The organism is Streptomyces sp. NPDC055099 (genome assembly GCF_053607685.1).
Genome location: NZ_JBSGUA010000006.1, coordinates 225,511 through 337,083, shown reverse-complemented (window position 1 = coordinate 337,083; position 111,573 = coordinate 225,511). Strand labels below are relative to the sequence as shown.

At 71.4% G+C, this 111,573-nt stretch carries 105 protein-coding genes and 3 pseudogenes (2 of these 108 cut by a window edge); 67 read left to right on the top strand and 41 right to left on the bottom strand.

Translation table 11 applies throughout. The features are described 5' to 3' along the window. Both ACWFRU_RS18515 and ACWFRU_RS18510 read left to right on the top strand, forming a co-directional pair. Positions 1-1,296 carry the final stretch of a helix-turn-helix transcriptional regulator gene (locus tag ACWFRU_RS18515; RefSeq protein ID WP_453688181.1) on the top strand. Its footprint begins 1,536 nt before the window's first position, so 1,296 of the gene's 2,832 nt are visible here — the last part of the coding sequence; the start codon falls outside the window, past its left edge; the stop codon is at positions 1,294-1,296. A gap of 144 nt (positions 1,297-1,440) precedes the next feature. Then, positions 1,441-2,196 carry an AfsR/SARP family transcriptional regulator gene (locus ACWFRU_RS18510; RefSeq protein ID WP_453688179.1) on the top strand — a complete coding sequence of 252 codons (756 nt, stop codon included), beginning with the start codon at positions 1,441-1,443 and terminating at the stop codon, positions 2,194-2,196. Positions 2,197-2,434: 238 nt separating this feature from the next. On the opposite strand, the gene ACWFRU_RS18505 is transcribed toward ACWFRU_RS18510, so the two are convergent. The 4 genes from ACWFRU_RS18505 to ACWFRU_RS18490 form a co-directional block, all read right to left on the bottom strand. Then, positions 2,435-3,820, bottom strand: coding sequence for a hypothetical protein (locus ACWFRU_RS18505; protein ID WP_453688177.1), 1,386 nt, complete (start codon positions 3,818-3,820; stop codon positions 2,435-2,437). Further along, positions 3,804-4,874 carry a caspase family protein gene (locus ACWFRU_RS18500; RefSeq protein ID WP_453688175.1) on the bottom strand — a complete coding sequence of 357 codons (1,071 nt, stop codon included), beginning with the start codon at positions 4,872-4,874 and terminating at the stop codon, positions 3,804-3,806. The genes ACWFRU_RS18505 and ACWFRU_RS18500 overlap by 17 nt, the downstream gene beginning before the upstream one ends. A gap of 33 nt (positions 4,875-4,907) precedes the next feature. Further along, positions 4,908-6,428, bottom strand: a complete 1,521-nt coding sequence (locus tag ACWFRU_RS18495) for a hypothetical protein (RefSeq protein WP_453688173.1) — start codon at positions 6,426-6,428, stop codon at positions 4,908-4,910. A 93-nt stretch (positions 6,429-6,521) separates the two neighbouring features. Then, positions 6,522-7,352: a transporter substrate-binding domain-containing protein gene (locus ACWFRU_RS18490; protein WP_453688171.1), complete on the bottom strand. Its 831-nt coding sequence runs from the start codon at positions 7,350-7,352 to the stop codon at positions 6,522-6,524. A 114-nt stretch (positions 7,353-7,466) separates the two neighbouring features. Between ACWFRU_RS18490 and mmuM the strand changes: the two genes are divergently transcribed. The 5 genes from mmuM (at position 7,467) to ACWFRU_RS18465 (ending at position 12,426) form a co-directional block, all read left to right on the top strand. Beyond that, positions 7,467-8,372: a homocysteine S-methyltransferase gene (gene mmuM, locus ACWFRU_RS18485; protein ID WP_453688169.1), complete on the top strand. Its 906-nt coding sequence runs from the start codon at positions 7,467-7,469 to the stop codon at positions 8,370-8,372. Positions 8,373-8,504: 132 nt separating this feature from the next. Beyond that, the gene (locus tag ACWFRU_RS18480) at positions 8,505-9,596 is read left to right on the top strand and encodes a WD40/YVTN/BNR-like repeat-containing protein (protein WP_453688167.1); all 1,092 of its coding nucleotides are present in this window, start codon (positions 8,505-8,507) and stop codon (positions 9,594-9,596) included. Positions 9,597-9,629: 33 nt separating this feature from the next. Beyond that, entirely contained in the window at positions 9,630-10,307 is a 678-nt protein-coding gene (locus ACWFRU_RS18475; protein ID WP_363206507.1) for a uracil-DNA glycosylase, read from the top strand. Beyond that, positions 10,304-11,302, top strand: a complete 999-nt coding sequence (locus ACWFRU_RS18470; RefSeq protein WP_453688165.1) for an N-acetylglucosamine kinase — start codon at positions 10,304-10,306, stop codon at positions 11,300-11,302. The genes ACWFRU_RS18475 and ACWFRU_RS18470 overlap by 4 nt, the downstream gene beginning before the upstream one ends. Positions 11,303-11,481: 179 nt before the next feature. Further along, positions 11,482-12,426, top strand: a complete 945-nt coding sequence (locus ACWFRU_RS18465; protein ID WP_453688163.1) for a sirohydrochlorin chelatase — start codon at positions 11,482-11,484, stop codon at positions 12,424-12,426. Between the two features lie 93 nt (positions 12,427-12,519). On the opposite strand, the gene ACWFRU_RS18460 is transcribed toward ACWFRU_RS18465, so the two are convergent. From ACWFRU_RS18460 to ACWFRU_RS18445, 4 genes are all read right to left on the bottom strand, one after another. Then, on the bottom strand, positions 12,520-13,575 hold the full coding sequence (locus ACWFRU_RS18460) for a lactonase family protein (RefSeq protein ID WP_453688161.1): 1,056 nt from the start codon (positions 13,573-13,575) through the stop codon (positions 12,520-12,522). 73 nt (positions 13,576-13,648) lie between these two features. Then, positions 13,649-14,827 carry a nitric oxide synthase oxygenase gene (locus ACWFRU_RS18455; RefSeq protein ID WP_453688159.1) on the bottom strand — a complete coding sequence of 393 codons (1,179 nt, stop codon included), beginning with the start codon at positions 14,825-14,827 and terminating at the stop codon, positions 13,649-13,651. A gap of 224 nt (positions 14,828-15,051) precedes the next feature. Further along, positions 15,052-15,285: an XRE family transcriptional regulator gene (locus ACWFRU_RS18450; protein ID WP_453688157.1), complete on the bottom strand. Its 234-nt coding sequence runs from the start codon at positions 15,283-15,285 to the stop codon at positions 15,052-15,054. An 82-nt stretch (positions 15,286-15,367) separates the two neighbouring features. Next, positions 15,368-15,802, bottom strand: a complete 435-nt coding sequence (locus ACWFRU_RS18445; protein ID WP_453688155.1) for an ATP-binding protein — start codon at positions 15,800-15,802, stop codon at positions 15,368-15,370. Between the two features lie 210 nt (positions 15,803-16,012). On the opposite strand from ACWFRU_RS18445, the gene ACWFRU_RS18440 reads away from it, so the two are divergent. After that, entirely contained in the window at positions 16,013-16,861 is an 849-nt protein-coding gene (locus tag ACWFRU_RS18440) for an RNA polymerase sigma factor SigF (RefSeq protein ID WP_453688153.1), read from the top strand. 126 nt (positions 16,862-16,987) lie between these two features. Further along, positions 16,988-17,410: a DUF6003 family protein gene (locus ACWFRU_RS18435; protein WP_453688151.1), complete on the top strand. Its 423-nt coding sequence runs from the start codon at positions 16,988-16,990 to the stop codon at positions 17,408-17,410. A 45-nt stretch (positions 17,411-17,455) separates the two neighbouring features. Here the strand turns inward: ACWFRU_RS18435 and ACWFRU_RS18430 are convergent, their stop codons facing one another. The 4 genes from ACWFRU_RS18430 to ACWFRU_RS18415 all read right to left on the bottom strand — a co-directional run bounded on the left by ACWFRU_RS18430 (position 17,456) and on the right by ACWFRU_RS18415 (position 20,976). Next, entirely contained in the window at positions 17,456-18,019 is a 564-nt protein-coding gene (locus ACWFRU_RS18430) for a VanZ family protein (protein WP_453688149.1), read from the bottom strand. 88 nt (positions 18,020-18,107) lie between these two features. Then, positions 18,108-18,500: a DUF2267 domain-containing protein gene (locus ACWFRU_RS18425; RefSeq protein ID WP_453688148.1), complete on the bottom strand. Its 393-nt coding sequence runs from the start codon at positions 18,498-18,500 to the stop codon at positions 18,108-18,110. Beyond that, complete coding sequence (locus tag ACWFRU_RS18420; protein ID WP_453688146.1) at positions 18,472-19,230, bottom strand: GAF domain-containing protein; 759 nt, start codon at positions 19,228-19,230, stop codon at positions 18,472-18,474. The genes ACWFRU_RS18425 and ACWFRU_RS18420 overlap by 29 nt, the downstream gene beginning before the upstream one ends. A gap of 237 nt (positions 19,231-19,467) precedes the next feature. Continuing rightward, positions 19,468-20,976 carry an FUSC family protein gene (locus tag ACWFRU_RS18415; protein ID WP_453688144.1) on the bottom strand — a complete coding sequence of 503 codons (1,509 nt, stop codon included), beginning with the start codon at positions 20,974-20,976 and terminating at the stop codon, positions 19,468-19,470. A gap of 288 nt (positions 20,977-21,264) precedes the next feature. Between ACWFRU_RS18415 and ACWFRU_RS18410 the strand changes: the two genes are divergently transcribed. Further along, on the top strand, positions 21,265-21,411 hold the full coding sequence (locus ACWFRU_RS18410; protein WP_363206519.1) for a hypothetical protein: 147 nt from the start codon (positions 21,265-21,267) through the stop codon (positions 21,409-21,411). 9 nt (positions 21,412-21,420) lie between these two features. Here ACWFRU_RS18410 and ACWFRU_RS18405 read toward each other — a convergent pair whose 3' ends face one another. Next, entirely contained in the window at positions 21,421-21,816 is a 396-nt protein-coding gene (locus ACWFRU_RS18405) for an STAS domain-containing protein (protein WP_453688142.1), read from the bottom strand. Positions 21,817-21,918: 102 nt separating this feature from the next. Continuing rightward, a complete protein-coding gene (locus tag ACWFRU_RS18400) occupies positions 21,919-22,764 on the bottom strand; it encodes an RNA polymerase sigma factor SigF (protein ID WP_453688306.1) in 846 nt (281 codons plus the stop codon). Between the two features lie 348 nt (positions 22,765-23,112). On the opposite strand from ACWFRU_RS18400, the gene ACWFRU_RS18395 reads away from it, so the two are divergent. The 8 genes from ACWFRU_RS18395 to ACWFRU_RS18360 all read left to right on the top strand — a co-directional run bounded on the left by ACWFRU_RS18395 (position 23,113) and on the right by ACWFRU_RS18360 (position 28,355). After that, positions 23,113-23,700, top strand: coding sequence for a PRC-barrel domain-containing protein (locus ACWFRU_RS18395; RefSeq protein WP_453688140.1), 588 nt, complete (start codon positions 23,113-23,115; stop codon positions 23,698-23,700). Further along, on the top strand, positions 23,697-24,152 hold the full coding sequence (locus tag ACWFRU_RS18390; RefSeq protein WP_453688138.1) for a PRC-barrel domain-containing protein: 456 nt from the start codon (positions 23,697-23,699) through the stop codon (positions 24,150-24,152). The genes ACWFRU_RS18395 and ACWFRU_RS18390 overlap by 4 nt, the downstream gene beginning before the upstream one ends. 71 nt (positions 24,153-24,223) lie before the next feature. After that, positions 24,224-24,607, top strand: a complete 384-nt coding sequence (locus ACWFRU_RS18385; RefSeq protein ID WP_453688136.1) for an FhaA domain-containing protein — start codon at positions 24,224-24,226, stop codon at positions 24,605-24,607. A 350-nt stretch (positions 24,608-24,957) separates the two neighbouring features. Beyond that, a complete protein-coding gene (locus tag ACWFRU_RS18380) occupies positions 24,958-25,161 on the top strand; it encodes a cold-shock protein (protein ID WP_453688134.1) in 204 nt (67 codons plus the stop codon). Positions 25,162-25,448: 287 nt separating this feature from the next. Beyond that, a complete protein-coding gene (locus tag ACWFRU_RS18375; RefSeq protein ID WP_453688133.1) occupies positions 25,449-26,945 on the top strand; it encodes a DEAD/DEAH box helicase in 1,497 nt (498 codons plus the stop codon). A gap of 93 nt (positions 26,946-27,038) precedes the next feature. Beyond that, positions 27,039-27,218: a hypothetical protein gene (locus ACWFRU_RS18370; RefSeq protein WP_453688131.1), complete on the top strand. Its 180-nt coding sequence runs from the start codon at positions 27,039-27,041 to the stop codon at positions 27,216-27,218. A gap of 48 nt (positions 27,219-27,266) precedes the next feature. Further along, the gene (locus tag ACWFRU_RS18365; RefSeq protein ID WP_453688129.1) at positions 27,267-27,575 is read left to right on the top strand and encodes an SCO5918 family protein; all 309 of its coding nucleotides are present in this window, start codon (positions 27,267-27,269) and stop codon (positions 27,573-27,575) included. A 441-nt stretch (positions 27,576-28,016) separates the two neighbouring features. Beyond that, the gene (locus ACWFRU_RS18360) at positions 28,017-28,355 is read left to right on the top strand and encodes a helix-turn-helix domain-containing protein (RefSeq protein WP_453688127.1); all 339 of its coding nucleotides are present in this window, start codon (positions 28,017-28,019) and stop codon (positions 28,353-28,355) included. A gap of 47 nt (positions 28,356-28,402) precedes the next feature. Here ACWFRU_RS18360 and ACWFRU_RS18355 read toward each other — a convergent pair whose 3' ends face one another. Further along, complete coding sequence (locus tag ACWFRU_RS18355) at positions 28,403-28,987, bottom strand: PAS domain-containing protein (RefSeq protein ID WP_453688304.1); 585 nt, start codon at positions 28,985-28,987, stop codon at positions 28,403-28,405. A 228-nt stretch (positions 28,988-29,215) separates the two neighbouring features. Here ACWFRU_RS18355 and ACWFRU_RS18350 point away from each other — a divergent pair, with 228 nt between their 5' ends. After that, complete coding sequence (locus ACWFRU_RS18350) at positions 29,216-32,455, top strand: bifunctional cytochrome P450/NADPH--P450 reductase (protein ID WP_453688125.1); 3,240 nt, start codon at positions 29,216-29,218, stop codon at positions 32,453-32,455. A 34-nt stretch (positions 32,456-32,489) separates the two neighbouring features. On the opposite strand, the gene ACWFRU_RS18345 is transcribed toward ACWFRU_RS18350, so the two are convergent. Beyond that, a complete protein-coding gene (locus ACWFRU_RS18345) occupies positions 32,490-33,143 on the bottom strand; it encodes an HAD family hydrolase (protein ID WP_453688123.1) in 654 nt (217 codons plus the stop codon). Beyond that, a complete protein-coding gene (locus ACWFRU_RS18340; protein WP_453688121.1) occupies positions 33,136-33,729 on the bottom strand; it encodes a PadR family transcriptional regulator in 594 nt (197 codons plus the stop codon). Before ACWFRU_RS18340 ends, ACWFRU_RS18345 begins: the two co-directional genes overlap by 8 nt. Before the next feature lie 84 nt (positions 33,730-33,813). Between ACWFRU_RS18340 and ACWFRU_RS18335 the strand changes: the two genes are divergently transcribed. Next, positions 33,814-34,206, top strand: a complete 393-nt coding sequence (locus ACWFRU_RS18335; protein WP_453688119.1) for a nuclear transport factor 2 family protein — start codon at positions 33,814-33,816, stop codon at positions 34,204-34,206. A gap of 15 nt (positions 34,207-34,221) precedes the next feature. On the opposite strand, the gene ACWFRU_RS18330 is transcribed toward ACWFRU_RS18335, so the two are convergent. Continuing rightward, on the bottom strand, positions 34,222-35,184 hold the full coding sequence (locus tag ACWFRU_RS18330) for a LysR family transcriptional regulator (protein WP_453688117.1): 963 nt from the start codon (positions 35,182-35,184) through the stop codon (positions 34,222-34,224). A 109-nt stretch (positions 35,185-35,293) separates the two neighbouring features. Here ACWFRU_RS18330 and ACWFRU_RS18325 point away from each other — a divergent pair, with 109 nt between their 5' ends. From ACWFRU_RS18325 to ACWFRU_RS18315, 3 genes are all read left to right on the top strand, one after another. Beyond that, positions 35,294-35,989 carry a type 1 glutamine amidotransferase domain-containing protein gene (locus ACWFRU_RS18325; protein ID WP_453688115.1) on the top strand — a complete coding sequence of 232 codons (696 nt, stop codon included), beginning with the start codon at positions 35,294-35,296 and terminating at the stop codon, positions 35,987-35,989. Positions 35,990-35,993: 4 nt separating this feature from the next. After that, on the top strand, positions 35,994-36,563 hold the full coding sequence (locus ACWFRU_RS18320; protein ID WP_453688113.1) for a TetR/AcrR family transcriptional regulator: 570 nt from the start codon (positions 35,994-35,996) through the stop codon (positions 36,561-36,563). 61 nt (positions 36,564-36,624) lie between these two features. Continuing rightward, positions 36,625-37,953, top strand: coding sequence for an aldehyde dehydrogenase family protein (locus ACWFRU_RS18315; RefSeq protein ID WP_453688111.1), 1,329 nt, complete (start codon positions 36,625-36,627; stop codon positions 37,951-37,953). Positions 37,954-37,998: 45 nt separating this feature from the next. On the opposite strand, the gene ACWFRU_RS18310 is transcribed toward ACWFRU_RS18315, so the two are convergent. Further along, complete coding sequence (locus ACWFRU_RS18310) at positions 37,999-38,748, bottom strand: TetR/AcrR family transcriptional regulator (protein ID WP_453688109.1); 750 nt, start codon at positions 38,746-38,748, stop codon at positions 37,999-38,001. A gap of 124 nt (positions 38,749-38,872) precedes the next feature. On the opposite strand from ACWFRU_RS18310, the gene ACWFRU_RS18305 reads away from it, so the two are divergent. The 7 genes from ACWFRU_RS18305 to ACWFRU_RS18275 all read left to right on the top strand — a co-directional run bounded on the left by ACWFRU_RS18305 (position 38,873) and on the right by ACWFRU_RS18275 (position 51,104). After that, entirely contained in the window at positions 38,873-40,702 is a 1,830-nt protein-coding gene (locus tag ACWFRU_RS18305) for a glycosyltransferase family 2 protein (RefSeq protein ID WP_453688107.1), read from the top strand. Positions 40,703-40,708: 6 nt separating this feature from the next. Further along, on the top strand, positions 40,709-41,773 hold the full coding sequence (galE, locus tag ACWFRU_RS18300) for a UDP-glucose 4-epimerase GalE (protein ID WP_453688105.1): 1,065 nt from the start codon (positions 40,709-40,711) through the stop codon (positions 41,771-41,773). A gap of 10 nt (positions 41,774-41,783) precedes the next feature. After that, positions 41,784-43,112: a UDP-glucose dehydrogenase family protein gene (locus ACWFRU_RS18295; protein WP_453688103.1), complete on the top strand. Its 1,329-nt coding sequence runs from the start codon at positions 41,784-41,786 to the stop codon at positions 43,110-43,112. Then, complete coding sequence (locus ACWFRU_RS18290) at positions 43,109-44,071, top strand: UDP-glucuronic acid decarboxylase family protein (protein WP_453688101.1); 963 nt, start codon at positions 43,109-43,111, stop codon at positions 44,069-44,071. Before ACWFRU_RS18295 ends, ACWFRU_RS18290 begins: the two co-directional genes overlap by 4 nt. Positions 44,072-44,076: 5 nt before the next feature. Continuing rightward, positions 44,077-45,747: a right-handed parallel beta-helix repeat-containing protein gene (locus tag ACWFRU_RS18285; protein ID WP_453688099.1), complete on the top strand. Its 1,671-nt coding sequence runs from the start codon at positions 44,077-44,079 to the stop codon at positions 45,745-45,747. Positions 45,748-45,916: 169 nt separating this feature from the next. After that, a complete protein-coding gene (locus tag ACWFRU_RS18280) occupies positions 45,917-50,362 on the top strand; it encodes an aminotransferase class I/II-fold pyridoxal phosphate-dependent enzyme (RefSeq protein ID WP_453688097.1) in 4,446 nt (1,481 codons plus the stop codon). Between the two features lie 7 nt (positions 50,363-50,369). Beyond that, positions 50,370-51,104, top strand: a complete 735-nt coding sequence (locus ACWFRU_RS18275) for a class I SAM-dependent methyltransferase (RefSeq protein ID WP_453688095.1) — start codon at positions 50,370-50,372, stop codon at positions 51,102-51,104. A 9-nt stretch (positions 51,105-51,113) separates the two neighbouring features. Here the strand turns inward: ACWFRU_RS18275 and ACWFRU_RS18270 are convergent, their stop codons facing one another. Further along, positions 51,114-52,946: a glycoside hydrolase family 15 protein gene (locus ACWFRU_RS18270; RefSeq protein WP_453688093.1), complete on the bottom strand. Its 1,833-nt coding sequence runs from the start codon at positions 52,944-52,946 to the stop codon at positions 51,114-51,116. A gap of 200 nt (positions 52,947-53,146) precedes the next feature. Here ACWFRU_RS18270 and malX point away from each other — a divergent pair, with 200 nt between their 5' ends. The 4 genes from malX to ACWFRU_RS18250 all read left to right on the top strand — a co-directional run bounded on the left by malX (position 53,147) and on the right by ACWFRU_RS18250 (position 57,287). After that, entirely contained in the window at positions 53,147-54,754 is a 1,608-nt protein-coding gene (malX, locus tag ACWFRU_RS18265; RefSeq protein ID WP_453688091.1) for a maltose/glucose-specific PTS transporter subunit IIBC, read from the top strand. Between the two features lie 3 nt (positions 54,755-54,757). After that, a complete protein-coding gene (locus tag ACWFRU_RS18260) occupies positions 54,758-55,942 on the top strand; it encodes a MalY/PatB family protein (protein ID WP_453688089.1) in 1,185 nt (394 codons plus the stop codon). A 113-nt stretch (positions 55,943-56,055) separates the two neighbouring features. Continuing rightward, on the top strand, positions 56,056-56,538 hold the full coding sequence (locus tag ACWFRU_RS18255) for an Lrp/AsnC family transcriptional regulator (protein ID WP_399387490.1): 483 nt from the start codon (positions 56,056-56,058) through the stop codon (positions 56,536-56,538). Positions 56,539-56,597: 59 nt separating this feature from the next. Continuing rightward, positions 56,598-57,287, top strand: a complete 690-nt coding sequence (locus ACWFRU_RS18250) for an HAD family hydrolase (protein ID WP_453688087.1) — start codon at positions 56,598-56,600, stop codon at positions 57,285-57,287. Here ACWFRU_RS18250 and ACWFRU_RS18245 read toward each other — a convergent pair. Beyond that, the gene (locus ACWFRU_RS18245; RefSeq protein WP_453688085.1) at positions 57,238-57,888 is read right to left on the bottom strand and encodes an AMP-binding protein; all 651 of its coding nucleotides are present in this window, start codon (positions 57,886-57,888) and stop codon (positions 57,238-57,240) included. The genes ACWFRU_RS18250 and ACWFRU_RS18245 overlap by 50 nt on opposite strands. A gap of 11 nt (positions 57,889-57,899) precedes the next feature. Continuing rightward, the gene (locus tag ACWFRU_RS18240) at positions 57,900-58,562 is read right to left on the bottom strand and encodes a TetR/AcrR family transcriptional regulator (protein WP_453688083.1); all 663 of its coding nucleotides are present in this window, start codon (positions 58,560-58,562) and stop codon (positions 57,900-57,902) included. Positions 58,563-58,662: 100 nt separating this feature from the next. Here ACWFRU_RS18240 and ACWFRU_RS18235 point away from each other — a divergent pair, with 100 nt between their 5' ends. Then, positions 58,663-61,845, top strand: a complete 3,183-nt coding sequence (locus ACWFRU_RS18235) for a carboxyl transferase domain-containing protein (RefSeq protein ID WP_453688082.1) — start codon at positions 58,663-58,665, stop codon at positions 61,843-61,845. Between the two features lie 138 nt (positions 61,846-61,983). Here the strand turns inward: ACWFRU_RS18235 and ACWFRU_RS18230 are convergent, their stop codons facing one another. Beyond that, positions 61,984-62,592, bottom strand: a complete 609-nt coding sequence (locus ACWFRU_RS18230) for a hypothetical protein (protein WP_453688081.1) — start codon at positions 62,590-62,592, stop codon at positions 61,984-61,986. A gap of 344 nt (positions 62,593-62,936) precedes the next feature. Between ACWFRU_RS18230 and ACWFRU_RS18225 the strand changes: the two genes are divergently transcribed. After that, the gene (locus ACWFRU_RS18225; protein WP_453688079.1) at positions 62,937-63,410 is read left to right on the top strand and encodes a DNA-binding protein; all 474 of its coding nucleotides are present in this window, start codon (positions 62,937-62,939) and stop codon (positions 63,408-63,410) included. A 16-nt stretch (positions 63,411-63,426) separates the two neighbouring features. Here the strand turns inward: ACWFRU_RS18225 and ACWFRU_RS18220 are convergent, their stop codons facing one another. Continuing rightward, positions 63,427-63,912 carry a GNAT family N-acetyltransferase gene (locus ACWFRU_RS18220; protein WP_453688077.1) on the bottom strand — a complete coding sequence of 162 codons (486 nt, stop codon included), beginning with the start codon at positions 63,910-63,912 and terminating at the stop codon, positions 63,427-63,429. A gap of 17 nt (positions 63,913-63,929) precedes the next feature. Here ACWFRU_RS18220 and ACWFRU_RS18215 point away from each other — a divergent pair, with 17 nt between their 5' ends. Beyond that, positions 63,930-64,709, top strand: coding sequence for an SGNH/GDSL hydrolase family protein (locus ACWFRU_RS18215; RefSeq protein WP_453688075.1), 780 nt, complete (start codon positions 63,930-63,932; stop codon positions 64,707-64,709). 36 nt (positions 64,710-64,745) lie between these two features. On the opposite strand, the gene ACWFRU_RS18210 is transcribed toward ACWFRU_RS18215, so the two are convergent. Together ACWFRU_RS18210 and ACWFRU_RS18205 are read right to left on the bottom strand one after the other, a co-directional pair. Next, positions 64,746-65,246: a hypothetical protein gene (locus ACWFRU_RS18210; RefSeq protein WP_453688073.1), complete on the bottom strand. Its 501-nt coding sequence runs from the start codon at positions 65,244-65,246 to the stop codon at positions 64,746-64,748. A 118-nt stretch (positions 65,247-65,364) separates the two neighbouring features. Next, positions 65,365-65,715, bottom strand: a complete 351-nt coding sequence (locus tag ACWFRU_RS18205) for a hypothetical protein (protein WP_453688072.1) — start codon at positions 65,713-65,715, stop codon at positions 65,365-65,367. A 135-nt stretch (positions 65,716-65,850) separates the two neighbouring features. Here ACWFRU_RS18205 and ACWFRU_RS18200 point away from each other — a divergent pair, with 135 nt between their 5' ends. Together ACWFRU_RS18200 and purB are read left to right on the top strand one after the other, a co-directional pair. Then, the gene (locus ACWFRU_RS18200) at positions 65,851-66,255 is read left to right on the top strand and encodes a DUF4259 domain-containing protein (protein WP_453688070.1); all 405 of its coding nucleotides are present in this window, start codon (positions 65,851-65,853) and stop codon (positions 66,253-66,255) included. A gap of 141 nt (positions 66,256-66,396) precedes the next feature. Continuing rightward, the gene (gene purB, locus ACWFRU_RS18195; RefSeq protein ID WP_453688068.1) at positions 66,397-67,839 is read left to right on the top strand and encodes an adenylosuccinate lyase; all 1,443 of its coding nucleotides are present in this window, start codon (positions 66,397-66,399) and stop codon (positions 67,837-67,839) included. 5 nt (positions 67,840-67,844) lie between these two features. Here the strand turns inward: purB and ACWFRU_RS18190 are convergent, their stop codons facing one another. After that, on the bottom strand, positions 67,845-68,555 hold the full coding sequence (locus ACWFRU_RS18190; protein ID WP_453688066.1) for a DedA family protein: 711 nt from the start codon (positions 68,553-68,555) through the stop codon (positions 67,845-67,847). A 135-nt stretch (positions 68,556-68,690) separates the two neighbouring features. Here ACWFRU_RS18190 and ACWFRU_RS18185 point away from each other — a divergent pair, with 135 nt between their 5' ends. After that, a complete protein-coding gene (locus tag ACWFRU_RS18185) occupies positions 68,691-69,827 on the top strand; it encodes a sensor histidine kinase (RefSeq protein WP_453688064.1) in 1,137 nt (378 codons plus the stop codon). Further along, a complete protein-coding gene (locus ACWFRU_RS18180) occupies positions 69,827-70,462 on the top strand; it encodes a response regulator transcription factor (protein WP_453688302.1) in 636 nt (211 codons plus the stop codon). Before ACWFRU_RS18185 ends, ACWFRU_RS18180 begins: the two co-directional genes overlap by 1 nt. A 24-nt stretch (positions 70,463-70,486) precedes the next feature. Here ACWFRU_RS18180 and lysA read toward each other — a convergent pair whose 3' ends face one another. Continuing rightward, the gene (gene lysA / locus ACWFRU_RS18175; protein ID WP_453688062.1) at positions 70,487-71,827 is read right to left on the bottom strand and encodes a diaminopimelate decarboxylase; all 1,341 of its coding nucleotides are present in this window, start codon (positions 71,825-71,827) and stop codon (positions 70,487-70,489) included. A 49-nt stretch (positions 71,828-71,876) separates the two neighbouring features. Then, on the bottom strand, positions 71,877-72,245 hold the full coding sequence (locus ACWFRU_RS18170; RefSeq protein ID WP_453688060.1) for an SAV_915 family protein: 369 nt from the start codon (positions 72,243-72,245) through the stop codon (positions 71,877-71,879). A gap of 459 nt (positions 72,246-72,704) precedes the next feature. On the opposite strand from ACWFRU_RS18170, the gene mutA reads away from it, so the two are divergent. The 5 genes from mutA to ACWFRU_RS18145 all read left to right on the top strand — a co-directional run bounded on the left by mutA (position 72,705) and on the right by ACWFRU_RS18145 (position 80,318). Next, entirely contained in the window at positions 72,705-74,555 is a 1,851-nt protein-coding gene (gene mutA / locus ACWFRU_RS18165) for a methylmalonyl-CoA mutase small subunit (RefSeq protein WP_453688058.1), read from the top strand. Further along, positions 74,555-76,765, top strand: a complete 2,211-nt coding sequence (gene scpA, locus ACWFRU_RS18160) for a methylmalonyl-CoA mutase (RefSeq protein WP_453688056.1) — start codon at positions 74,555-74,557, stop codon at positions 76,763-76,765. Before mutA ends, scpA begins: the two co-directional genes overlap by 1 nt. Positions 76,766-76,767: 2 nt before the next feature. Then, complete coding sequence (meaB, locus tag ACWFRU_RS18155; protein ID WP_453688054.1) at positions 76,768-77,772, top strand: methylmalonyl Co-A mutase-associated GTPase MeaB; 1,005 nt, start codon at positions 76,768-76,770, stop codon at positions 77,770-77,772. Positions 77,773-77,857: 85 nt separating this feature from the next. Then, on the top strand, positions 77,858-79,099 hold the full coding sequence (locus tag ACWFRU_RS18150) for an alpha/beta hydrolase family protein (RefSeq protein WP_453688052.1): 1,242 nt from the start codon (positions 77,858-77,860) through the stop codon (positions 79,097-79,099). A 139-nt stretch (positions 79,100-79,238) separates the two neighbouring features. Beyond that, the gene (locus tag ACWFRU_RS18145) at positions 79,239-80,318 is read left to right on the top strand and encodes an enoyl-CoA hydratase/isomerase family protein (protein WP_453688051.1); all 1,080 of its coding nucleotides are present in this window, start codon (positions 79,239-79,241) and stop codon (positions 80,316-80,318) included. A gap of 23 nt (positions 80,319-80,341) precedes the next feature. On the opposite strand, the gene ACWFRU_RS18140 is transcribed toward ACWFRU_RS18145, so the two are convergent. The 3 genes from ACWFRU_RS18140 to ACWFRU_RS18130 form a co-directional block, all read right to left on the bottom strand. Further along, a complete protein-coding gene (locus ACWFRU_RS18140) occupies positions 80,342-80,845 on the bottom strand; it encodes a hypothetical protein (protein ID WP_453688049.1) in 504 nt (167 codons plus the stop codon). 75 nt (positions 80,846-80,920) lie between these two features. Then, entirely contained in the window at positions 80,921-81,658 is a 738-nt protein-coding gene (locus ACWFRU_RS18135) for an ABC transporter permease (RefSeq protein WP_453688047.1), read from the bottom strand. 2 nt (positions 81,659-81,660) lie between these two features. Further along, positions 81,661-82,593, bottom strand: coding sequence for an ABC transporter ATP-binding protein (locus ACWFRU_RS18130; RefSeq protein ID WP_453688045.1), 933 nt, complete (start codon positions 82,591-82,593; stop codon positions 81,661-81,663). A 108-nt stretch (positions 82,594-82,701) separates the two neighbouring features. Between ACWFRU_RS18130 and ACWFRU_RS18125 the strand changes: the two genes are divergently transcribed. The 3 genes from ACWFRU_RS18125 (at position 82,702) to ACWFRU_RS18115 (ending at position 85,860) form a co-directional block, all read left to right on the top strand. Then, positions 82,702-83,916: a sensor histidine kinase gene (locus ACWFRU_RS18125; protein ID WP_453688043.1), complete on the top strand. Its 1,215-nt coding sequence runs from the start codon at positions 82,702-82,704 to the stop codon at positions 83,914-83,916. Between the two features lie 14 nt (positions 83,917-83,930). Beyond that, positions 83,931-84,593 carry a response regulator transcription factor gene (locus ACWFRU_RS18120; RefSeq protein WP_453688041.1) on the top strand — a complete coding sequence of 221 codons (663 nt, stop codon included), beginning with the start codon at positions 83,931-83,933 and terminating at the stop codon, positions 84,591-84,593. Positions 84,594-84,702: 109 nt separating this feature from the next. Further along, complete coding sequence (locus tag ACWFRU_RS18115; RefSeq protein WP_453451135.1) at positions 84,703-85,860, top strand: ROK family transcriptional regulator; 1,158 nt, start codon at positions 84,703-84,705, stop codon at positions 85,858-85,860. 36 nt (positions 85,861-85,896) lie between these two features. Here the strand turns inward: ACWFRU_RS18115 and ACWFRU_RS18110 are convergent, their stop codons facing one another. Both ACWFRU_RS18110 and sigJ read right to left on the bottom strand, forming a co-directional pair. After that, on the bottom strand, positions 85,897-86,658 hold the full coding sequence (locus ACWFRU_RS18110; RefSeq protein WP_453688039.1) for a GntR family transcriptional regulator: 762 nt from the start codon (positions 86,656-86,658) through the stop codon (positions 85,897-85,899). Between the two features lie 246 nt (positions 86,659-86,904). After that, complete coding sequence (sigJ, locus tag ACWFRU_RS18105) at positions 86,905-87,795, bottom strand: RNA polymerase sigma factor SigJ (protein ID WP_453688037.1); 891 nt, start codon at positions 87,793-87,795, stop codon at positions 86,905-86,907. Between the two features lie 182 nt (positions 87,796-87,977). Between sigJ and ACWFRU_RS18100 the strand changes: the two genes are divergently transcribed. Further along, on the top strand, positions 87,978-88,823 hold the full coding sequence (locus ACWFRU_RS18100; RefSeq protein WP_453688035.1) for an alpha/beta fold hydrolase: 846 nt from the start codon (positions 87,978-87,980) through the stop codon (positions 88,821-88,823). Positions 88,824-88,847: 24 nt separating this feature from the next. On the opposite strand, the pseudogene ACWFRU_RS18095 reads toward ACWFRU_RS18100, so the two are convergent. Continuing rightward, a pseudogene (locus ACWFRU_RS18095) lies at positions 88,848-89,684 on the bottom strand (EamA family transporter); the annotation flags it as partial. A 97-nt stretch (positions 89,685-89,781) separates the two neighbouring features. Between ACWFRU_RS18095 and pdxR the strand changes: the two are divergent. From pdxR to ACWFRU_RS18070, 5 genes are all read left to right on the top strand, one after another. Next, positions 89,782-91,230 (top strand): MocR-like pyridoxine biosynthesis transcription factor PdxR, encoded by a 1,449-nt coding sequence (gene pdxR / locus ACWFRU_RS18090; RefSeq protein WP_453688033.1) that lies wholly within the window; start codon positions 89,782-89,784, stop codon positions 91,228-91,230. Positions 91,231-91,345: 115 nt separating this feature from the next. After that, positions 91,346-91,618, top strand: coding sequence for a hypothetical protein (locus ACWFRU_RS18085; RefSeq protein ID WP_453688031.1), 273 nt, complete (start codon positions 91,346-91,348; stop codon positions 91,616-91,618). 19 nt (positions 91,619-91,637) lie between these two features. Next, positions 91,638-93,437, top strand: coding sequence for a S8 family peptidase (locus tag ACWFRU_RS18080; RefSeq protein WP_453688029.1), 1,800 nt, complete (start codon positions 91,638-91,640; stop codon positions 93,435-93,437). A gap of 34 nt (positions 93,438-93,471) precedes the next feature. Beyond that, positions 93,472-93,726, top strand: a complete 255-nt coding sequence (locus tag ACWFRU_RS18075) for a hypothetical protein (RefSeq protein ID WP_365822172.1) — start codon at positions 93,472-93,474, stop codon at positions 93,724-93,726. Positions 93,727-93,741: 15 nt separating this feature from the next. Then, positions 93,742-94,017, top strand: coding sequence for a hypothetical protein (locus ACWFRU_RS18070; protein WP_453688027.1), 276 nt, complete (start codon positions 93,742-93,744; stop codon positions 94,015-94,017). A gap of 22 nt (positions 94,018-94,039) precedes the next feature. Here ACWFRU_RS18070 and ACWFRU_RS18065 read toward each other — a convergent pair whose 3' ends face one another. Continuing rightward, positions 94,040-94,450: a VOC family protein gene (locus tag ACWFRU_RS18065; protein WP_453688025.1), complete on the bottom strand. Its 411-nt coding sequence runs from the start codon at positions 94,448-94,450 to the stop codon at positions 94,040-94,042. 347 nt (positions 94,451-94,797) lie between these two features. Here ACWFRU_RS18065 and ACWFRU_RS18060 point away from each other — a divergent pair, with 347 nt between their 5' ends. Both ACWFRU_RS18060 and ACWFRU_RS18055 read left to right on the top strand, forming a co-directional pair. After that, on the top strand, positions 94,798-96,381 hold the full coding sequence (locus ACWFRU_RS18060) for an alkaline phosphatase D family protein (protein ID WP_453688023.1): 1,584 nt from the start codon (positions 94,798-94,800) through the stop codon (positions 96,379-96,381). 141 nt (positions 96,382-96,522) lie between these two features. After that, positions 96,523-97,950, top strand: a complete 1,428-nt coding sequence (locus ACWFRU_RS18055; protein ID WP_453688022.1) for an N-acetyltransferase family protein — start codon at positions 96,523-96,525, stop codon at positions 97,948-97,950. On the opposite strand, the gene ACWFRU_RS18050 is transcribed toward ACWFRU_RS18055, so the two are convergent. Then, positions 97,898-99,130, bottom strand: a complete 1,233-nt coding sequence (locus ACWFRU_RS18050) for a trans-sulfuration enzyme family protein (protein WP_453688020.1) — start codon at positions 99,128-99,130, stop codon at positions 97,898-97,900. The two genes, ACWFRU_RS18055 and ACWFRU_RS18050, sit on opposite strands and share 53 nt — an antisense overlap. A 60-nt stretch (positions 99,131-99,190) precedes the next feature. Between ACWFRU_RS18050 and ACWFRU_RS18045 the strand changes: the two genes are divergently transcribed. Both ACWFRU_RS18045 and ACWFRU_RS18040 read left to right on the top strand, forming a co-directional pair. Continuing rightward, positions 99,191-99,703 (top strand): Lrp/AsnC family transcriptional regulator, encoded by a 513-nt coding sequence (locus ACWFRU_RS18045; protein ID WP_453688019.1) that lies wholly within the window; start codon positions 99,191-99,193, stop codon positions 99,701-99,703. Positions 99,704-99,738: 35 nt separating this feature from the next. Continuing rightward, a complete protein-coding gene (locus ACWFRU_RS18040) occupies positions 99,739-101,457 on the top strand; it encodes a DUF885 domain-containing protein (protein WP_453688017.1) in 1,719 nt (572 codons plus the stop codon). Between the two features lie 11 nt (positions 101,458-101,468). On the opposite strand, the gene ACWFRU_RS18035 is transcribed toward ACWFRU_RS18040, so the two are convergent. Further along, positions 101,469-101,996, bottom strand: coding sequence for a rhodanese-like domain-containing protein (locus tag ACWFRU_RS18035; RefSeq protein ID WP_453688016.1), 528 nt, complete (start codon positions 101,994-101,996; stop codon positions 101,469-101,471). A gap of 94 nt (positions 101,997-102,090) precedes the next feature. Here ACWFRU_RS18035 and ACWFRU_RS18030 point away from each other — a divergent pair, with 94 nt between their 5' ends. Next, positions 102,091-102,537 carry an Lrp/AsnC family transcriptional regulator gene (locus tag ACWFRU_RS18030; RefSeq protein WP_365822191.1) on the top strand — a complete coding sequence of 149 codons (447 nt, stop codon included), beginning with the start codon at positions 102,091-102,093 and terminating at the stop codon, positions 102,535-102,537. An 18-nt stretch (positions 102,538-102,555) separates the two neighbouring features. On the opposite strand, the pseudogene ACWFRU_RS18025 reads toward ACWFRU_RS18030, so the two are convergent. After that, positions 102,556-102,762 (bottom strand): annotated as a pseudogene (locus ACWFRU_RS18025) (SbcC/MukB-like Walker B domain-containing protein); the annotation flags it as partial. Between the two features lie 120 nt (positions 102,763-102,882). Continuing rightward, positions 102,883-104,565, bottom strand: a complete 1,683-nt coding sequence (locus tag ACWFRU_RS18020) for a tyrosine-type recombinase/integrase (protein ID WP_453688014.1) — start codon at positions 104,563-104,565, stop codon at positions 102,883-102,885. 183 nt (positions 104,566-104,748) lie between these two features. On the opposite strand from ACWFRU_RS18020, the gene ACWFRU_RS18015 reads away from it, so the two are divergent. From ACWFRU_RS18015 to ACWFRU_RS17990, 6 genes are all read left to right on the top strand, one after another. After that, positions 104,749-104,949, top strand: a complete 201-nt coding sequence (locus ACWFRU_RS18015) for a DNA-binding protein (RefSeq protein ID WP_453688013.1) — start codon at positions 104,749-104,751, stop codon at positions 104,947-104,949. Positions 104,950-105,258: 309 nt separating this feature from the next. Next, on the top strand, positions 105,259-106,170 hold the full coding sequence (locus ACWFRU_RS18010) for a recombinase family protein (protein ID WP_453688012.1): 912 nt from the start codon (positions 105,259-105,261) through the stop codon (positions 106,168-106,170). A 1,145-nt stretch (positions 106,171-107,315) separates the two neighbouring features. Next, entirely contained in the window at positions 107,316-107,669 is a 354-nt protein-coding gene (locus ACWFRU_RS18005; RefSeq protein WP_453688010.1) for a hypothetical protein, read from the top strand. 181 nt (positions 107,670-107,850) lie between these two features. After that, positions 107,851-107,976, top strand: coding sequence for a hypothetical protein (locus ACWFRU_RS18000; RefSeq protein WP_453688008.1), 126 nt, complete (start codon positions 107,851-107,853; stop codon positions 107,974-107,976). Then, positions 107,973-108,380 carry a hypothetical protein gene (locus tag ACWFRU_RS17995; RefSeq protein ID WP_453688006.1) on the top strand — a complete coding sequence of 136 codons (408 nt, stop codon included), beginning with the start codon at positions 107,973-107,975 and terminating at the stop codon, positions 108,378-108,380. The genes ACWFRU_RS18000 and ACWFRU_RS17995 overlap by 4 nt, the downstream gene beginning before the upstream one ends. Next, entirely contained in the window at positions 108,377-109,066 is a 690-nt protein-coding gene (locus tag ACWFRU_RS17990) for a peptidase inhibitor family I36 protein (RefSeq protein ID WP_453688004.1), read from the top strand. Before ACWFRU_RS17995 ends, ACWFRU_RS17990 begins: the two co-directional genes overlap by 4 nt. 180 nt (positions 109,067-109,246) lie before the next feature. Here the strand turns inward: ACWFRU_RS17990 and ACWFRU_RS17985 are convergent. Then, a pseudogene (locus tag ACWFRU_RS17985) lies at positions 109,247-109,345 on the bottom strand (IS5/IS1182 family transposase); the annotation flags it as partial. Between the two features lie 566 nt (positions 109,346-109,911). Between ACWFRU_RS17985 and ACWFRU_RS17980 the strand changes: the two are divergent. Next, positions 109,912-111,573: the 5' portion of a glycoside hydrolase domain-containing protein gene (locus tag ACWFRU_RS17980; protein ID WP_453688002.1), read on the top strand. It continues 576 nt past the right edge of the window; only the first 1,662 of its 2,238 coding nucleotides appear in the window; its start codon is at positions 109,912-109,914; the stop codon falls past the right edge of the window.

Genomic DNA, 111,573 nt, shown 5'->3' with positions numbered 1-111,573 from the left:
GATGCCGCCCGGTGGGCCGAGCGTGCCCAGCGGCTCTCCACCCTTCAGGGGCCGAGCCGGATGCTGCGCTTCAACCACCTCCTCGCGCTGGGCCTCAGCGGCTCCGCCAAGAAGGCCATCGAACTCGCCGGCGACCTTCCCGATCCGCTGCTCGTGCCGTCGTCGGACATCGATCTGCTGCTGGCACGCGGCCAGTTGCGGCTCTGGTCGGACGACCTCCTCGGCGCACGCTCCGACTTGCTCGGTGCCGTCGCCAACTGCCGAAGGGGCACGGTGCCGTTGCGGCTGCTCTCGGCCTCCGCGCTGGCGCAGACCCTGCACCGGCTCGGGGACTGGGACGAGGCGCTGATCCACGCCGAGGCGTCCGCCTCGATCGCCGACGACAGCGAGCAGTCGTGGCTGAAGCCGGTTACACACGCCATCGCCAGCTGGATCCTCTCGGCACGCGGCTCCTGGGACCGCGCTTCGGCGCACCTGCGGCTCGCCCTGGACGCGCCGGGCTGCGACGAGAGCGCCCTCGCCTACGCGTACGCGGCGTCGGCGCACGGCGCCTTCGCCGAGGCCAGCGCGGAGCCGGAGCGGGTCGTCGAGGCGCTGCGGCCGCTCCTGGACTTCGCCTCGCACGACGGGGTGAACGAACCGGGCGTGGTGTCCTGGCGCGAGCTGCTCGTCGACGCGCTGATCCAGCTCGGCGACCTCGACGAGGCACAGGCGGTCCTGCTGCCCTACGAGGAGCGGGCGCAGGCGCGCGGCCAGCACGGGGCGCTGTCCGCCGCGGCCCGGGTGCGCGGCAATCTGCACGCGGCGCGCCGGGAGACGGACCGCGCCCAGGCGGCGTTCCTGCGCGCGCACGACCAGGCGGCGCAGATCCCCTCCCCGTTCGGCCGCGCCCGCGTCCAGCTCGACCACGGGGCGTTCCTGCGCAGGATCGGGCGCCGCTCGGTCGCCGTGGCCCAGCTCCAGGCGGCGTACACGACGATGAACGAACTGGAGGCGACGCCCTATCTGGCGCGCTGCGAGAGGGAGTTGGACGCCTGTGGGCGGGCGGCTCCGCCGCGGCCCGCGCACGATCCGGCGGAGGTCGACGCCGCCGCCGAAGGGCTCACCCCGCAGGAGCTGGCCGTGGCGCGCCTCGCGTCGCAAGGCTTCACCAACCGGCAGATCGCCACCGCGCTCGCGCTGAGCGTCAAGACCATCGAGTACCACCTGGGCCACACCTATACGAAGCTCGGCATCACCTCGCGTATCGGGCTCGTGCACCACTTCGCCCCCCAGGACCGGCGCACATCGTCCTAGGCCCGGCAGACCTGGCGCACTCCCCTGGCCGGAGCCCCGGCACACCGGGGTTATCCCTGGGCGGTTCCCTGAGGCACCCCCGCCCCCGCCCGGCGTAGTTTCTTGGCTGGTCAGGGGATGGGATGCACAACTGGGGGTGCACAGATGGCTGTCACGGAATGTCCGGCGGTACGCGGCGACGCACCACCGGCCCTGCGTCTGCGGCTGCTGGGGGGATTTCATCTCAGCCGCGGCGAGGGCGACGGCGGCGGACAGGTCGACGTGCCCGCCGGCGGACAGCAGCTGCTGGCCCTCCTCGGGCTGCGGGGTCCCGCGACACGTTCGGTGCTCGCGGGCACCCTGTGGCCCGACGTCACCGAGGAGCGGGCGCGGGCCTGCCTGCGCACCTCCATCTGGCGCCTGAACGCGGCGAGTTCGGCCGTCGGCGGCCCCCGGCCCGGGGTGCTCGCGCTCAGCCGGCGGGTCCGGATGGACATCCAGGACTTCACCGCCACGGCACACCGCATACTCGCGGCCCCGGCCGAGGGAACCGGGGTCGCGTGCTCCTCGCTGATGGGCATGGGGGAACTGCTGCCCGGCTGGCACCAGGACTGGGTGGTGTTCGAGCGCGAGCGGCTGCACCAACTGCGGCTGCACGCGCTGGAAGCCCTTTCCGCCCGGCTCGTCGCACACGAGCAGTACGCCCCCGCCCTGGAGGCCGCGCTGGAGAGCACCCGGATCGACCCGCTGCGCGAGAGCGCGCACCGGGCGGTCGTGACGGTGCACCTCGCCGAGAACAACCTCGTGGAGGCGGTACGCCACTTCGAGGCGTTCCGCGGGCTGCTGCGCGCGGAGCTCGGCATCGAGCCCTCGGAGCAGTTCCGCACGATGGTGCGGCGGGGGTTCCCCGAGAACGGGTGACGTGCCACCACGTCACCGCCGGCCCGGCTGTCCGTGCGCGTTCGGGGGTGCACGGGCCTCGGGCCGGCCAACCCGCCCCTGCCGGCCGCGTTGGGGGACGCGGCCGGCAGGCCACCGGTGTTCCGCCACGCACGGTCACGGGGGTGCCGAGCGCGGCAGGGGACGCCGGTAACGGTGGCGGCCCCGGCAGGCGATGCCTCCCGGAGCCGTCACCGTCCCCGTTCACTCCCCGTGCGGGTCACTCCTCCCGCGGGCGCCTGAGCTGCTCGATGGCCTGGTCGACCGCGCTGTGCGGCAGGCCGGTCCTGCGTGACAGGTCCTTCGGCTCCATGCTGCTCAGTACGTCGTCGACGCTCCTGTCCTCCACGCTCGCGATCTCGCGCACGTAGCGCTGGACCCGGTCGACCGGATCGACGGCCCGGGAGCGCCTCACGAAGCGGGCGTCCGCCGGCACCGGCGGGACGATGCCGCCGCGGGCCGCGAGGCCCGGCCGGGGCTCCTGCTCCAGCCAGGTCGTCCAGACCCCGCGCCCGACCAGGTGTCCGGCCGCGCTCTCGGCCGGCGAGCCGTCCCGGAGTATCCCCGGGTCCGCCGAGTCCGCCCGGACCAGCAGCCGGCAGGAGGCCGCGAGCATCGGCGGTGAGGCGACCGGCGGCACCGGCTCGTCGAGCAGGGTGCACAGCGCGGCGATGTCCGGCTGGTCGGGGGCGTACTCGACGAGCCGGTCCAGGATGCTGCCGATCCGCCCCAGGTCGGGGCTCGGGTGCAGCAGCAGGGCATGGGCCCCGATGATGCCGAGGAAGGGATTGACGTCGCGCGCGTCGAGCAGGCCGTGCAGCTGCCGCGTCGACACGAGGTCGATCCCCTGCCGCAGCCCCGAAAGAGCGGCCTCCATGGCGAGGTCCAGGGTGCGGTCGCCCGGCTGCCAGCCCACTCCGCGGGGCACCAGTTGGATCGAGGCGAACTGCGGTTGCGGTCCCTGGGGGCCGTTGCTCACGAACACCAGGGTCGTCCACCCGTCGAGCACGTGCAGCGCCTGCGCGAGGGACAGCCCGTCGGCGGGCTTCCTGCGCGCCCTCAACCGGTAGCCGCCGGGCGGCAGTTGCCCGCTCCAGGCGGCCCACTCCTGGCCGCCGGACGGCTCCCAGCCGCCGGCTCCGCCGTCCACGGGCGCACCGCGCTCGTCGGCGATCTCCAGGGCGAACGGGTCGAGCTGCCAGCCCCGGCGCAGGTTGCGGACGAGGACCATCAGCGTCGGCGGCCCCCCGCCGTGCGTCGCCTCGGTGCTCCAGCGCATCGCGGCCGCGCGGTGGTCCTCGCGGGTGGTGGGCGTGCCCTCGACCGGGGTGGCCGTGGGCATGCGCGGCAGCGCGAGGCGCTCGGTGAACGGCTCGGTGCCGACCTCGACGAAGTGGCTCTCCACCTCTCCGCCGAAGCGCTGCTCGATGCGGTAGATGCCGGGCGGCAGCGTCGTGTCGATGGTGCCCATCGCGTGCGCCACCTCGCGGAACGCGGAGTCCGTGACCGTGACGAGGACCGACGGGGTGTCCGGTATGACGACGAACGGCACCTGCTTCGCCCTCGTCTCCCGTGCGCGCCGCCGCTCTTCAGAGCTGGACACCATTGCCACCGCCCGTCATTACCTCGAAGAATCCACCGTTCTGGAAGTCGTCCGCCGCCCAGCTCTCCGGCGTCGCGCGGTACAGCCCCGGCGCGAGCTTCTCGACGCGTTCCGTGGCGTCGACCAGCAGCCTCAGCGGCGGCTCGTCGGGGTCGCCGCCGCGCAACTGCACCCAGCCCCGGAACCCGTCCGGGAAGCGCAGCGTGACGGAGGGCATCCCGTTCTCCACGTCACGGGCGAAGACCATCGGAGCGCTGCCCTTGACGAACCTGGGCTGCTGCGGGACCAGCAAATGCTTCGTGCGGTCCTCCACATGCCGTACGACATAGTCCGCGAGGCTGTCGGAGGTGATGACCCCCTTGCGGTTGGCGCTGCGGCCGGCCAGGCCGTCGAGGAGCGCGTTCGTGAAATGGCCGCGTGCGAGGTCGGGGTCGGCGTTCTGTTCCTCGTAGGCCGGGTCTCCTTGCGAGGTGGCGTACCCCACGAAGCAGTCGACCTTCTCCAGCGCGGCCGCCGTGGTGGTGAACGGCGGCCCGAAGGGGAACATGGAGCCGTTGCCGCTGCTCGTGCGGCAGCAGTCCGCGAAGCAGACGATCTCGCGGAACGGCGACGACGACTCGTACCAGTCCAGGTACTGGCCCACGGCGAGGTGATTGCCGAGGAGGTCGAACGCGGCGTTGGCCATCAGCAGCGCGGTGCTGTTGGGAGGTGTCAGGAAGCCGTGTCCCGCGAGGAAGAAGTAGAGCCTGGTGCGCTGCCTGGCGGCCTCCCACTCCTCCTCGGGCCGGCCCTCTATCGCCTGCTGGACCGCCCTGTTGGCACGGTAGAGCGCCAGGTCGACGTTCTCTCTGGTCGGTACGGCGGTCATGAAGTCCGCGGTGCGTTCCTGCTCCTCGGTCGCGGTCACCAGCGTGACGTTGTCCTCGGGCACATCGCCTCCCCCGGGGTCGACGAGCCAGTCACGGAACCGGACCGCGTCACCCCGTGCGGCCTGCAGGTCGCTGATGGCCGGATAACGGTTGATGCCGACGACCACGGCGTAGTGCAGGTCGTTCATCGGACTCTCCCCCTACGTTCGGTCCTCGCGCCGTCAGTCCGCGAGCATCGCCGCCACGCTCGCGAGGACCTGCGGGTCGTCGTCGAACGCGGCGTGGCTGAGCGCCCCCGCGCGCAGGCCGGGTCCGTCGTCGCCCGGTGACCACACCGTGCGCGCGGGGTCCGCCCGCAGGAAGCCGCGCAGGTCGTCGGAGTCGGGGCCGAGGGCGGCCGTGTCGAGGTACCAGTGCTGCATGCCCGCGACGGGCATGACGGCGGACTGCCGGGACGGCCCCCGCTCCAGGACACCGGAGATGAAGTACAGCAGCGACCTCGGGTACAGGAACGGCACGAGGTGGTCGGCCCGTTCCGCCCTGTCGGTCATGGTGAACATCCGCAGCCGGTCGAAGAGTTCGGCCTGGCGGCGCACCACGGGTGCGAGCTGGCCCACCGTGCAGGCCGGCGCGAGGAGCACCACGTCCCGCAGCCTGAAGTCGGCGGGGAGCGGGTCGTCGACCGCGGCGCGCCTGCGCACGAGGTCGTCGAGGAGGTTGCCGATGAACACGGCGCCCGCGCTGTGGCCGACCACGGTCACCTGGGGGCGGGTGCCGGTGGCGAGCAACTCGGCGAACCGGTCCAGGAAGTAGCGCCCGGCGCGGACCTCGTCGTCCGCGGCGGCGAAGGTGTCGGCGGTCTGCCGCTTCATCGCGTCCCAGATCGCGGCGCCCACGTTGGCGAGGTAGAACTCGCGGAGGATCTCCTCGACGACCGTCGTATAGAGCCCGTGGTCGTTGCGCTGCCGGAAGCGGCCGACGACGGCGGCCACGACGCGGACCGTCTTGCGCACCATCAACGCGGTGCTCACCAGGGCGCGTTCCCCGGTGGCCGCCCGGTCCGCGAGGTCGGCCACGACGTCCGGTGACATCAGTGTGGCCGCCGCGGCACGCCCCCCGAAGATGTCTCGCGCCGCGGCGACCGGCTCTGTGGGAGTGGGCCTGGTGGGCCCGGCCTGCGGCGTCACCGAGTTCACGATCTCCCGGGTGCGCTCGGCCAGTTCGGTGTCCGCCGACAGTTCGGCGGCGATCTGCCTCTGCTCGTCCTCGTTCAGGGGCGGCACCTCGGGCGGGGCGGTCAGCCGCGCGTACGGCTCCTGCCCGGCCCGGACCTGGGCGAGTTCGGCTGCCACGGCCCTCGGGGCGGGGGCGGTCACCGCCCCGAAGGCCCGCTGTCCCGGCTCCCGGAACACGGTGCCGGTGGCATAGCGGGTGACCCTGTTGAGCAGCGTGCGGAAGACGCTCTCGTTCAGGATCTGCGGCAGGTTGCCCCGCAGCGTCTCCAGGAGCCCGCTGCTCCACACGAAGAAGACGGGCTCCGCACCCGCTGCCTCGTACACGGGCGCGAGCCGCGCGGCGGTGGCGAATCCGAGCGTGTCGTCGATGAGTCCGCCGTGGAAGTGGAGCACCACACGCCGCCGGTCCTTGAGCCCGGCCACGAGCTCGTCGATGTCGGCGGTGGTGGTCGAGGCGAGTCGGCCACCCTGCCGGCTGTGGATGCACCGCTCACGGTAGGAAGTCATGCCCAGGAAGGTAGGGCGGCGCCGCTGTCGCGACATCGGGGACGGGCTCAGGGATAACCCCGGACCGGGAACGGCCGGTAGCGACCGGAATGACTAGGACCCCGAGGCAGGACCCATCCACTCCGCCTCGTATCCCGCGTACGTCCCGTCGTGCGTGGCCAGGTGCGTGAACTGGTCGACGTACGCCTTGAACTCGTCGTCCCCGCGCGGCAGCGCGTAGGCCTTCTCGGAGAAGGTGAAGGGCTTGTCGGGGTGCAGGGAGCAGAGTTCTGGGTGGATCTTGGACTGGTAGCGGGTCTCGCTAGCGTCGGTCATCATCACGTCCGCGCGGCCCTCGATGATCTCCTGGAAGATCGTGGTGTTCTCCGGGTGCTGCTTGATGGTGGCCTGCTTGATGTTCTCGCGCGCGAACTGTTCGTTCGTGCCGCCGGGGTTGACGATGACGGTGGTGCCCGGTTTGTCGATGTCCTTGAGCGTGCCCTCGCCGAACTTCTCCTTGTCGGCGCAGCGCACGATCGGCGTCTTGCCGTCCTCGCGGGTCGGCTCGCTGAAGTAGACCTGGCGGGCGCGCGGCAGGGTGATGGAGACACCGCCGACCGCGATGTCACAGCGCCCGGCCGCGACGTCCTTGGTGAGGTTCGCCCAGGTGGTGTGCACGTACTTGGGCTTGGCGTCCAGCCCTTCCGCCAAGTCCTCCGCCATCTTGATGTCCACGCCGCTGTACGTCTTGTCGGCGGGGTTGAGGTGCGTGAACGGGCGGTAGTCGCCGGTCGTGCAGACCTTCAGGACACCCGACTTCGGCACGGAGTCCAGGAGGCTTCCGTGGTGGCGGTCCTTGCCGCGTCCCGCGTCGGGCGACGCGGGTGCGGCGGCCGTGACGGCGAGCAGGCAGACCAGGGCGGACAGGGTGGCGGCACGCTTCACGGGGGCTCCTCCGTACGGGTTCGCGGCTCGGAGGGATCACCTTCGCAGAAGCGATCTGGCCGGTGAAGCCCCTTCTCATCAGGCGATCACCGAGTCTCGGCTAGCGTCGGCGGTGTGAAACTCGCGGATGCCCTGACCCGACGCCCTCTCGTGCTCGACGGCGGCCTCTCCAACCAACTGGAGGCGGCCGGGCACGACCTGAGCGATGCCCTGTGGTCGGCGAGGCTGCTCGCCGACTGGCCTCAGGCCATCACGGCGGCGCACCGGGCGTACTACGCGGCGGGCGCGGACATCGCCACCACGGCGAGCTACCAGGCGACGTTCGAGGGCTTCGCGAAGCACGGCGTCGACGCGGTGAGCACCGCCGAACTGATGCGCCTGAGCGTGCAGTTGGCGCGGGACGCGGGGGCGGAGACGGGCCGCGAGGTGTGGGTGGCCGCGTCCGCGGGACCGTACGGCGCGATGCTCGCGGACGGCTCCGAGTACCGGGGCGGGTACGGCCTGACGGTGGCCGAGCTCGAACGCTTCCACCGCCCGCGCCTGGAGGTACTCGCCGACGCGGAGCCGGATGTCATCGCCCTGGAGACGGTGCCGGACACCGACGAGGCGCGGGCCCTGCTGCGGGCGGTACGGGGCCTGGGGGTGCCCGCCTGGCTGTCGTACACCGTCGCCGGGGGCCGCACGCGGGCGGGCCAGCCCTTGACGGAGGCCTTCGCTCTGGCCGCCGACGCCGAGGAGATCCTCGCGGTCGGCGTCAACTGCTGCGACCCGCGGGACGCGGACGCGGCGGTGCGCCTCGCCGCGAGGATCACCGGGAAGCCGGTGGTGGCGTACCCGAACAGCGGCGAGACGTGGGACGCGGCCGCCAGGGCGTGGCGGGGCCCTGCGCGCTTCACCGCGGGCCGGGTCGCGAGGCTGCGGGACGCGGGGGCGCGCCTGATCGGAGGATGCTGCCGGGTGGGGCCGGAAACGATCGCCCGGGTGGCCGCGGAACTGTCCGGGACCGACCGGCCCAAGTGAGGGCCAAAGGCGCTCGCCCCCTCCGCCACACCCGCCCCGACCTGCGAAGACGCCTCGCTCAGGGGTGACTGTCAGTGCCGGGGTGCAGACTGAGCCGTACCTGAGACAACGACGTCCCGGAGGTGGCTCACCATGGCCGAGATCATCCTGACCGTAGGCACCCGCAAAGGCCTTTTCATCGGCCGCAAGCGCGCCGGCACGGACACCTGGCGGTTCGACGACAGCCCGTACTTCAACGCCCAGGCCATCTACTCGGTGGCCATCGACACCCGCGGCGGTGCCCCGCGCCTCCTGGTGGGCGGCGACAGTTCCCATTTCGGCCCGTCCGTCTTCCACTCCGACGACCTCGGCAGGACCTGGACGGAGCCGTCCAAGGCAGCCGTCAAGTTCCCCAAGGACACCGAGGCCTCGCTGGAGCGGGTCTGGCAACTGCACCCGGCCGCCGCCGAACCGGACGTCGTGTACGCGGGCACGGAGCCGGCCGCCCTGTACAAATCACGGGACCGGGGCGAGACCTTCGAGCTCGTGCGCCCCCTCTGGGAGCACCCCACACGCGACCAGTGGGTGCCGGGCGGCGGCGGTGAGGGCCTGCACACCATCCTGACCGACCCCCGTGACCCGGACGCGGTGACGGTCGCCGTCTCCACCGCCGGGGTCTTCCGCACCCAGGACGGCGGCAGAAGCTGGTCCCCGTCGAACAACGGCGTCTCCGCGGTCTTCCTGCCGGACCCGAACCCGGAGTTCGGCCAGTGCGTGCACAAGGTCGCGCGGGACGCGGTGGACCCGGACCGCCTGTATCTGCAGAACCACTGGGGCGTCTTCCGCAGCGACGACGCGGGCGCGCACTGGACGGACATCGGCGAGGGCCTGCCGTCCGACTTCGGTTTCGCCGCCGTCGCCCACCCGCACCGTGCGGACACCGCGTACGTCTTCCCCATCAACGCCGACATGGACCGCGTCCCCGCCGACCACCGCTGCCGCGTCTACCGCACGTCCGACGCGGGCAAGAGCTGGGAGCCGCTCAGCCAGGGCCTCCCGGCGGGCGACCACTACGGCACGGTGCTGCGCGACGCGATGTGCAGCGACGGCCAGGATCCCGCGGGCATCTACTTCGGCAACCGCAACGGCGAGGTGTACGCGTCGGCGGACGACGGGGACAGCTGGCGGGAGTTGGCGTCCCACCTGCCCGACGTACTGTGCGTGAGGGCGGCGGCCATCGGTTGATCGACGCCCCCGTCACGGCAGTAGGGTGACGCCGTGGCACCACGACCCTTGCATGAAATCGTCGAGGCGGGCTGGGCGAAGGCCCTCGAACCCGTCGCCGGGAAGATCACCGAGATGGGAGACTTCCTGCGCGCGGAGATCGCCGCGGGACGCACCTACCTCCCGTCCGGGCCGAACGTGCTGCGCGCGTTCCAACAGCCCTTCGACGAGGTGCGGGTGCTGATCGTCGGCCAGGACCCCTATCCGACCCCGGGGCACGCGGTGGGCCTGTCGTTCTCGGTCGCGCCCGAGGTGCGCCCGCTGCCCGGCAGCCTCATCAACATCTACCGCGAGCTCGGCTCCGACCTGAACCTCCCGCAGCCGTCGAACGGCGACCTGACGCCCTGGACGCAGCAGGGCGTCCTGCTGCTCAACAAGGCGCTCACCACGGCCCCGGGACGCCCCGCCGCGCACCGGGGCAAGGGCTGGGAGGAGGTCACCGAGCAGGCCATCAAGGCGCTCGCCGCACGCGGCCGTCCCCTTGTCTCCATCCTGTGGGGGCGCGACGCGCGCAATCTGCGGCCGCTGCTCGGCCCGCTGCCGTCGGTCGAGTCGTCGCATCCCTCGCCGATGTCGGCGGACCGCGGCTTCTTCGGCTCGCGCCCCTTCAGCCGCGCCAACGACCTCCTCGTCCAGCAGGGCGGGCAGCCGGTGGACTGGCGCCTTCCGTGACGGACACCTCGTGGGTCCTCGGGGTGGACTCGGGCGGCTCCGGGATGCGGGCCGCCCTTGGCGGCGTCCACGATGCGGGTCTCCCGGCCCCGGTGCACTCGAAGGAGCCGGTGCGCACGGGCGCGGACGGAATCGACGCCGAGCACCTCACCGAACAACTGGTGCCCATGGCCGCGGAGTTGCTGGCGCGGGAGGGCGGAGGGCGCGTCACCGCCGTCGCCGTCGGCGCGGCGGGCATGGCGAGCCTCGGTGACGACCTGCGCGCACAGCTGCCGGGGACGCTCCACCAAGCCCTGGGCGTACGGCGCCTGGCGCTCGCCGCGGACGGTGTCACCGCGTACGTGGGGGCGCTCGGCGACCGTCCCGGCGCGGTCGTCGCGGCGGGCACCGGCATGATCGCGATCGGCACGGATCTGGCCGCCTGGCACCGCGCCGACGGCTGGGGCCATCTGCTCGGCGACTGCGGCGGCGGCGCCTGGATCGGCCGGGCGGGCCTCGAAGCGGCGATGCGGGCGTTCGACGGCAGGCGCAGCGGATCGAAGGCGCTGCTCGCCCGCGCCGAGGAACTGTTCGGCCCGGCGCCGGGCCTGCCCGGTCAGCTCTATCCCCGTACGGACCGGCCCGCGATGCTCGCCTCGTTCGCGCCCGAGGTGGCGCGCTGCGCCCCCGACGACCCGGTGGCCGACGCGATCCTGCGGGATGCCGCCCGGCACATCGCCGAGGCGGCGGCCGCGGTCTGCCCGGCGTCCGACACGGTGAGCCGGGGCGAGGTGCCCGAAGTCGCCCTGACCGGGGGCCTGTTCAAGATGGGCAGGGCACTGCTCGACCCGGTGCACGCGGAGTTGCGGGATTTGCTGCCGCATGTGCGCGTCGTCGCGGCGGCCGGCGACCCGCTGGACGGCGCGGTGCGCATCGCCGCCGATCTCGCCGCGGACCGGCTGCGTCTGCCGCTCGACCCACGCATGCTGACCGTGCACCAGCCGGAGGACAGTTGACGCACCCACCAGAGGGCATCTGACACACCCGCGAGAGGGCAGTTGAGCACTCCGGAATTGACCACTCCGGAATATGACAGTCGAGCTTTACGTAACTCATAAGACAAAAGCGGACTTATACCGCCCACCTGTACCCTCCCCGAACAGCGAAGCTCTCGAAACCAGTAGCATGCGGCGCCATGAGCTCCTCCACTGGGCCCGCATCAGGCCTGCCCGTACGAATGCCGCGACCCCGCCAGCCCGGGCGGCACCGCCGCCCGGAGCCCGTGGCGGCTCCCGAGAACGCGCCCGCGCTCGTTCTCGCCGTACCGGGCGTACCCAGCAGCGCCACGCGCAGCCTCGCCGAGGAAGTCGTGAGCATCGCCCGCTCCGAGCTGCCCGGCCTCGACGCCCGCATCGGGTACCTCGACGGGACCGAGGACGCCACGGTCACCTCGTTCCCGGAGTTCCCCTCGCTGCACTCCGTGCTCGCGCACGCCGCCGCCGAGCGCACCGCGCGCTTCGAGCAGGCGCGCGCCGCGGGGGCGGACGTCGCCGAGCCCGACGGCCCCGTCGCCGTCGTGGTCCCCCTCCTCGCGGGTCCCGACAACGCGCTGATGCGGCGCGTGCGCCAGGCCGTGATGGACAGCCGTGCCCCCGCCGAGCTGACCGACGTCCTCGGCCCGCACCCGCTGCTCGCCGAGGGCCTGCACGTGCGCCTTTCGGAGGCCGGTCTGGCCCGCGCCGACCGCGCCCGCCTGTTCACGGTGGCCACCGCGGCGGACGGCATCGTCCTCGCCACGGTCGGCGGCGAGGAGGCCGTGCAGGCCGCCGGGATCACCGGCATGCTGCTCGCGGCCCGCCTCGCGGTGCCGGTGATGGCCGCCGCGCTCGACCAGGAGGGCGCCATCGCGAACACCGCCGAGGAGCTGCGCGGCTCCGGCTCCACGCAGCTGGCGCTCGCCCCGTACCTGATCGGTCCCGAGATCGACGGCAGCCTGCTCGACGCCGCCGCCAAGGAGGCAGGCTGCTCGGTCGCCGAGTCGCTCGGCGCCTACCCGGCCATCGGCAAGCTCGCCCTCTCCAAGTACACGTCGGCGCTCGGCATCGCCCCGCAGCAGCCGTCGGGCGCGCCGGTTCACTGACCGCACCGCGCCGGCCGACCTGATGCCGTCACGCCGATGGGCCCGCCCCCTGATGCAGGGGGCGGGCCCATCGGCGTACGCGGGCGCGGTGGCTCAGTTGAAGACCACGCAGGAGGCGGCCGGCGCCTCGATCGAACCCGCGCGCCGCGGAATGCCCGTCTCCGGGTCCACGGCGAACCAGGTCACGTCGCCGGAGCGCTCGTTGGCCGCGTACAGGAACCGCCCCGACGGATCGATGGCCAGGTCGCGCGGCCAGTGACCGCCGCACGGCACGGTGGCGGTGAGCCGTGGCCGCGTCCCCGCCTCGTCGAGGGCGAGCACCGAGATGACGTCCTGGCCGCGGGTCGCGGTCCACAGGAAGCGGCCGTCGGGGGCGATGACGACCTCGGAGGGGTACGCCTCGCCGTCGCCGTCCGTGGGGCCCGGCAGGACGGCCGCCTCGCCGAGCGGCTTGAGTGTCCCCTCGGCGGCGTCCCAGGCGCAGATGGTGAGGGTGGGGGCGAGCTCGTTCAGGACGTAGGCGCGCTCGCCGCGCGGGTGGAACACGAGATGGCGCGGTCCCGAACCGGGCCGCAGCGCGACCTCGCGGCGCAGGGTCGGCTCACCCGCCGCCGAGAGCTCGCAGACGCGTACGGAATCGGTGCCGAGGTCGACGCTCACCACCCACCGGCCGCTCGGGTCGGGCAGGACCTGGTGGGCGTGCGGACGCTGCTGACGCTGCGGGTGGGGTCCCGAGCCGGTGTGCGCCAAGACGCCGGAGGGGGCGGGCGCGAGGCTGCCGTCTGAGCGCACGGGCAGGGCGGTGACACTGCCCGAGCCGTAGTTGGCGGTCAGGACGTGCCCGGCGTGCAGGGCCAGATGGGTGGGCGCGTCCCCGCCGACCGCGACGGGCGGCCCGGTCTGCTCGGGCTTGTCGCCGTCGAGGCGGTACGCGACGACGGCTCCGTCGGTGGTCTCGCTGACGGCGTAGAGGGTGTTGCCCGCCGCCGACAGCGCGAGGTAGGAGGGGTCGGCGACGGTCTCCGTGGCGCCGAGAACGGTCAGCGCGCCGCTGTCCGGGTCGACGGCCGCGGTGAGGATACCGGCCCCGCCCGCCGCGGTAAAGGACCCGATGTACGCCCGTTGACTGTCGCCGTGCCTGCCGACCACTGCGTTCCCCTCTCGACTGCGGACCGAGCACCGCGTTCGGGGGGCGCTCGTGCGGCAGACGCTAGCAGGCGGTCTAGACCAAGGCGCCGTGGCTTTCGCCGCGCGTCCTCGCGAGCGCCGCCGGGTGGTGGACGTAGGCGGGGTGCCGCTCGACCAGGTCGTACGTGCGATGGAAGACGGGGGTCGCGCTGCCGGACAGGGGCGGCACGATCCAGGACCAGTCGGCGCCGACGGTGCGGCCCTTGCGCTCCTCGCGGCCGACGTGGGTCAGGAAGCGCCGTGACTCGGTGTGGTGGTCGGCGATGGTCACACCGGCCCGGTCGAAGGAGTGGAGCACCGCACGGTTGAGCTCGACGAGGGCGCGGTCCTTCCAGAGCGAGCGGTCGCTCGCCGTGTCGAGCCCCAGCCGTTCGGCGACGCGCGGCAGCAGGTCGTAGCGGTCGCTGTCGGCGAGGTTGCGGGCGCCGATCTCGGTGCCCATGTACCAGCCGTTGAAGGGCGCCGTGGGGTAGCAGACTCCCCCGATCTCCAGGCACATGCAGGCCAGCGCGGGCACGGCGTGCCACCGCAGCCCCAGACCCGCCCACCAGGCGTACTCGGGGTGCTCGATGGGCACTTCGAGCACGGCGTCGGGCGGCAGCCGGAACCATCGGGGTACGCCGTCGGCGCCCTGGACGATCAGGGGCAGGACGTCGAAGGGGGTACCGGGACCGCCCGGCCAGCCGAGGCCGCGCGCGAACGCGGTGATCCCGGCGTTGCGCGGGTCCCCGACGACGCCGCCGCCCGGGCGCGGGTATCCGGCGTACCTGATGAGCTGCTCGTTCCAGATGCGTGGCCCGGGGCGGCCGGGCGCGTCGGGCGCGAAGACGGTGATGAGGGGCCTGATCCGCCGCCCGCCGCCGACGGCCTCTCGCAGGTGATCCGCGGACGCGGCGGCGATGTCCTCGGCGCGGGTCAGCTCCCTGCGGTCCAGGACGCGCAGGGAGCGCCAGTAGAGGCGTCCGATGCAGCGTGCGGCGTTGCGCCAGGCGAGCCGGGCGCCGAACACGAGTTCCTCGTGGGTGTGGCGGTACGTCCCTGTCTCCGCGATCTCGGCGAACACCTGGGCGATGCGTGGCCCTGGATCACCGTGACCGGCCTCGCCGTGGTGCAGCCGGATGAACTCGGCGGCGTCCCGGCGCAGGGCGGGCCCGGACGGGGGCGCGGCGGCGGCACGCTGGTGGGGGCCGGCGGGGATGGCGGCATTCCGCATGGTGCACCCCCAGGGGCGGCTGCGGGGGCACGAACCGCTCCCGCGCGGCTCGCGCGTCTGTTAGCCGCGGGACTACCCCGTCGACGGGGTGATCCACCCTGTATGTGCCCGGTGCACATGCCTCAGAAGGGGGCGAGGTGTCCACGCCGCGACCGTGCGCGGCAGGTCGGCGGGGGCTTCGCGCTCAAGGGGAGGCTTTCGCCGTCAGGGAGAGGCTTCCGCGGTCACGGGGAGGTTGCCGCGGCCTTGTGCCGCGCGGCGTCTTTGATCGCGGGCAGTGCGAGGGCGCCGGCCAGTTCGGCCAGTTCCTCGTCGGTCGGGCGGACGGGCCCCTCTGCGCCGTCCTCCGCGAAGGCCCGGATGCGTGGGGTGCGGATCCCGGTCTTGTCCGCGAGCGCCTGCGGCGTCAGACGACGGCGGCGCATGGTCTGTTGGAGTAGCTGAGACAGGTCGTCCATTGACCCCTCCTGCCCCGCCCGCGCGCTCTCATTCCGTGCTCCTGCGCACACGGCGTGCGCCACGCGGCGGCGCGGGCCGTGGCTAGCGGGGCAGCACGGCCCGGATGGTCTTGCCGTTCGGCCCCCTCGTGACGGTGACCGTCCTGGCCATGTGCTGGACCATGGGCCAGCCGAATCCCCCGGTGCCGCCCGCCAGGTCGGGCGCCCGCTCCTGCGGCGGTCGCGGATCGGCGTCGCCGACCGTCACGGCCACCCCGTCCGGCTCCGCCTCCAGGCGCAGGGAACACGACGTCCCGCGCGCGTGCCGTATGGCGTTGGTGACGAGTTCGGAGACCGCGAGCTCGATGCTCACGACGTCCTGGGGTCGCATGGCCGGGCGGAGCCCGTCCACGAAAGCGCGTGCGAAGTCCCGGGCGTGGGCGACGGATTCCGGCCGCTTGTCGAAAACCGCTCCGTCCGCCGGTCCGGTGTCCAGGTACGGCGGACCTGTGTCCAGTCGCGTCCCGTGCGTCCTCATGAGCCCTCCTCGTACGGGTTGTCCTCGGTCCGAATATGGGATGGCCGCTGTCCGAGATGCACACTTGCCCGCAATACGGGGTCTGTAACGCTCCGGCAGAAAACGGATCTTGTTGCAAAGTGACGCGCATGAAGCGCCGACGTGCGGGTACGCGCGCTTCACCGGCCGGTCGGGGGACGACGGAGGGCCGGCGGACAGGGGAGGGACTTCATGACAACGGCCACCGGTACATCCACGGGCACGGACATCGCGGAACTGCCGGAGATCGTCTCTCCCCAGGAGATCGGGCCCAAGGACGCGCGCGACCTGTCGAAGCTGTTCTTCACCCGGCTCGCCACGCTCGAAGAGGGCACGCACGAGTACCAGTACGCCCGCAACACCCTCGTCGAGATGAACATGTCGCTGGTCCGGTACGCCGCGGGAAGGTTCCGGCACCGCGGCGACGACATGGAGGACATCGTCCAGGTCGGCACGATCGGCCTGATCAAGGCCATCGACCGCTTCGAGCTCTCCCGCGAGGTCCAGTTCGCCACGTTCGCCGTGCCGTACATCGTCGGGGAGATCAAGCGGTTCTTCCGCGACACCTCCTGGGCCGTCCACGTCCCGCGCCGCCTCCAGGAGGCCCGCGTCGAACTCGCCAAGGCCACCGACGAGCTCAGCACCCGCCTCGGCCGCGCCCCCAAGGTCAGCGAACTGGCCGAGCTGATGAACCTCACCGAGGACGAGGTCATCGAGGCCCGCACGGCGGCCAACGGATACAACTCCACCTCCCTGGACGCGACGCTGCACAGCAGTGACCGCGACGACAACGAGGCGCCCCTCGCCGACTTCATCGGCGCCGAGGACCCCGCCATGGAGCTCGTGGAGGACTTCCACGCCCTGTCCCCGCTGCTCGCCCAGCTCAGCGAGCGCGACCGGCAGATCCTGCGCATGCGCTTCGTGGACGAGCTCACCCAGTCGCAGATCGGCGAACGCCTCGGCGTCTCCCAGATGCACGTCTCGCGCCTGCTCTCCCGCACCCTGTCCCGCCTGCGCGAAGGCATGCTCACCACGCACTGACGCCCTCATGGCAAGAGGGCGGGTGAAGGCAGGCTGTGGGCCGTCGGCGGGCGCTAGCATCAGTGCACCGCTGACGTTTGATCCAGTGCACCGCTGATGTCCGAAAGAGAAGGCGACTCCCCCACGATGGCCGACGACGCATACCTCTTCCTCCTCCCCGAGCGGCACCCCAGGCTGGGCACGGCGCTCGCCGCCGTCGGCGCGCTCGAGTGCTCGGAGACCCCCGCCGTACACGGCTGGCTCCAGGCTCACGACGCGTCGGCCTCGTCCGAGCTGGTCCGCATCCTGCCCGCCGAATCGGAGGCATTGATCCCCGAGGACGCCGAGCGCCTGCTCGTGCCGTTGAGCGAGGAGGAGGCGCTGCGGGTCCAGCAGGAGTGCGCGCCCCAGTCCGTCACGGACATGGAGGGCGAACTCCTGGAGTACCGCGAGACGACCCAGGACTGGGAGGCCCTGGTGCACCGGGCGCTGGCCGCGGGCATTCCCGCGCCCCGCATCGCCCGGCTCACCGGCCTCGACCCACAGGAGATCGGCCGCCTGACCGCGTGACCGGCGGCCGTGCGGTCATCGGCCCTGCGGTCATCGGCCGTGCGGTCAGCGGGCGTCGGTGGACCGCTTCGTGAAGCGGTGCCACCAATGCCGGCGGCGGGGGTGCACGGCGCGGCCGAGCCTGCGGCCGATCAGCAGGTAACCGAGCACGGCGCCCGTGGTGTTGAGCAGCACGTCGTCGACGTCGAAGGCTCGCCCGGTGACCAAGAAGCCCTGGGCGAGCTCGACAAGGAACATCACCAGGGCCGTGACGGCTATGACGCGTATGAGTCCCCGGGCGCGCGGCACGAGCACCGGCAGCAGCATGCCGAACGGCAGGCCGAGCACGATGTTGCCGCCGAGCTGTTTGACGGTGTCACGGAACGCGGGCTGGTCGAGGTAGTCGCGGATCGAGTTGCCGGGACGCAGATTGCTGTGCGTCAGGGACTCGGAGGCGACCGAGGGTTCCAGCGTGAGGCGGGCGAGCAGCACGGCGAAGACCACCGTTCCCGCGAAGGCAAGCAGCATGGCCGTCGCCCGCGCCCACCCGGAGAGCGGGGGTGCCGTACCAGGAGCGCTCCGGCCCCCTGTTTCCTTGGTGGTCTTGCCCTGCGGAACTGTCCGTGCCATCACGAGCCTCCATTTCAGGGGGTCTTCTGTCTGCGTCTTCCCTCGCGCGCGCGGTGGATCCGCTTCCGGTCGGTTTTCCGTACGCGGATCACACGGGGTCCGTACGGCCGAACAGTCCGGCGTGCCCCGGCGGGAGCTGCGTGATGATGCGGCGCAGCAGGGCGTCGTCGGCGACCTCCGCGACGGTGGCGAGCACCGCGGTGACGGCTCGGCGCGCCTGCCGGGCGTCGGCGTCGACCCGTGCGCCCACCGCCGCGACGAAGGCCTCGGGCGTCAGGGGTTCGCCGGCCGGTGAGCCGTCGGTGAGCAGCGATCCGCACTGCCGGGGCAGCAGGCGGGCGAGGTCGGTGCGGTCGTCCCCCACCAAGTGCTCGCCCAGGACCTCCAGGACACCCTGCACCGCTCCGGCGGCCTGCTGCCGGTCCGCGTAACCCGCGCGTTCCCCGACACGGTCAAGCAGCACTTCCACGGGCGCAGTCATGGCCGCTCCTCTTCTCGTGCAGGTCGTCGTGGTGGGCGCGGGACGGCTGCAGGACGGTGTCGGCCACGTCGAGCAACGAGAGGCCGTCGCGCGCGCTCACCTTCTGCAGCCACGCCAGCCCTTCGGCCACGGCGCACTCCTGACGGGCCGCCACGTAGTCCGCCGCCCGGTGGATGCGCTCCCAGCGTGCCGCGCGTGTGCTGGTGGTCCACACCGGGCGCCGGCAGCCGGTGCCCGCGTCGTGCACGGGCCGCCAGCGCAGCAGTGCCTCCAGTGCCAGGCCCGCGGCGCGCTGCGCGTGCGTGATGTGGTCGGAGGTCACGTCGGTGCACTCGGTGTAGTAGAGGCACAGCACGCCGACCGGGGTGTGCCGGGCGTGCAGCGGGAGCGCGAGTACCCGCCGGGTGCCCGGCAGTTCCTCGGCCAGGGGCGGGCCGGTGCGGCACGGGTAGTCGCGCAGGTCCGGCACGAACACGGGCTGCATTCCCAGCGCGGCGCTGACCGAGGGGCCGTCGGCGCGGGTGAACTGTGCGGCCTCGGCCTGCAGGGCCGGTTCGTCGGTGGCGTGCAGGAGTTGCCAGTGTTCGAGGCGGGGCAGCCAGGAGAGGGCCGCACGTTGCGCGCCCATCGACTGCGTGAACGCGGTACAGAGCCGGTTGGGCAGCGCGCGTCGCCCGACGGCTGCCGCGACCGACACGTCATGCACGATCGTCGGTGGTTCCTCCGGCATGGTCAGCATCCCTCTCCGTCGCGTGCCTCAGGGTCCGGCAGCACCCCCGGGACACAGGCGCACGGTGGGGGCCGGCGCCCGAAGGAGCGGAAGTTCGTCTACCACGCGATGCGCCGACTCATGTCTCGTCGGCCGGAGTCGACGATCGAAACCGTTGAACGGCGTGGTCGCTCCGGGCTCCGTCACGGAGGGAAGACGGAGGGAAGGCGGAGGGAAGACGGAGGGGAAGGTGCCTGCTCAGGCCCCCATCAGGGGCGTACGGGTCGAACTGCGCAGCGGCACGGCCAATTCGACGAGCGCCTTCTCCAGGCCGTGCAGATGGGCCAGTACGGGCTCCACGGTGGAGGGGTGCGGCAGGGCGGCGGCGTCGGTGGCCGGCGCACGTGCGGCGTCCGGCGCGGTGAGCGCCTCCACCGCGGCTTCCACGCGCCAGCAGGCGGCGGCGAGCCGGTCGTCGTGCGAGGCCTCGGGGTCGGCGGCGATCGAGGCAAGACCGCGCACCTCGCGGGCGCAGGCGTCGAGCAGCGCGAGCACCTGCCGGGCGCGTTCCTTGCGGGCCCGCAGCGGGCTGAACGGGTGCACCAGCGGCGCGAGCGAGATCCGCACCTTCCCGAGGAGCTGTTCGAGCTCGGCGACGAGCGGCGCGGGGTCGGCGCTCCCGGAGCCTGCGAGCCGGGCGGCGGCCTCCGCCGTGCAGGCGTGCACGCACCGCAGGGCGCGCTCGATCCAGGCGTTGGTCGTGGCGTGCGTGGTGACGGGCAGGACGAAGAGGACAGCGAGGACGGCGCCGAGCGCGCCCACGCCGGTCTCCGCGACCCGCAGGGCGAGCAGCCCCGGGTCCAGCACCCCGAGGAGCCCGTAGAGCACCCCGGCCATCACGGTGACCGCGAGCATCATCCAGGTGTAGGAGACCGCCGCGGTGTAGAAGATCCCGAAGACGCTGACGGCGACGATGATCGCCGAGGGCACGGGCGCGCCGTGCAGCGGTATCGCGAGGACGAAGCCCGCGCCGATGCCGATGACCGTGCCGAGGACGCGCCGGAAACCGCGCACCAGCGTCTCCCCGCTCGACGCGGTGTTCACGAAGACCCACCAAGTGGCGCCCACGGCCCAGTACCACCGCTCGTGGGAGAGGACCTGGCCGGCCGCGAGCGCGAAGGCACCGCCGAGTGTCGCCTGGACCGCCTGCCGGGTGGTCGTCCTGGCCAGTCCCGTGCCGCCGGGCGGCGCGGGCACGACCGGGGGCGGCAGGCGGCGCTCGTAGCACCAGGCCCCGAAGCGCACGGCCGAGGAGGCGCACAGGGACAGCACGATGGCCGCGAACAACTCGGGCAGTTGCCCCGGCCCCGTGTGCAGGAACTGCGTCGCGAAGAACATCATGAACGCGAACACCCCGAGCGAGTGCCCGCGCGGCCCCCACCGCCGCGCGTACACGCCCGCGCCCATCACGGCCAGGAAGGCGACGTCCCGCGCCACGGGCACGTCGTGCAGCCCCGCCGCGAGCGCGAGGACGGGGAACCCGACCACCGGCAGCAGAAGAGTGGTGACGGCCTGCCGCTTCACCGTCGCGTCGCTCACGGTGAACAGGGCGAGCAGCGCCGCGAGCCCACCGGTGATCGCCGCGACCAGCGAGTGCCCGGCCAGACCGCACACGGCCACCGCCAGCGCGATGCCGATGACGGCCCGCAGAGCGAACCGCAGCCGCGCCCGCCCCGGATCCGGCGCCACGAACACCCTCTTCAGCACGGCTACCCCGCCCCTTCCGCCTCCGGCTCGACCTGCCCGCATGAAAAAGGCGCCGCGGGGATCCGCAGCGCCATCGACAGAAACATTTCACCATCCGGAGCCCGACTGGCTCAACCGGCCCCGATTCCACTGAGCCATTGGCCCACTCCCCCGCCCGCATCCCGTACCAGGAGAGGGCCAACGGATCACCGAGGGGCCACGTGACGGCCAGGGCGTAAGTCCCACGGGCCGGGGTACTCGCCGAGGGCGCCGCCGTACGCTGACAGATCTCGATTTTTAGGAGTCGGCATGCCTGGAGTCATCAACCGCATCAAGCAGTTCGTCCGCAGCCCCCAGGGACAGCGCACGATCCAGCAGGCCCGTCGCGCCTCGGCCGATCCCAGGAAGCGGGCCCAGGCCAAGCGCATGCTCGGCAAGTTCGGAGGACGTCGCTGAGCCGTCCGTTCAGGGCTCGGCCGGCGGCCACTGGGGGCGCTGGTCGGCCGGGAGGGTCTGCAGGGCCTGGCCGACCGTGCGGTGGGCGGGGAGCAGTTCCGTGCTGCCGGTCAGCGTCAGCATCTCCGACAGCCGTCGCCCCGCCCCCGCGAGCAGCAACTTGCCCTCGCGGCGGGCGAGCAGCCAGCGAACGGCGAGCAGGCAGTTGAGCCCGCGCGAGTCGCAGAACATCAGCGCCGTCACGTCCAGGACCAGATGCCGGTGCCCGGCCTCGACGGAAGCGCCGAGGGTACGCAGAAAGTACTCCTCGCAGGACTGGTCGAGTTCGCCGCTGACCCGCAGCACCGCGGAGTCGGAGCAACTCGCGAGCTCGGTGATGGTCAGGCGATGGGTCTCAGTGGACATCACACCCCCATGAGCCATCGTACCGAGATCAGCCCAGTGGCCTCTCCCGAAACAGCTCCGCGCGGCGCGTCCCCCGTTGCCCCTGCCTCTTGACCTGCGCGGCTACCTCTTGTCGGTGAGCTTGGCCCGCAGCCGCCCGAGGGTCCGGCTGAGGATGCGCGAGACATGCATCTGGGAGATGCCCAGCTCCGCACCGATCTCACTCTGCGTCATGTCGGCGGCGAAGCGCATCGCGAGGATCTTGCGTTCGCGGGCCGGCAGCGCGGCGATGAGCGGCTTCAGGGAGTGCAGGTCCTCGACCTTGTCCAGGGCCGGGTCGCTGTAGCCGACGTGGTCGGCCAGCGTGTCGTCCGAGTCGACGCCGTCGGCCGGGAAGTCCAGGGAGGCCGTGGTGTAGCCGTTGGCCGCGGTGAGGCCCTCGCTGATCTCGGCCTCGTCGAGGTCCAGGTGCTCGGCGAGTTCGGCCGTGGTCGGGGCGTGGCCGTTGGCCTGTTCGAGGTCGGTGGTGGCCTTCACCAGGTCGAGGCGGAGTTCCTGCAGCCGCCTCGGGACGCGGACGGCCCAGGTGGTGTCGCGGAAGAAGCGCTTGATCTCGCCCATGATCGTCGGCAGCGCGAAGGTGGTGAACTCCACGCCGCGCTGGAGATCGAAGCGGTTGATCGCCTTGATCAGACCGATCGTGCCGACCTGCACGACGTCCTCGTACGACTCATCGCGCGGGCGCATCCGATGCGCCGCGTACTGCACGAGGTTGAGGTTCAGCTCCACCAGGGAGTTGCGTACGTACGCGTGCTCGGGTGTCCCTTCCTCCAGCTCGTCCAGGCGGGCGAAGAGCGCCTTGGACAGGGTCCGGAGGTCGGCCGTGCGCCGACTGACCGTGTGCGGCCCGATGTCCGTCGGTTCGGCTGCGGGGTCGGGGCCGGCGGTATGTCGTTCGGCGTACGACATCGTGGATGCTGTGCTGCTGGTCGTCGGGGCCACCTTCGTCACTCCCGGTCCAGAGGGCGCCCTCCGGGCGAGAGCGCGTCGTGCACGGGCTCTTACCCACCATCTCCCGTTACATTCCCGTGACTTGACTCTCCGTGTCCCCGTATAGGAAGCGCCTTTCGGGGAACTCGACTCGACCGTGGGATGACACGGGAGGTGGACGGCTGTGATCTGGTGGATGTGGCTGGCCGTGGTACTCGTCGCACTGCTCCTGCTGGCCGGTGCGGTCCTCGGGGTTCAGGCGAAACGCCGCGGCGGCGGCGCGATCGTGGTCCGGCGGGGGCGTCGGGCGGGACGCGAGGGGATTCGATGATCACCTTGATGCTCGTCGCCGACCTCACCAAGCGGCCCGTGGTCACGCTCGGCGGTGAGGCGGTGGCCCAGGTCAAGGACACCGTCTTCGACGCGTCGGGCGGACAGATCACCGGTTTCACGCTGGCGGGCCGCGGGCTGCTGGCCGGCCCGCTCAAGCAGAGCCTGCCCTGGTCCGGCGTCCACGCCCTGGGGCCGGACGCGGTGATGATCCCTTCCGCTGAGGTACTTCAGGCCAGGGACGCGGTGGTGGACAGGGGCGAGGCCGACACCGGCCAGGTGCGTGGCGCCCGCGTACTCAGCGACGGCGGGCTGGAGTTGGGCACCGTGCTGGACGCGGTGGTGGAGAGCGGCGTCAGCGGCCGGGTGGCCGGCTTCGAGATCGCGACCACCGAGGCGATGGGCCGCCACGAGCGCAAGGCGTTCCTGCCCGCGCACGGGCAACTGGCCATGACCGGGGACACGCTGGTGATCCCGGCCGGGCTCGCCGGGCAAGCGGTGGACGACCTGGACGCGCTGACCGCGGCATGGCACCGCAACCTGGCCGCGGGTGAGACGGAACTCCGGAAGGGGCACGAGCGATGATGCTGCTCAGCCAGGTCCTCGGGCATCCGGTCATCGGCGCCGATGACGCGCGGCCCGCGGGCGAGGTGGCCGGACTCGGCATCGATCCGCGGACCCGGCGGATCACGGAGCTGTATCTGCGGGGCGCCAAGAACGGCGGCGACAGCGTTCCCTGGGCGCAGGTGCGCGGGATGGGGCCGGACGCCGTGATCATCGAAAACGCCGCCGCCGCGGCCGAGGCGGTGCGCGGCGGTTCGCACTCCCGCGCGCACAAGAGGCTGCTGGGCAAGCGGGTTCTCACCGACTTCGGCGAGGACATCGGCACGCTCACCGAAGTCACGTTCGACCCGGAGACCGGCGACGTCGGCGATCTCTACGTCGGACGCGAACAGGTCCCCGGCAGCCGCCTCGTGGGCCTGGGCCCCTACGCACTGGTCCTCGGCGCCGAAATCCCGCCCACGCCCGCGGGTTGATCCACCCCGCGCAAGGGCGGCCACCCCTTTGGGGGAGAGTGCGCACCCGGCCGTCGGGCAGCAGAAGCGCCATGCGAGTCATCAGCCTGATCGAACACGCCATGGAGCGCTGGACAGCCACCCTGTGGACGCTGCTGCTCCCACCGAAACAGAAGCGCGGGGAAGTGGTCGCCATACTGCGCAGGCAGTGCGACGACAGCGCGTTGATCCTCGGCCGCGAGCGCGTCCTCGTGCCCAACTCGTTCGTCATCGACCTGCCCCCGGAGAGCCACCGGCAGCTGACCACCGCCGGCACGGAGCTGAACCGCTACCTCGCCGCCCAGGTCCACCGCCACGCCGCCGAGCAGGGCTACACGTTCGCCGGGCCCGTGGCCGTCAGCCTGCGCTCGGCCGTTGGTGACGCGGTCGGCAGGTTCCAGATCCACGGACAGATCGCCCCGCAGAAGAGGGGGTGATCCACGGGCCCGGCGCCCTGCCGGCCCTCCGCCGAGCCCCTGCCGCAGAAACGCTGCGTTTCGAGCGGAGCAATATGTGTGCCCGCCGTGAGAGAAATCAGCGGCAGGCGCTCTGAGCATTTCTCGCACGACGCCCGGAACGCGTTTATTGACCACGCGGCGCAGGCCACACCGTGCTACTGTCGATCTCAGTTGCAGTTGTGGTTCCCAAAAAACTTCAAGTGCCCTCACCGCCTTTTCGGCCGGTGGGAGCACTTTTGTATTTCCGGTCATTTCCGGCGGGGTAATCATCGCGGCGACGCGGAGTCAGCACAGTGCGGCTCCGGGCACTGCCCCGAAGGAGATTAGACATGGCTAACGGCACCGTGAAGTGGTTCAACTCGGAAAAGGGCTTCGGCTTCATCGAGCAGGACGGCGGCGGCCCTGACGTCTTCGCCCACTACTCGAACATCGCCGCCCAGGGATTCCGTGAGCTTCTGGAAGGCCAGAAGGTGAGCTTCGACATCGCCCAGGGCCAGAAGGGCCCGACGGCCGAGAACATCGTTCCCGCCTGACGCTCACGCGTACTTCGCAGCTGGGGCCCGCACCTTGGGGTGCGGGCCCCAGCTCGTGCATTTTCAGCATCATCCAGGGTCACCAATTCCTGCGCGCATATCCTCTTTGATCTCGCGCCTGCCGTGCCCTGTACGGAACGCTCGACGTTCCCGCGCATCCGCCCGCAGAACATCGCAGCCGGCCGGATTCGCCTCACGCATTTCATCCGGCCCGTTCTCGCGATTCTCCGCGCTGCATTCACGCTGCGGAATTTCCTTGGTACGAGCCGCATCGAGGAAGGTTCCGCATGAACCGCACACGCTCAAACGACCGCCCGTACCGCGCCCGCTCCGGCTCCGGCTCCGGCTCCGGCTCCGGATCGCGCTCCGGTTCCGGCGCACCCCGCCGTTCCGGTGGCTACGGCCGCCGTCCGTCGGCTCCCCAGGGCGAGTTCGCCCTGCCGGTCACCGTCACCCCCGCCCTCCCGGCCGTCGAGGCGTTCGCGGATCTCGCGATGCCGGCGCCGCTGCTCGCCGCGCTGGGCCGCGAGGGCATGAGCGTGCCGTTCCCGATCCAGGGGGCGACGCTGCCCAACTCCCTCGCCGGCCGTGACGTACTCGGCCGTGGCCGCACCGGTTCGGGCAAGACCCTCGCCTTCGGCCTCGCGCTGCTCGCCCGTACCGAAGGCCAGCGCGCCGAGCCGCGTCAGCCGCTCGCCCTGGTCCTGGTTCCCACCCGCGAGCTGGCCCAGCAGGTCACCGACGCGCTCACGCCGTACGCCCGCGCCCTGCGGCTGAAGCTCGCCACGGTGGTCGGCGGCATGTCGATCGGCAGGCAGGCCGGTGCGCTGCGCGCCGGCGCCGAGGTCGTCGTCGCCACGCCCGGCCGTCTGAAGGACCTCATCGACCGCGGCGACTGCCGGCTGAACCAGGTCGGCATCACCGTCCTGGACGAGGCCGACCAGATGGCCGACATGGGCTTCATGCCCCAGGTCACGGCGCTGCTCGACCAGGTGCGCCCCGAGGGCCAGCGGATGCTGTTCTCGGCCACGCTCGACCGCAACGTCGACCTGCTGGTCCGCCGCTACCTCAACGACCCGGTGGTCCACTCCGTCGACCCCTCGCAGGGTGCGGTCACCACGATGGAGCACCACGTGCTGCACGTGCACGGCGCCGACAAGAACCAGGCCACCACCGAGATCGCGGCCCGCGACGGCCGCGTGATCATGTTCCTGGACACCAAGCACGGCGTCGACCGGCTGACCGAGCACCTGCTGAACAGCGGCGTGCGCGCCGCGGCCCTGCACGGCGGGAAGTCCCAGCCGCAGCGCACGCGCACCCTGACCCAGTTCAAGACCGGTCATGTGACGGTGCTCGTGGCGACCAACGTCGCCGCGCGCGGTATCCACGTCGACAACCTCGACCTGGTGGTGAACGTCGACCCGCCCACCGACCACAAGGACTACCTGCACCGTGGCGGCCGTACGGCACGCGCCGGTGAGTCCGGCAGCGTGGTCACCCTCGTGACACCGGGTCAGCGTCGCGACATGAGCCGTCTGATGGCCGCCGCGGGCATCACCCCGCAGACCACGCAAGTACGTTCCGGCGAGGAGGAGTTGAGCCGCATCACCGGCGCACAGGCTCCTTCGGGCGTCCCGGTCACCATCGCGAGGCCGGTCTCCGAGCGCCCCCGGCGCGGCGGTTCCGCCTCCTCCCGTGGCCGCCGCAGCCGCAGCGCCCAGGACCGCCGCACCGACCGCGCGCCGCGCCGCCCCGCACAGGGACCGGCCAGCTCGGCGGCCTAGAGCTCTCGCGTCCATCAGGCTCATCCACCTTTGCAGGAGGCACCTTTGACACCGGTTCAGGCACCGTCACACGGACCGCAGGTCCGTGACGACATGACCGTCGAGCTCGCCCTGTCGGTGATGGCGGGCGAGGGCGCCCGCCATCTGTTCCTGTGCGACGAGGACGACCAGCGCACGGGCCTGATCACGCGTGCCCGGCTCATCGAGGTCCGTGAAGGCCCCGCCTACACGGACCAGGTCCGCCTACGGGACGTTCTCGCCCTCACGCGTTGAGCCGTCCCGCCCCTGTCAGCCGCCCCATCTCCGTACCTGTGAGGCACCATGCGCTGCGTCATCGCCCGTTTCCCGTTCGACCTCACCAAGGCTGGGGTGCTCGACGCCATGAAGGGGGTCAAGCCCGAGCCCGTCACGGGTGACTCCGTCATCGTCGGCCGCCGCCACTACCCCATCAAGCAGGTGGGCGCGGTGATCACCCGGCAGGACCGGCGTGACTTCAGCGCCGCCGAGGTCACCCGCGCCATGCGGCTGCTCGGCTTCACCTGCCGCACCCCTTCCGAGGACGCCGCCCCGCGCGACCTCACCCCGCTCCAGACGGCGTCGGCCCTGCTCGGCACCCCCACTCCCGTGTAGCGGGAGACGTACGACACGAACACCAGAGCCACGAAGAGGGCCCCGCCGGTTTGCCGGCGGGGCCCTCTTCGTCGTAGCCCGCGCGCATGCTCCAGCGGGGCAGACCACAAAATCTATGCTCGCCACCATAGACATTGGGCGGTCGCATGATTAAGGTTTCTCTCGTAGCTAGTAACCCAGAGGGAGAACGGAGGGAGCAGACGCCATCAGGATCGCCCGGCCCGAGATCGATTCGGCCCGGGTAGCCGCAAGACCCCGGAACGGAAGGTGGTCCTCGGTCAAGCATCTGCGATCCCCGCATTTCCGCCCTCTCGGAGGGCCGGACAGCGGAAACAGGAGGTCGGCGCAGCAATAGGGCCGACAGATGGTGTTGAATTTCCTTCGGGGCCCTGGTGCCGTACGGCACCAGGGCCCCTCGACGCGTTGGCATAACGAGGTGACATGACAGCAGATACCCCGCTCAGTGGTCGTCTGGACGACGACGACTACCCCGCCTACACCATGGGGCGGGCCGCCGAGATGCTCGGCACCACTCCCGGCTTCCTGCGGGCCATCGGTGAGGCCCGCCTGATCACTCCGCTCCGCTCGGAAGGCGGGCACCGGCGGTACTCCCGCTACCAACTGCGGATCGCCGCCCGCGCCCGCGAACTGGTGGACCAGGGGACCCCGGTCGAGGCGGCCTGCCGCATCGTCATCCTCGAGGACCAGCTCGAGGAGGCACAGCGCATCAACGCCGAGTACCGCCGCGCCTCGTCGGGATCGGGCGAAGGCCCGAGCTGAGCCCCGCCCCTCCCGGCAGGTGCCACTCCCCCGGCAGGCAGGCCCGGTCACGCGACCGGAGGCCACACCCCGGGGGCGAGTACCCCCAGCGCGTACGCCCGCGCCACCAGTTCCGTACGGTTCGCCGCGCCCCAGCGCTCGGTCAGGCGGCGCAGGTGGTAGGTGACGCCGTCCGTGGTGAGGCCCGTTCCGCGGGCCGCCTGCGCCGTGGTGGCGCCACCGGCGAGCAGGGCCAGGATGCGGGCCTCGGCCGCGCTGGCGGACTGAGTGGGCTGCGCCGGAGCGGGAGCGTGTTCCTCGCCGAGGACACGCAGCAGCACCAGGAGCCCGGGGACCGCGTCGGCCGTGTCGCTCACCGGCTCCGCCGTCAGCTCGCCGTGGCGGCGCATCCCGTCGGCCGCGTCCCAGCGCACCGCGACGGGGTAGCGCGAGCGGCGCCCAAGGCGCACGGCCTCGGCGATCCGCAGGACCTGCCTCTTCTCCTCGGGGCGGAACAGCTCCAGTACGCTGCGGCCCCGCAGGGAGCCGGAGGTCTCGCCCCATTCCGCCGTCATCGCCGGATTGGCGAGGATGATCGCCCCGTTCGCGTCGCACACCGCGATCGGCATCGGGATGCGGTCGAAGAGGGTCATGGCGCGGTTGCGCCACAGCACGGAGTCCGTGGAGTCCGTGGGGTCCACAGGGAGAATCCTTCCAGGCGGGACAGGGGGGACAGTCGGGGCAGTCGGGAGCCGAGCAGTCAAGAGCAGGGCCTCGTTCTCCGCTACACAATCATGTAGTGGTGCGGCGCGGACCCGTGGGGACCGGCGATCAAGCTGGTCAGGAGTGACTTCCTTACGGCGAAAGGCAGTTGTCACGCCATGCCCCCCACCACCACCGCACCGCTCCCCCAGGACGCCGGCTCCGGCCTCGACGGCGTGCCGCTGATCGACATCTCGGCCACCGGGCCTGGGTCCGCCCCACTGCAGCAGGTCATGGAGCTGGTCCGCCGGCACGGACCCGTGGTGCGACGGCGGCTGCACGGCCGCGACGCGCTGTTCGTGAGCGACCTCGACCTCGTGACCGAGCTGGCCGACGAGACCCGGTTCGCCAAGCACGTCGGGCCCGCCCTGGACAACGTGCGCGAGTTCACCGCCGACGGACTGTTCACCGCGTACAACGACGAGCCCAACTGGGCCCGCGCGCACGACATCCTGATGCCCGCGTTCGCCATGGGTTCGATGCGTACGTACCACCCGATGATGCTGCGTGTCGCGCGGCGGCTCGTCGAGTCGTGGGACCGGGGTGCGCGCGACGGGCGTCCCGTGGACGTGCCGGGCGACATGACCCGGATGACCCTGGACACGATCGGGCTCGCCGGGTTCGGCTACGACTTCGGTTCCTTCGAGCGGGCCGAGCCGCATCCCTTCGTCGACGCCATGGTGCGCTGCCTGGAATGGAGCATGACGCGGCTGAGCCGTACGCCGGGCAGTGACCACTCGGCGGCGGACGCGGCCTTCCGGGCGGACGCCGGATATCTGGCGCGGGTGGTGGACGAGGTCATCTCCACGCGGCAGGACGGCACGCCCGGCGCGGGGACCGCCGAGGACCTGCTCGGGCTGATGCTCAGCGCCTCGCACCCGGGCGATGGCACGAAGCTGGACACCGCCAACATCCGCAACCAGGTCATCACCTTCCTGATCGCGGGGCACGAGACGACGTCCGGCGCGATGTCGTTCGCGCTGTACTACCTGGCCAAGCACCCCGCCGTGCTCGACCTCGTGCGGCGCGAGGTCGACGCCCTGTGGGGCGACGCCGCCGATCCGGAGCCGACGTTCGACGACGTCGGGCGGCTCACGTACACCCGTCAGGTCCTCAACGAGGCGCTGCGGCTGTGGCCGACGGCGGCCGCTTTCGGCCGCCACGCCCGTGAGGACACGCTCCTCGGCGGCCGCATCCCGCTGCGCGAGGGGCAGGGTGTCACCGTCCTGACGCCGATGCTGCACCGGCAGCCCGTGTGGGGCGACAACCCGGAGCTGTACGACCCGGCGCGGTTCACCGCCGAGGCGGAGGCCGCGCGCTCCCCGCACGCGTTCAAGCCGTTCGGCACGGGTGAACGGGCCTGTATCGGGCGGCAGTTCGCGCTGCACGAGGCGACGATGCTGCTCGGGATGCTGGTGCATCGCTACCGGCTGCACGATCACGCCGACTACCGGCTCACCGTGAAGGAGACGCTCACCCTCAAGCCCGACGGCTTCACGCTCACGCTGACGCCACGCACCACCGCCGACCGTGTGCACGGCGAGCTGCCGGGCGTGACGGCCGCTCCCGCCGCGGCTGATCCCGACGCCGCCGCCCTGCCCGCGCGCGTCATGCCCGGCACCCGCGCGCTCTTCCTGCACGGCAGCAACTACGGGACCTGCCGGGACTTCACTGCGCAACTCGCCGACGAGGCCGCGTCGGTGGGCTGCGCGACGGAGGTCGCGTCGCTGGACGAGTACGCCGGAGCTCTCCCCTCCGACCGCCCCGTCATCATCACCGCCGCGTCCTACAACGGCCGGCCCACCGACGACGCCACGGCGTTCGCCTCCTGGCTGGACGGTGCCCCGCAGGCCGTCGCCGAGAGTGTCACCTACGCGGTCCTCGGCGTGGGCGACCGCAACTGGGCCGCCACCTATCAGCACGTCCCGACGCGCTTCGACGAGCGGCTCGCGGAGCTGGGCGGCACCCGGCTCCTGGAGCGTACGGCGGCCGACGCCTCGGGCGATCTCGGCGGCACCGTACGCGAGTTCACCGCGCGGCTGCGCAAGGTCCTCCTGGAGCGGTACGGCGACCCCGACGCGCTGGAGGCCCCGGTCTCCACGGTCTCCACGGTCTCCTCGGACGCGTACGAGGTGCGCGAGCTGACCGGCGGCCCGCTGGACGCGCTCGCCACGCGGCACGGCCTCGTCCCGATGACGGTCAGCGAGGCCCACGACCTCACCGCGCCCGGGTATCCCCGTACGAAGCGCTTCGTACGGATCGCCCTGCCCGAGGGCACGACCTATCGCACCGGCGACCACCTCACCGTGCTGCCCGTCAACGACCCGGCGCTCGTCGAGCGGGCCGCCACCGCTCTCGGGGTGGACCTGGACACCGTCCTCGACATCCGCGCGAGCCGCCCGCGCCGCGACGGCCTCGCCGTCGACCGGCCATTGACGGTACGTCAACTGCTGTCACAGCACGTCGAGTTGCAGGGTCGACCTACCTCTGAACAGCTCGCCGTGCTCGCCGCCGCCAACCCCTGCCCGCCGGAGCGGGCCGAGCTCGCGGCCCTCGCCTCCGACGCCGAGGCCCGCGCGGGTGACGGACGCACACTGCTCGAACTCATCAAGGCCAGTCCTGCCCTGCGCGGGGCCCTGGAGTGGCCGCGGCTGCTCGACGTGCTCACGCCGCTGCGGCCCCGCCACTACTCGGTGTCCTCGTCACCGGGCACCCAGCCCGGCCACGCCGACCTGATGGTCTCCCTCCTGGAGGCACCGTCCCGCTCGGGCAGCGGGCGGTTGTACCGCGGGACGGGCTCCGGTCACCTCAACGGGGTGCGGCCGGGCGACACCGTCCTGGCCAGGGTCCAGCCCTGCCGCGAGGCCTTCCGCATCGACCACGCGGACAGCGCGCCCGTCATCATGGTCGCCGCGGGCACCGGCCTCGCGCCGTTCCGCGGAGCCATCGCGGACCGTGCGGCCCTGATCGCGGCGGGCGGTCAACTCCCGCCCGCCCTGTGCTACTTCGGCTGCGACCACCCGGACGCCGACTTCCTGCACGCGGCGGAACTGCGCGCCGCGGAGGCCGCCGGAGCGGTCTCGCTGCGGCCCGCCTTCAGCGCCGCTCCCGTCGACGGGGTGGCGTTCGTCCAGCACCGCATGGCGGCGGAGGGCGAGGAGGTGTGGGCCCTGCTGACCGCCGGAACCCGGGTGTATGTGTGCGGCGACGGCTCCCGCATGGCTCCGGGCGTACGGGAGGCCCTGCGCGCGCTCCACCGGGAGCGCACACCAGGGGCCACGCCCGAGGACTCCGTCCGCTGGCTGGACGAGCTGACCGCGCAGGGGCGTTACGTGGAGGACGTGTACGCGGCGGGGTAGGGGACGCCCGGGGTAGGGACGCGGGGCGGGCGGCTCACGCCGGGTCTGCGGGGAACAACTCCCGCAAGGCGTGGGCCGTTTCGTCGCTGTGTATGTGGTGCAGGCCCCTGATGCCCAGGCGGGCCGCGCCGGTCAGGTTGTGTTCCAGGTCGTCGATCATGACGCAGGCGGCCGGGTCGACGCCCAGGCGGTCGCAGGCCGTTCGGTAGATGCGGCGGCCCGGCTTGCGGGAGCCGATCCGGCTGGAGATCACCACGACGTCCGCGAGCGCGTCCAGGTCGTATCCCTGGTAGCAGTCGTCGCCGAGGGCGTTCGACACGATCGCCACCGGGACGCCCTGGGCGCGCAGCCCGCTCAGCGCCGCGAGCATCGTCTCGTCCGGTCGCATGCCCGCCCCGATCGCGGTGACGAGGCCCGCGGGTTCGACGTCGACGCCCTTCTCGCGCAGCCGCCTCGCGATGCCCCGCTCGAACTCGGCCTCGCTCATGCGCCCGCACTCGTGCTCCACCAGGAGCGCGGAGGACTCCGTGTCCTCGCGGAAGAGCCGCTCGATCAGGAGCGGATCGTCGCTCACCCGCGTGGACCAGGCCCGGAACGAGTCGAGCACGCTGGTGGTCAGCACCCCGCCGAAGTCGGTGAGCACCGCACGCGGTGGGCCTTCGGCCCTCGCCTCGAGCACCTCATCCATTGCTGCCTCCTGAAGTCCCGCCCTGGGCGGCGTACTCGAATCGTCGGTCGAGGATCTCAAGGACCCGCTCTCCCCAGCGCAGGTTCGACTCCTCCAGGGATCTGCCGGCCATCAGCGTGAGGTAGGGGCCGACGCGTTCGGCCTCTCGTAGGTACGTCTCCTCCTCGCGGCCGCCGAGAAGGTGCAGGCGCAGCCGTTCGTACCGGGCGAGCTTGCCCCGCGACCACTCCATGCGCTCCTCGATCAGCGCGCGGGTGGCGGCCGGGTCGCCGCCGTCCATGGCCTGCACCTTGACCATGAGCTCGTCCCGGATGGCGATGGGCCGGGGCGGCTCGGCGGCGAAGGCGTGCAGGTCCCGCAGGCCGGTGTCGGTGAGCGTGAACATCCGTTTGTTCGGCCTGCGTTCCTGCTGCACCACGCGTGCGTCGATCAGGCCGTCGGCGGCGAGGCGCTCCAGCTCGCGGTAGAGCTGCTGGGGAGTCGCGGACCAGAAGTTCGACACGGAGACGTCGAAGATCTTGGCCAGGTCGTAGCCCGACGACTCGCCCTCCAGGAGCGCCGCCAGAACCGCGTACTTCAGAGACATCTGGACACCGTACACCGATGTGATTACTCTCCTTGGCACCTACTCAACAAGTTGACTATCAACACTTACCCGCGAGGTGTGGGCATGCAGGCTTTCCGCAAGGCCGTCGAGGCCGGCGATCACGCCGCCATCGAGGCGCTCCTGGCCGAGGACATCGTCTTCTCCAGCCCGGTCGTGTTCCGCCCCTACCCGGGCAAGGCGACGACCGCCGCGATCCTGCGCGGCGTGACACGGGTCTTCGAGGATTTCCGGTACGTACGCGAGATCAACGACGCCGGGGGCCGGGACTCCGCGCTCGTCTTCGAGGCACGGGTCGGCGACCGGCAGATCACCGGCTGCGACTTCCTGCATGTGAACGAGGAGGGCCTGATCGACGAGTTCATGGTGATGGTCCGCCCCCTGTCGGCCGCGCAGGCACTCGCGGCGGCCATGGGCGCCCAGTGGGACCGGATCACCCAGGAGGCGGCGGGCGCCTAGGCGGGCGGAGCGCGCCTACCAGGCGCGGGCGGAGCGGATCAGGTGGTCGTGCACGAGGGCGACATGCGGATTGTCCGCGGACCCCGGGCGACGCACCAGGAAGCCGGTGTTGATCGGGGCGTCCTCCGGATCGTGCAGGAGGGTCAGCGCACCGGCGGCCAGGGCGTCGCGGCAGAGGTAGCGGGGCAGTACGGCGAACCCCGCGCCCGCGATGACCGCCGAGAGCACGCCGCGCAGGTCGGGGACCGTGACGGAGGCCTCGCAGGTCAGCCGCTTGCCGAAGACGTGCCGCCAGTAGCGGCGGGCGATCGGCAGGTCATCGGCGTAGCTCACCAGCGGGACGCCGAGCAGCACCCCGGGGCCGTCCGCGGCGATCCGCGCGCCGCCGCCGATGCGCTCGGCCCACCCGGGGGCCGCGACCAGGACGAACTCCTCGTCCGCCAGCGGCACCGAGCTCAGGGAGCGCCCGCGGGGGCGGGCCGTGGCGATCACCAGGTCGTGCCGTCCCGCCCTCAGCTCGTCCAGGAGCCGGTCGGTCAGGCCCGTCGTCACGCGCAGCCTGACCCCCTGCTCGACCAGCGGCGCCAGGGCGGGCAGCGCACAGTGGCAGAGCATCTCCGCCGGGCCCGCCAGATGGACGGGCTCGGCGGGGGCGCCGTCGAAGGGGCCGCCGTGTCCGGTGACCGCGGCGAGGGCATCGAGGGGGTCGACGATCCGGGCGGCGAGCGCGTCCGCGTACGGCGCGGGAGCCACGCCGCGCGGCAGCCGCTCGAAGAGCTCCCGGTCTACCTGCCGCTCAAGGGCCCGGATCTGCGTGGTGACGGTGGGTTGCGAGAGGCCGAGCACCCGGGCCGCGGCGGTGAAGGAACCCGACCGGTACACGGCGAGGAACGTGCGCAGCAGGTTCAGGTCCAGTGACCCGGCCCCCGCGCTCCCCGTGGCTATTCCCGCCGATCCATCGGAATTCCTATCTCCCATATGGGTCAGCCTATTGGAATTCGTTGGGCACACGCGCCTACCTTCGAGAACAGCACCGCCTGACGCTCTGAGCACAGAACGTCAGAGATTCCAGCCTCGGAGAGACACCATGTCCAAGATTCTGTTCGTCGTGACCGGCGCCGACCACTGGACGCTGGCTGACGGCACCCAGCACCCGACCGGCTTCTGGGCCGAGGAGGCCGTCGCGCCGTACGAACGCTTCAAGGCCGCAGGGCACGAGATCGTCGTCGCGACGCCGGGCGGCGTCGTGCCGACCGTCGACCAGGCGAGCCTCGCGCCCGAGTTCAACGGCGGCGAGGAAGGCGCCCAGAAGATCGCCACCACGCTCGCGGAGATCGCCGAGTTCCTGAAGCCCGTCAAGCTGGAGGAGGTCGACCTCGCCGAGTACGCCGCGGTCTTCTACCCCGGCGGCCACGGCCCCATGGAGGACCTCGCCGTCAACGCCGAGTCGGGCAGGCTGCTCAGCTCCGCGCTGGAGATCGGCATGCCGCTCGGCGTCGTCTGCCACGGGCCCGCCGCTCTGCTCGCGGCCACCAAGGAGGACGGCTCCAACGCGTTCGCGGGGTACGAGCTGACCGGCTTCACCAATGCCGAGGAAACGCAGTCCGGCTTCGCCGACAAGGCCAAGTGGCTGCTCCAGGACCGGCTCGTCGCGGCGGGCGTCGACTTCCGGGAGGGCGAGGCGTGGGCCCCCAAGGTGGTCGTCGACCGCAACCTGGTCACCGGCCAGAACCCGGCGTCCTCGGCTCCCCTCGCGGATGAGCTGCTCAAGAAGCTGGCCTGACCTCATGGGCAACGACCGGCTCGAAGAGGTCCTCGACGCCACCTACGACTCCCTCACGCGGTACGGCGTACGGCGCACCACGATGGACGACATCGCCTCCACGATGGGCGTGTCCCGGTCAGCGGTCTACCAGTACGTACGCAACAAGGACGACGCCTTCCGCAAGCTCGCCGAGCGTCTGCACGCCGAGGCGCTCGCGCGGGCCCGGCAGGCGGCGGCCGAGGAGACCTCCGCCGCCGAGCGCGTCCGCGGGGTCCTCGCCGCCAAGCTCGACCTGGTCCTGCGCCTGGCCGGGGACTCTCCGCACTCCGCCGAGCTGCTCGACGCCAAGGCGCGCCTCTTCGGCGACATCTGCGCGGGCTTCACCGGTTCGCTGCGGCGTCTGCTCATCGACCTCTTCGTCGAGGCGGGGACCCCGGCCGCGGTGGAGCCCGCCGAAGCCGCCGACATCTGCATCGCCCTGGTCATGGGCCTGGAGTCCGTGTCCGGCGGCCGTGAACTCTTCGGCCCCGCCACGGACGCGCTCCTGACCGGGCTGCTCGGATCGCCGGTGGTCTCGCCAGCGGCCGGCTGACCCGCCTTTCCACCCCTCCCCCCTGCTCTACAGCACCTGAGACACCCTGAGGAGACCCCTCATGCACCGCCCTGAAACCCTCGCTCCCGAAGCCCTCGTCGCAGGGCTCCGTGCCACCTTCGCCACCGGCCGCACCCGGCCCCTGGCCTGGCGCGAGGAGCAGCTCACCCGGCTGCGCTCCCTGTTCACCGAGCACCGCGAGGACATCGCGGACGCCCTGCACGCCGATCTGCACAAGCCCCGCACCGAGGCCTACACCGCCGAAGTCGGCTTCCCCGTACGGGAGATCGACCACACGCTGGCCCATCTGGAGGAGTGGCTGAGCCCGCAGCCGCTGCCGGCCGGCGCCCTCGCGGGACTGCCCGAGGGCTCCACGGCAGGTACGCAGTACGAGCCGCTCGGCACCGTCCTGATCATCGCTCCGTGGAACTACCCGGTGCAGCTCCTGCTCGTCCCCCTCGTGGGCGCGCTGGCCGCGGGCAACACGGCCGTCCTCAAGCCGAGTGAAGTCACCCCGGCCACCTCGCGGCTGATCGCCCGCCTGATACCCGAGTACCTGGACACGGAGGCGGTCGCCGTCGTCGAGGGCGGCGTGCCCGAGACCACCGCGCTGCTCGCCCAGCGGTACGACCACATCTTCTACACCGGCAACGGCACCGTCGGCCGCATCGTGATGCGCGCCGCCGCCGAGCACCTCACCCCGGTCACCCTCGAACTCGGCGGCAAGTCACCGGTGTTCGTGGACCGGGACGTCGACCTCGCCGCCGTCGCCACCCGCTTGGCCGAGTCCAAGTTCCGCAACGCGGGCCAGACGTGCGTGGCCCCCGACTACGTCCTGACCGACCCGGACACCGCGCCCGTGCTCGCCGAGGAGCTGCGCACGGCCGTGGAGCGGGTGTTCGGCCCGGACCCCAAGTCCTCCGAGGCGTACGGACGCATCGTCAACGAGCGGCACTTCGACCGGGTCTCGGCGCTTCTCGGTTCCGGGACGACGGCGTTCGGCGGGCAGAGCGACCGCGACGACGTCTACATCGCACCGACCGTGCTCACCGACGTGAAGCCGGACGAGCCGGTGATGCGGGAGGAGATCTTCGGCCCCGTGCTGCCGATCGTGAACGTCGACGGGCTCGACGAGGCCATCGCGTTCATCAACGACCGCGACAAGCCGCTCGCCCTCTACGGCTTCACCGAGAGCGACACCACCCGGCGGCGCCTCGCCGCGGAGACGTCGTCGGGCGGTCTCGGTTTCGGTCTCCCGATGGCTCATCTGCGCGTTCCCGAGCTGCCGTTCGGCGGAGTCGGCGAGAGCGGCGTCGGCAACTACCACGGGCCGCACTCCATCGCCACGTTCAGCCACCGCAAGGCCCGGCTCGACGTTCCGCTGAGGTGACTCCGTGCAGCTGACGTGACTCCGTCGGCATCCGCGCCCTCGGCTTCATGACCGCGGGTCCGCCGGGCCGAGCAACGCGGCGAGGCCCGCGGTCAGCTGCTCCGGGCCGCCCCGCCCGGCCAAGGAGAGGGCGGTGGCCCGCAGGCGCGGGAACTCCTGCGCGGGCATGCGGTGCAGGCCCAGCCGGAAGGCCGGGTCCGGTTCGCCGGGCACGTCGTCCATGGCCCGCAGTTCGACGAGGAGATAGCCGAGCAGCCATGCCGTGAACGCCCGGTGCACCTCCACCGTGCGGCGGTCGCCGAGGCCCGCGCCGTGGAGGAGGGCCAGGACGCGCTCGTCGGCGCGCAGCACGGCCGCCGGGCGGCGGGCCAGCGGGGTGGACAGCAGGCGGGTGGCGAGCAGCGGGACCATGTTCGGATGCCGCAGCGCGACGCCGTGGGTGGCGAGCGCGATGCGGTGCAACTCCCCTCGCCAGTCGTCGACTTGGGCCCGGTCGTCGACTCGGGCCCCGTCGTTGACTTGAGCCTGCCCGGCCAGTCCGTCCTCCAGCTCCTGGTAGAACGCCTCGACCAGGCCGTCCAAGAGGGCGCCCTTGCCGGCCGCGTACCGGTAGAGGGCCATCGCCTCCACGCCCAGTTCCGCGCCGAGCTTGCGCATGCTCAGGCCGGAGAGCCCGTCGCGGTCGACGATCTCCAGGGCCGTGGCCAGGACGCGTTCCCTGCTGAGCCGTCCGTAGCGCCCGCGGTCACTGGCGCGTCGCCCCTGGGCCGGGTTCGCTTCTTCGCCTCGCGTCATGTCCGCCACCTCCACCTTTTCGGCCCCCTTGACCACAGGGAACATCGGGTGCAAAGTCGTACATATACGACGTAAACGTACGTAGTCAGCGTACAGCGTTTCGACCTCTCAGGAGCGTCGTGCCATGACGCACAGCGAGCCGATGTCGGCGGATCTGGTCCAGGTGGAGCGTGATCTCGCGCGGATGTCGGACGGCAACGTCGTCCGCGTCACCGCGGGCGGCCCCGTCTTCGGGCATCCGTTCCCGGTGCGCCGCGTCCGGCCGACGACCTTCGTGCCCGCGCTCCCCCGGCGCGACCGAGCCGCCCTCATGATGATCGCCGTGTGCTGGGCGCTGAGCTTCGTGTGGTTCTGGTCCTGGTGGCTGCAGCCGGAGCACCGCGTGGGGTGGGCGGGGCTGATCGTCAACAGTGCGCTGCTTCTGTACCTCACCGGCCTGCCCTGCTACTTCTTCGTCACCGCCCTCCGGCTGCGCCGCGTCGACCCGGAGCTGCCGGTTCCCGCGCTGCCGGTCGCGTTCGCCGTGACCCGCGCCCCCTCGGAGCCGTGGCCCACCGCCCGGCAGACACTCGAGGCGATGCTGGCGCAGGACTTCCCGCACCCATACGACGTGTGGCTGTGCGACGAGGACCCGACCGACGAGATCATCGCCTGGTGCCGCACGCACCGGGTACGCATGTCCTGCCGACGCGGCGTGCTCCTGTACCACCGCGGTGACTGGCCGCGCCGCACCCGCTGCAAGGAAGGCAACCTCGCCTACTTCTACGACAACTGGGGCTACGGCCGCTATGACGTGGTCGCGCAGCTCGACTGCGACCACGTGCCCGCCGCCACCTACCTCGCCGAGATGGTCCGCCCCTTCGACGACCCCGCCATCGGGTACGTCGCCGCGCCCAGCATGTGCGACGCCAACGGCGCGGTGTCATGGGCGGCACGGGGGCGGCTGCACCGCGAGGCCGTCTGGCACGGCGCGGTGCAGTTGGGACACAGCGACGGGCTCGCCCCGATGTGCATCGGCTCCCACTACGCCGTGCGCACCCGCGCGCTGCGGGACATCGGGGGGCTCGGCCCTGAACTCGCCGAGGACTTCTCGACCACCTATCTGCTCAACTCGGCGGGCTGGCACGGGGCGTTCGCCATCGACGCCGAGGCGCACGGGGACGGGCCCCTCACCTTCGCGGACATGATCACGCAGGAGTACCAGTGGTCGCGGAGCCTGACCACGATGCTCGTGGGCCTGCTGCCGCGCCATCTGCGACGGCTTCCCTTCGCGCTGCGGCTGCGTTTCTCGTACGCCCTTGCCTACTATCCGCTCCTCGGCCTGATGATCACCGCGGGACTCGCGCTCCCGCCGATCGCCGTCCTCACCGGGCTGCCGTGGATGAACGTCAACTACCTCGATTTCCTGGTCCACTTCTGGTCCATGCCCGTGTGGCTGCTCCTGACCCTGTACCTGATGCGCCGCCGCGGAATGCTGCGCCCGCGCACCGCGCCGGTGATCAGCTGGGAGACCTGGCTGTTCGCGCTCGCGCGCTGGCCCTTCGTCATCCTGGGCCTGTTCGGCGCCCTCGCGCAGAAGCTGCGACCGCGGCCGGTGACCTTCAAGGTCACGCCCAAGGAGACCGGCGGACCGCGGCCGCTGCCCGCCAGGCTGACCCTGCCGTTCGTCGTCCTCGCGGCCTCCTTGTCCTGCGTCGCCCTGGTGGGCGAGCTGACGAGCCCCTCGGCCGGCTATGTCTTCCTCTGCCTCCTCGCCGCCACGACCTACGCGGTCGTCGCCCTCGCCGTCCCGCTGCTCCATGTGCGGGAGGCGGCACGGGCCGCGGACGTCTCCTTCGGCCACGCGCTGTCGACCGCACGGCTGCCGGTCGCCCTCGGCGTCCTGGTGGCACTGCCGGTCGCCACCGCCACCGTCTTCTTCCCGGCGTACGCCGCCGCCGTCCTGGGCCGGTGAACCGACATGAGCGCACCCTCCACCATCCTCGTCACCGGCGGCGCGGGCTTCATCGGGAGCCACACCTGCGTCGAACTCCTCGACCACGGCTATGAGTTGATCGTCATCGACGACTACTCCCACAGCACCCCGCAGGTCTTCACGCGGGTGGAACGGATCGCCGACCGCTTCGTCGGCGCCGTCTATGAACTGGACATCCGTGATCGGCGCGCCCTGTCGGCCGTCTTCGACCGCCACTCCGTGGACGCCGTCGTGCACTTTGCCGCGCACAAGGCCGTGGGCGAGTCGACACGGATGCCCGTCCAGTACTACGACAACAACGTCGGCGGCACGACCGCCCTGCTGCGGGTCATGCACGAACACGGCGTGCACCAGATGGTGTTCTCCTCGTCCTGCTCGGTCTACGGCGACGCCGGCCGCGGACCGCTGAACGAGGCCACGCCCGCCCGGCCCACCAATCCGTACGCGGCGTCCAAGTGGATCTGCGAGCAGGTGCTCGCCGACGTGTGCGCCCGCTGCCCCCAGTTCACGGTGCTCGCCCTGCGCTACTTCAACCCGGTCGGCGCCCACCCCAGCGGGCTGCTCGGCGAGGACCCGGGCGGCGTCCCCGACAACCTGATGCCGTACGTGGCGCAGGTCGCCGTCGGGCGGCGCGAGCGGCTCCCCGTGTTCGGCGACGACTACGCCACGCCCGACGGCACCGCGATCCGCGACTACCTCCACGTCATGGACACCGCCGAGGCCCACCGCATCGCCCTGGACCACCTCGCCGACGGGCCCGGCCTGCGGGTGTTCAACCTCGGTGTCGGCAGCGGCCGTTCGGTCCTCGACGTCATCGCCGCGTTCGGCGCGGCCTGCGGCCGCGCCATCCCGTACCAGATCATGCCGCGCCGCCCCGGCGACGTGACCGAACTCGTCGCCGACGCGCGCGCGGTGGCGCGCGCCTGGGGCTGGCGCCCCAGCCGGGGACTGCCCGAGATGTGCCGCGACGCCTGGCGCTTCCAGCAGCTCAACCCCCATGGCTACGCCGGGCCCGGCCGGCGCCCCGGCAACAAGCGCAACGACCGTTAGGAGAAGCGCCATGCGGATGACAGTGATAGGGACGGGGTACGTCGGGACGGTGCACGCCGCCTGCATGGCCGACATCGGTCACGAAGTCCTCGGCATCGACATCGACGCCGACCGGGTTGCCGCCCTCTCAGAGGGACGTGCGCCCATCCACGAGAGCGGCCTGGACGACCTGCTCGCGAGGACCGTCGCGTCGGGCAGGCTGCACTTCTCCACCTCGCTCGCCGAAGGCGCCGCGTTCGCCGGGACACACTTCGTGTGCGTGGGCACCCCGCAGCGCCCCGACAGCCCCGCCGCCGACCTCCGGTACGTGGACGCCGTCGTGGACGGCCTGGCCCCGCATCTGCGGCCCGGCAGCCTGGTCGTGGGCAAGTCGACCGTGCCGGTGGGCACGGCGGCCCGGCTCGCCGAGCGCCTCGCACCGTCGGCCCCGGGCACGGAGGTCGCCTGGAACCCCGAGTTCCTGCGCGAGGGAAACGCGGTCCAGGACACGATGCGGCCCGAGCGGCTCGTCGTCGGCGTGACCTCGCGCCACGCCGAGGGGGTGCTACGGGCGATCTACGCACCCATGATCCGCGCCGGAGTGCCGTTCTTCAGCACCGAACCGGCGACCGCCGAACTGGTCAAGGTGGCGGCGAACTCCTTCCTCGCCACCAAGATCTCCTTCATCAACGCCATGGCCGAGGTGTGCGACGCCGCGGGCGCCGACGCGTCGGTCCTGGCCGAGGCCATCGGCGCGGACTCCCGGATCGGCCCCCGCTTCCTCGCACCGGGGCTCGGCTTCGGCGGCAGCTGCTTCCCCAAGGACATCCGGGCCTTCGCCGCCCGCGCCGAGGAGATCGGCGCGGGCGAGGCGGTGGTGTTCCTGCACGAGGTCGACCGGATCAACACCCGGCAGCGCTCGCGGACCGTCGACCGGGCACGCCTGCTCCTCGGCGGCTCGCTCACCGGCCGCAGGGTCGGGGTGCTCGGCGCGGCCTTCAAGCCCGGCAGCGACGACGTCCGCGACTCGCCCGCGCTGGCCGTGGCGGCGGCCCTGCAGCAGCAGGGCGCCACGGTCCGTGTGCACGACCCGCAGGGCATCGACAACGCGCGCGAGACCCATCCCGATCTCGCCTACGCCCTGGACGTCGACAAGGCGTGCGAGGACGCCGACCTGGTCCTGCACCTCACGGACTGGCCCGAGTACCGGGACATCGACCCCGCGGCGCTCGCCGCCCTCGTGCGCTCCCCCGTACTCCTGGACGCCCGCAACAGCCTGGACCCGCGGTCCTGGTCGGCGGCCGGCTGGGCCGTGCACGCACCGGGCCGCCCGCTGCTCTCCGCCGGAGGTGCGTCATGAGAGTCGTGGTGACGGGCGGCGGCGGATTCGTCGGCTCCCACCTGTGCGAGGCCCTGCTGCGCAGAGGCGACACCGTCGACTGCCTGGACAATTTCAGCACCGGTGAGCCGCGCAACGTCGCCCACCTGCGCGACGCGCCCGGCTTCCGGCTGATCCGGGCCGACGTGACGACGCCGTTCGACGTGCCGGGCCCCGTGGACGCCGTGGCCCATCTCGCGAGCCCCGCGTCGCCGCCCGACTACCACCGGCTCGCCCTGGAGACCCTGGCCGTCGGCAGCCGAGGCACCGAGAACGCCCTGCGCCTGGCCCAGCGGCACGGCGCCCGCTTCCTGCTCGCCTCCACCAGCGAGGTCTACGGCGACCCGGAGGTCCACCCGCAGCCGGAGGAGTACTGGGGCCACGTCAATCCGGTGGGCCCGCGCAGCGTCTACGACGAGGCCAAGCGGTTCGCGGAGGCACTGGCCATGGCGTACCGGCGCAGCCACGGCGTGGACGTCGGCATCGTACGGATCTTCAACACGTACGGGCCGCGGATGCGGCCGCACGACGGGCGCGTGGTCTCCACCTTCGTCCGCCAGGCCCTGGCCGGCGCGCCGTTGACGCTGTACGGCGACGGCAGCCAGACCCGCAGTTTCTGCTACGTCGACGATCTCGTCCGGGGCCTGGTCGCGATGCTCGGCAGTGACCGCGGCGGTCCGGTGAACCTGGGCAACCCCAGCGAGCGCACCGTCCGCGAACTGGCCGAACTCGTCCTGCGCATCACCGGATCGACCTCACGGATCATCCGCCGTCCGCTGCCCGTCGACGACCCGGCCCGCCGCCGCCCGGTGATCAACCGGGCCGTGGAGCAGCTCGGCTGGATGCCCCGCGTCCCGCTCGACGAGGGCCTTCGGCACACGGTGGCGTGGTTCACCGCGCGATCCGCACCGCGGCCCGCGCGGGTGCCCGTGGAGGCCTGATCCCCATGACCGGGAAAGCCGCACCGTCCGCCGCCAAGCGCCGCACCGCCCCTGCGGCCCTCACCGCCGCGCTCGTGCTGCTCGGCGCGAGCGGCTGCGCGGCCACCCCGCACTACGCGCCGTCGGCCCATACGTACTACGTCAGCCCGCGGGGCGACGACCAGAACGACGGCTCGTCGCCCGAGCAGGCCTGGCGTTCCCTCGCCCGCGCCGAGCGGGTCGCGCTCGAACCGGGTGACCGGCTGCTCCTCGAGGGCGGCGCACGGTTCACCGGCACCGTCACCCTGGGCAGCGCCGAAGCGGGCCGCGCGGACCGGCCCGTGGTGGTCGGCTCGTACGGCGACGGCCGGGCGACGGTCGACGCCGAGGGCTCCCCCGGCATATCCGTGCACAACACGGCGGGCGTGGAGATCCGCGACCTCAAGGTCACCGGGGACCACGCCTCCTACGCCCGCGACGGCGGCATCAACCTCTACGCCGACCGTCCGGGCGGCGGCAAGCTGACCGGCGTCCTGGTCTCCGACGTCACCGTCTCCGGTTTCCAGGTGGGCATCGCGGTCGGCGGCGTGGAGAAGGGCAACGGCTTCAAGGACGTGACGATCCGTCAGGCGAAGCTGCACGGCAACAAGGACGCCGGTCTCCTGACGTACGGCCCCGAGTTCGAGCCCTCCCGGCCCGCCTACGCCCACCAGGACTTCGACATCTCGCACGTCGACGCGTACCGGAACACCGGTGATTCCGACGCGGACGACCGCCACACCGGCGACGGCATCATCCTCGGCGCCGTGCGCGACGCCACGGTGCGCGACTCCCGCGCGCACGACAACGGGTCCACGTCGTCCGGAAAGGCGCCTTCCGGGCCGGTGGGCATCTGGGCCTACGACGCCAAGGACGTGCTCCTGGAGCACAACACCGCCTACCGCAACCACACGGGCTCCAAGGTGGACGGTGCCGGGTTCGGCTTCGACGAGAACGTCTCGGACTCGACCATGCAGTACAACCTGGCGTTCCACAACGACGGCCCGGGCTTCTACGCGTACACCCGCAAGGCGAACGGCACGCACAAGGACAACACGATCCGCTACAACCTCACCTCCGACGACGGCCGCAAGCTGCCGCGCTTCGGCGGGCTCGCCGTCTACGGCCACGACGTGCGCGACCTGCGGATCTACCAGAACACCGTGGTGATGACGGCCCTGGAGGACGGCAGGAGCGGTCCCGCCCTGCGTCTGATGGACGGCGAGAGGGGGGTCACCGTCCGCAACAACACCTTCGTCACCGACGGTTCCCCGCTCGCCCTGGTGGACCAGGGCCTCACCGCCAGGAACGCCCTGGTGCAGGGCAACAACTACCGCGCGCCGCAGGGCCAGTGGACCGTGCAGTGGGGTGACCACGCCTACACCGGCCTCGCCGCCTGGCGCGCGGCCACCGGCCAGGAACGCCTCGACGGACGGTCTGTCGGCCTGACCGTCGACCCCTGCTTCTCCGGCGGTGAGCTGCCCGCCGTCGACTCCCCCGGCGACGCCCACCTGCTCACCCCCGACTGCGACACCCTCGCGGACAAGGGACTCGACCTGCGCGAGCTGTTCGGCGTCGACCCCGGTCCCGTCGACTACTTCGGCCGGCCCGTCGGCACGCCTCCGCCGGTCGGGGCCGCGCTGCCCGCGCCGGACTGAGACGGCGGAGCGGGCCGAAGATGCAGGCGCCCACGGCCCATGCCTACGATCGAGACAGCGAGACCCCAGGTGGACGCGTGATGCGCGGCCGGGTGTCCCTGCCGGGCAGGGAGGCGATGTGCCATTGCTTCGGTCATACCTCCGGGATCCACCACGGGCGCATCGGCTCATGGCCGCCTACGTCGTCCTGGTCGCCGCTCTGACCACCGCCTACATGACGCTCCCGGGTCTGCGCGCCGCGCTCTGGGCGCTCATCGGTCTCGGCGGCGTCGCAGCCGTCCTCATCGGCGTGCACATCCACCGGCCCGAACACCGCTGGCCGTGGTGGGTGCTCGCGACGGGGCTGCTCGCGTTCGCGGCGGGCGACACGTACTACAACGTGGTCGAGCAGTACTTCCAGGCGTCGAACCCCTTCCCTTCCCCGGCCGACGCCTGCTACCTCGCGGTGTATCCGCTGCTCGCCGCGGGCCTGTTCGGACTCGTGCGCTACCGCTGGGCGAGCCGCGACCTGCCGAGCCTGCTGGACGCACTGATCATCACCGGAGGGCTCGCGCTGCCCGTGTGGGTCTACCTCGTCCAGCCGCTCACCGAGGTCGAGGGCCTGACCTGGCCGCAGCGCGCCATCAGCATCGCCTACCCGCTGGGGGACGTACTGGTCCTCGCCCTCCTCGCGCGGCTGCTCACGCCGGGCTTCGCGACCGGCCACAATCCCGCCGTACGCCTCCTCGTGCTCGGCACGTCCACCCTGCTCGCCTTCGACATCGCGTACGGAATCCTGCAGCTCAACGGGTTGTGGCAGACCGGGACGCTCCTGGACCTGGGCTGGATCGTCTTCTACACGGCGTGGGGCCTCGCCGCGCTGCACCCCTCGATGGTGGAGCTGACCGCGTACACGCATCAGCGCCAGACCCTGCTCCCGCCGCCGCGCCGGCTCGTGCTGCTCGCCGCGGCCACGCTCATCGCCCCCGCGATCCTGCTCGTGGAGGCTCTGCTCGACAGCGCCCATGACGCGGCCGTCATCGCCGCCTTCTCCGGCACCCTGTTCCTCCTGGTGATCCTGCGGCTCGCGGGCATGGTCGTGGCGCACCGCAAGGCCGTGGACCGCGAGCTCGCGCTGCGCGGGGCGGCGGCCTCGCTGGTGGCGGCGGTCACGACGGAGGAGATCGTCGAGACCTGCGAGACGACGGTCGCCGCGCTGTCCGGGCCGGGGTCCCGGCCCGGGACACTGCTCCTGGAGGCGGACGACTCCCCGCCGTTCCCCTACGCCGCCCTGGACCTGCGCCGCACACGGCTGGTCAGGGCCGCCGCCCTGGGCCCGGAGATCGCCGCCCGCCTCGACGCCTCGCAGAGCGCCCTGGTCTGCCCGATGATCCAGCGCGACCGCCCGGCCGGGGACGACCCGCCGGGCGTGCTGATCGCCTCCGGCTCCGAGAAGCAGCTCACCGAGGTCTGGGGCTCCCTGGAGATCCTCGCCTCGCACGCGGGTCTGGCCAAGGAGCGCATCGCACTGCGGCAGGAGATCATCCGGCGCGAGAGCGAGGCGTACTTCCGTACGTTGGTGCGCAACGCCTCCGACGTCATCCTCATCGTGGACGACGACGACACCGTCCGGTACGCGAGCCCGTCCGCGCAGGCCGTCTTCGGGGACATCCGGCTGGTCGGGGCGGAGCTGCCGGGCCTGGTGGACCCGCGGGACAGGGGCCGGGCCGCGCGTGTGCTCGCGGCCATGCGCGGCGGCGGGCAGCAGGAGCCCCATGACTACTGGTGGATGCCGCGAGCCGGCGGACGCATCGAGGTGGAGGTGCGCTGCAGCGATCTGCGGCAGGACCCGACCGTGCGGGGACTCGTCGTCACCCTGCGGGACGTGACCGAGCAGCGTCAGCTGGAGCACGAGCTGACCCAGCGGGCCTTCCACGACGCGCTGACCGGACTGCCCAACCGGACGCTGCTCCTGGAGCGCATCGAGCGAGCACTGCTGCGCGGCCGCCGGGAGTCGACGCTGACGTGCGTGCTCTTCATCGACCTCGACGACTTCAAGGTCGTCAACGACACCTTGGGGCACTCGGTCGGCGACCGGCTGCTCGCCGCCGTCGGGTCCCGTGTCTCGCGGTCGCTGCGGCGCAGTGACACGGCGGCCCGCCTCGGCGGCGACGAGTTCGCCGTCCTGATGGAGGACGCCAAGGAGCCCGTCGACGCGGAGATCCTGGCCGCGCAGGTGGTGCAGGCGCTCAGCAGGCCGTTCCAGCTGTCCGGCGACAGCGTGAGCGTCTCGGCGAGCGTGGGCGTGGCCACGGCCGTGGACAGCGCGGGCGCCGAGGAACTCCTCACCCACGCCGACCTCGCCCTGTACGCGGCCAAGGCCGCGGGCAAGCGTCAGTGGCGCCGCTTCCAGCAGGGGCTGCACGTACGCATGCGGGAGCGGCACGACCTGCAGGCGAGTCTGGACCGGGCGATCGCCGACGAGGAGTTCGCGCTGCGCTATCAGCCCGTCGTCGACATCAGCGCGAACGGCACTCCGGCGGGCGGCGCCCCGCACGCCGCCGAGATCGTCGGCTTCGAGGCGCTGGCCCGCTGGCCGCACCCCCGGCGCGGTCTGGTGCCGCCGCAGCAGTTCATCCCGCTCGCCGAGGAGACCGGGCACATCACGCCGCTCGGCGCCTGGGTCCTGGGCAGTGCCGTCGCGGACATCGCGGGTCTGCAGAGCGCGGGCGCCGCCTGCGACCGGCGCCCGTACATCAGCGTCAACGTGTCCGCGCGGCAGTTCCGCGACCCGGGCTTCCTCGGCGCGGTGCGCGGCGCCCTCAAGACGCCCGGACTCGCCCCGGGCTCCCTGCAGTTGGAGCTGACCGAGTCCGTGCTGATGCGGCGTGACGGCCAGATACAGGCGGTCATGCAGGCGTTGAAGGATCTCGGCGTGCGGATCGCGGTCGACGACTTCGGCACGGGATTCTCCTCGCTGCGCTATCTCCGGGAGTTCCCCGTCGACGTACTCAAGATCGACAAGTCGTTCATCGACGACATCGCCGACGACGCCCGGCAGCTCGCCCTCGTGGAGGGCATCGTGCACCTCGCCGACACGATGGGCCTCCAGGTCATCGCCGAGGGCATCGAGCAGTCCGCGCAACGGGATCTGCTGGCCGGGATGGGCTGCGGGTTCGGACAGGGCTATCTCTTCGCACGGCCGCTGACGGCCGAGCAGGGGGAACGGCTTCTGCGCCGCCGCCAAGGGCTCGACGGTGTCACCCGGGGCCCTGACCCCGGACGTGACCTCCGGGCCACCCGTGCCGCTGCCCCCGCCACCTCCGCCACCGCGACCGACCCGCCCGCCGAGCCTGCCCCGACCCCCTCGGAGAGGGAGAGCGCCATGACCGAAACGGACACCGGAATCCTGGGGGTACGGCGCGATCCGCGCTGGGGCGAACTCGACCACCTGCGGCGCACCAGCCCGATGAGCGACTGCGTTCTCGACGAGGTCCGCGGCCGGCACATCCGCAGCGGGGACCACTGGCTCATCGACTTCGCGTCCTGCAACTACCTGGGGCTCGACTGCGATCCCGAGGTCATCGACGCCATCGAACCCGCCGTACGCCGCTGGGGGACCCACCCCAGCTGGTCCCGGCTCCTGGGCAGCCCCCGGCTCTACACCGAGATCGAGGAGCGGCTCACCGCGCTGCTCGGGGCGCCCGACACCCTGCTGCTGCCGACGGCCACCCTGATCCACGCCTCGGTCATCCCCGTCCTGGCAGGCGAAGGGCATGTCTTCGTCGAGGCCGCGGCGCACCGCACGGTGTACGACGGCTGCGTCTCCGCCCGCGGGCAGGGCGCCACGCTGCGGCGCTTCCACGCCGACCGGCCCGACGAACTGGCCGCCCTGCTGGGGGAGGTGCCGAGCGGCTCGGCCCGCCTGGTCTGCCTCGACGGCGTCAACAGCATGAGCGGGAACATCGCCGACGTACCCGAACTGGCGGCGATCTGCCGGGACTTCAGCGCCACCCTCTACATCGACGACACCCATGGGTTCGGCGTCATCGGGGAGCGCCGCGCCGACGAGCCGTGTCCCTACGGGGCCCGCGGCAACAGCGTCGTGCGGCACACGGGCGAGACGTACGACAACATCGTCCTCGTCGGCGGCTTCTCCAAGGCCTACTCCTCACTCCTGGCCTTCCTCGCGCTGCCGCCCTGGCTCAAGGACCATCTGAAAGTGGCCGCCGCCCCCTATCTGTACTCCGGGCCGTCGCCCACGGCCTCGCTGGCGACCGCGCTCGCCGGTCTGGAGGTCAACGACCGGCGCGGCGACGCCATCCGCGCCGACCTGCACCGCAAGACCGTCCGGGTGCTCGACCACGTGGCCGGGCTCGGCGTCCAGACGCTCAACTCCGACCGGCTGCCGATCGTGGAGATACCCCTGGCCGACGCCTCGGACCTGGACGCGGTCGCCGGGTTCCTGTGGGACCAGGGCATCTATGTGACCCTGGCCGCCTATCCCCTCGTGCCGCGCGACCGCGTCGGGTTCCGCGTGCAGCTCACGGCCCTGAACTCCGACGACGACATCGACCGGCTCAACACCGCCCTGACGCGCCTGTCCGAACGCTTCCCGCTGCGGCCGGGGAGCTGACACCGTCATGGCCCCGACCCGCAACGACGACGTCGACTGGGACAGCTGGCCCGTTCAGGACTACCTCGGCGAGAACTACCGCGAGCTGCATCCGTCCGACGCCGCGGTCATCGCCCACCACTCCGCCTTCTACCGGCGGTTCGGCCGGGCGAGCGCCGCGTGCTCCCTGGAGTTCGGGGCGGGACCCAACCTCTACCCGCTGATGATGGCCGCCGCCGCGAGCCGCCGCATCGACGCCGTCGAGGCGAGCGCCGCGGGTGTCGCCTATCTGACCCGGCAGCTCGAACAGGCCCCCGACGCGAGCTGGTTGCCCTTCCACGCGCTGTGCCGCCGCCTCAACCCCGATCTGCCGCCCACGCTTCCGGAGGCGCTCGCGGGCGTGCGCGTCGTACACGGCGACATCCGGGCGCTGGAGCCCGGCACGTACGACATCGCGTCGATGAACTTCGTCGCCGAGGGCGTCACCGAGGACTTCGCGGAGTTCACGGACTTCTGTCACCGCTTCGTGCGCTCGGTCGCGCCGGGCGGCCATCTCGTCGCGGCGTTCATGGAGAACATGCCGACGTACCGCATCGGACCCGCGTCGCTGTGGCCCGGCTGTCCGGTGAACCCCGCCGTCGTCACCGAGGTGTTCGCCCCGCTCACCGAGCATCTCGCGGTCACCCGGATCGACGCCGACCCGACGCTGCCGGACTACGGGGACTCCGGGATGGTGCTGCTCACGGCGGCGAGACGGGCCTGACCGGCACCCTCAGGCGCCCGTCTCCTGCAACGCGAACGCCGTCTCGACCAGGGCGATGTGGCTGAATGCCTGAGGTGCGTTGCCCAGTTGGCGGTGGCTGTCCGGGTCCCACTGCTCCGCCAGGAGTCCCACGTCGTTGCGTACGTCCAGGACGCGTTCAAAGGTCTCCCGCGCCTGGGCGAGCCGGCCGGTGGCGGCCAGCGCGTCGGCGTACCAGAGGGAACACGCCACGAACGTGCCCTCGGAGCCACGCATGCCGTCCACGGAATCGGCACCCGGCCGGTCGTGGCCGTACCTGCGCACGAACCCGTGATGGTCCAGGGCCCGCATGGCCTGTACGGTGTCGTGGACCCGCGGGTCGTCGGCGGGCAGGAAGCCGACCTTGGGGATCAGCAGCGCCGACGCGTCGAGGGCGGGCGATCCGTAGGACTGCACGAAGGTCCGCCGTCCTTCGTCCCACCCCTCGCGGCACACCTCCCGGTGCACAGCGTCCCTCATGGCGCGCCACTCCCCCGCGGACTCGTTCCTGCCGAGCATCTCGCCCATGCGCAGCGCACGGTCGGCCGCGACCCAGGACATGACCTTGGAGTGCACGAACTGCCGTCCCACGCCCCGGACTTCCCACAGCCCCTGGTCCGGCTCGCGCCAGTGGTCCCGCAGATGGCCCATCAGGGACTCCACCAGGCTCCACAGGTGGGGCTGCATCGGGATGCCCGCACGCAGCGACAGATAAAGCGTGTCGAGGACCTCGCCGTAGACGTCGAGCTGGAGCTGATGGGCCGCGGCGTTCCCGAACCGCACGGGCCGCGAGCCCTCGTATCCGGAGAGCCAGGGAGCCTCGGTCTCCGGCAGCCGCCGCTGCCCCTCCACCCCGTACACCGCCTGAAGATCGGCGGGACCGCCCGCCACGGCACGCACCAGCCAGTCGAGCCAGGCCGTCGCCTCGTCGCGGTAGCCGCTGCGCAGCAGGGCGGAGAGGGTGAGCGTGGAGTCGCGCAGCCAGCAGAAGCGGTGGTCCCAGTTGCGTTCGCCGCCGACACACTCCGGGAGCGAGGTGGTCGGTGCGGCGACGATGCCACCCGTGGGCGCGTAGGTGAGGGCCTTCAGCGTGATCAGCGAGCGGGTGACCGCTTCCCGCCAGGGGCCCTGGTAGCGGCACTTGGCGCTCCAGCGGCGCCAGAAGTCGCCGGTCGCCTTCAGCGCCGTCTCCGCCGGGACCCGCAGGGGCTCGGGCGGTTCGGGCAGGTGCGAGGGGGCCCACACGAGTTGCAGCGTAAGGCGCTGGCCCGCCGAGACGGTGAAGTCCAGGGCGCTGGTGTCGCGGACGGCGGGGTCGGTGGAGTGGTGGGCGGTGGTGTCGTGGCGGCCGGTGCGTATCTCCATCGGGCCGTCGGCGCTCAGCCAGAGGGAGTCGGGCCCGGCCACGGCGACCGTGCAGTGCTCCTGAGGACGCACCCACGGCACGACGCGGCCCTGGTTGAAGCGCGGCCGCAGTTCGCTGCGCATGGCGACGGCGCCGGACAGGCCCTCGACGACGCGCACGAGGCAGGGCAGCCCCGTACGCGGAGGCATGAAGTCCGTGACGCGCACGGCGCCGGTCGGGCACTCCCAGAAGGAGTCCATGACCAGGGTGTCCCGGCGGTAGGCCCGCCGCGCGCACGGTCCCGCGCCGACGGGGGAAACCCGCCAGAATCCGTTGTCCGCCGTGCCGAGCAGCGCGGCGAAACAGGCCGGGGAGTCGAAGCGCGGCAGGCAGAGCCAGTCGATCGACCCGTCCCTGCCGAGCATGGCGGCGGTTTCCAGGTCGCTGATGAGGGCGTAGTCCTCGATGCGAGCGTTCATGATCGAGTCACGCCGTCGTGCACATTGCCGCCCTTCCATTGTACGGCGGACAAGCCCGTCGGGCCTGGGCTCAGGCCCCCGCCCGGGGGCGCCGCGCACCATGTGCAACGGCCATGGACAGCCCCCGAACCGCTGTGATCTCATCCGCCTGGGCGGATCGACCGAGTTCGCCTCCGCTCAGGCCCGAAAGACCCCCACACATGCAGAAGACCAAGTCAGCGCTCTGGGAATTCCTCCAGGGACTCGGCAAGACGTTCATGCTCCCGGTGGCCCTGCTCGCGTTCTGCGGCATCATGCTGGGCATCGGCTCGTCGCTCTCCAGCGAGGCCGTCACCGAGAACCTCACCTTCCTTGAGGGCGAGGGCTTCCACCTCGTCTTCACGTGGATGGCGAGCACCGGCCTCGTCGCCTTCAAGTTCCTGCCCGTGATGTTCGCGATAGCCATCCCGCTGGGCCTGGCCCGCGAGGACAAGGGCGTCGCGGCGTTCTCCGGCTTCGTCGGGTACGCGGCGATGAACCTGGCGGTGAACTTCTACCTCACCGCCAAGGGCGTGGACCTGGAGGACGAGAAGGCCATCGCCCACTACGGCATCGCCGACGTGATCGGCATCCAGTCCATCGATACGGGACTGCTCGGCGCCGTAGCTGTTGGCATCGTTGTCAGCGTGCTCCACCAGCGCTTTCGTGCGCAGCGGATGCCCGACGCGCTCGCCTTCTTCGGCGGTCTGCGGTTCGTCCCGATCATCTCGACGCTGGTCCTCAGCCTGCTCGGTCTGCTGATCCCGCTGGTGTGGCCGACGTTCAACGGCTGGATCTCGGACCTCGGGCGCGCGATCGGTCACGCGGGCGTCTTCGGCCCGTTCTTCTTCGGCATGGGCGAGGTGCTCCTGCGCCCGATCGGCCTGCACCACATCCTCGTCGCCATGTTCCGCTTCACGGATGTCGGCGGCTCCGGCGCCGTCTGCGGCGATCAGGTCTCCGGCGCGCTGAACCTCTTCTACGCCCAGCTCAACTGTGCGGCCCCGCCCGGTGACGCGGTCACCGACGCCACCAACTTCCTCTCCCAGGGCAAGATGGCGGTCTACCTCGGCGGGCTGCCGGGCGCGGCCCTGGCGATGTACCACTGCGCGAACAAGAAGATGCGCCCGGAGATCAAGGCGCTTCTGGTCTCCGGTGTCGTCGCGTGCGTCGTCGGCGGTATCACCGAACCGCTGGAGTTCCTGTTCCTGTTCATCGCGCCGTGGCTGTACCTGATCCACGCCGTGCTCGTCGGCCTCGGGTTCCTGACCGCCGCCGTCCTCGGGGTGTTCATCGGCAACACCGACGGCAACGTCATCGACTGGCTCGTCTTCGGTGTCCTCCAGGGCACGACCACGAAGTGGTACCTGATACCCGTCATCGCCGCGGTGTGGTTCGCCGGCTACTACTTCCTCTTCCGCTGGGCCATCACCCGCTTCGACCTCAAGACGCCGGGGCGTGAGGAGCCGGCGGCGGAGGCCGACGAGGAGGGGACGGCCGCCGAGGACGAGGCCGCGGCCGCGGCTCCGCGTGAGCTGATCGCGGGGAAGTACGACGCCGTGGCGATCCTGGAGGCGATCGGCGGCGCCGAGAACATCCAGACCCTCGACAACTGCATCACCCGCCTGCGCATGACGGTCGCGGACGCCGAACAGGTCGACGAGGCGCGGCTGAAGAAGCTCGGCGCGGTCGGGGTCATCAAGCTCGACGGGCACAATGTGCAGGTGATCATCGGCCCGCAGGTGCAGTCGGTGAAGGACGCGATCGCGTCGCTGGTGCGGGTGGGCTGACCGGTGGCCCCTTCCTTCGACTCCTTCGACTTCGGCTCACCCGTCGACCGGCACGGCACGTGGTGCACGCAGTGGGACTACGTCGAGGACCGCTTCGGCGTCCCCGACCTGCTGCCGTTCACCATCTCGGACATGGACTTCGAGACGGCGCCCGCGGTCCTGTCGGCCCTCCGCGGCAGGCTCGACCACGGGGTGCTCGGCTACTCCCGCTGGCGCCAGACGGACTTCCTCTCCGCGATCGTCGACTGGTACGGCGAACGTCACGCGACCGAGGTGGACCCGGAGTCGATCGTCTACGGCCCGTCCGTGATCTACCAGATCTCCCAGCTCCTGCGCCTGTGGTCCAGCCCCGGCGACGGCGTCGTCGTCCACACGCCGACGTACGACGCGTTCCCCAAGACCGTCGCCGCGCACGAGCGGCGGCTGCTCGGCTGCCCGCTCGGCGACTGGGCCGAACTGGAACGACTCCTTGCCCTGCCGGACACGTCCGTACTGCTCCTGTGCTCACCCCACAACCCCACCGGCCACGTCTGGACGGAGGCCGAGCTGAACCGCACCGCGGAGCTGTGCGCGCGGTACGGCGTCGCGGTGATCAGCGACGAGATCCACTCGGACCTCGCCCACCCGCCGTACGTCCACCGCCCGTGGCCTCTGCACGGCGCTCGCGAAGGGCGCTGGGCGCTGGTGACGTCGGCATCAAAATCCTTCAACATCCCAGCCTTGACGGGCAGTTACGGCATCATCGCCGACCCGGCCACACGCGAGGCGTACCTCCGCAACCTCAAGGAGGCCGACGGCCTGTCCTCCCCGGCGGTGCTCTCACTGGTCGCCCACATCGCCGCGTACCGAGAGGGCGCCCCTTGGCTGGACGCCCTGGGCACGTACCTCCGCGGCAACCTCGACCTGATCGCGGACCGCCTGAACAAGGCGTTCCCCACCCTCGACTGGATCCCACCCCAGGCGGGCTACCTGGCCTGGATCGACCTGAGCCCCCAGACGGTGGACGACGAGGCACTCCAACGCGAACTGATCGAAACGCAAAAGGTGGCCATCATGCCCGGCACGACCTACGGCTCCCCCGGCCACGTACGCCTGAACGCGGGCTGCCCACGGGAGAAGGCCGAGCGGGGCGTGACGGCACTGGTGGCGGCGGTGCGGGCGGTCCAGCGCGGGGAAGCGGCCGGCTGACGCGGGAAATCCGGGCCGGTATCCGCAGGTCAGGCCGGTCTCCCAGAGGCTGGACGCCGTGATCCGTTGGTACAGTCGCGAGGTTCGCCCCTCGTACCCGGGAGATCCGTGCCATGGCCGTCGATGAGCTCGACACCCGTATTCTGCGGCTTCTTCTGGAGCAGCCTCGTACCAGTGTCCGGGAGTACGCGCGGGTGCTCGGGGTCGCTCGTGGCACGTTGCAGGCTCGGCTCGACCGGCTGGAGCGGGACGGGGTGATCACCGGAACGGGGCCTTCGCTGTCGGCTGCCGCGCTCGGGCATCCCGTGCTCGCCTTCGTGCACATCGAGGTCACGCAGGGGCATCTGGACGAGGTGGGTGACGCGCTCGCCGCCGTGCCGGAGATCATCGAGGCGTTCTCGATCACCGGCGGCGGTGATCTCCTGACCCGCGTGGTGGCCCGGGACAACGGGCACCTGGAGGACGTGGTCCAGCAGCTGATCCAGATGCCGGGCGTGGTCCGCACGCGTACGGAGATGGCGCTGCGCGAGCGCGTCCCGCACCGTCTGCTTCCCCTCGTCGAGTCGATCGGCCGGGCCTCCGCCGAGCAGAAGTGATCCGTCGGCCACTGACCCGTGCGACGGCGTTGAACTGCGGCTTTGGCATGCTGGAGTGCATGAGCATCCTCGGCGGCATCTCGGTCATCTTCGATCTCGACGGCACTCTCGTGGACAGCGAGCCGAATTACTACGAGGCGTCGCGCGAACTGCTCGCCGAGCACGGTGTCGCCTACACCTGGGCCGACAACGAGCAGTACGTGGGCATCGGCACCCAGGAGACCCTCGCCACGTGGAAGGACCGGTACGGCATCGGCGTACCGGTGGCCGAACTGCTCTCGGAGCTCGACCGGCGCTATCTCGCGCTCGCCCGCGCCGACACCCACGTCTTCCCCGAGATGCGCAAGTTCGTGGAGCGGCTGCACGGCGCCGGGGTGCCGATGGCCGTGGCCTCCGGGTCGTCCCGAGCCGCCATCGAGGCGATCCTCGCGGGCACCGGCCTCGACACGCTCCTGACCACCGTCGTCTCGGCGGAGGAGGTCGCGCACGGCAAGCCCGCGCCCGACGTGTTCCTGGCCGCCGCCGCGCTCCTCGGCGCGGACCCGGCCGACTGCGTGGTCCTGGAAGACGCCGCTCCGGGCGCGGTCGCGGCGCACGCGGCGGGCATGCGCTGCATCGCGATCCCCTACGTCGCCGCCCACGCGGACCAGCCGGCGTTCGCGTCGGCGGAGCTGCTGCTGCGGGGCGGGCAGGCCGAGTTCACGGCGCAGGCGGCGTGGGATCACCTTGCCGCGCCGGCCCGGTCGTAGCCGCCGCCCGTTCCGCCAGCTCCGTCTTCCTGATCTTGCCCGTCGCGGTGAGCGCGTCCAGATCGTCGGCCGTCCGGCCGAGCGGCGCGTGCCCCACGGCCGCGGCCCACGCCTCGCTGTCGACGGCCACCAGGACATCCCGTACGGCCGTCCCCGCACGCACCTCGTCGAGCACACCGGTCAGCGAGCTGTGCGTGACGACGATCTCGGGCCCCGCGTCCCGCAGTTCATGGCTCAGCTCCGCCGCGCGGAACATCGGGTTGACCGGCACATGCACCGCTCCGGCCCGCAGCACGGCCAGCATCGCGATCACGAACTGCGGGCAGTTGGGCAGCTGCACGCCCACCCGGTCGCCGGGCCGCACACCCCGCGCGTCGAGCCAGCCCGCCAACCGGTCCGTCATCTCGTCGAGTCGGCGGTACGAGACGACCTCCTCGCCGAAGACGAGCGCGGGCCGCTCCGGCTCGAACCGCGCCCAGTGCGCCACATGGCCGGGCACGGTCCGCGTGCCCGTGCGATGCTCCGCCGTGTCCCGCTGGCGTCCGCGCCGGGCCTTCTCCTGGCGGGCACGCAGGTCGCTCAACTGGTCGTCCATGCGCATGGGGCAGCTCCTCAGCGTGGGGCCCGGTCCGCGGTCCGGTCCGGGGCCCGGTCCGGGTGATCGACTCCGAGCAGGTGCAGGAACATGGCGGTCACATCGCGGACGGCCGCGTCGTACGTCTCCGGGGCGGACGCCGTGAGCCGGGCGAACTGGATGCTCATGCCGCCGACCGCGCGGGCCACGGCGAGCGGATCGGCGACCGGCCGGGCCGTGCCCTCGGCCGCGAGCCGCCGGATGTAGCGGGCGGAGCGGTGGACCGGGCGCTCCTGGGTCTCCTCCCACAGGGCGCGCACGTCCTCGTCGGTCTGCGCCTGCTGCTCCAACAGGCGCAGCAGCGGCAGGTGTTGGGCGTACGCGGCGATGAAGGCGGCGGTCGACGCCTCGACGACCTCGCGGGCATCGTCCCGATCGACGCCCGGCACGTCCTGCGCGGCGAGGAACGCGTCCCGTACGCGCACCGCGAGGACGCGGAAAATCTCCTCCTTGGACGCGAAGTACACATAGAAGCCCGCCCGCGAGACCTCCGCCTCCGCGGTGATGTCGGCGATGGTCGTCGCGCCGTACCCGCGCCGCGCGAACACCGCCTCGGCGGCGTCAAGGAGCCGCCCGCGGGCCGGGGCATCGCTGCGGTCGCGGGCGGTGCGGGTCGCCCAGGGCTGTTGATGTCGTGCCACGCGGCGACCTTATTGACGTTGACGCCAATGTCAATGAGCATGGCGGCGCCGGACACCTCAGGGGCGGATTCCCCGGGGCCGGATACCTCAGGAGGGCTTCATGGGTTCTGCCGCCGTGCTCGTCGCCAACCGCGGGGAGATCGCCGTCCGCGTCCTGCAGGCAGCCGCGGAGGCCGGCCTGCGCACGGTCGCCGTGTACGCGCAGGACGACGCCGCCGCCCGGCACGTACAACTGGCCGATGAGGCGCAGCCGTTGGGCGGCACGGGTCCGGCCGCGTACCTGGACGCGGACGCGGTGCTTGCCGCGGCCCGCCGTTCCGGCTGCGAGCTGCTGCACCCCGGCTACGGATTCCTGAGCGAGGACGCGGGGTTCGCGGGGCGCTGCGCGGAGGCCGGGCTGCGGTTCGTGGGGCCGTCCCCCGAGGTGCTCGGCCTGTTCGGCGACAAGGCTCGCGCGCGTGCGCTGGCGGTGCGGTTGGGTGTGCCTGTCCTCGCGGGCACGGAGGGACCGACGAGCCTGGCCGACGCCGCGTCGTTCCTTGCCGGACTCGGCCCTTCGGGCGCGGTGATGGTCAAGGCCATCGGTGGTGGCGGAGGGCGCGGCATGCGGGCCGTACGCCACCCGGGCGAGCTGGCGGACGCCTGGGAACGCTGCCGCTCCGAGGCCCTGCAGGGCTTCGGGCGCGCGGAGTTGTACGTGGAGGAGCTGCTGACCGGCGCCCGCCACATCGAGGTCCAGGTCCTGGGCGACGTGACCGGCGAGATCGCACACCTCTGGGAGCGCGACTGCAGCGCCCAGCGCCGCCACCAGAAGCTCGTCGAGATCGCTCCGGCACCAGGGCTCCCCTCGGCGGTCCGGGAGAAACTCGTGTCCGCGGCCCTGCGGATGGCCCGTGAGTGCGGATACACCGGCCTCGGCACCTTCGAATTTCTCCTGCAGGGCGAGGAGTTCCACTTCATCGAGGCCAACCCCCGCCTCCAGGTCGAGCACACGGTCACGGAGGAGGTGACGGGTGTCGACCTGGTGGTGACACAACTGCGCCTGGCCGCGGGCGAATCACTCGCGGCACTCGGCCTCGCGGGTCCGCCGCCCGAGCCCCGCGGCTTCGCGCTCCAGGCACGCGTCAACGCCGAGTCCCCCCTGCCGGACGGCACCGCCCTCCCCTCCACCGGCACGCTCACCCGCTTCGACGTGCCGACGGGGCCGGGGGTCCGCGTGGACACGGCGGCACGCAACGGAACGGAGATCGGGGCGCGTTACGACTCGCTGCTCGCCAAGGTCATCACGCACACGCCCCAGGGGGACTTCGCCGCGGTCTGCGAGCGCGCGTCCCGCGCCCTGGCGGACTTCGCCGTCGAGGGCGTACGCACCGGAATCCCCCTCCTCCGCGCGCTCCTCACCCATCCGGGCTTCACCTCGGGTGGTGCGCACACCGGCTTCGTCGCCGAGCACATGGCGGAGCTGCTGCCCGACGACGCACCGGCAGCGGGCGAGGAATCGGCCATCGTCGCTCCCATGACAGGGACGGTCGTCACCGTCGACGTGGCGGTGGGCGAACGGGTCGCCGCTGGGCAGCAGTTGCTCGTACTCGAGGCGATGAAGATGGAGCACGTCGTGCGCGCGACCGCCTCCGGAACGGTGACCGCCCTGCACGCGCACGTCGGCGGCACGGCCGCGGAGGGGCACCCCTTGGTCACGGTGGAGGCGTCGGTGGCGGGCGAGGCGGCCACGGCACTCGCCGGGGAGATCACGGACCCGGACGCCATCCGCCCCGACCTGGCCGAGGCCCTGGCCAGGCACGCGATCGGCCTGGACGCCCAGCGCCCCGAAGCCGTCGCCAAGCGCCACCGCATCGGGCGCCGCACGGCCCGCGAGAACATCGACGACCTGTGTGACGACGGCACGTTCACGGAGTACGGCGCCCTCGCGATCGCCGCCCAGCGGCGCCGCCGCTCCCTCGACGACCTGATCGTCTCGACGCCCGCCGACGGCATGGTCACCGGCACGGGGCGGATCGACGGCGTGCGGTGCGTGGCGATGTCATACGACTACACCGTCCTCGCCGGTACCCAGGGTCTGCAGAACCACCGCAAGACGGACCGGATGCTCCACCTGGCGGAGGAACGGCGGCTGCCCGTCGTGCTGTTCGCGGAGGGCGGCGGCGGGCGCCCCGGGGACACCGACTCGACGTCGATCGCCGGACTCGACGTGACGACGTTCCACCAGATGGGGCGACTGAGTGGTCAAGTCCCGCTGGTGGGCGTCGCGTCGGGCCGGTGCTTCGCTGGAAACGCGGCCCTGCTCGGCACCTGTGACGTGGTGATCGCGACGCCGGAGGCCAGCATCGGGATGGGAGGCCCGGCGATGATCGAGGGCGGCGGCCTCGGCGTGTTCCGCCCCGAAGAGGTCGGCCCCCTGTCCGTCCAGGTACCCAACGGCGTGGTGGACATCGCGGTGGCCGACGAGGCGGAGGCGGTGCGGGTGGCACGGAAGTACCTGTCCTACTTCACCGACGCCTCGAACGACTGCGTCAGGGAGGCCAGTTGGGAGGCAGCGGACCCGCGGCTGCTGCGGCAAGCGGTGCCGGAGAACCGGCGTCGCGCCTATGACGTGCGGGCCGCGATCGAGGGCATCGCCGACACGGACTCGGTCCTGGAACTGCGGCGCGGTTTCGGCGTGGGCATCCTGACGGCGCTCGTACGTGTCGAGGGCCGGCCGATGGGGCTGCTGGCCAACAACCCCGGACATCTGGGCGGGGCGATCGACCGGGACGCGGCCGACAAGGCGGAGCGCTTCCTGCGGCTGTGCGACGCGTTCGGGCTCCCCGTCGTCTCCCTCTGTGACACACCGGGCTTCATGGTCGGCCCGGACGCCGAACGGACCGCGACCGTACGGCACTTCTCCCGGCTCTTCGTGACCGGCGCCCAGCTTCGCGTCCCGCTGGTCAGCCTGGTGCTGCGCAAGGCGTACGGCCTCGGCGCGATGGCCATGATGGGCGGCTCCACGCGCGCGCCCGTGGCAACGGCGGCGTGGCCGAGCGGCGAGTTCGGCGGGATGGGGCTCGAAGGCGCCGTCCGCCTGGGCTACCGCAAGGAACTGGCCGCGATCGCCGATCCCGTGGAGCGGCAGCGGGTGTTCGACACCCATGTCGCCGAGCTGTACGAGCACGGCAAGGCGGTGAACGCCGCGGCCGCGCTGGAGATCGACGCGGTCATCGACCCGGCCCAGTCGCGGAGCTGGATCCTTGCGGCGCTGGAGGGGGCGGGTGAGGCGCGGCCGTGATCGGGCTGCCGGAGCGTGGCCGTGGTTGCGCGGGCCCGGTTATGGTCGCGCGGGCCCGGATACGGTCGACCGAGCCCGGTCGCGGTCGCGGCCGGCCCATTCACGTTCATGGCCGGCCCAGTCACGGTCGCGGACCCGTCAGTACATGATCCCGACGAGACCGTCACCCTGCTCGGCGCAGACGAGTCCGCCCGCGCAGCAGGCGCCCCAACTTCCCGATCCGGGGCCGAAGAGGGTCACCCGTTCCCAGTGCTCCGCCGTCGGCCTGGCCCGTGACAGGCGCAGGCCGAGTTCGCCCACGGTCACGTCGGCGGGCGGCGGCCCGCCCTGCGCCGCGGTGACCCCGGGCAGTACGGCCACGATCTCCGCGGCGGGATAGCCGAAGAGGTCGATGTCGTCCCACGCCACGGGGGTCGCCGCCGGGCGGTCCGGCCGGGCCCGCGCCTGGATCTCCACGCGGGCGAGCCGGTCCGTGACGCCGGGCCCGCCGCCGCCGAAGCCCAGGACCAACCCGTCGAGTTCGGCGTCGAAGTTCCACTCGGGCTCGAAGAGGAGGCCGCCGAGCCAGGCGTCATGCGCGTGCCGGAGCTCCGCGTACTGGTCCAGGGTCAGGCCCATGCACTGCCGGTGCCGCATTACCTTGTCGGGCGGCAGCAGTTCCAGGACCTCGTCGGACGTCATCCCGAACTTCAACAGCCCGGCGCCGCCCGGCAGTTCTACGCCGACTTCTCGCAACAACTCCAACATTGCACCATTGTTCACCCGTTGACCCAGGTGGCAAGGCTGTTGACGAGATCACACAGAAACCGGTTGCACCGGCGCTGGTCGGCGACGGCCGGGACTCCGGTCAGGACTGGGGACGGCTGCCGTGGTTGGCCGCGTGCTTACGGCGTGCCTTCTTCTTACGACGTCGCTTCGATGACATGTGTTTCCCCTCTCGCCGGGTGTGCCAGGAGTGGCATTTCAGATGTTTTCCACCGTTTCATACGGGACCTCGTGCGGCGACTGGGGCGCATTACGACCACACGGGCAAACACAATGTTCACAATGCTTCATTGACAGCATCGCGTGTGCCGCCCATGCTGGACGTCATGAACACGACCCCCGAGCAGCAACGCGCCGAGACCGACGACCCCTTCAGCCCCACGCACCCGGACCAGGTGCGTGCGGGTCGCGCCCCCGCCGCCCTGTTCCGCATCGCCGAGCGGCACGCGGCCACCGATGAGCAGCGGCGCCGGCAGGTCCACGCCACGATCGTCGGTCCGTACGAGGCGGCGCGGCTCGTGACGTTCCTGCTGACCGGGGTCGCGGACCGCGAGGAGGGTGAGCCGGAGGTCGACCAGGCGGACATCACCGCGGCGCTGACGCTCATGCCGATGGCCCGCACCGAGATGGACGAGGTGGAGGCCGGACTCCTGCAGATGGCGCGAGGACGCGGCATGACCTGGCCGGAGATCGCGTTCGGCCTCGGCCTCGGCACACCGCAGGCGGCCAGGCAGCGCTACGAACGCCTGGTGGGCCGCACGACGATCGCCGACTCGGAGACCACACCCCCGAGCCCCTAGCCGCGACCGCTACCCCTTAAGGAAGCCCCGCACCCCCATGCCGGAGCCAGGTATAGCTGACGGGCTGCGGGGCGTTCCACTCCGCGGCCAGAGCGGGGTCGACGGGCAGGAATCCGGCCCGGTGATAGCAGCGCAGGGCGGCGGTGTTGGCGGGGTGGACGCGCACGAAGATCTCTGTGTATCCGGCCCGCAGTGCCTGCTCGGCCAGCCCCCGCACCAGCCTCCGCCCGACGCCCCGTCCCCGGGCGCCCGGCGCCACGATGACCCGGGCGAGTTCCGCCTCGTCCTCCTCCTCGTCGCACCACACCTCCCCGTAGGCGAGGAGCGTCCCGCTCGCGACCAGGACATGAGCGCGCACGTCGGGGTCCTGCTGCCATCCGGCCACCAGGTCCGCCGCGACGGGGAAGTCACGCGACCCGCACCACAGGGCGACCTCGGCGGCGGAGGCGGGCCAGCGCGCCACCGTGGCCGCGTCCGCCACGGCGAAGGGTCGAAGCTCCATGTACGATCGCTCCCGCCATGCAGATGAATGCCAACTACACCAGTCTCGTCGCGGTCGGCGACTCCTTCACCGAGGGCATGTCGGACCTGCTGCCCGACGGCAGCTACCGCGGCTGGGCAGATCTGCTCGCCGCCCGGATGGCTGCCGCCTCCCCCGGATTCCGGTACGCCAACCTCGCGGTACGCGGGAAACTCATCGCGCAGATCGTGGCCGAGCAGGTGGACGTCGCGGCCGCCATGCAGCCCGACGTGATCACCCTGGTGGGCGGCCTCAACGACACCTTGCGCCCCAAATGCGACATGGTCCGCGTCCGCGACCTCCTGGAGGAGGCGGTCGAACGCCTCGCCCCCGCCTGCAAGCAGCTGGTCCTGATGCGCAGCCCGGGCAGGAACGGTCCGGTGTTCCAGCGATTCCGCCCGCGCATGGAGGAACTCTTCGTCCACATCGACGAGTTGGCGGCGCGGCACGGCGCCACGGTCGTGGACCTGTACGGATCGGCCGCGCTCGGCGACCAGCGCCTGTGGGACGTGGACCGGCTGCATCTGACGGCCGAAGGCCACCGCAGGGTCGCCGAAGCGGTGTGGCAGTCCCTCGGCTACGCCCCCGAGGACGACTGGCAGACCCCCCTCCCGCCCCCGGTCCCGCCGAACTGGGGCGCGCGCCGCGTGGCGGACATCCGCTTCGCCAGACAGCACCTGGCCCCTTGGATAGCCCGCCGCCTGACAGGCCGCTCCTCAGGCGACGGCCTCCCACCCAAACGCCCGGACCTCCTGCCTTGGGAGGACCCGCGGCCTTAGGCGCGCCGCTCGCGCGGCGGGCGGTCGCGGCGCGGCCTACGTGCTCTCCCTGGCCGTGTCCGCGAAGTCGGCCAGGCCCTGGGCGAGGGCTTCCATGGCCTGGGTGAAGGCTTGTAGTTGGTCGGGCGGGGGCGGGGTCGGGGTCGTGCTCCAGCGGGTGATGAGTGTCAGAGGGGCGGCGACCAGGTCCGTCGTGCGTACCGCCTGTCTGTAGACCCGGCGGGGGCCTGCCAGCATCAGGACCGCGTGCTTCGTGATCAGCTCGTGGTACTGGGCGTCGATGTCCGCGGCGCGGGCGCGGGCCGTCGCCGGGTCGAGTGGCTCGTAGAGGTCCGTCGGGTCCGGGCGGTGGTGGCGGCCGATGTCGACCAGCGCCATGCGGATCTGCGCCACCAGGGTGAGGTAGGCGAGGCACGCCTCCTGCCTCGCCTTGTTCTTGTGCAGGCGGGACGCCGACATCGCCGTGACGAGCGCCGCCGTCCCGGTGGCGACCGCCCCCACCGCCGCGCCGAGAACGGCCGCCAGTCCTTGATCCATCCCCAGCCCCCGTACCGACCCCGTCACGCCCCCCGCGCATCAGGCGTCACAGCATAGAGCGGCGCGGGCGGGGGGGCCCCCCCAGGGGTGGCCCGCCCGCGCCGTAGGGTCGTGCGTCCTACTCCTCCACCTCGTCCTCGAAGTGCAGGGCGATGGACTGCAGTACGTCCGCCGACGTCACATCGGTGCGTCCCTCGTCGTGCGCCTCCGCCAACTGCGCGAAGGAGAAGGCGAAGGCCGACGTGATCTGCTCGATGACCGGGCTCAGTTCCCGGCCCACCACCTCGGCGACCTCCATCGCGGTGGCATCGGCGGGGATCTCGATGCGCGGCAGCATCTCCTCCAGCATCGCGCCCACCGCGCCGCTGGGTTCGACCTCGCCGTCCGGGTTCTCCCGTACCTGTCGGCGCATCTCGATCGCCTCGGTCAGGATGCCGACGACTCTTTGGATGATCTCGCGCTGCTCCATGTGGTGAAGCCTAGACGTAGGTGGATCAACGGGAGTTGCGGCACAGCCGGGCACCGGCGGATGTCAGTGCTCGATGACACGATGCCCGGAGCTGGACAGGACGATGCACGACACGGGACGAAAGCGGGAATGACCATGGGTACTTGGGATGTCGGGCCCTTCGACAACGACACCGCGGCGGACTTCTGCGGAGAACGCGACGACGCCCCTGCCGAGGACCGACTCGGTCTCGTCCGGGCCGCTCTGGACGACGCCGCCGCCGAGGACGGAGAGCTGGACGCCGACGTCGCCGAGACGGCCGTGGCCGCCGCCGCCCTGGTCGCCGCGCAGTGCCCGGGCGGCGAGCCCGCCGACCCCGTCTACGGACCGGAGCAGCCCATACCCGACCTCCTGTCGCTCCGCGGCCCCGCACACCAGGCCCTGGACCATGTGCTGGCCGAGGGCTCGGAGCTGCTCGACCTCTGGGAGGAGTCCGACGGGGAGCCCTGGCGCAAGGGAGTCGAGGGGTTGCGGCGCGTGCTGCTGCCGGTGGGCGAGTAGCCGCCGTCGTCGCGGGAGGCCCGGTCTCGGCCCACGTCACTCACCCCGCGCCACGCCTGGATGATGCTCCAACGAACCCGCGCTTTCCGGACTGTACGGACGGTCAAAGAGCAGGTCGGACGGCAGGTAAACTCCGTACACGTGACTGTCGCGCCTGCAAAGCCCCGTATTCCGAACGTCCTCGCCGGGCGTTATGCCTCCGCCGAGCTCGCCACCCTCTGGTCGCCCGAGCAGAAGGTCAAGCTGGAGCGTCAGCTCTGGCTCGCCGTCCTGCGGGCGCAGAAGGACCTGGGGATCGAGGTCCCGGATGCTGCCCTCGCCGACTACGAGCGGGTTCTGGACGACGTCGACCTCGCCTCGATCGCCGAGCGCGAGAAGGTCACGCGCCACGACGTGAAGGCCCGCATCGAGGAGTTCAACGCGCTCGCCGGGCACGAGCAGGTCCACAAGGGCATGACCTCCCGCGACCTGACCGAGAACGTGGAGCAGCTGCAGGTCCGCCTCTCCCTGGAGCTGGTGCGCGACCGCACGGTGGCTGTGCTCGCGCGGCTCGGGAAGCTCTCCGGCGAGTACGCCGAGCTGGTCATGGCCGGCCGCTCCCACAACGTCGCCGCGCAGGCGACGACCCTGGGCAAGCGCTTCGCGACGACCGCCGACGAGCTGCTCGTCGCGTTCCGCCGCGTCGAGGACCTGCTGAGCCGCTACCCCCTGCGCGGCATCAAGGGCCCCGTCGGCACGGCCCAGGACATGCTCGACCTGCTCGGCGGCGACGCCGACAAGCTCACCGAGCTCGAACAGCGCATCGCCGGTCACCTCGGCTTCGACCGCGCCTTCACCTCGGTCGGCCAGGTCTACCCCCGCTCCCTGGACTACGAGGTCGTCACCGCCCTGGTGCAGCTCGCCTCCGGCCCCTCGTCGCTGGCCAAGACCATCCGTCTGATGGCCGGGCACGAGCTCGTCACCGAAGGCTTCAAGCCGGGCCAGGTCGGCTCGTCCGCGATGCCGCACAAGATGAACACCCGCTCCTGTGAGCGCGTCAACGGCCTCACGGTCATCCTGCGCGGCTACGCGTCGATGACCGGCGAGCTGGCGGGCGACCAGTGGAACGAGGGCGACGTCTCCTGCTCGGTCGTACGCCGTGTCGCCCTGCCCGACGCGTTCTTCGCGCTGGACGGGCTCCTGGAGACCTTCCTGACCGTGCTCGACGAGTTCGGCGCGTTCCCGGCCGTCGTCGCGCGTGAGCTGGACCGCTACCTCCCCTTCCTCGCCACCACCAAGGTCCTGATGGCCTCGGTGCGGGCGGGCGTCGGCCGCGAGGAGGCCCACGAGGCCATCAAGGAGAACGCCGTCGCCTCCGCGCTCGCCATGCGCGAGCAGGGCGCCGAGCGCAACGAGCTCCTCGACAAGCTCGCCGCGGACTCCCGCATCCCGCTGGACCGCGCGGAGCTCGACGCCCTCATGGCCGACAAGCTGTCGTTCACGGGCGCGGCGAGCGACCAGGTCGGCGTCGTCGTCGCGCAGATCGAGGCCCTGCTCAAGGAGCACCCCGAGGCCGCGGCCTACGCGCCGGGGGCGATTCTTTAGGGCTCTCAGCGGGGGCTTCCCGTGCTGCGGGTGCGTCGTTGCTTGTCGCGCGGTGCCCCGCGCCCCTTCAGGGCGCGCACCCGCAGCGCCACAAAAATCAGCGCCGCCAGTGCCGCCGCCGCGAGAACGCCCTTGGAGTACACGCCCACCAGGTCCGCGACCTGGTGCCAGCGTGCTCCGAGGGCGTGGCCGATCAGGATGAAAACGGCGTTCCAGATGAGGCTGCCCGCGGTCGTCAGGGCGAGGAAGACAGGCAGGCGCATCCGCTCCACGCCCGCCGGTACCGAGATCATGCTGCGGAAGACCGGGATCATCCGGCCGAAGAAGACCGCCTTGGTGCCGTGCCGGGCGAACCACTTCTCCGTGCGGTCGATGTCGGACGCCTTCACGAGCGGGAGGCGGGCCGCGATGGCCACGGTGCGGTCCCGGCCGAGCAGCGCGCCGATCGCGTAGAGCGCGAGCGCGCCGATCACCGAACCCGCCGTGGTCCAGAGCAGGACCGTGATCAGGCCGAACTTGCCCTGATTCGCGGCGAACCCGGCGAGGGGCAGGATCACCTCGCTGGGCAGGGGCGGGAACAGGTTCTCCAGGGCGATGGCCGCTCCGGCGCCGACGGCGCCGAACGAGTCCATGAGATCGGCGGCCCAGCCCGCGACACCGCCGGCAGGGGCTTCATTCGGGGCGGCCGAGGCTTCGTACGCGGCAGTGAGGATCATGCACTCGACGCTACGGAAGGCGTGGGGCACGACGGTATGAGGGCGGCCACACACGTCATGTGCGGTGGACCGCAGGGCGGCCTTGTGGTTTTCCGCAGTCCCCGCGGGTCGGCCGTTGGGCTAGCGTCATCGATCATGCGTACGCATCTCCAGCGCTGGCTCAGGGTGACCGTCGGCGTCCTCGTCGGCGCCATCACCGGCCTCGTAGAGCTGGCCTTCGCCCTGGTGGCCGGACTGTGGCTGCTCGCCACCCTGGGGCGGCGCACCGGGCGCGGCGCCGAGGCCCGGATCGTGGACGGAGCGCGGCGGCTGGCCGATCTGGAGCGGCGGCGCATGACCGCCTTCTTCGGCACCGAGCTGGCCACGCCGCCGACCGGCCTGCCCGCCGTGAACTACATCGCGTCGCGCTGGGCGATCGGGCTGCTCGGCGGTGTCGTGCTCGGCTGCGCGCTGCTCGGGGCGGGTTACGCCTCGCTGGCGGTGTGGGGCTGGTTCGTCGCCGACATCGACTCCCCCGCCACCTTGATCCTCTCCTCGGTCGGCGGCCTCTTCCTGTTCTACCTCTGTGTGCAGGGCACATACGGCGTCGCGCTCGCCGACGAGCGGCACGCCCGGCGGTACCTCGGCCCGAACGACGGGCAGCTCATGGAGCGCAGGATCGGCGAGCTCGTCGCGAGCCGTGCCGGGGTGGTGGAGGCCGTGCACGACGAGCGGCGGCGCATCGAACGCGATCTGCACGACGGCGTCCAGCAGCGCATCGTCGCCCTCGGCATGCTGCTCGGCAGGGCCCGCCGCGCCTCCGAGCCCCAGAAGTCCGCGCGGCTCCTCGCCCAGGCGCACGAGGAGACCCAGCAGGCCCTGGTCGAACTGCGCGAGGTCGCCTGGCGCGTCTACCCCGCGACCCTCGACGAGGGCGGCCTCGCCGCCGCCCTGGAGACGGTCGCCGAACGGGCCGCGATCCCCGTACGGCTGCACTGCGACCTGCGCGAGACGCCGCCGCCGACCGCCCAGGCCGTGGCGTACTTCGTCGCCGCCGAAGCCGTCACCAACGCCGTCAAGCACTCCGGCGCCACCCTCGTCACCGTCCACGGCGAACGGCGGGGTGCCGTGCTGCACCTGCGCGTCGAGGACAACGGGCGGGGCGGCGCCGACCCGTCCGGCAGCGGTCTGCTCGGGCTCGCCCGGCGCGTGGCCGCCCTGGACGGCACCCTCACCGTGGAGAGCCCCTCCGGTGGGCCCACCCTCATCACCGCGGAGCTCCCATGCGCGTAATGCTCGCCGACGACTCGACGCTGCTGCGGGAGGGCCTGGCCCGGCTCCTCGTGGACGAGGGGCACACCGTCACGGCCTCGGTCGGTGACGCGCGGGCGCTGCTCGCCGCCGTGGCCGAGGACCCGCCGGACGCCGCCGTGATCGACGTACGGATGCCGCCCACGCACACCGACGAGGGGCTGCGGGCCGCGCTGGAGATCCGGGCGAAGTGGCCTGGGACGAGCGTGCTCGTGCTGTCGCAGTACGTCGAACGCCGTTACGCGACCGAGCTGTTGACCACCGCGACCGAGGGTGTCGGCTATCTGCTCAAGGACCGGGTCGTCCAGGTCGACGAGTTCCTGGACGCGCTGGAGCGGGTCGCCTCGGGCCAGACGGCCTTCGACCCGGAAGTCGTACGGCAGTTGCTGACCCTCAGCAGTCACACCGACCCGCTCCAGCGCCTGACCCCGCGTGAGCGCGAGGTGCTCGGCAAGATGGCGCAGGGGCACACGAACGCGGCGATCGCCGGCCAGTTGCACGTCTCGCAGAGCGCCGTCGAGAAGTACATCAACGCGATCTTCGACAAGCTGGAGCTGACCGGGACGACCGGGTACAGCCGCCGCGTGCTGGCCGTCCTGCGCTATCTCGGGTCCTGACCGGCCGCCGCGCGGGGCTGGGGCCTACAGGCCGACATCCCTGCTGCGGAAGTCCTCCAGGGACTCGCGCCGCACCAGGAGCCGTGCGTGCCCGTCGGTGACGGCCACCACGGGCGGGCGCCCGACGAGGTTGTAGCCGGACGCCATGGACAGGTGGTACGCCCCGGCCACCGGCACGCCCAGGATGTCTCCCGGCCGTACGTCGCCCGGCAGTTCGATGTCGGAGGCGAGCACGTCGCCTGCCTCGCAGTGCCGCCCGACGACGGTCACCGGCGCGGAAGGGACCGTGGAGTGCCGGCCGATCAGACGCGGCGCGTACCGCACGCCGTACAGCGCGGGCCGCGGGTTGTCGCTCATCCCGCCGTCCACGGCGACGAAGGTGCGCCCGCCCGTGCGCTTGACGGCGAGCACGCGGTAGAGGGCCACTCCGGCGGGGCCCGCGATGGCGCGCCCCGGTTCGATGAGCAGCCTGGGCACCGTGAGTCCGGCCGCCGCGCAGCTCGCGGTCAGTTCGGCGCGCACCGTGCGGGCGAGGGCGGTGATGTCGAGTGCTTCCTCGCCGGGGCGGTAGGCGATGCCGTGGCCGCCGCCGAGGTCCAGTTCGGGGAGGGTGACGCCGTGCTGCTCCTTGACGCGGGCCATCAGGCCGACCAGTCGGCGTACGGCGGCCAGGAACGGCTTCTCGGTGGTGATCTGCGAGCCCAAGTGGCAGTGCAGTCCGCCGAGTTCGAGTCCGGGCTGGCCGAGGATGCGGGCGATGGCGTGCTGCGCGGAACCGTCGGTGATCGACAGGCCGAACTTCTGGTCGTCGGTCCCCGTGCGGATCTTGGCATGGCCGCCCGCCGCGATGCCCGGCACCACCCGGACCAGCACCTTCTGGCGACTGCCCGGCGGCACGGCGGCGGCAAGACGTGCGATCTCGGAGGCGCTGTCGATCACGATGCGCCCGACGCCGAGCCGCAGCGCGGCCTCCAGGTCGTGCGGACTCTTGGCGTTGCCGTGCAGCACGATGCGCTCGGCGGGGAAGCCCGTGGTGACGGCGAGCTCCAGCTCCCCGGCGGAGCAGACGTCGAGCCCGAGCCCTTCCTCCGCCACCCAGTGGGCCATGGCGCGGCACAGGAACGCCTTGGCCGCGTAGTGCACTTCGGCGTCGGGGAAGGCGTGCAGGTAGGTGCGGCAACGCGTGCGTACGTCGCCTTCGTCGATGAGGTACGCCGGGGTGCCGAAACGCCCGGCGATCTCGGTGAGCGGTACACCGCCGACGGCGAGGTCGCCGTGGGGCAGCCGGGCGGTGGACGCGGGCCAGACGGACAGGTCGTCGTCAGCGGTGGCGTCGGTGGTCAGGGGGTCGTACAGGGTGGTCACGGCAGTCTCTCTTTCGCCTCGTCCTCGTTCCGCATCCGCATGCCGCAGGTCAGCCGATCCGGGCGGTCAGCGCGCCGGCCGCGCGCGGGTCCCACTCGCGCCAGGCGGGTGTCGGCCGCCGGGGCGCGCCGACGGGGTGCGCGGCGAGACGTGGGTCGAGGGTGACCTCGCGGACGCCGAGCGGCTCGGTGAGGGTGCGCAGCGCGGGTTCCGAGAGCCTGATCCAGGCCTGGCGGTCGCCGAGGGCCGCGCTGAGCCGCTGGGGCGTGGTGAAGGCGACGGCGGTGCGGCCGCCCACGGGGGTGCGGAACAGGCGGGCGACGCAGCCCGCGGGTCCCGGCCGGACGGGGACGAAGAGCGGTCCGGCCGGGCCGGGTTCAGAGGGCTCGGGGTCCTCGCCGCACTGGGTTTCTGCCATGGGGTTCCTCCTTGAGCATCCTGCTGCTCGATGGTCCTGCTGCTCGGTGATCCTGCTGCTGTGAGCTGTCGCCCGGCCCGGGGCCGGACGAGGTCCCGGGGGGCCATGTGGTGACGCTATGCCCGGCATCAGGTGCCGACCGAGCCGTCATGACGCGACGTTGACGCAGGGGCGACCCACGTTGACGAGGGCTTGACGCCCCGCACATCTGTCGCAGACGGCTCGCTCTTCCGCGGGGCGATCGCGTCACCGCGGCTCTCGCCGTGCGTCGACCGCGACACGACCGAGGGCGTCTTCAGGGCCTCTGGCCTGGAATGACTCCGGAACGGGGAGGGAAGGGCACGGATCACGCCCCGCCGTAGCCGTCCGCTCGTTTGAGATCAAGAGAGTGCGGGAGAGGCCAAGGTCACAGCCCTGGACGGCACCGAGTGCCAGGGGTTGCGCCCTAGCATCATGCCCATGACGGTCCTGCCTGACGACGGGCTTTCCCTGGCCGCCGAGTTCCCTGATGCGACCCATGAGCAGTGGCAGCGCCTGGTGGAAGGCGTGCTGCGCAAATCGGGTAAGGACGTATCGGGGCCGGCCGCCGAGGAAGCGCTGTCCACCGCACTCGAGGACGGGCTCAGCACCCGCCCCCTGTACACCGCCCGTGATGCCGCGCCTGACGCCGGTTACCCGGGTTTCGCCCCCTTTGTCAGGGGCGGCGCCGCCGCGGGCAGTGCCGCGGCCGGCTGGGACGTACGGCAGCGGCATGCGACCACGGACCCCGCCGGTACGAACGAGACCGTGCTCGCCGACCTGGAGAACGGCGTCACCTCGCTGTGGCTCGGCGTCGGTCCCGGCGCGCTCCCGGTCTCCGGCATCGAGCGCGCCCTGGAGGGCGTCTTCCTCGACCTGGCGCCGGTCGCGATGGACGCGGGCGCCGAGTTCGAGCCCGCGGCACGCGAGTTGTTCCGGCTGTACGAGGAGCGGGGCATCCCCAAGGACTCCGCGCGCGGCACGCTCGGCGCGGACCCGCTCGGCCACGAGGCCCGCACCGGCGAGCGGCTCGACCCGGCGGCCGCGATCGAACTGGCCCGGCTGTGCGGCCAGGAGTACCCGAACCTGCGCGCGCTGACCGTCGACGCCCTGCCGTACCACGAGGCGGGCGGCTCGGCCGGGCAGGAGCTCGGCGCCTCCCTCGCCACGGCGGTCGCCTACCTGCGCGAACTGACCGAGGCGGGGCTCACCGTCGAGGCGGCCTGCGCCCAGCTCGAGTTCCGGTACGCCGCCACTGCCGATCAGTTCCTGACCATCGCGAAGCTGCGGGCGGCCCGGCGGCTCTGGGCCCGCGTGGCCGAGGTCTGCGGCGCACCGGACGCGGGGGCCCAGCGCCAGCACGCCGTGACCTCGCCGGTGATGATGTCGCGCCGCGATCCGTGGGTGAACATGCTGCGCACGACGGTGGCCTGCCTCGGCGCGGGCGTCGGCGGCGCCGACTCCGTGACCGTGCTGCCCTTCGACCACTCGCTCGGCCTGCCGGACGCGTTCGCGCGCCGCATCGCCCGCAACACCTCGACGATCCTCCTGGAGGAGTCGCACCTCGCCAAGGTGATCGACCCGGCGGGCGGCTCCTGGTACGTGGAGCGGCTCACGGACGAACTGGCCCACGCGGGCTGGGAGTTCTTCCAGGAGATCGAGCGCGCGGGCGGCCAGGCCGCGGCCCTGCGCTCCGGCCTGATCGGCGAACGCCTCGCCGCCACCTGGGCGAAGCGCAGCGAGAAGCTGGCCAAGCGGCGCGAACCGATCACCGGTGTCAGCGAGTTCCCGAACCTGACGGAGCGTCCGGTCGAGCGCGAGGCGTCGCCCGCAGAGGCTACGGGCGGTCTGCCGCGCGTGCGCCGCGACGAGGCGTACGAGGTCCTGCGCTCCCGCTCGGACGCGCACCTCGCCTCGACGGGGGCCCGCCCCCGGGTGTTCCTCGCCGCGCTCGGCCCGGCCGCCGCGCACACCGCGCGGGCCTCCTTCGCGTCGAACCTCTTCCAGGCGGGCGGCATCGAAGCCGTGCACGACCCGGTGACGGTGGACGCGGCGACGGCCGCCGAGGCGTTCAAGGCCAGCGGCGCCACGGTCGCGTGCCTCTGCTCCAGCGACGCGCTGTACGAGGAGCAGGCCGACGAGGTCGCCGCCGCGCTCAAGTCGGCGGGCGCGCTGCGGGTGTTCCTCGCGGGACGGCCCGCCGAGCGCCCCGGCGTCGACGCGTACGTCTTCGCGGGCTGCGACGCCGTGTCCGTGCTCTCCTCCACCCTCGACCACATGGGAGTGGCGTAATGGCGATCCCCGACTTCTCCGGCGTCGGCCTGACGCCGGATGCCACGTCTGAGTCCTCCGCCGTCTCCAAGGACCAGTGGCGCAGCGCCGTCAAGGAGACCACCGGGAAGGCCGACGACGACCTCCTGTGGGAGACCCCGGAGGGCATCGCGGTCAAGCCGCTCTACACGGGCGCCGACCTCGAAGGCCTCGACTTCCTTCAGACGTATCCGGGTGTCGCGCCCTACCTGCGCGGCCCCTACCCGACGATGTACGTCAACCAGCCCTGGACGATCCGCCAGTACGCGGGATTCTCCACCGCCGAGGAGTCCAACGCCTTCTACCGCCGCAACCTCGCGGCCGGGCAGAAGGGCCTCTCGGTCGCCTTCGACCTGCCCACGCACCGCGGTTACGACAGCGACCACCCGCGGGTGACGGGCGACGTCGGCATGGCGGGCGTGGCGATCGACTCGATCTACGACATGCGTCAGCTCTTCGACGGCATCCCGCTGGACAAGATGACCGTGTCGATGACGATGAACGGCGCGGTGCTCCCGGTGCTCGCGCTCTACATCGTGGCCGCCGAGGAACAGGGCGTACCGCCCGAGAAGCTGGCCGGGACCATCCAGAACGACATCCTCAAAGAGTTCATGGTCCGCAACACCTACATCTATCCGCCCAAGCCCTCGATGCGGATCATCTCCGACATCTTCGCGTACACCTCGCAGAAGATGCCGCGCTACAACTCCATCTCGATCTCCGGCTATCACATCCAAGAGGCCGGTGCGACGGCCGACCTGGAGCTCGCGTACACCCTCGCCGACGGCGTGGAGTATCTGCGGGCCGGTCAGGAAGCGGGCCTGGACGTGGACGCGTTCGCGCCGCGGCTCTCCTTCTTCTGGGCCATCGGCATGAACTTCTTCATGGAGGTCGCCAAGCTCCGCGCGGCGCGCCTCCTGTGGGCGAAGCTGGTCAAGCAGTTCGACCCGAAGAACCCCAAGTCGCTCTCGCTGCGCACCCATTCACAGACCTCGGGCTGGTCGCTCACCGCGCAGGACGTGTTCAACAACGTCACGCGTACGTGTGTCGAGGCGATGGCGGCGACGCAGGGCCACACCCAGTCGCTGCACACGAACGCCCTCGACGAGGCGCTCGCCCTGCCCACCGACTTCTCCGCGCGCATCGCCCGCAACACGCAGCTGCTCATCCAGCAGGAGTCGGGCACGACGCGCACGATCGACCCGTGGGGCGGCAGCGCGTACGTCGAGAAGCTGACGCACGACCTGGCGCGGCGCGCCTGGCAGCACATCGAGGAGGTCGAGGCGGCGGGCGGCATGGCGCAGGCCATCGACGCGGGCATCCCGAAGCTGCGCGTCGAGGAGGCCGCGGCGCGTACCCAGGCCCGCATCGACTCGGGGCGCCAGCCCGTCATCGGCGTCAACAAGTACCGCGTGGAGACCGACGAGCAGATCGACGTCCTGAAGGTCGACAACTCCTCGGTGCGCGCCCAGCAGATCGCCAAGCTGGAGCGGCTGCGCGCGGAGCGCGACGAGGCGGCCTGCCAGGACGCGCTGCGGGCGCTGACGGCGGCGGCCGAGCGGGACCCCGGTCCGGGCCTGGAGGGCAACCTCCTCGCGCTGGCGGTCGACGCGGCCCGCGCGAAGGCCACGGTGGGCGAGATCTCGGACGCCCTGGAGGCCTCGTACGGGCGGCACGCGGGGCAGATCCGTACGATCTCCGGTGTGTACCGCACCGAAGCAGGCTCGTCCCCGTCCGTGGAGCGCACCCGCACCCTTGTGTCCTCCTTCGAGGAGGCCGAGGGTCGCCGGCCGCGCATCCTGGTCGCCAAGATGGGCCAGGACGGCCACGACCGCGGCCAGAAGGTCATCGCCACCGCTTTCGCCGACCTCGGCTTCGACGTGGACGTCGGCCCGCTCTTCCAGACCCCGGCGGAGGTCGCGCGCCAGGCGGTGGAGGCGGACGTGCACATCGTCGGCGTCTCGTCGCTCGCCGCCGGGCACCTCACGCTCGTACCGGCGCTGCGTGCGGAGCTGGCCGCCGAGGGCCGCGAGGACATCATGATCGTCGTGGGTGGTGTGATCCCGCCGCAGGACGTGCCGACGCTCCTGGAGATGGGCGCCGCGGCGGTCTTCCCGCCCGGCACGGTGATCCCGGACGCCGCGTACGACCTGGTGAAGCGGCTGGCGGCCGACCTCGGCCACGAGCTGTGAGCATGGCGGCGCCGCGGATCGACATCGACGCGTACGTCAAGGGCGTACTCGACGGGAAGCGGGCGCAGATCGCGCGCGCCATCACGCTCGTCGAGTCGACCCGGCCCCAACACCGCGCGCTGGCGCAGGAGTTGCTGACCCAGCTGCTTCCGCACAGCGGGCGGGCCCGGCGGATCGGCATCAGCGGGGTGCCCGGGGTGGGCAAGTCGACGTTCATCGACGCGCTCGGCACGATGCTGACCGGGCTCGGGCACCGGGTCGCGGTCCTGGCCGTCGACCCCTCGTCGACCCGGACGGGCGGCTCGATCCTCGGCGACAAGACGCGGATGGAGCGCCTGGCGGTGGACCCGGCGGCGTTCGTGCGTCCGTCGCCCACCGCCGGGACGCTCGGCGGGGTCGCGAAGGCGACGCGCGAGTCGATCGTGGTGATGGAGGCGGCGGGCTACGACGTGGTGCTCGTGGAGACGGTGGGCGTGGGCCAGTCGGAGACGGCGGTCGCGAACATGGTCGACTCGTTCCTGCTGCTTTCCCTCGCCCGTACCGGCGACCAGCTCCAGGGCATCAAGAAAGGCGTCCTGGAACTGGCGGACGTCCTCGCCATCAACAAGGCGGACGGCCCGCACGAGCGTGACGCGCGCTCGGCGGCGCGTGAACTGGCGGGCGCCCTGCGGCTGATGCACCCCGCGGACGCGGCCTGGACTCCCCCGGTGCTCAGCTGCAGCGCGCGCGAATCCAGCGGCCTGGAGGAGGTCTGGGACCGCCTCGAACAGCACCGCGCGCTCCTCGACTCGACGGGCCGCCTCGCCGCCAAGCGACGCGATCAGCAGGTCGACTGGACGTGGACGATGGTGCGGGACGAACTCCTGGACCGGCTGCGGGGGCACGCCCAGGTCCGAGACCTCGCCCCTGAGCTCGAACAGCGGGTACGCGAGGGCACGTTGACGGCCACGACGGCGGCCGAGCGGATTCTGGAGGCGTTCCAGGGGGGCGAGGGCCAGTCGGCCTGACGCTTGAAACCCCCTACGAAAGTAGGGGGTTGCTCCCCACCTTCGTCGCTGCCGGAGGCTCGCCGCGGTTCATAGTCTTCAGGGCATGATCAGAATCCGCACACGGCGCAACGCCGTCACCGCCCTGCTGTCCCTCGCCCTCCTCACCCCTGCCGTGACGGCATGCGCCGAGGAGGGCGGCGCGTCATCGGCAGGTGAGGCTTCCCCTTCTCCCACCGCGTCCGAGCTGGCTCTGCCGCGCCCCTCCGGGCCCCACGCGATCGGCCGGGACACCCTCCATCTCGTGGACGACGAGCGCCGCGACCCGTGGGTGCCCTCGGCGGGGTCCCGGGAGCTGATGGTGTCCGTCTTCTACCCGGCCCGGCAGGGCGCGGGCGACGGGGGCCGTGCTCCGTACCTGACGACCGAAGAGGCCGAACTGCTCCTGAAGGGGCAGAAGCTGGACAAGCTGTACGACGCCGGGCAGCTGACCTCCGTCCGCACGAACGCCCGCGCCGCCGCCCGCCCCGCCGGGGGCAAGCACCCGCTGATCGTCCTCTCCCCGGGCTTCACGCTGCATCGCGCCACTCTCACCACGCTCGCGGAGAACCTGGCGTCCCACGGCTACCTCGTCGCTCTCGTCGACCACGCGTACGAGTCCTTCGGGACCGCCTTCCCGGGCCGTAAAGGCTCGTCGCGCATCCGTACCTGTGTCGCGTGCGAGAAGGTCGAGGAGGCGCCGAACGGCGACGCCGGAGAGAAGAAGATGCTGGCCAAAGCGGCGCGGAACCGGGCAGCGGACATCTCCTACGTCATCGACGAGCTGACCGGACGCTCCCGCCCCGGTGACCGTCGGCACCCCGACTACGCGGCGCTCATCGACCCCCGGCGGATCGGGGCGGCCGGTCACTCGCTCGGCGGCAACGCGGCGGCGGTGGCCACCGGAACGGACCACCGCGTCCGCGCCGCCGCCAACCTGGACGGCACGTTCTTCGCCCCGGTCCCGTCCGCCGGCACGGGACGCCCCGCCCTCATGCTCGGCACCCTGAAAGACCACAATCCCTCCGCCGAGGACACCACTTGGCCGCGCCAATGGCACCGTCTGCACGGCTGGAAGCGCTGGCTGACGGTCGCGGACTCCGGGCACCTCACCTTCACCGACCTGCCGATCCTCGGCGCTCAGCTCAACAGGACCGACCCGTCGGCCCCGCTCTCCGGCAAGCGATCGGGAGAGATCACCACCGCATATGTGACGGCGTTCTTCGACAAGCACCTCACCGGCAAAGACCGCCCCCTGCTGAACGGCCCCTCACCGACAAACCCGGAGGTCACCTTCCACTCGCCTTGAGAAAGGAGGCACAACCCCGCCCCGGCCGTGGCCCCCTCCGTCGCCCGGCCGAGCCAGGACGTAGATTCGATCTGTGCGGGCGCAAGCCGTCATGTGCCGGCAGGTCGAATCATCCGTCGTCGAAGGAGCCATCTGTCCCATGTCCACCGCTGACTTCGACGAAGCTCCCGTTCTCCTGCGCACCCACGGTCGCGCGGGGCACATCGTCCTCAACCGGCCCCGCGCCATCAACGCCCTCAACCACGCCATGGTCCGGCTGATGGACGACGCTCTCGCCGAGTGGGAGCGGGATGACGCCGTCGGTGTCGTCGTACTGACCGGGGCCGGCGAGCGGGGGCTCTGCGCCGGGGGTGACATCCGGTCCATCCACGACGACATCCGTGCGGGTGGCGGTGCCGCGTCCCTGGCCTTCTGGCGTGACGAGTACCGGCTCAACGCCCGCATCGCCCGCTTCCAGAAGCCGTACGTGGCCGTCATGGACGGCATCGTGATGGGCGGCGGGGTCGGCGTATCGGCGCACGGCAGCGTGCGGATCGTCACCGAGCGCTCCCGGATCGCCATGCCGGAGACGGGGATCGGCTTCGTGCCGGACGTCGGCGGTACGTACCTGCTGTCGCGGGCACCCGGCGAACTCGGCACCCATCTCGCGCTGACGGGCTCGGCGGTGGGCGCGGGCGACGCCCTCCTGTGCGGTCTCGCCGACCACTACGTTCCCTCGGAGCTGCTGACGGAGTTCACGGCCGCGCTGGGCGGCGCCGACGTGAGCGAGGTGATCGCGGAGTACGCCATCGCCGCGCCCGAGGGCGAACTCGCGGCCCACCGTGCTTGGATCGACGCCTGCTATGCCGCCGATTCCGTGGGAGAGATCGTCGACCGGCTTTTCCAGTCCGGTGACCACGCCGCCAAACAGACGGCCGAGAGCATCCTCTCCAAGTCCCCGACCTCCCTCAAGGTCACTCTCGCCGCCCTGCGCCGGGCCCGCGCCCTCACCTCCCTGGAGGAGGTGCTCGACCAGGAGTACCGGGTGTCGGCCACCGCCATCGCCGCGCCGGACATGGTCGAGGGCATCCGCGCCCAGGTCGTCGACAAGGACCGTGACCCGCACTGGTCCCCCGCCGAACTCACGCAGGTGAGCGACGCGGAGGTGGCCCGGCACTTCGCGCCGCGCGTCGGCGACGAACTCGGCCTCGCCGCCGGGCCGGGCCCTCGGCGCCCCTGATCCGGACGCCGCGTCCGCACTCGCTACGGCGGGTCGATCTCCGTGACCACCGCGACGAGCTGGAACGGCAGCTCCTTGTCCCACTGCGAGACACCGAGAGCTATCCACCGGCCGTCGACCCGCCACAAGTGGAGGTCAGGCACCGAGGAACTGAGCGAGCCCCACGGCTCCGGTATGTCCTCATCCTCGCCGGTTTCGCCCTCGGCAGCCTCGTCCGCGTGGTCGCAGTCGTAGTCGTAGTCGTACGCATCGCCCTGCGCCCGCTCGAAGACGCTCGCCAGGCTGAATATCTGGGGCGCCCCCCAGCGCTCGGCGAGCAGGACCGTGAGGGCGTCGCGCTCGGCGTCGTACTGATCCGATGTCGCCTCCCACTGTGTGCCGTCGTCATCCCAGAAGTCGCCGCTCGTCAGTAACTCCGCGATGTGATACCCCGGACCGCCGACGCCGGACGGCGACCTGCCGTGCTCCGCGGGGAACTCCCGCGAGCGCAGCAGGTCGATCGCGTCGAGATGCTCTGCGGTACTCATGGCATCCAGTAAAGCGGCCACCACTGACAACTGGCCCGCCGTCAGACCCCCGAGGTCACCATTCGGACACCTGCCTCACGCGTCACGCCGCCGCAGCGCCCACCAGCCCGCCAGCAGCGCGGCGGCCGTCCACGCCGCGGTGACGGCAAGTCCCGTCCAGGGGCCGAGAGTTCCGGCCGGGTTCTCGTGGAGCACCTGCTGTCCCGCCCGGTCCGGCAGGAACTCCGCGGCGCCGCTCGCTACGTCCCCGACCACGAAGGACACGATGAGCGTGAACGGGATGAGGATGCTCAGCACGGCGACCCCGCTGCGCAGCAGCACGGTCAGTCCCGCGGCGAGCAGTGCCATGAGCGCGAGGTAGACGCCGCCGCCGACACACGCCCGTACGGCACCGTCGTGACCGAGGCCGATGGCGTACTCCCCCAGAACGGCCTGACCGGTCAGGAAGCCGGCGAAGCTGGTGAGGACCCCGACACCGAGGGCAAGGGCGCCCACCACCGCGATCTTGGCCCCGTAGAAGAGTCCCCGGCGCGGCACCGCGGAGAGCGAGATCCGCAGCGCGCCGTTCAGGTACTCGGAGGACATCGCCGTCGTGCCGAAGCTGATGGCGGCGATCTGGCCGAAGTTGAGCGCGTAGAAGGCGCTGAAGAGCGGTTCGTAGTCGGCGTTGTCCGCCTCCGCCGTGCCCACCGCGGCGAACGCGAGCACCGTGATGGCAAGCGTGGCCGCGAAGACGGCGATGAGCGATCCGAGACTGGCCCGCACCGACTTGATCTTGATCCACTCCGAGTGGAGCACGGCGGTCGTCTGCATGGTCAGGCCTCCTGGCGGGGCGTGGAAGGGGCGGCGGCGAACTCGGCGTCGTCGGCCGTGAGGGCCAGGTAGGCCTGCTCCAAAGAGGCCTGCTGGTCCGAGAGTTCGAGGAGAGGGATGCCGTGTGCGGCCGCGAGGGAGCCGATCTCCTCGGCCTTCGCGCCGTCCACGGTCCAGCGGCCGTCCTGCCCGTGCGTCATCGCGTACCCCTTGTCCCGCAGCAGGCCCCGCAGCCGGTCGCTCTCCGGGGTGCGCAGCCGGACCCGTGGGCTGCTGTGGGCCGCGATGAAGTCAGCCATCGAGGTGTCCGCGAGCAGCTTGCCGCGGCCGAGGACCACCAGGTGGTCGGCGAAGGTGGCGGTCTCGTTCATGAGGTGGCTCGACACGAGGACGGTCCGGCCCTCGCGGGCGAGGCGGCGCAGGAGTTCGCGAATCCAGATGATGCCTTCGGGGTCGAGGCCGTTGGACGGCTCGTCCAGCATGATGACGCGCGGGTCACCGAGCAGCGCGGCCGCGATCCCCAGGCGCTGGCGCATGCCGAGGGAGAACGTCTTGATCCGGCGCCCCGCGACGGAGGCGAGCCCGGCCTCTTCGAGGACCTCGTCCACGCGCCGCGCGGGGATGCGGTTGGCGACGGCGAGGGCGAGGAGGTGGTTGCGTGCGGTACGCGATCCGTGCGCGGCCTGGGCGTCGAGCAGGGCCCCCACATGGCGCAGGGGTTCGTCGATGGCCGCATAGGGGCGACCGCCCACCATCGCCGTGCCCGAAGTGGGGCGGTCCAGGCCGAGGACGAGCCGCATGGTGGTGGACTTGCCCGCGCCGTTGGGGCCGAGGAACCCGGTGACCTTCCCCGGGCGGACGGTGAAGGTCAGTCCGTCCACCGCGCGGGTGGTGCCGTACTCCTTGCTGAGGTCTTGGACGTCGATGCTGGTCATGGGCCCAGACTGGCGGCCGGGAGCACGGTGGGGCTTCCCCCGCCCGGGGAGGGCGTCTCCCCCTCACGGGGGAGCCGGGCGGCGGCGGGTGGCTGGCACGATGACGTGATGTCCCGCTTCCTCCGGCCGCTCACCCGCGCGGTGACCTACACGCGCTGGCTGCACCTGCTCATCGGCGCGGCCGTCCCGTTGATGATCTCGTTCATCTACCCCGGGCTCAGCGACCCGGCGTTCGCCGACTGGATACTGATCGCCCTCCAGCCCGTCCCGCTGGTGGCGGCGGCCGCCCTCCTGCCGTCCATACGCCGGGCGGAGGGACTGCAGGCCCGTCTGATGCTGTTTCCGGGGCAGCACGCGCGCGTGCCGGGTGCAGGCGAGGACCCTGGTGTGTCCGTCGCTCCCTCCGCGTCCTGGCGGGACCGGGGCAGGACGGCGGTGTGGCTCGTGCTGCGCCTGGAGGCAGGGGCCGTGGCGGCGTTCTGCACGGTGCAGCTGCTGGGCACCATGCTGGCCCTCCTCGGGTCGGCGACGGAGCCCGGCGAGGACCCCGGTGTGCTCCTCCCCCTCCCCGCCCCGAGTTGGACGAACGCGCTGCTCGCCCCGCTACCGCTGCTGCTCCTCCTCGCGCTCGCCGTGGTGGCGGGCCGGCTGATGGCGACGGCGGCGCGGCGGCTGCTCGGCCCCTCCCCCAAGGAGCGCTTGGCCGCTCTGGAGGAGCGCACCGAGCAACTCCTCGAACGCAACCGCATCGCCCGCGAACTGCACGATTCCATCGGGCACGCGCTGACCGTCGCGGTCGTCCAGGCGGGCGCGGCGCGGGCCGCGGCCGACCCGGAGTTCACCGGCCGCGCGCTGGGCGCGATCGAGGAGACGGGGCGTGCCGCCCTGGAGGACCTGGAGCGTGTCCTGCGCGTGCTGCGGGAGGACGGGCAGCCCGCGAGCCGCCGCCCCACGCTCGCCGACGCCGGCCAACTCCTGGATTCCGCGCGTGCTTCGGGCGCGAAGGTCGACATCGAGGTGACGGGCCCCGTGGAGCAGGTGCCCGGCCCGGTGTCCCGCGAGGCCTACCGCATGCTCCAGGAGTCCCTCACGAACGTGCTGCGCCACTCCGGGCCGGTCCCGGTACAGGTGCGGCTCGCGGTCGACGCGGCGGCCCTGGAGATCGACGTACGCAATCCGTTGCCCACGGGAGGAGAGGCCACCGGGCGGGGCGGCAGCGGGCTGCGCGGCATCCGGGAGCGGGCCACGCTGCTCGGCGGCCGGGCCACCACGGGGCCGCGGGACGGCACATGGCAGGTGCACGTCGAACTGCCCCTGGGGTGATCTACGCTGACCGGATGCCGGTCACAGTCCTCCTCGTCGACGACGAACCCCTCGTGCGCGCCGGGCTGCGCGCCGTCCTGGAGGCGCAGCCCGACATCGAGGTGGTCGGCGAGGCAGCCGACGGCGCGGCGGTGATTCCGCTCGTGCGCCGACTGCGGCCGGATGTGGTCGCCATGGACGTCCGCATGCCGCTCCTGGACGGCATCGAGGCCACGCGCGCGGTCCTTCGCACCGTGCAGGACCCCCCGAAGATCCTGGTCGTGACGACCTTCGAGAACGACGAGTACGTGTACGAGGCGCTGCGCGCGGGCGCCGACGGCTTCCTGCTGAAGCGCGCCCGCCCCGCGGAGATCGTGAACGCAGTCCGGCTGGTCGCGGAGGGCGAGTCGCTGCTGTTCCCCGCGGCGGTACGGCAGCTGGCCGACGAGTACGGGCGGCGGCCGGGCAACGCCGCTGCCCGGGACGCCCTGGACCGGGCCGCGCTCACCGAGCGCGAGTCGGCCGTGCTCCGCCTGATGGCACGCGGCCTGTCGAACGCGGAGATCGCGGCGGAGCTGATCGTCGGCGCCGAGACGGTCAAGTCCCATGTCAGCTCCGTGCTGGCGAAGCTGGGGGCCCGGGACCGCACGCAGGCGGTCATCGCCGCATACGAATCCGGTTTCGTGGCACCCGGGTGAGGGCGAGGGCCGATCGGCACTCTGAGTCACAGGTGGGCCCGGCGCTCGCAGCGGTCGGTCGCGGCGAGTACGATCCGCCCAACATGCGCACGAGCTGGGAGGACGGACGTTGGGGCGGCTGACCGGCGGGGATCCCTCTCTGCTGCGGCGGATCAACTCCGCGGTGGTGCTGCACGCGCTGCGTGCGGCGGACTTCGCGACACTCACCGAGATCACCCGGGTGACGGGGCTCTCCAGGCCGACCGTCGAGGGCGTGGTCGAGGGCCTCATCGAGGCCGGGCTCGTGGTGGAGACCGCCGCCGAGGAAGGCGCGGCCCGACGCCAGGGAAGGCCCGCGCGGAGGTTCCGCTTCCGGGCCGAGGCGGGGCATCTGCTCGGCCTGGAGATCGGCCCGCACCGGGTCGCCGCGGTCCTCTCGGACCTGGACGGCCGCGTCCTTGGCTCGGCCGCGAAGGCCGTGGACGAGACGGCCCCGGCCGACGAGCGCCTCGAACGGCTGCGGATGGCGGTCGCCGATCTGCTGCGCCGCGGCGGGATCGCCCGCAGCTCCCTGCGCGCGGTGGGGGTCGGCAGCCCCGGCATCGTGGAGGCGGACGGCACGGTTCGGCTGGGCACCGCGCTGCCCGAGTGGACGGGACTGCAACTGGGCGAGCGTCTTCGCCGGTCCTTCAAGTGCCCGGTCCTGGTGGAGAACGACGCGAACACGGCGGCCGTGGCCGAGCACTGGAAGGGTGCGGCGACCGAGTCCGACGACGTGGTGTTCGTCCTCGCGGGGCTCAGCCCGGGGGCCGGTGCGCTGATCGGCGGACGGCTGCACCGCGGCTACGGCGGCGCCGCCGGGGAGATCGGCGCGCTGCATCTCCTTGGCCGTGACGTGACCCCGGAGACGCTGCTCTCGACCACGGACGAGCCCCTGCACCCGCTCGATGAGCAGGCGGTGGCGGAGGTCTTCGCCCACGCGCGCGAGGGCGACGAGCGGGCGCGACAGGCCGTCGAGCGGTTCATCCAGCGCCTGGTGCACGACGTGGCCGCGCTGGTGCTCGCCCTGGACCCCGAGCTGGTCGTCGTGGGCGGCTGGGCCGCCGGTCTCGACGGTGTACTGGAGCCGCTGCGCCGCGAGTTGGCGCGCTACTGCCTGCGTCCGCCCCGGGTCGCCCTGTCGATGCTCGGCGAAGCGGCCGTCGCGACGGGCGCGTTGCGGCTCGCCCTCGACCACGTCGAGGAGCAGCTGTTCGCGGTCGAGGGAACGGTGACGGCGCGGCGCTGAGCCGCCGCGCCGAAGCGGGGCGCAGGGAGCCGGGGCTCAGGAGGCCTGGCGCTCCGGGCCGTGGTGGATCTCGACGCCGCCCGCGTCGCCGAACGTGAGGCGGCAGGTGTCCGCGCGGTACGTCGCCACGGAAACGGCGGCGGTGCGTCCCTCGGCGAAGAAGCGGGTCGTCACGACGAGGACCGGCGCTCCGGGCAGTCGGTCGAGCGCCTTGGCGTCGTCCGCGCGGGCCGAGCCGAGCTCGACAGCGCGGTCCTGCCCTTCCAGACCCAGGCGGTGCAGCTCGCGCAGCACGCCACGCGCGCGTGCCGGTCCCGACGGCGCGTCGATGGCGGAGAGCTCCGAGATGGAGGACATCGGCACGTACAGCAGCTCGGCGGCCACGGGCTGGCCGTGCGAGACGCGCGTACGCCGCACCACGTGCACCTGCTCGTCGGGGTCGGCCGCCAGCATGCGGGCCACCTCCGCGGGCGGGACCGCCGGTGCGCAGTCGGCGGGCTGCCAGGCGTCGCCGACCTCGCCCGGCCACGTGCCTTGTGCGGATCCGACGGCCACACCCATCCGCGGCGGGGCGACGGTCGTGCCGACCCCGCGACGGCGCTGCAGCCTGCCTTCGAGCTCCAGCTGTTCGAGCGCCTGCCGGAGCGTGGCGCGGGCGACACCGAACCGGGCGGCGAGATCACGTTCGTTGGGCAGGATCTCGCCGACGGCGAACTCGGAGTCGAGTGCCTCGCTGAGCACGGTCTTGAGGTGCCAGTACTTCGGCTCCGGTGCCGTTTCCAGCTGCGTGGTCCCCACCCTGTCCTCCGCAATCGCCGTGTGCCGGCGGCTTTTTAGCGCCCTTGTTTATTAAAGGTTCCTGCACTATCTCTGCGACGATAGAGCGGCACCCACCCTTGGTCAAGACCAATCCTCGATCCGTTACAGCGCGCACAGGGACGATGCCACAGAGCATTCACGTGTTGTTGGCGTCGGGTCACGCACCCGTGGCGAACAAGACAAAAACCCCCGCCCTGCACAGGACGGGGGTCTGTCGTCTGTGCCCTAAGAAACGAGCCCGACCAGCTTGTCCGGGTTGCGGATGATGTAGACGTACGTGATCCGTCCGTCGACGACGTCCAGTTGGAAGAGGGAGTGCGGCTTGCCGTCGACCAGGAAGAGGACGGAGCCCGCGCCGTTGACCTCCAGGAAGCGGGCCTCCAGCTCCGCGTCCGACGGCACGCCCCTGCGGGCCGCGCCGTCGAGGAAACGGCCCACCTTGTCGGCCGTCTCGATGACGCGCAGCGGGGCCTTGGCCTTGCCGCCGCTGTCGCCCACGAGGCGTACCTCCGGAGCGAGCAGGGACATCAGACCGTCGAGGTCGCCGCCGGTCGCCGCGGCGAGGAACCGCTCGGTCAGGGCCCTGCGCTCGTCGGGATCCACGGCATAGCGCGGCCTGCCCTCGTCGACGTGCTTGCGGGCCCGCGCGGCGAGCTGGCGCACGGCGGGCTCGCCGCGGTCCAGGGTGAGGGCGATCTCCGAGAAGGGGAACCCGAAGGCCTCCCGCAGCACGAACACCGCGCGCTCCAGGGGCGAGAGGGACTCCAGGACGACCAGGACGGCGATGGACACGGAGTCGGCGAGCACGGCCTTCTCGGCGGTGTCGGGGACGGTCGGCCCGAAGTCCGTGACGAGGGGCTCGGGCAGCCATTGGCCCACGTAGGACTCGCGTCGTGACTGCACGTGGCGCAGGCGGTCGATGGCGAGCCGGGTGGTGACGCGCACCAAGTAGCCGCGGGGGTCGCGCACTTGCGAGCGGTCGTCCGCCGCCCAGCGCAGCCAGGCCTCCTGTACGACGTCCTCGGCGTCGGCCACCCGGCCGAGCATGCGGTAGGCCACGCCCATCAGGACGGGCCGGTGTTCTTCGAAGACGTCGGTCACGGTGTCGGTCGCCACGTCTCCATCCCAGCCCACGGGCCACGCCGTGTCCAGGCGGATTCGGTGCGTTCCGCCCCACATCGGCCCCCGCGGCCGTTGCCCCACCCTCTTGAACTGGAGGCTACTGAGCGGTAATTGTTGCTGACAAGGTGTCTAAGGTGTCTGTAGACCGTCGCCGGGCGACGGGGACTGGAGCAGCAATGGCCGCAGAGGTGTCCTTCAGCGTCGAAACCCCGGGCGGCCCACGGACCATGTCCGTCGCCTACGAACGCACGGGCCGGGGCGAGCCGCTGCTCCTGCTGCACGGCATCGGGCACCACCGCCAGGCGTGGGACCCGGTGCTCGGCATCCTGGCCGCGGAGTACGACGTGATAGCCGTGGACCTGCCGGGCTTCGGGGAGTCCCCCGCCCTGCCCGACGGGCTGCCCTACGACATCACGACGGTCGTGTCCGTGCTCGGCGCGCTGTGCGAGGCCCTGGAGATCGAGCGTCCGCACGTGGCCGGCAACTCGCTGGGCGGCCTGCTCGCCCTGGAACTCGGCCGGGAGAAGCTCGTGCGCTCGGTCACCGCGCTGTCCCCCGCGGGCTTCTGGACGCCTGGTGAGCGGCGGTACGCGTTCAACACCCTGCTCGCCATGCGGCACGGCGCGCGGCTCCTTCCGTTGCCGCTGATCGAACGGCTCTCGCGGAGCGTGGCCGGACGTACGGCGCTGACCAGCACCATCTACGCGCACCCCGGGCGCCGTTCACCCGAGGCCGTCGTCGCCGAGACGCTCGCGCTGCGCGAGGCCAAGGGGTTCGAGCAGACCCTGGCCGCCGGGCGTGACGTGCTCTTCGACGACGACGTGCCCGGCATCGCGGTCACCGTCGCGTGGGGCTCCCGCGACCGCATCCTGCTGCGCCGCCAGGGCGTCCGCGCCAAGCACGCCCTCCCCGAGGCGCGTCTGGTGCGGCTTCCCGGCTGCGGTCACGTCCCGATGAACGACGACCCGGCTCTCGTCTCGCGCGTCGTCCTGGACACCTGCCGCCGTACGCCGGCCGCCTAGCACGCCGGAGCCAAGGGCCACCCCGGCGCCGACCAGCGCGCTGCCCACCGCCTGCGGGACGCCGTAGGACCCGGTGCCGACCAAGGGGGCGGTGAAGGCCGCCGCCACGGGAATGAGGCCGGAGAAGAGGGTGGCCCGCTCGGCGCCGATGCGCTGGATGCCCGAGTACCAGCACACGAAGCCGATGACGGTGACGATCGCCGCCTGCCACAGCAGGGCCGCCGCCTCGGTGGTGCCGGGCATCCGCAGCCAGTCCCCGCCGTCGGCCACGAGACCGATGACGGCGGACTCGGCGGCGGCGATCCCGCAGACCGTCGCGGACAGCAGCTTCGGGCCGAGCGGGCGCAGCACGGGGACGGCGAGGACCGCGAAGCCGACCTCGCCCGCCAGCGCGCACACGGAGAAGAGGAGGCCGAGACCGTCCGTACGGCCCCACCCCTGCACGGTGAAGGCTCCGGCGGCCACGATCAACGCCCCGTACATGACCAGGCGTTGTGGCCGGCGGCCCTCCAGGAGCGGCACGATGACCGCCACGACGACCGGGGCGCATCCCACGACGACACCCGGCACGGCGGGTTCCGCCGTGCGTTCGGCGGCGAGGATCGCCAGGTTGAAGCCGACCATGCCGACGGCGGCGAGCACGGCGAGCCGCCCCCACTGGCGGCCTGTGAGGCGGCGCAGCGGCACCGTGCCGCCCCGCCCGAGCAACGGCAGGAGCAGCAGGCAGGCCAGGCCGTAGCGCAGGAACTGGCCGCCCGCGTACGGGTAGTCGCCGAGGAGGCTGTTGGCGGTGAAGGAGCCGCCGACGAGGAGGCAGGCGAGGGCCGCGAGGAGGGACCCGCGTGTCAGGTTCGCGTTCATGTCCCCGACGTTAGGAACGGACGCGGACCGGTTTAAGGTCCACTTCCGGGGCCGTTTCGGGGACCACTTCGCAGCCCCCGGTGAACCGAGGAGGCGCATGCCGGTGTCGTCGCGTTCGGGCCGCGCGCCCGGAACCGCCGCGTGGGAGCTGCTGCTCCCCGCCGCGGCCGCCCCCGCCCGCAGCCGTGGCCGCAGCCTGCAGTCGGCGCTGCGCGAGGCGGTGCGCTCCGGTCGCCTCGCGTCGGGGACGCGGCTGCCCTCCAGCCGTGAGCTCGCCGCCGACCTCGGTGTCTCACGGGGGCTCGTCACGGAGGCGTACGAGCAGTTGACGGCCGAGGGGTATCTGCGCAGCGACCGTGGCGCGGGCACCTGGGTGGGCGGGGCGGCGCGGAAGGCCGTACCCGCCGTACGCGATCTGGCGCCCCGTGAGGTCCACGCGCGCGTGGACTTCATCGCGGGCACCCCCGACCTGTCCCTGTTCCCGCGCGCCGCGTGGGCTGCCGCGCACCGCGGCGTCCTGGCCGAACTCCCCCACCACGCGCTCGGCTACCCGGACCCACGGGGTCTGCCCCGGCTGCGTACGGCCCTCGCCGAGCTGCTCGTACGCCGCCGGGGCGTGGTCGCGGACCCCGAGGCGATCGTCGTCTGTTCCGGCGTCGCGCAGGCCATGGCCCTGGTGGGCTTCGTGCTGCACGCGCGCGGGGTGCGCACCGTCGGCGTCGAGGACCCCGGAAGTCCGCAGCACGGCGAGCTGTTCGCCTCGGCGGACGTCGCCACGGTGCCGGTGCCCCTCGACGAGGAGGGCGTCGTCACCGGCGTACTGAGGGAGCGGGGCCTGCGCGCGGTCGTCACCACGCCCGCGCATCAGTTTCCGCTGGGCATCGGCTATTCGGCCGGGCGGCGCGCCGAACTCCTGGACTGGGCACGGGCCGTGGACGGTCTGGTCATCGAGGACGACTACGACGGGGACTTCCGCTACGACCGTGCCCCGGTGGGCGCGCTGCAAGGACTCGACCCCGGGCACGTCGCCTACACGGGCTCGGTCAGCAAGTCGCTCGCCCCGGGCCTTCGCCTCGGCTGGCTGCTCGTACCGGAGTCGATGACCGACGAGGTCGTCGCCCGCAAACGCATGATGGACCTGGGCAATCCGGTCCTGGACCAGGCGCTGCTCGCGCGCTTCGTGGAGCGCGGTGACTACGACCGCCAGTTGCGCCGCTGCCAGCGTGCCTACCGGGAGCGCAGGGACGCGCTCGTCGCCGCCCTCGACGAGCACTTTCCCGGTACGGAGGTGTCCGGCATCGCCGCGGGACTGCACGTCATCGCCCGGCTGCCCCCGCAACGGGGTTCGCAGGCGGACTTCCTGCGGCGGGCGGTCGCGGCCGGGGTCGCGGTGCGCCCCTTGAGCGACTACGGCTCGGCCGACGCCCCCGGAATACGTCTCGTGCTCGGCTACGCCCACCTCACCCCCGCCCGGATCGCCGAGGGGGTGCGGCTGCTCGCCGAGGCGGACCACCGGCACGGTGACGCCGCCGGGACGGTCGTGTGACAGCACGTCATTAGGGTCGGCCGGGCCCGGTGACCGCGAGAGCCGTCGGCCGGGCCCGGTGACCCGAGCGAGCCGTTCGGACGCGGTGCCGGAGCAGTCCGGGGGGAGCAGACCTGTGGCCGAGGCCGAAGTCATCGTCCGGCTCCGCTCGCCGCAGCGTCCCGCGGCGGCGGCCACCACGGGTGTGCTGGACGTCAGCAGCCTGCTGGAGCGGTGGTTCGGCGTGACGGCCCAGCCGCTGCACCCCGGCGCGGACGACCCGGCCCTCGTCGGATGGCAACGGGTCGCCGTCCCCGCCGGTGTGGACGCCGAGGCCGTCGCCACGGCCCTGCGCGGCCACCCGGCAGTCGAGGCCGCCTATGTGAAACCACCGGCGGACCTTCCGTGACGTGGTGAAGGAGTCAGCTGTGCCACAGCGATCAGGTGCGGGCAACAGCCGGGGGAACAGCAGCCCGGCTCCAGGAATCGGACCCCTCTTCGGACGCCCTGAGCTGGTGTGCGTCACGCGCGCCGACGCCGGGGTACGCATCACCTCGACCGGCGCGAGCGCCGAGGCGGACATCTCCGTCAGCGGTCTCGACGCCGTGGCGGCCCGCGAGGACGTCACCATCAGGCCGCTGTTCGGCGTGGACCAGGAGAGGCTGCGCGCCCAGGCGGGACCGCTGCCCGAGGCTTCGGGGTCCGACGACGCCACGGCGGAGACACTCGACCGGATGGCGCTCTTCTTCCATGTCGACGCGCCGGAGGACCAGTTGGACGCGCTGGCCGAGCGGCTCCGCGCGTCGGACGCCGTGGAGGGCGCGTACGTCAAGCCCGCCGCCGCGCTGGCCGTCCCCGACGTCGTCCCGAAGAAGGAGAAGGAGAGCGAGGCGGCCGAGTACCCGCCGCTCAACGACATGCGGCCGACGGGCGCCGACGCCCCACCCGTGACCCCGGACTTCACCGCCCGGCAGGGCTACCTCGACGCGGCTCCGGGAGGCATCGACGCCCGGTACGCGTGGACCCTCGCGGGTGGGCGCGGCGCCGGCGTGCGGGTGATCGACTGCGAGTGGGGCTGGCGCTTCACCCACGAGGACCTGCGCCTGAACCAGGGCGGCATCGTCTCCGGCACCGGGAGCACGGACACCGATCACGGCACCGCGGTGCTCGGCGAGATCGGCGGCGACGTCAACGCGTTCGGGATCACCGGGATCGCGCCCGACGCCGTCACCAGCGCGTCCGCCTTCTCGATCCCCACGGCGACAGCGATCCGCAACGCCGCCGACCGTCTCGGCCCCGGCGACATCATCCTGCTGGAGATCCACCGAGCGGGGCCGCACGCGACCGGCGTCGGACAGGTCGGGTACATCGCGGTCGAATGGTGGCCGGACGACTATCTGGCCATCCGCTACGCCGTCAACAAGGGCATCACCGTCGTCGAGGCCGCGGGCAACGGCGCGGAGGACCTGGACCACGCCGACTACGACACCCCGCGGGCCGGTTTCCCCGCCTGGTGGCGCAACCCCTTCCGGCGCACCACGCTGGACGCGGGCGCCGTGATCGTCGGAGCAGGTGCGCCGCCGCCCGGCACCCACGGCCGTCAGCACGGCCCGGACCGCTCCCGGCTCGACTTCTCCAACTACGGTGCCTGCGTGGACGCCCAGGGCTGGGGGCGCGAGGTGACCACCACCGGGTACGGCGACCTCCAGGCGGGCGCCGACCAGGACTTCTGGTACACGGACCGGTTCAGCGGCACGTCCAGCGCCTCGCCGATCGTGGTGGGGGCGGTCGCGAGCACGCAGGGCGTCCTGCGGGCGGCGGGCCGTATCCCGCTGTCGCCCTCGCGGGCCCGCCAGTTGCTGCGCTCCACCGGCTCACCGCAGCAGGACGCGCCGGGCCGTCCGGCGACCCAGCGGATCGGCAGGCGGCCCGATCTGCGCCAGCTCATCCCGGCGGCCCTCCAGACGAGCAGCTGGGTCGGCGTCCAGTTCCGGGGCACCCTCGCCGGGCACCGCACCGGCCGCTGGTTCACCTTCAACTGGCCCGCCCACTGGCACGTGGTGTGGACGGTCGTCCCGACCAGTCCGCGCACGGGCGCCCCGCAGGTCGGCTGGAAGGTCCGGGTCGAGCGGGCCAACGACACGTACGCGACGTACTGGATCGACGTGACCAACCTCGTGGCCGACCCGGTCGACTTCGAGGCCCGGTTCGCGGTTCTCGGATGGTGATTCGCGGTTCTCGGACGCTGAGAGGAAAACGACGATGCGCGTAGGCACGCAGTTCACCGGCACACTCAACCCGGGTCAGACCGGTCGCTGGTTCACCTTCAACTGGCCGCAGGGCTGGCACGTCATCTGGTACTTCATGCCGACGACACCGCAGACCGGCAGCCCGCAGATCGAGTGGGAGACCGAGGTGGAGCGCGCCTCGGCCACCACGGTCACGTACTGGCTGACGGTGAAGAACATCGGCAGCACCCAGATGAACTTCGAAGGCCGGTACGCGGTTCTCAACTAGGCGAGGGGGACGGCCATGCAGGTACACATCACGATCGCGGAGGACGCGGGCGCGGCTCCGGCACCGGCACCGGCTCAGGCCGCCGCCGCGGAGCAGCAGCTCTCCGTGACGCGGAACGCCACGGGCGCCGCCGGCGCGGGACCCGTCATGGACGGCGGGGAGGCTCCGGGCTGGCTCACGGAACTCGTCAGGCTCGCCGACGCCGGAGAGGTGGCTCGCCCCGGCGAGGAGTCGCAGGAGGCCCGTGGGTCGTTCGACGGCCATGCCATCGACGCCGGAAGCGCGAGGTGACGAGGCCGTAGGAGCGGCCGTGTCAGGAGTTGGCCCACGCGCGCGTGCAGAGCACCAGGCGGTAGCCGTCGGGGTCCTCGACGGTGACGCCCCACTCGTTCCAGTACGGGTTGGGTGACTGCACGCGCGTGCCGCCGTGCGCCTCCAGGCGGGCCACCAGGCTGTCGGGGACCTGCTTGTCGAGGTAGATGACGAGCAGGTCCTCCTCCGTGGGGCGGGGCAGGACCGGCTTGTCGGCCCCGTGGACGAGTTCCAGATGCCACGAGGCGTCCGGCCAGCCCACCATGAGCAGGTCATGCTCGCCAGGAGCGCCACCGCTCCGCGCACGCCATACGACGTCAAGGCCGAGGCCCTTCACCCAGAAGCGCTCCGCCGCCGCGAGGTCGCGGGACGGGCGGGCGATGCGTATGTGGCTCTGGCCGTTGACGGGCATGGGTCCCCCTTCGCCGGGGCACGCTCGGCCGCGCGCCTCTGACGCCGAGCGTAGACAGCCGACGATCTCCCGGCATCGGCCCTTCGGCCTCGGGCGGACGACCGGGCGCTGGGTCCTGCGGCCTAGGCCCGCGGCTCGGGACTCGGGACTCGGGTCCAAAGGTCTCGGGGCCGGGGCGCTCCGGGTCTCGGCCGGGGCTGCCGCCGACGTTCCGGGTGACGCGGTCTTCGCACACCGGTTCCCTTGCGGCCATGGCCAGTTGTTCACTTGTGGTTTGTGTGTGCGCCGCCGCGCACCACTAGTTGTTGCCCTGCACACTGGTCGGACCTGTCACTGGAGGCGCATCCATGTCACACCCTCAGCCGAGCCCGTCCCCTCGCCGCCGCAGTGTGCTGCGCGGCTCGCTCGCCGTGCCGGCGGCGCTGGCGGTGCCGTCCATCGCCGGGGCGGCGCCCGCGTTCGCCCGGTCGGGGCGCCCGCGGGCCGAGTGGGGCGTGCAGGCCGGTGACGTGACGGCGCACGCGGGTCTGGTGTGGGTACGTTCCGACCGTCCGGCCCGCATGATCGTGGAGACGTCCGCCCGCGAGTCGTTCCGCAACCCCACCCGCTGGAAGGGCCCGGTGCTGGGCCCTGACACCGACTTCACCGGGACGACGCGGCTGCGCGGGCTGCCCGCGGGCGAGCAGATCCACTACCGCGTGATCCTGGCCGACCCCGACGACCCCAGACGCACGGGAGAGCCGGTCACCGGCACGTTCCGCACGACGCCGAAGGGCCGCAAGGAGGGGGTGCGCTTCCTGTGGTCGGGAGACATCGCGGGCCAGGGGTGGGGCATCAACCCGGACCGGGGCGGCTGGCGCGTCTTCGACGAGATGCGCCGCAGGGACCCCGACTTCTTCCTGTGCAGCGGCGACAACATCTACGCCGACGGGCCCATCCTGCCGAGTGTCACCCTGCCCGACGGCAGCGTGTGGCGGAACGTGACCACGGAGGAGAAGTCGAAGGTCGCCGAGTCGCTCGCGGAGTTCCGCGGCGCCTTCCGCTACAACCTGCTCGACGAGAACCTGCGGCGCTTCAACGCCCAGGTGCCCTCCATCGTCCAGTGGGACGACCACGAGGTGCGCAACAACTGGTACCCGGGGCAGATCCTGACCGACCCCCGCTACACGGAGAAGAACGTCGACGTCCTCGCCGGGCGCTCCCTGCGGGCGTTCAGCGAGTACTACCCCATCTCGACGCTGCCGCCGGGCGACGAGGACGGACGGGTCTACCGCGTGCTGCGGCACGGACCGCTCCTCGACGTGTTCGTCCTGGACATGCGCTCCTACCGCAACGCCAACTCGCCCGGCCGGCAGCCCGACGACACCACCGGCATCCTGGGCGCCCGCCAACTGCGGTGGCTGAAGCGTGAGCTGTCGCGTTCGCGCGCCACCTGGAAGGTCATCGCGTCCGACATGCCGCTGGGCCTCGTCGTGCCCGACGGCTCGGCGAACTTCGAGGCCGTCGCGCAGGGCGACCCCGGCGCGCCGCTCGGCCGTGAGCTGCAGATCGCCGAACTGCTGCGGCACATCAAGCACCGCAAGGTCACCGGCACGGTGTGGCTGACCGCCGACGTGCACTACACGTCGGCGCAGCACTACGACCCCTCGCGTGCGGCGTTCAAGGACTTCGCCCCGTTCTGGGAGTTCGTGTCGGGGCCGCTGGCGGCGGGCGGCTTCCAGGCCCTCAAGCTCGACGGGACGTTCGGCGCCGAGCAGCGCTTCGTCAAGGCGCCGAACCGCTCCAACACCTCGCCGGCCGAGACCCCGCAGTACTTCGGCGAGGTCGACATCGACGGCGGCAGCGGGGACCTGACCGTGCGGCTGCGCCAGGAGGGCGGCGGAGTGCTGTTCACGAAGGTGCTGCATCCGGGGCGGGTGGGGCAGCAGTGATTTCGCCCCCGAATGCGCACCGAAAGGTCGCGTCCGCACGCCGGCAAAGACCAAAGTTGAACTAAACGGACAGAAGGCGTCTTAACTCATCAGTCACAAAACGTTCGTGATCACGCAACACCGTTCGTCCACAGTGACTGCATGAGTGCTGACATGTCTGATGTGACGCGAACCAAACACGGCCGCCCCGTGCACCACTGGCGGCGCGATCTGGTGGAACTGGCCGCCCTCTTCACGGCCGTGGCCGTGGCCGACGCGGTGGCGAACATGATCGGGCACGGCCCCGACGGCCCCGCCCTGCTCGTGATCTCGGCCGTGGCGCTGCTCGCCACGGTCGGGTTCCACACATGGTGGGCACGCCGCCACAACCACGCACCCCCGACGGCGGACGATACCGGCGCCCGGCCGCACGCCGCCGGGCAGGAGGCCGCACAGGAGGCCACCGGGGAGACGACCCTGTGGCGGATGCGCACCACCGTGCGGGACGAGCCGGGCGCGCTCGCCGCCCTGTGCACGGCGCTTGCCCACGACAGGGTCGACATCCTGAGCCTCCAGGCGCACCCGCTGGCCGAAGGCACCGTCGACGAGTTCCTGCTGCGCGCCCCCGCCGCCCTGTCCGCGGCGGAGATCACCCGGGGTGTCGCACACGCGGGCGGCTCGGGCACCTGGATCGAGCGGGCGGACGCCCACGACCTGGTGGACGCCCCTACCCGCATCCTTGGCCTGGCCACCCGCACCGCCCTGGACGCCGCCGAACTCCCGCTCGCCCTGCGGCAGTTGCTGGGCCGGTGCACCATTAGGTCGCTGCCCGCGAAGACGCAGGGCGCGGGCGGGCAGCGGGCGGACACACCCGGCGACGGCGCTCCCGTCGAGGGCGCGCTCGAAGGGACGGTGCTGCGGTTGCAGGCCCCCGAGGGTGAAGTGATCACCGTGGAGCGGCCCTATCTGCCGTTCACGCCGACCGAGTTCGCCCGCGCGCGTGCCCTGGTCGAGCTGGACACCCGGCTCGGTCCGCGCATCCCGCACAGCCAGGACGTACTGACCCTGGCCGAGGGCAACTCCATCACCGTGCGCCGGGCCGACACCGCCGACGTCGAAGCGGCGAAGGCGATGCACGACCGCTGCTCGCAGCGGACCCTCGGCATGCGGTATCACGGCCCCGTACGGGACGCCGACCGCTATCTCACCCACCTCCTCAGCCCGCGGTTCGGCCGCACCCTGGCGGTGCAGACCGCGTCCGGGCGCATCGTCGGCATCGGCCATCTGCTGTGGGACGGGGACGAGACCGAGATCGCGCTGCTCGTCGAGGACGACTGGCAGCGCCGCGGCATCGGCGGCGAACTGCTCGGCCGCCTGGTGACGATGGCGGTCGAGGCGGGCTGCGAGAGCGTGTACGCGGTGACGCAGGCGTCCAACACGGGCATGGTCGCCGCGATGCGCGGCCTCGGGCTGCCCCTCGACTACCAGATCGAGGAGGGCACGCTGGTGATCACCGCACGCCTCGAGGCCACACCGGTCAGTTCGCGCCTGCCGTACGACCAGCCTCAGGGGCAGGCGCAGCGGCACTGATCCGAGGCGCTCCGGCCAGCACGCCGATGCCGGCCGGGCAAGGACCGAGGGCGTTGTCGAGGTCCCGCCACAGGTCCTCGACGTCCTCGAGTCCGGCCGACAGCCGCAGCAGCTTGTCGCTCACGCCCGACGAGCGCCGGTCCGCCGGGTCCACGACACGGTGGCTGATGGACGCCGGATGCTGGATGAGCGTGTCGACGCTGCCGAGGCTGACCGCCGGGGTGATCAGCCGTACCCCGGCGGTCACCTCGTGCGGGTCGCCGACGACCTCGAAGGCGACCATGGCGCCGCCGAGCCGCGGATAGTGCACCCGGCTCACGCGCGGGTCGGCGGTCAGGCGCCGCGCGAGCTCCGCCGCGTTCGCTGAGGCGGCACGCACCCGCACCGGGAGCGTGGAGAGCCCGCGCAGCAGCAGATATCCCGCGAGCGGATGCAGCACCCCGCCGGTGGCGAACCTGACCTGCCGCAACTGCCGTGCGAACTCCTCGTCACACGCGACCACTCCGCCAAGGACGTCGCCGTGGCCGCCCAGGTACTTGGTGGCGCTGTGCAGCACGAGCCGCGCGCCGCTCTCGACGGGCCGTTGCAGGACAGGCGTCGCGAAGGTGTTGTCGGCGAGCAGCGGCACCGTCCCGCAGGCCTGGGCCACCGCACGCAGATCGAGTTCGGTCAGGGTCGGGTTGGCGGGCGACTCGACGAGAACCAGGCCCGTGTCGGGGCGTATGGCGTCGGCGATCCCGGCGGGGTCGACCCAGGTCACCTCGGAGCCGAGGAGCCCCGCCGTCAGGAGGTGGTCGCTGCAGCCGTACAGCGGGCGGACCGCGACGACATGGCGCAGGCCCGCCGCTCCCCGTACGAGGAGGACCGCGGTCAGGGCCGCCATGCCGCTGGCGAAGGCTACCGCGCTCTCGGTGCCTTCGAGCCTGGCCAGGGCGGTCTCGAAGCGGGCGACGGTGGGGTTGGCGAGGCGGGCATAGACGGGCGGTCCGTCGTCCAGGGCGCCGTCGGCCGCGAAGGCGTCGATGCGCGCGGCCTCGCCGCGGGTGTCGTACGAGGGGTAGGTGGTGGACAGGTCGATCGGAGCGGCGTGCAGACCGAGGCCGGCGAGGTCGTCGCGTCCGGCGTGCACCGCCTCGGTGGCCAGAGCCCGGGGTGCGGGAGATACCGTGTTCGTGTCCATGCCGGACAGCCTGAACAAAGACCGGTGCCCGGTAGTTGAACCCCGTGCTACGTTCGGCAAGTGGCTGATTCTGTCGTACTCGACCCGGTGGATCTCCGCATCCTGCGGCTGCTGCAGAACGATGCCCGGATCACCTACCGCGATCTCGCGGCCCAGGTCGGCGTCGCGCCGTCGACCTGTCTGGACCGTATCTCCCGGTTGCGCCGCTCCGGGGTGATTCTCGGACATCAGCTGCGGCTCGACCCGGCGAAACTCGGACGCGGTCTTGAGGCACTGCTCTCCGTGCAGGTGCGTCCGCACCGGCGTGAGCTGGTCGGGCCGTTCGTGGAGCGGATCAGGGCGCTGCCCGAGTCCCGCTCGGTGTTCCATCTCGCGGGCCCGGACGACTATCTGGTCCATGTGGCGGTGGCCGACACGGCGGACCTCCAGCGGCTCGTCCTCGACGAGTTCACGGCGCGTCGCGAAGTGGCGCGCGTGGAGACACGGTTGATCTTCCAGCAGTGGGAGTGCGGGCCACTCCTTCCGCCGGGCCCGGGAGCCGATGACCAAGGGGAGTCCTCCGGCCAATCGTGATGACGGGGGCGTGGTCCGCGTACGAGGATGTGCGCATGTCAGACACGAAGATCCCGAACACGAGCGAGAGCGGCGGCCCGCTGCCTCGCCAGGTCGCCGACGCCTACGTCGACGAGCTCATCGTCCTCGACCCCGTCAACGGCACGTTCCTCGGCGTCAAGGCCAGCCACAGCAAGCTCCCCGACGCCTCACCGGCAGGCCAGGAGGCCATCGCGGAGCTTGCCCGCACGACGCTCGCCCGGCTCGACGCGGCGGAGCGCAGGCCCGGCGCCGACAGTGACGCCGAACGCCGGTGCGCGCGGCTCCTGCGGGAGCGGCTCACCGCCGAGCTCGCCATGCACGAGGCCGAGGAGGGACTGCGCGCGGTCGGCAATCTGCACACCTTCCCGCACGCGGTGCGGGAGATCTTCACCATGACGCCGATGGAGACGGACGAGGACTGGGCGGCGATCGCCGAACGGCTGCGTGCCGTGCCCGCCGCCTACGAGGGATATCGCGCCTCGCTCGAACTCGGCCTGGAGCGCAAGCTGTTCGCGGCTCCCCGGCCGACCGCGGTCTTCATCGAGCAGCTCGGCGAGTGGGCGGGCCCCGGCGGCGAGGAGGGCCGCGGCTGGTACGAGGAGTTCGCCGCGGACGGGCCCGAGTCACTCAGGGCCGAGCTGGACGCCGCGGCCCGCGCCGCCACCGCTGCGGTCGTGGCACTGCGCGACTGGATGCGCGACGTCTACGCGCCCGCGATCGAGGGCGCCCCCGAGACGGTGGGCCGCGAGCGCTACGCCCGCTGGTCCCGCTACTTCAACGGCACCGACCTGGACCTCGACGAGGCGTACGCGTACGGCTGGTCCGAGTTCCACCGGCTGCTCGGCGAGATGCGCGCCGAGGCCGAGAAGATCCTGCCCGGCGCCGAGACGCCGTGGGTGGCGCTCGCCCACCTCGACGAGCACGGCACGCACATCGAGGGCGTGGAGGAGGTACGGGTCTGGCTCCAGGAGTTGATGGACGAGGCGATCGAGGCGCTGGACGGCACGCACTTCGAACTCGCCGAGCGGGTGAAGAAGGTGGAGTCCCACATCGCGCCGCCGGGCGGCGCCGCGGCCCCGTACTACTCGGGACCGTCGGAGGACTTCTCACGCCCCGGCCGGACCTGGCTGCCGACGATGGGCGAGACCCGCTTCCCCGTGTACGACCTGGTCTCCACCTGGTACCACGAGGGTGTGCCCGGACATCACCTGCAGATCGCCCAGTGGGCGCACGTCGCGGAGAACCTCTCCCGCTACCAGGCGACCATCGGCATCGTCAGCGCCAACGCGGAGGGCTGGGCGCTGTACGCGGAGCGGCTGATGGACGAGCTCGGCTTCCTCAAGGACGCCGAGCGCAGGCTCGGTTATCTGGACGCGCAGATGATGCGGGCGCTGCGCGTCATCGTCGACATCGGCATGCACCTGGAGCTGGAGATCCCGGCGGACTCGCCCTTCCGCCCGGGCGAACGCTGGACGCCCGACCTCGCGCAGGAGTTCTACGACGCGCACTGCAGCCGGCCCACGGATTACGTGGCGAGCGAGATGACCCGCTACCTCTCCATCCCCGGCCAGGCCATCGGCTACAAGCTGGGCGAGCGGGCCTGGCTCCTCGGCCGCGAGAACGCGCGGCGGCGGCACGGCGAGGCGTTCGACGCGAAGGCGTGGCACATGGCCGCGCTGTCGCAGGGGTCACTGGGGCTCGACGACCTGGTGGACGAGTTGTCCGCGCTCTAGCAGCTCCGGCCTCAGCAGCCGCAGTCCTCGGCGTCCACCGGGGCCGTGAGGGCGTCGGGCGTACGCCGCTCGTCGCCCTCCCAGGTCTCGTACCCGAAGCCCTCTCGGGCCCAGTACTCGAAGCCGCCCAGCATCTCCTTGACCTGGAAGCCGAGTCGGGCGAGGGCGAGGGCGGCGCGGGTCGCGCCGTTGCAGCCGGGGCCCCAGCAGTAGGTGACGACCGGCACGGACTTGTCGAGGAGTTGCTCCGCCTGCTCGGGGATGAGCGCGGTGGGGAGGTGGACCGCGCCGGGGATGTGGCCCTGGTCCCAGGACGCCGTCGAGCGGGAGTCGACCAGGACGAAGCCGGGGTCGCCGTCGGCGGCCAGCGCCGAGGCGACGTCGGACACGTCGGCATGGAAGGCGAGGCTCGCGCCGAAGTAGGCGGCAGCCGACGCGGGGGATGCGGGAGGCACCCGCAGGACGGCGTTTGGGGCGGCATCCGCCGCGGTCGGGGTGCTCGTGGCGGTCGTCGTCGCGGTGTTCGTCGCTGTGCTCATGGCCAGAAATCTACGGCGGAAGCCTCCGGCCCAGAAGGGACGATCACCGGCGTACCTCTTGATCGGCCGGGGATTCCCCTGTTACCTCTCAGGTATGACCGGTTATTCCACGGACGCCACCGACTGGCGCATCCTCGATGTCCTCCAGCGCGAGGGCCGCGCCAGCTACGCCGAGCTGGCCCGTGCCGTCGCCATGTCCCCGAGCGCCGTCACCGAACGGGTCCGCCGCCTGGAGGAAGCGGGCGTGATCCAGGGGTACGCGGCCGTGGTCGACCCGGAGCGTCTTGGCCTGCCCATCCTGGCGTTCGTGCGCCTGCGCTACCCCAACGGCCATTACAAGCCGTTCCACGACCTGGTCGAGGTGACCCCCGAGATCCTGGAGGCGCACCACGTCACCGGTGACGACTGCTTCGTGATCAAGGTCGCGGCGCGCTCGATGGGTCACCTGGAGGAAGTCGCGGGAAAGATCGGCGCGCTGGGTTCGGTGACCACCAGCATCGTCTACTCCTCTCCCCTGCCCAGGCGCCCGCTGGGCCGCTGAGCCGCCCGCCCGGACCCCTCACACCCCGCCGCGCTGCCGCACGACCGACCCCGCGCGCCCCTTCTCCACTTCGAGCTGCGCGTGGACGCGGCGCCGCAGGTCCGCGACATGGCTCACGATGCCGACGCTGCGGTCCCGCTCGCGCAGGGAGTCCAGGACGTCGAGCACCTCGTCGAGCGTCTGGTCGTCGAGGCTGCCGAAGCCCTCGTCGATGAAGAGCGTGTCGCAGATTCTTGTGCTGTGATTAGCCTGCTCTGACCAGGGGAAACACCGCATGAAGAGCCCCTCGGAGTGATCTCCGAGGGGCATTCTTCATTGGCGGGGGACGAGCGGGGGACAACGCGATCAAGCGGCGTCGGGCGTCTCATCCCGAGGGGCAGCGCGCACCACGCGCAGATGTCGGTCCTCTGTTGTCTCTGCTGCGGCAGCGGGAGGTGCGTCTTGCTGCACCTCCTCGTCCTCAGGGGCTGAGGCAGGAGGGCTCGTGAAGTGCGGCTCGGCTGCAGGGGGTTGTGGGTCGGTGGGCTTCTCGACGCCGTTGCTGCGCGGTACTAGGTCAACGGGTGCGTTGGCGGCGGCGTGCTCGAACTGGGGCAGGAGGCTGGTGTAGGTATCGGCGGTGAGCTGGTAGCTGCTGTGGCCGAGCAGGGCCTGGATCGCCTTCATCGACAGGCCGGCGGCCAGGCTGAGTGATGCGGCGCAGTGGCGCAGGTCGTGCAGGCGGACCGGTGGTAGGCCGATGCGCTGAATGAACCTGTTAAAGGCTTGGGAGACGTTCGTGGGGTGGTGTGGGCGGCCGTCGGGTCGGGTGAAGACGTAGCCGGAGTCGACGTATGGTCCGTATGTCCTGGGGTCGTTGCGGTGGTACTCCTCCCATTCGACACGCTGGGCTTTCTGTACGTCGCGCCAGGCGGTGAGCAGGGCCAAGGTGGCGTAGTCGAGGGCGATGGCGCGGCGGCCGCTGCGGCTCTTGGGGGTGTCCTGCCACACGTTGTAGGAGGAGTCTGTGACGAGTTGCCCGGAGACGTAGGCGACGCCTTTGGCCATGTCGAGTTCGGTCCAGCGCAGGCCTGTTGCCTCGCCTCGACGCGGCGCCCGGTACACCATGAGGTGCCACATGATGTACATGGGGTGGTTGACGGCTGCGTCGAGGAATTGGCCGGTCTGTTCAGGGGTCCAGACCATGACGGGGCCGGGCTTCTCGCCGGTTTCGCGCCAGCGGGCTACGCGCTCGTCGGTCCATACAAGCGGTTGGGGGCGCTCGTATTTGGGGATGACGACGAGCTTGGCCCAGTTGTGGGTGATCAGTTTTTCGGTGGCGGCGTCACTGAGTGCGGCGGCGAGGCAGTCGAGGTACTTCTTCTGTGAGGCGGGGCCGGTGTCCTGGCGGGGCTTGGTGCGGGCTTCTTTGAGGGCTGCGTGGGCCTGGCGCCATGCTTGTCGGAGTTCTGGCGGTCGTGGGGTGGTGGCTTGTCTCCATGCGTGGTGGGCTGCCTCGTATTCGAGTTTGGACAGCTCGGCCGCTTCCCGGTTGGCCTTCTTGATGTCGTTGAAGGCCCATATCTGCTGAAACATCTCCTGGATGTGGCGGTCGCGGAGGTCGCGTATGGCGAGGTGGCCGAGGGCGGGTTTGAAGATGCGGTCGATGAAGTCGCGGTAGTCGCCGCGGGTCTTGCGTTTGAGGTCGACGCGCTTGGTGTGCCAGCGGTCGAGGTACTCCGCGACGGTCTCTTTGGTGTCGACGTCGATGCCGCCTTGAGCCTGATCCCACAGCTTTTGCGCCTCCTCTTTGGCTTGCGTCTGGGTGAGGAAGCCGCCTTTCCGGGGGCGGCGGCGCTTGCCGCCGGGGCCGTCGGGGAGTTTGACGTAGTAGTACCAGGTGCCGTGATCGCGTTTCTTCAACAGGGGGCAGGCGGAGCCGAGTTCCCGCACCAAGGGTTTGCCGTTCGCGTCGACGATGTGTTGGCCGTCGTCATCGAGTTTGGGTTGGGTGCACTTGCATCGCTTGTAGGTGCTGCCGTCGAACACGTGGGGCCCCCTGAATGTGCCGGGTTGTTCCTTACGTGTCCTGATCATGCTGTAGCGAAGGGGACGCTTCCTTGGGCGCCGTATGCTTCCTGCCAGGTGGCGCGGGGAAGAGGGATGTGACCACCTTTGTCCTCATCTGTGATTGCCGTGCAGCGTGCTCGTTCTGAGGGGCGTCGTGGCGGGATGTCGGTGGAGGAAGTGAGGTCCCTGCCGGCTGCGGTGAGCGTGGTGACGGCGGCCCGGGCGCTTGGGATCGGTTCGGACAAGGCGTACGAGTTGATCAAGGATGGTGCGTTCCCGGCGCAGACAATTCCGTTGGGGCAGACGCAGAAGGTGTCGACGGCGAGCCTGTGGAAGGCCCTGGGGATCACTTCGGATGTGTAGCCACCTATGCAGCCCGGATCTTTCCCGCCTTGTGGACGTCCGGGCCCTTTTTCGTACTCAATTCGACGGTTGCGTAATTGCTGAAGACGACCACGCCCCGTACAGGTTGCTGTGAGCCGTGACACACGCGGCGGTGACTGATGGGGCCTGGCCTGCATGTATCGCGCTACTGCTGATCAGCCAGCCGGTCACGTATGCCTGCTCAACCTGGCCACCCATATACATTGGCCTATGCCAGGTCTAAGCGGCCCCTAACGTGATGTCACGCGGAGCGGTCGCAGGTGCGAATGATTGATCGGAGTCAGCTGCGTGGGACGGTTGTCGGGCTACGTGCGCGCAGGGGTGGTGCATCAGCAGGAGGCGCCGTTGCTGCGGGAGGCCGTCACGCTGCTGTTCGGTGGCACCCCGGAAGCCGAGGCGACCCGTTGGCTGACCAGCAAGGGGATGCTGACTCCACGCGGCAACGAGTTTCGCCGCGAGGTCTTGCACCGGCTTCTGACCAATCCGCGGCTCGCGGGCCTGGACGAGAACAGTGAGCCGATCGACGGCTGGGACGAGCGGGTCCTGGAACCGGACGTTTTCCTGCGCCTGCAAGAGCTGTTCACGGAACGCAGTGAGAAGCGCGGCAAGCCGCGTGACGCCCACGAGTATCTGATGACTGGCGGGTGCGCCGTGTGTGACGAGTGCACGGCGGGCATGATCGGCAGCCGCGTCCACTCCGAGGCTCCGCCGTCCTACAAGTGTGACGGCTGCGGCAAGACCCGCATCAACGCCGAGAAGCTCGAAGACTTCGTGGCCGAGCACGTCCTGGCCGAGCTGCTGAAGCCGGGGGCGCGTGAGCGGCTTGAGAAGTTGGAGTGTGACATCGAGGCGGAGATCACTCGTCTCAAGGAGCACATTTCGGGGGCTGACGAACGGTTCGCCGGGATCGGCGATCTGTACGGGCGGGGCCTCATGGTGAAGGCCGCGTTCGTCGCCGCGCAGAAGGCGAGCCAGGAAGATTTGCGGCTCTCCAAGCTCCGGTTGAAGTACCTGGAGCAGATGACCGATCTGCCGATCGGTGACGTGCACGACCTGGTGGCCTGGTGGCGTACGGCCCCGTTCGCGTCTAAGCGCGGGCTGGTGCTGCTGGAGGTCGAGCATGTGCGGGTCGGACGGGTCGAGGGCAGTCAGGCTCCGGAGAAGCGGGTTCTGATCGACTGGCGACAGCTGGCGGCGTGAACAACAGCGGGCTATCCACGCAGCTCCTCTGCGAGACGGCCTTCAGCGCGGCCCGCCGCCCAGGGAAGGCGGGCCGCGCTCAAGCCTGAGTGCACCGAGGACCAGGCAGACTTCCCCCTGGCTAGTCGCTCAGCGCCCCTAACGGCAAGGGGTGCACTCCTGTGGCTGCACCGCAACTCCCTTCATTCTCGGTGAGTTGAAGCCACCCGCGCATTGTCGGTGCGCTCCTCACGGGCAGGCGACCGGCCTCGGTCTCCGCGGCCGTCGGGGCATCGCTCGTCCCCGGCCGACATCACCATGAGTGGTTGGCGTCTCCCAGGCGGAGGGCCAATCCAAGGCCCGATGTCATGGGACAACGCGCCTAAACGCGCTTTAGAACCCGGGGCCCGGATCGCCCCCGCGACCGATTCGATGGCCTGCTCGCGCTCAATGCCGGAGGCCACCTTTCCGTCAGCGGGGAGCCGCCTGTCTCTCCCGGTCCCCCTAGAGGGTGTACGTCCAGGTCACATCCGCGGAGAGTTGGGGCCATACGAATTGAGCCGACCTTCGCCCGTCGGAAGAGGCTCTTCCCAGAGTCCGCTTTCACGCTTTGGTCACAGGAAAGTTGCAGGTCTCTCGCTCTATCTGTGGCACCGTCCGGTTCCTCCGCCTCGGCCTGGGCTTTCAGCCAAGCGTTTGCCCGACGGTGTACGGCCTGTGCCTGGTGTGCCTACGGTAACTATCGCGCTCGCCGGTCCAGACCAATCCGGCGTCATGCGTACTCACGGAGCGGCCAGGGGGGATTACTGATGCAGCACACTCAGCCTGAATGCATGTTCGCGCGGCAACGCGTCTCGCTGTATCGCCCCTGAAGCCCTGCGTGGGGAGACATGGGCCGTAGCGATGTTGGCCGAACTCTGTGCGTGGACCTTGGTATTTGCCAGGCCCTGGCGCGCAGCCCCATAGGGCGCCGCTGCTGCAACGAATCCGAGCCGACGGCGTAGCTCACTCTCACACCCAGAAAGGGATGCCCTACGTGAGCACGTCTGCTCGCACAACGCCCCCTGCATGCAGGGTCTTCGCTGCCCTCGCAACCTCGGCGGCACTGGCTGCTGGCCTCATATGCCACCGCCATTCCGGCGCAAGCTCTGGGCGCAGCTGGCGAGTTGTGCACCTCGACCGACACCAACTTTCGTGAACGGGAACTGCCCGGCGCAAAGCCGGACACGCTCGTCGCCGTCGACGTGTGCGGCGGAGCAGTCAACGGCATCGAGTTTCAGGCCCCCGCCACGGTGCACTGGCAGATCTTGGTCGACCAGGTAGTGGACAAGTCCGAGCGTTTCGCCAGCTTCAAGGTCACCACGCGCGCCGAGATGCGCACCACCGCGACGAGTACGGACACCGTGGTCGCGTCGAAGACGTATGACTGCACTGAACAGTTCAACAAGGACCGGGCCAGTGCCACCGGCCTCACCTGCCAGGCACCAGCCACTCGCTTCGATCCAGCCGCTTGGTGGTAATCGGACACCACTGTCACCTATGACAACGAAGGCGATAGCAAGGGCCCAACCACGTGGCAGCTGACTGGCTCTTCGCTCGTCCACTGACCCTTCCCCAGCCGCTGTGGCCATCCCCCCATACGGGGCTGCGGGGCTCCCCTTTTGACCAACCGACGATTGAGGAGGACCCATTGCGGACGAGATGGTCAAACCTGCCCAGCAGTTCATCAACAGGACCTGGAACCCCACTCCCGGCGAGGGTGCCGGGGTCATCGTCGACCCCTCGCTGCCGTCCCGGCGTCGCAGGGCCGCGACACTGACACGATGAAACGACTCCTCCCCGCACTTCTCCTCGCCGTAGCCCTCCTCACCGCAGGCTGTACAGACGACGCAGGCCCGCACAAGGACAGCACGGGTCCGTCCGGTCCCCCGACCATCAGCGAGTCACCCTCCCCGCAGGCCACTGATCTCGCCAAGCGTTACCACGCGGCCGGTGGGGGCCGTGACGTAGTCGGCATTCGCCAGACGAAGAACAAGAGCGGTCTCCCGATCCTCACCGTATGGACCCAGAAGAAGAGCGGCTACGCGCAGTTCGACGACTTCGCCACCGACTTGGCGTCCTTCCTGGCTGGGGAAGGCGTCCATTTCGACCAAGGCTACGTACTCAATGTGTACGGCCCGGACGGAACCCGGCTGCACACCTACGACACGACACCGGAGAAAAACCCGTGATCCGCAGACCCCTGACCGCCATGGTCCTCGCCACCGCTACCGTCGGCGCCTTTCTGTTCGCCGGCAGCCCTGCCGTCCACGCCGACGAGCCCACCCCAGAACCCTCTGCCACCGCCCCGACTGAGACGCCCGAGGAGGAGCCGCCGGTAGAAATTCCGGTGGACCCGGTGATCGCCGAGTACAACGGCCGGAAGATCAACCTCGCCGAATCATGGGAGGGCGCTACCAGCTGCACCGAGATGCCCAACGGAGAGGTCCACTGCTACGACTCGGATGAAGAGGTACTGACCGATCCCGAACTGCCCGCCGAGACACGCAAAGCGACCATCGAAGGCAACAGTGACGACGCCTCAGCGGCACGCCCCAGCCGGTGCGTCGCCGACTACTGGTGCCTCTATATGGACGCCAAGTACAAAGGCAGGATTCTCCGATTCTCCGCCGACGGTGGGAAGAACCTCGCCGACTACGGCTGCCGCGACAAACTGAGCTCGGTCTACTACTGGGTCAACCGATGGCACATTAACTACGGTGACGCCAGGATCATCGACAAGCGATCGTGGCCGGTCAACGACCGAGTCAGGCAGCTTGACGCTCCGGCTCACGTCTCCCGCCTGTCAAGTCTGGGATATCCCAACGGTGGCAACTGGAACGACAAGACCGACATCTTCGATGTCCGCCGCAACTAAAACCTGGCGCAGCACGGCGAAATGATCCCCGGTGACCGTTTCACAGCGTCTCCCAGGCCAGTGGAAATGGGAGCGCAATAGAGCAGTTGACCTTGCCTCAGGTGACCGGATCTGAGTAAGTTCGCCGTTCTGCAACAGTTCTAAGGGTTGTCCTCTGGGCAGCGGCACCGGGACAACCCAAAGGCGGAGGAACGCTTCGTGCCTATCGGTTCGCCGCTCCCAGCGGATGCGTAGGCGTTTGAAGCCGTGAAGCTAGGTGAAGCTGCGCTCACCCACCCACCCGCCTGTAGGTCTCAAGTGCGGTGCCGCGGGCGGGCGATAGCCGGAACGATTGACTGGGCGGGTGAGTAGCCGACACCACCTGTCGGCTAACGCTTGTCCCGCAAATCGCCTGCTCAGGGGACCCGGATCCCCTGAGCAGGGGTTTGCGGGACAAGCCCTTGGGTTCGACCCGGCGGCGCTGGGATCGACGACGCATCCGTCTCATCAAACGAAGCACATTCGAGTTTCCCGCCCTGCTCATGTCCGATTGGAGATTTCGCTCAGTCCGGGAAACCAAGGTGGACTTCGTGGCGTCAGGCTGGGGTCAGGCCAACCTGCAGGGGCATGACCACTGGATCCATCTCTACTCGCCACGGAAGCAGCACAGACGAAAGGTCCGCCGCTATCCACACACTGTCCGCTCCGGCTGGAGCGGACAGGAGCGTCTTCTCGCCCTGCACCAACGATGGCGTGTTCCGCTGCATGTTTCCGCAGTTGATGCCCCGGCACCAGAGGGAAAAGCTGCGCGGCCTGGCAATCTGCCTGCCGCCACCCACACGACCTTGAAGGAGAAGACTCCTCCGATGGATGAAATGGTCCTCAAAGCCCAGAAGTTCGTGAACTCCGTCTACGGCGGCAGGATCGGAAGGCAGGTTGAAGAGAACGGGCGGACTGCGTGGCCCCTCATGTATGCCCTCACCCGTGCGCTGCAGTGGGAGCTAGGCATTGCGCCCCTGTCTGATGCCTTCGGTGCCACCACCCTTTCTACCCTCCAGTCAAAGCATCCGAAGATCAACGCATCCACTGCGCCGTCTGCAGACTTCATACGGCTCGTCCAGGCCGCGCTGTACGCCAAGGGCTACGACGGCGGCGGCATTGACGGCAAGTACAGCGATCGCGTTGCCTCCTCGGTCAGCAGACTGAAGGCAAACATGGGGGTCGATACCGTCTACCCCGGCTCCGACCTGGTGCCGAAGGTTTTCAAGGGCCTGTTGAACATGGACGCTTACGTCGCCGTCGACGGCGGGTCCGACACCATCCGAGAGATTCAGCAGTGGCTCAACGGGCGCTACGTACACCGCCGGAACTTCTACATCATCCCTTGTGACGGCCACTACTCACGGGATGTGGCCAAGTCCACGATGTACGCGGTGCAGTATGAGATCGGCATGTCCGACGACGTGGCCAACGGGAATTTCGGCCCCGGCACTCAGGCCGGCCTCAAGAACCACACCCTGTCCATCAGCTCCAGGGGAACCTGGGTCCTTCTGTTCTCCGCTTCCATGGTATTCAATCAGCGCAGCGGGGTGGGCTTCGACGGAACCTTCACCGCCAGCCTGGCCGACTCTGTACGTGATTTCCAGAAGTTCGTGAAACTGCCAGTCACCGGACTTGGCGACTTCCAGACCTGGGCCTCACTGCTGGTCTCCTATGGTGATCAGGATCGCAGGGGTGCAGCCTGCGACGGCGTCACGAAGGTGACCCCGGCACGAGCCGAGACGCTGAAGGCAGCAGGCATCGAGTACGTGGGGCGCTATCTGTACAACCCGGACCCGACCCCGAGCGGGGACCTCAAGCACAAGGAGATCCAGCCGGGCGAGCTGAAGACCATCGCTGACCACGGCTTACGCTGCTTCCCCATCTTCCAGACCTTTGCAGATTCTGCGAGTTACTTCAACGACGGCCAGGGCGTCGCCGACGCCAGGCTGGCTGTGACCCAGGCATCGAAGCACGGGTTCAAGCGCGGTGCGCGGATCTTCTTTGCCGTTGATTACGACACCATGGACGGCGAGGTCACCTCGAACGTCATCCCATACTTCCGGGCCATCGCCCACGAGATCACCAACCTCGATGACCCGTATCGCGTCGGCGTATACGGGACCCGCAACGTGTGCGCCCGCGTCGCAGCTGCCGGGTATACGGGAGCCAGCTTCGTGTCCGACATGTCGTCGGGATATTCCGGCAATCTCGGCTACCCCATGCCCACCAACTGGGCCTACGACCAGATAGTTACCCGCACCATCGGCTCCGGTGACGGTGCGATCGAAATCGACCACAACATCGCTTCCGGGCGCGATACCGGAGAGAACAGCTTTGACCCGATCCCCTCCGGGACACACCTCGACACCGACCTTCCGACGGAAGCACACGGGGCGCTCCTGACCGAAATCCGTCAGACGCTGCAGAGCCTCGACCCACCGATCGGGGAAACGTCGGCGAACACCAAATGGTCGACGAAGCAAAGC

What these genes read in the sequence shown, in the direction of transcription:
- ACWFRU_RS18510 (WP_453688179.1), top strand. Translation starts at nt 1,441, where the DNA reads ATGGCTGTCACGGAATGTCCGGCGGTACGCGGCGACGCACCACCGGCC.
- ACWFRU_RS18505 (WP_453688177.1), bottom strand. Translation starts at nt 3,820, where the DNA reads ATGGTGTCCAGCTCTGAAGAGCGGCGGCGCGCACGGGAGACGAGGGCG.
- ACWFRU_RS18500 (WP_453688175.1), bottom strand. Translation starts at nt 4,874, where the DNA reads ATGAACGACCTGCACTACGCCGTGGTCGTCGGCATCAACCGTTATCCG.
- ACWFRU_RS18495 (WP_453688173.1), bottom strand. Translation starts at nt 6,428, where the DNA reads ATGACTTCCTACCGTGAGCGGTGCATCCACAGCCGGCAGGGTGGCCGA.
- ACWFRU_RS18480 (WP_453688167.1), top strand. Translation starts at nt 8,505, where the DNA reads ATGGCCGAGATCATCCTGACCGTAGGCACCCGCAAAGGCCTTTTCATC.
- ACWFRU_RS18465 (WP_453688163.1), top strand. Translation starts at nt 11,482, where the DNA reads ATGAGCTCCTCCACTGGGCCCGCATCAGGCCTGCCCGTACGAATGCCG.
- ACWFRU_RS18455 (WP_453688159.1), bottom strand. Translation starts at nt 14,827, where the DNA reads ATGCGGAATGCCGCCATCCCCGCCGGCCCCCACCAGCGTGCCGCCGCC.
- ACWFRU_RS18450 (WP_453688157.1), bottom strand. Translation starts at nt 15,285, where the DNA reads ATGGACGACCTGTCTCAGCTACTCCAACAGACCATGCGCCGCCGTCGT.
- ACWFRU_RS18445 (WP_453688155.1), bottom strand. Translation starts at nt 15,802, where the DNA reads ATGAGGACGCACGGGACGCGACTGGACACAGGTCCGCCGTACCTGGAC.
- ACWFRU_RS18440 (WP_453688153.1), top strand. Translation starts at nt 16,013, where the DNA reads ATGACAACGGCCACCGGTACATCCACGGGCACGGACATCGCGGAACTG.
- ACWFRU_RS18435 (WP_453688151.1), top strand. Translation starts at nt 16,988, where the DNA reads ATGGCCGACGACGCATACCTCTTCCTCCTCCCCGAGCGGCACCCCAGG.
- ACWFRU_RS18430 (WP_453688149.1), bottom strand. Translation starts at nt 18,019, where the DNA reads ATGGCACGGACAGTTCCGCAGGGCAAGACCACCAAGGAAACAGGGGGC.
- ACWFRU_RS18425 (WP_453688148.1), bottom strand. Translation starts at nt 18,500, where the DNA reads ATGACTGCGCCCGTGGAAGTGCTGCTTGACCGTGTCGGGGAACGCGCG.
- ACWFRU_RS18420 (WP_453688146.1), bottom strand. Translation starts at nt 19,230, where the DNA reads ATGCCGGAGGAACCACCGACGATCGTGCATGACGTGTCGGTCGCGGCA.
- ACWFRU_RS18410 (WP_363206519.1), top strand. Translation starts at nt 21,265, where the DNA reads ATGCCTGGAGTCATCAACCGCATCAAGCAGTTCGTCCGCAGCCCCCAG.
- ACWFRU_RS18405 (WP_453688142.1), bottom strand. Translation starts at nt 21,816, where the DNA reads ATGTCCACTGAGACCCATCGCCTGACCATCACCGAGCTCGCGAGTTGC.
- ACWFRU_RS18400 (WP_453688306.1), bottom strand. Translation starts at nt 22,764, where the DNA reads ATGTCGTACGCCGAACGACATACCGCCGGCCCCGACCCCGCAGCCGAA.
- ACWFRU_RS18395 (WP_453688140.1), top strand. Translation starts at nt 23,113, where the DNA reads ATGATCACCTTGATGCTCGTCGCCGACCTCACCAAGCGGCCCGTGGTC.
- ACWFRU_RS18390 (WP_453688138.1), top strand. Translation starts at nt 23,697, where the DNA reads ATGATGCTGCTCAGCCAGGTCCTCGGGCATCCGGTCATCGGCGCCGAT.
- ACWFRU_RS18385 (WP_453688136.1), top strand. Translation starts at nt 24,224, where the DNA reads ATGCGAGTCATCAGCCTGATCGAACACGCCATGGAGCGCTGGACAGCC.
- ACWFRU_RS18380 (WP_453688134.1), top strand. Translation starts at nt 24,958, where the DNA reads ATGGCTAACGGCACCGTGAAGTGGTTCAACTCGGAAAAGGGCTTCGGC.
- ACWFRU_RS18375 (WP_453688133.1), top strand. Translation starts at nt 25,449, where the DNA reads ATGAACCGCACACGCTCAAACGACCGCCCGTACCGCGCCCGCTCCGGC.
- ACWFRU_RS18370 (WP_453688131.1), top strand. Translation starts at nt 27,039, where the DNA reads ATGACCGTCGAGCTCGCCCTGTCGGTGATGGCGGGCGAGGGCGCCCGC.
- ACWFRU_RS18365 (WP_453688129.1), top strand. Translation starts at nt 27,267, where the DNA reads ATGCGCTGCGTCATCGCCCGTTTCCCGTTCGACCTCACCAAGGCTGGG.
- ACWFRU_RS18360 (WP_453688127.1), top strand. Translation starts at nt 28,017, where the DNA reads ATGACAGCAGATACCCCGCTCAGTGGTCGTCTGGACGACGACGACTAC.
- ACWFRU_RS18355 (WP_453688304.1), bottom strand. Translation starts at nt 28,987, where the DNA reads ATGACCCTCTTCGACCGCATCCCGATGCCGATCGCGGTGTGCGACGCG.
- ACWFRU_RS18350 (WP_453688125.1), top strand. Translation starts at nt 29,216, where the DNA reads ATGCCCCCCACCACCACCGCACCGCTCCCCCAGGACGCCGGCTCCGGC.
- ACWFRU_RS18345 (WP_453688123.1), bottom strand. Translation starts at nt 33,143, where the DNA reads ATGGATGAGGTGCTCGAGGCGAGGGCCGAAGGCCCACCGCGTGCGGTG.
- ACWFRU_RS18340 (WP_453688121.1), bottom strand. Translation starts at nt 33,729, where the DNA reads ATGTCTCTGAAGTACGCGGTTCTGGCGGCGCTCCTGGAGGGCGAGTCG.
- ACWFRU_RS18335 (WP_453688119.1), top strand. Translation starts at nt 33,814, where the DNA reads ATGCAGGCTTTCCGCAAGGCCGTCGAGGCCGGCGATCACGCCGCCATC.
- ACWFRU_RS18330 (WP_453688117.1), bottom strand. Translation starts at nt 35,184, where the DNA reads ATGGGAGATAGGAATTCCGATGGATCGGCGGGAATAGCCACGGGGAGC.
- ACWFRU_RS18325 (WP_453688115.1), top strand. Translation starts at nt 35,294, where the DNA reads ATGTCCAAGATTCTGTTCGTCGTGACCGGCGCCGACCACTGGACGCTG.
- ACWFRU_RS18320 (WP_453688113.1), top strand. Translation starts at nt 35,994, where the DNA reads ATGGGCAACGACCGGCTCGAAGAGGTCCTCGACGCCACCTACGACTCC.
- ACWFRU_RS18315 (WP_453688111.1), top strand. Translation starts at nt 36,625, where the DNA reads ATGCACCGCCCTGAAACCCTCGCTCCCGAAGCCCTCGTCGCAGGGCTC.
- ACWFRU_RS18310 (WP_453688109.1), bottom strand. Translation starts at nt 38,748, where the DNA reads ATGACGCGAGGCGAAGAAGCGAACCCGGCCCAGGGGCGACGCGCCAGT.
- ACWFRU_RS18305 (WP_453688107.1), top strand. Translation starts at nt 38,873, where the DNA reads ATGACGCACAGCGAGCCGATGTCGGCGGATCTGGTCCAGGTGGAGCGT.
- galE (WP_453688105.1), top strand. Translation starts at nt 40,709, where the DNA reads ATGAGCGCACCCTCCACCATCCTCGTCACCGGCGGCGCGGGCTTCATC.
- ACWFRU_RS18295 (WP_453688103.1), top strand. Translation starts at nt 41,784, where the DNA reads ATGCGGATGACAGTGATAGGGACGGGGTACGTCGGGACGGTGCACGCC.
- ACWFRU_RS18290 (WP_453688101.1), top strand. Translation starts at nt 43,109, where the DNA reads ATGAGAGTCGTGGTGACGGGCGGCGGCGGATTCGTCGGCTCCCACCTG.
- ACWFRU_RS18285 (WP_453688099.1), top strand. Translation starts at nt 44,077, where the DNA reads ATGACCGGGAAAGCCGCACCGTCCGCCGCCAAGCGCCGCACCGCCCCT.
- ACWFRU_RS18280 (WP_453688097.1), top strand. Translation starts at nt 45,917, where the DNA reads ATGGCCGCCTACGTCGTCCTGGTCGCCGCTCTGACCACCGCCTACATG.
- ACWFRU_RS18275 (WP_453688095.1), top strand. Translation starts at nt 50,370, where the DNA reads ATGGCCCCGACCCGCAACGACGACGTCGACTGGGACAGCTGGCCCGTT.
- ACWFRU_RS18270 (WP_453688093.1), bottom strand. Translation starts at nt 52,946, where the DNA reads ATGAACGCTCGCATCGAGGACTACGCCCTCATCAGCGACCTGGAAACC.
- malX (WP_453688091.1), top strand. Translation starts at nt 53,147, where the DNA reads ATGCAGAAGACCAAGTCAGCGCTCTGGGAATTCCTCCAGGGACTCGGC.
- ACWFRU_RS18255 (WP_399387490.1), top strand. Translation starts at nt 56,056, where the DNA reads ATGGCCGTCGATGAGCTCGACACCCGTATTCTGCGGCTTCTTCTGGAG.
- ACWFRU_RS18250 (WP_453688087.1), top strand. Translation starts at nt 56,598, where the DNA reads ATGAGCATCCTCGGCGGCATCTCGGTCATCTTCGATCTCGACGGCACT.
- ACWFRU_RS18245 (WP_453688085.1), bottom strand. Translation starts at nt 57,888, where the DNA reads ATGCGCATGGACGACCAGTTGAGCGACCTGCGTGCCCGCCAGGAGAAG.
- ACWFRU_RS18235 (WP_453688082.1), top strand. Translation starts at nt 58,663, where the DNA reads ATGGGTTCTGCCGCCGTGCTCGTCGCCAACCGCGGGGAGATCGCCGTC.
- ACWFRU_RS18230 (WP_453688081.1), bottom strand. Translation starts at nt 62,592, where the DNA reads ATGTTGGAGTTGTTGCGAGAAGTCGGCGTAGAACTGCCGGGCGGCGCC.
- ACWFRU_RS18225 (WP_453688079.1), top strand. Translation starts at nt 62,937, where the DNA reads ATGAACACGACCCCCGAGCAGCAACGCGCCGAGACCGACGACCCCTTC.
- ACWFRU_RS18220 (WP_453688077.1), bottom strand. Translation starts at nt 63,912, where the DNA reads ATGGAGCTTCGACCCTTCGCCGTGGCGGACGCGGCCACGGTGGCGCGC.
- ACWFRU_RS18215 (WP_453688075.1), top strand. Translation starts at nt 63,930, where the DNA reads ATGCAGATGAATGCCAACTACACCAGTCTCGTCGCGGTCGGCGACTCC.
- ACWFRU_RS18210 (WP_453688073.1), bottom strand. Translation starts at nt 65,246, where the DNA reads ATGGATCAAGGACTGGCGGCCGTTCTCGGCGCGGCGGTGGGGGCGGTC.
- ACWFRU_RS18205 (WP_453688072.1), bottom strand. Translation starts at nt 65,715, where the DNA reads ATGGAGCAGCGCGAGATCATCCAAAGAGTCGTCGGCATCCTGACCGAG.
- ACWFRU_RS18200 (WP_453688070.1), top strand. Translation starts at nt 65,851, where the DNA reads ATGGGTACTTGGGATGTCGGGCCCTTCGACAACGACACCGCGGCGGAC.
- ACWFRU_RS18190 (WP_453688066.1), bottom strand. Translation starts at nt 68,555, where the DNA reads ATGATCCTCACTGCCGCGTACGAAGCCTCGGCCGCCCCGAATGAAGCC.
- ACWFRU_RS18185 (WP_453688064.1), top strand. Translation starts at nt 68,691, where the DNA reads ATGCGTACGCATCTCCAGCGCTGGCTCAGGGTGACCGTCGGCGTCCTC.
- ACWFRU_RS18180 (WP_453688302.1), top strand. Translation starts at nt 69,827, where the DNA reads ATGCTCGCCGACGACTCGACGCTGCTGCGGGAGGGCCTGGCCCGGCTC.
- ACWFRU_RS18170 (WP_453688060.1), bottom strand. Translation starts at nt 72,245, where the DNA reads ATGGCAGAAACCCAGTGCGGCGAGGACCCCGAGCCCTCTGAACCCGGC.
- mutA (WP_453688058.1), top strand. Translation starts at nt 72,705, where the DNA reads ATGACGGTCCTGCCTGACGACGGGCTTTCCCTGGCCGCCGAGTTCCCT.
- scpA (WP_453688056.1), top strand. Translation starts at nt 74,555, where the DNA reads ATGGCGATCCCCGACTTCTCCGGCGTCGGCCTGACGCCGGATGCCACG.
- meaB (WP_453688054.1), top strand. Translation starts at nt 76,768, where the DNA reads ATGGCGGCGCCGCGGATCGACATCGACGCGTACGTCAAGGGCGTACTC.
- ACWFRU_RS18150 (WP_453688052.1), top strand. Translation starts at nt 77,858, where the DNA reads ATGATCAGAATCCGCACACGGCGCAACGCCGTCACCGCCCTGCTGTCC.
- ACWFRU_RS18145 (WP_453688051.1), top strand. Translation starts at nt 79,239, where the DNA reads ATGTCCACCGCTGACTTCGACGAAGCTCCCGTTCTCCTGCGCACCCAC.
- ACWFRU_RS18140 (WP_453688049.1), bottom strand. Translation starts at nt 80,845, where the DNA reads ATGAGTACCGCAGAGCATCTCGACGCGATCGACCTGCTGCGCTCGCGG.
- ACWFRU_RS18135 (WP_453688047.1), bottom strand. Translation starts at nt 81,658, where the DNA reads ATGCAGACGACCGCCGTGCTCCACTCGGAGTGGATCAAGATCAAGTCG.
- ACWFRU_RS18130 (WP_453688045.1), bottom strand. Translation starts at nt 82,593, where the DNA reads ATGACCAGCATCGACGTCCAAGACCTCAGCAAGGAGTACGGCACCACC.
- ACWFRU_RS18125 (WP_453688043.1), top strand. Translation starts at nt 82,702, where the DNA reads ATGTCCCGCTTCCTCCGGCCGCTCACCCGCGCGGTGACCTACACGCGC.
- ACWFRU_RS18120 (WP_453688041.1), top strand. Translation starts at nt 83,931, where the DNA reads ATGCCGGTCACAGTCCTCCTCGTCGACGACGAACCCCTCGTGCGCGCC.
- ACWFRU_RS18100 (WP_453688035.1), top strand. Translation starts at nt 87,978, where the DNA reads ATGGCCGCAGAGGTGTCCTTCAGCGTCGAAACCCCGGGCGGCCCACGG.
- pdxR (WP_453688033.1), top strand. Translation starts at nt 89,782, where the DNA reads ATGCCGGTGTCGTCGCGTTCGGGCCGCGCGCCCGGAACCGCCGCGTGG.
- ACWFRU_RS18075 (WP_365822172.1), top strand. Translation starts at nt 93,472, where the DNA reads ATGCGCGTAGGCACGCAGTTCACCGGCACACTCAACCCGGGTCAGACC.
- ACWFRU_RS18070 (WP_453688027.1), top strand. Translation starts at nt 93,742, where the DNA reads ATGCAGGTACACATCACGATCGCGGAGGACGCGGGCGCGGCTCCGGCA.
- ACWFRU_RS18065 (WP_453688025.1), bottom strand. Translation starts at nt 94,450, where the DNA reads ATGCCCGTCAACGGCCAGAGCCACATACGCATCGCCCGCCCGTCCCGC.
- ACWFRU_RS18060 (WP_453688023.1), top strand. Translation starts at nt 94,798, where the DNA reads ATGTCACACCCTCAGCCGAGCCCGTCCCCTCGCCGCCGCAGTGTGCTG.
- ACWFRU_RS18055 (WP_453688022.1), top strand. Translation starts at nt 96,523, where the DNA reads ATGAGTGCTGACATGTCTGATGTGACGCGAACCAAACACGGCCGCCCC.
- ACWFRU_RS18050 (WP_453688020.1), bottom strand. Translation starts at nt 99,130, where the DNA reads ATGGACACGAACACGGTATCTCCCGCACCCCGGGCTCTGGCCACCGAG.
- ACWFRU_RS18040 (WP_453688017.1), top strand. Translation starts at nt 99,739, where the DNA reads ATGTCAGACACGAAGATCCCGAACACGAGCGAGAGCGGCGGCCCGCTG.
- ACWFRU_RS18035 (WP_453688016.1), bottom strand. Translation starts at nt 101,996, where the DNA reads ATGAGCACAGCGACGAACACCGCGACGACGACCGCCACGAGCACCCCG.
- ACWFRU_RS18030 (WP_365822191.1), top strand. Translation starts at nt 102,091, where the DNA reads ATGACCGGTTATTCCACGGACGCCACCGACTGGCGCATCCTCGATGTC.
- ACWFRU_RS18015 (WP_453688013.1), top strand. Translation starts at nt 104,749, where the DNA reads ATGTCGGTGGAGGAAGTGAGGTCCCTGCCGGCTGCGGTGAGCGTGGTG.
- ACWFRU_RS18000 (WP_453688008.1), top strand. Translation starts at nt 107,851, where the DNA reads ATGGTCAAACCTGCCCAGCAGTTCATCAACAGGACCTGGAACCCCACT.
- ACWFRU_RS17995 (WP_453688006.1), top strand. Translation starts at nt 107,973, where the DNA reads ATGAAACGACTCCTCCCCGCACTTCTCCTCGCCGTAGCCCTCCTCACC.